This window comes from Streptomyces sp. NPDC044106, assembly GCF_056433985.1.
In genome coordinates, this window is the sequence record NZ_JBWKFZ010000010.1 from 269,916 (window position 1) to 371,461 (window position 101,546).

Consider the following 101,546-nt stretch of genomic DNA (forward strand, 5'->3'; position numbering starts at 1 on the left):
CCTTCGAGGCTGCTCGCCTGCTCCAGATAGACGCTGAGCGTCTCCAGGAGCGCGGAGCCCGCCTCCTCCAGCGGTCTGTAGATCTCCTCCACCAACTGGACGCGGGCCGCCGGATCCCCCGCCATGGCGCGCTCCGGCAGCAGATCGTCCGCGAGGACGGGGCGCGGGGCGTCCTGCCAGGCGGCGCACGCCTTGAGGCCGGCGGCCGCGGCCTGTGCCGAGCGGGTCGCGGCGAGCAGGTCGGGGACGATCGGCCCGGCCACCACGGGCCCGGCCGCGTACGGCCCGATCAGCGACTTCGCCACGTGCAGCGGATTGTCGTTGCCGCCCGCGATGACGACCAGGCGGGTGCCGAGCACACCGGTGAGGACCTGGAGCTTCGCGTGCCGGGCGGCGCGGCGGATGGCCTCCACGGTGAGCTCGCTGTCGCCGTCGGGTGCGGTGCCGAGGACCACGCAGACGTGCTCGGGGGAGTTCCATCCGAGGGCGGCGGCGCGTGAGACGGCGCCCTCGTCGGCCTCCCCGGAAAGCACCGCGTTGACGACCAGCGACTCAAGGCGGGCGTCCCAGGCACCGCGTGCCTCGGCGGCCTGGGCGTACACCTGCGCGGTGGCGAAGGCGATCTCACGGGCGTAGACGAGGAGGGCCTCACGCAGCACCGACTCGTCGCCGGGCGCCGCGACCTCGTCGATCGCGGACTCCATCACCTCGATCGTCGTACGCACCATCTCCACCGTCTGGCGCAGGGTGATCGCCCTGGTCAGCTCGCGGGGGGCGGTGCCGAAGACGTCGGTGGAAATGGCCTGGGGCGCGTCCGGGCGCCGGAACCACTCGGTGAACGCGGCGATACCGGCCTGCGCGACCAGGCCGATCCAGGAGCGGTTCTCCGGCGGCATCGCCCGGTACCAGGACAGCGTCTCGTCCATCCGCGCGATGGCCTGCGCCGCCAGGCTCCCGGACGACTTCTCCAGGCGCTTCAGGGTCGCGGCGTGGGCGTGAGCGGTCCGGCGGGCGTCCCGACCGGGCTCCCGGTGGGGCTCCTGGGACTCCTGCGGGGTTTCGTTCGCTGAGGGTTCGGGCACGGGACAAGACTGCCTTATCGGGACGGGGACGTGCGGTGCCGGGGCCCGCACAGGCCCTACCGTGGGGTACGTGATTGATGTACGGCGCTCCGGCGACCGGTACCGCGGCGGGGAGAGCGCGGCCGGTATCGAGTCCTTCCACGCCCTGTCCTTCGGGCCGCACTACGACCCCGACAACCTCCGCTTCGGCGCGATCCTGGCCTGCAACGAAGAGCGTCTGGCGCCCGGCGCGGGCTTCGACGAACACCCGCACAGCCACACCGAGATCGTGACCTGGGTGATCGAGGGGGAGCTGACCCACCGCGACTCGACGGGCCACGAGTCGCTGGTCCGCCCCGGCGACGTACAGCACCTGTCCGCCGCGGGCGGCGTCCGCCACGTCGAACGCAACGACGGCCCGGCCCCTCTGGTCTTCGTCCAGATGTGGCTGGCCCCGCTCACCCCGGGCGGCGACCCCTCCTACGAGGTGGTCCGCGGCATCGCCGACTCGACCCCGTACGCGGTACCGGCCGCGGGCGCCCTGCTGCATGTACGACGCCCGGCGGCGGGCGAGCGCCTGGCACTCCCGGACGCACCGTACGTATACGTACACGTGGCAACCGGCGAACTGACCCTGGCCGACGACCGTTTGGGCCCGGGCGACTCGGCACGGATCACCGAGGAGACGAGCCCGCAAGGCCTGGCATCAGCCGACACGACACTGCTGATCTGGGAGATGACGAGCGCCCTTTGAGGGCGCAGTCAGGGGCGCGGGGAACTGCGCGACCAGCCGAAGGCGGCCCGCACCCGGCAAGCAACCGCCCCGCCACGGCGAGTGGCCGCCTCACCCACCCCCCTCGGAGAGCACCGCATCGGTGAACCCGGGCCACACCTCCACCGCCCACGGCCCGAAGGGCCGGTCCGTGAGCGCCACGCAGGCCATCCCCGCGTCCGGGTCGACCCACAGGAACGTGCCCGCCTGCCCGAAGTGCCCGAACGTCCGCGGCGAGGACGAACTTCCCGTCCAGTGCGGCGCCTTGGAGTCCCGGATCTCGAACCCGAGCCCCCAGTCGTTGGGGTTCTGATGCCCGTACCCCGGCAGTACACCCTTGAGGCCAGGGAACGTCACGGTCATCGCCGCGGCCACGGTCCGCGCGTCGAGCAGCCGCGGAGCCTGCACCTCCGCCGCGAACCGCACCAGGTCGTCGACGGTCGACACCCCGTCCTTGGCGGGCGAGAGGTCACCTTCGAGCGAGGTCGACGTCATCCCCAGCGGCACCAGGACCGCTTGCCGCAGGTACTCGTCGAAGGGAATGTCCGTCGCCTTCGCGATGTGGTCGCCCAGCACCTCGAACCCCGCGTTCGAGTACAGCCGCCGGGTGCCCGGCGCCGACGTCGTGCGGTGTTCGTCGAACGCGAGCCCGCTGGTGTGCGCGAGCAGGTGCCGGACCGTCGACCCCTCGGGCCCGGCGGGCTCGTCGAGCTCCACGGCCCCCTCCTCGTACGCGACGAGGGCCGCGTACGAGGCGAGGAGCTTGGTGACCGACGCGAGGGCGAAACGCCGGTCGGTCGGTCCATGGGTCCCGGCCACCGTGCCGTCCGCGCGGACGACGGCGGCGGCAGCGGTGGGGACCGGCCAGTTCTCGATCAACGCCAGGCTCTGCATGGCTCCGAGCCTAAGCGTTCCTACAGGTTCAGCCGCATCGAGGGGTCGGGCTTGCGGACGAAGCCGAGCGACGCGTAGAGCGGCTCCGCCTCCGGTGACGCGTTGAGGTCCACGCCTGCGACCCCGCGCTCGCGGAACCAGTCGAGCAGCGCCTCCATGGCCGCCCGCGCGTGCCCCTTGCGCCGCTGGTCCGGGTCGGTGGCGACGCTGAAGACGCAGCCGACCCGGCCGTGCGGATTGCCCGCCCGCCCGATCCGGTACTCGACCGTCCCCGCCACCAGCGCCGCGAGTCCGCCGAGCCGCTCCGGACGGTCGACGACGAACGCGGCGAAGTCTCCGTCGCTCTCCGCGAGCCTGCGCCGCAGGGTCGGCAGCGACTCGGCATGCCAACCGGTGTCGGACGGGCCCCCGGAGCGCGCGGTGAAGACCGAGTCGATCATCACCTGCCGCAGCCGTATCAGTTCCTCGGCATCCTCCGGCGTGGCACGGCGTACAAGGCTCATGCCCGGGACCGTAGCGACCAAGAGATGAGACGTCTCCCGCTTTTCACCGAATCCGGTTGCCTGGAGTGCACTCCAAGGTCATAGCGTGAGGGGCATGACGGTGATGGAGACCAGGACCGTGCAGGCCCGCCCCGCCAGCTGCGCCGGGGCGCCCGGCGCACACCCGAGCCCGAACGGGCAGGACCACTACACGATCAGCGAAGTCGCCGCCCACACCGGCCTGAGCGCCTACACGCTGCGGTGGTACGAGCGGATCGGCCTGATGCCGCACATCGACCGCTCCCACACGGGCCAGCGCCGCTACCGCAACCGCGACCTGGACTGGCTCGCCCTGGTCGGCAAGTTGCGTCTGACCGGGATGCCGGTGGCGGACATGGTCCGCTACGCGGAGCTGGTGCGCGCGGGCGAGCACACCTTCGGCGAGCGCCAGGAACTCCTGGAGCGGACCCGCCGCGACGTCCGCGACCGCATAGCCGAGCTGCAGGACACCCTCGCCGTCCTCGACTACAAGATCGAGGTCTACACGGACGCCGCCCGTAAGGCGCCGGAGCGGACCTGAGGTCTGAGAGCCTGTGTCCGACGCCTGGTGCCTGACGACTGACGCGTCTCAGAGCTCCGCGAGCAGCTCGGCCTTCTTCATCGTGAACTCGTCGTCCGTGAGCAGACCGGCCTGGTGCAGTTCCCCCAGGTGCCTGATCCGGTCCGCGATGTCCGCGGGATCGCGGCGCACGGACGGCGGCGCGGAGACGCTCGCGCCGACGCCGGCGGAGTTCAGGGCCGGGCCCGACGCCCGGACCGCGGCGAGCACCGACGCGGCGAACGGCAGCGACTCGTGGACCGGGCCGTAGCCGAGACCGAACACGACAGCCGCCGGATCCTGGTCGGCCTGCCCGGGCTGCGCGACGGGGCTGTCGCGGCGCAGCAGCCGGAGATGGCCCTCGAAGAGCTCCGGGGAGCGCCATTCGATGCCGCTCAGGTCGGTGACGAGGAAGCTCTGGTCCCCGGCCTTCCACTTCGCCGACGACGCGCCCGTCCAGAACCAGCGGAAGGACACCGTCTTGCCGTCGAAGGACGCCTTGCCGTCGTACGCCTTGAACTGCAGAGGAGCCTCGGGAGGGGCCACCAGGTAGCGGTCCGCGGGCTCGCCGTCGTCCGGGGGGAGCTGTGCCCGGAGCTCGTCCGCGTAGTACTCGGCGAGCGTCTCCCGTTCGGCGGGCAGCACGAGGCGGTAGGGGTCGCTGCCGTCCTTGAGCTGGCCCCCCGCCGCCTCCATCAGCGGATCGGCACCCGGCTTCGGCACGGCGTGCAGCACCACCGTCCCGCGTTTGCCGGGGGAGAGCGTCACCGCCGCGATCGCCTCAAGGGGGATGCGCCGTTCACCGAGGGCCTGGAAGAGCTTCGGCGTGCGCATTCCCCGTTCGAAGCGGATGAGCACGGAGTCGGACTGGAACTCCCAGGCGGCATGAAATCCGGCCAGTACGTCACCCATGCGGCTCATCGTAGGCGGCACGAGCGCCTCCGTCCCTCCTGCGGCGGGCCGCTGTTTCATCGATTTCTACGCGCGTCAGACCGCTGCCGCGCCGGAAAAACCCTTCCGGCAGGCGTCGTCCGCGCTCGCGCAGCGCACCGAGTCGTACGAACCGGTGCCGATTGCCGCGAAATTGCGCAGGCTCTCGGTGCCCGGCTCGAAATAGCCGGTGTGCCCCCGCGCACCGGCCGCGGACAGCACCCGCGCCCCGAAGCCCGCGGCCACCGGGTCGGCGCCGTGGCCGAGCCCGCCGAATTCCATGTTCGGCACATCCTGGATCCAGTCGTCGCCGTCCCGGGTGGCCCAGATCCGGGCACCCGTACCCAGCTGCGACGCCGAGTCGGCGTGCATGCCGGGACTGCCCGCCACCGCGATGTCGGTGACCCGGGCGGGCAGCTTCCGCGCGGCCACACCGCACACCACGGAGCCGTAGCTGTGGCAGTACAGCGCGACCGGAGTGCGGCCGGGCAGGCCGCGCACCATGGAGTCGAGGCGCTTGGACCCGTCCTCGGCGCGCATGGCCGTGGCCGCGTCCACCCCGATGCCGACGGGCGCGGTGTAGTCGGCCCAGGCGATCACGGCGGTACGCGTGTGGGGGCTCACCGAGCGCTCCGCGCGGTAGAGCGACTTCGCCATGCCCACCGGCGCCGAGTTCTTGCGGAACGTCCGCTCGAACGTCAGTACGTTGGTGTCGACTCCGGGCACGATGACGGATACGCGGCGCGCCTTGTCGAGGTCTCCGAAGACCTCGGCCATCCGGCCGGAGCCCATCGGATCGAAGGCGATGACCTGGCGTTCCGGGCGCATCATGACCCCGAACCGCTTCATCCTGCGCTCGGCCTCCTGCTGCCCCAGCGGGGAGAGGCGGTTGTCGTGCATGCGCTGCCGCTCGATCTTGCGGGCCTGCCCCAGGGCGATGCGGTTCGCGCGATAGCGCAGGGTGGCGGGCGCGCCGTTCATGTTGCCGACCGCGAGGGGGTAGCGGGCGGCGAGGCGGTCGCGCTGCCGCGCGTCGAGCGAGGCGAAGAAGCGGGCGAGCCGGGCGGCGGACGCGTCGGTGTCGGGCAGCGCCCGCCCGCCGATGCGCCCGTGCTCCCAGGCGGCGCGTGCGGCCACGAGAGGCGAGGCGTCGCCCTTGTTGTGGCGCACGGCGGTCCAGCCCGTGGTCGCCAGCATGACGAACACGACGGCGAGGGCGAGCAGGGCGCGCCAGGCGTTGAGTTGAGGGGAGGAGTCGAAGGAAGTCACTACGGAACACCCTAGGAGAACCGTGATGCCTACCGTGCATCGCGTGAGGCAGATCACGTTTCTTGACGGGTAATTGGGGCAAAGCGGGCGCATATTGAGTCATTAGGTCACACTCCGTAGACGACATTTGTGCATGCTGCGGCAGAAATGATCGTGACTCGGCGTGCGTGCGCCGCGGCTCAACGTGTGGACGCGTCCCGAGCGTTGGACGGTTCCGCCGCCTCGGGCCGGGGCCGGGGCGCGTGCCAGTCCTCCGCGAGGGCGGGCCCCAGGTGGTCGAGGTACTTCTCGGTGAGCTCCCTGATCGATTGCAGGCTGGCGTCCTCTCCGGTGCCCCACAGGCGCCCGGTGACCCGCATGACGCCGCTCAGGGCGGCCACCGCCACCCGGGGGCGCGGATCGCTGTCCAGGTCGAGCCCCTCGCGCTCGGCGATGACGCGGGCGACCTCCTCCTCCATCTCGATGGAGCGTCGCAGGTGTACGGCGAGCAGGGAGGGCGTCGACTCGATCATCCGGTAGGTGCGCATGTGGAGTTCGACCGGGACGACCTCCTCGATGGACTGGCCCATCGCCTCCCAGGCGCCGAGGACGGCGCCGCGCAGGGCCGTCAGCGGGGCCTCGTGGGCCGGTCGGTCGCGCACCGCCCGGACGAACCGCGCCTCCACCATCTCCTGGACCGCGAAGGCGGCCTCCTGCTTGTTGGCGAAGTACCGGAAGAACGTGCGCTGGGAGACGTCGACGGCCTCGGCGATCTCGTCGACGGTCGTCTCCTCGTACCCCTGGGTCGTGAAGAGTTCGAGTGCCACGCGCAGCAGGGCGTTCCGGGTGCGCTGCTTCTTGCGCTCGCGCAGTCCCGGTCTCGGGGGTCCGGCGGACGCGTCCGGGGCCTCAAGGTGTGCCGCCGGGGTGTCCGTCACTCGCTGCGTGGTCTTCACGCCATGGCCCTCTTCCCTGCCGTTTTCCCAGTTCACCTTACCGGTGAGCCACTTGACAGTGACCGACTAGTGAAATTGTTTGTCAACTGTCAGCCGCTGTCACTAACCTCGAACGCATGACTAGTCAGACCACCGTCGACAAGGCGGACGAGGCACCGGAGCCCGGGCCCGCTCCGGCCCCTGCCGAGGGACTCCGCGGCCACCCCTGGCTGACGCTCTTCGCCGTCGCGATCGGCGTGATGATGGTCGCCCTTGACGGCACCATCGTGGCGATAGCCAACCCGGCCATCCAGAAGGACCTCGGCGCCACCTTCGCCGAGGTGCAGTGGATCACCAACGGGTACTTCCTGGCGCTGGCCGTCGCGCTGATCACCGCGGGCAAGCTCGGTGACCGCTTCGGGCACCGGCAGACCTTCCTCATAGGCGTGGTCGGCTTCGCCGCCGCCTCGGGCGCCATCGGCCTCTCGGACACCATCCCCCTGGTGGTCGCCTTCCGCGTGCTCCAGGGCCTGTTCGGTGCCCTCCTCATGCCCGCCGCGCTCGGCCTGCTGCGCGCCACGTTCCCGGCCGAGAAGCTCAACATGGCCATCGGCATCTGGGGCATGGTGATCGGCGCCTCCACGGCAGGCGGTCCGATCCTCGGCGGCCTCCTCGTCCAGCACGTCAGCTGGCAGTCCGTCTTCTTCATCAACGTGCCGGTCGGTGTCATCGCCGTTGTGCTCGGCCTGGTCATCCTCAAGGACCACCGCGCCGAGAACGCGCCGAAGTCCTTCGACGTCCTCGGCATCGCGCTGCTCTCGGCGGCCATGTTCTGTTTGGTCTGGGCCCTCATCAAGGCCCCGGAGTGGGGCTGGGGCTCCGGCATGACCTGGACGTTCATCGGCGCCTCCGTACTGAGCTTCGTGCTCTTCGCGGCGTGGGAGACGAAGGTCAAGGAACCACTCATTCCGCTGGCCCTGTTCCGCTCCGTGCCGCTCTCCGCGGGCGTGGTCCTGATGGTGCTCATGGCCATCGCCTTCATGGGTGGCCTCTTCTTCGTCACCTTCTACCTGCAGAACGTGCACGGGATGAGCCCCGTGGACAGCGGTCTGCACCTGCTGCCGCTCACCGGCATGATGATCGTCGGCTCGCCGCTGGCGGGCGCCATGATCACCAAGGTGGGGCCGCGCATTCCGCTGGCGGGCGGCATGCTGTGCACCGCCGTCGCCATGTACGGCATGTCCACGCTGGAGGCGGGCACGGGCAGCGGCCTCATGTCGCTCTGGTTCGCGCTCCTCGGCCTCGGCCTCGCGCCGGTGATGGTCGGCGCCACCGAGGTCATCGTGGGCAACGCGCCGATGGAGCTCTCCGGCGTCGCCGGCGGTCTCCAGCAGGCCGCGATGCAGATCGGCGGCAGCCTCGGCACGGCCGTGCTCGGCGCCGTCATGGCGTCGAAGGTCGACAGCGACCTGCCCGGCAACTGGACCGCGGCCAAGCTCCCGCCGCTCAGCGAGGCCCAGCTCGACAAGGCCGCGGAGGCCGTCCAGGTCGGCGTGGCGCCCGTCCCGCCGAAGGCCCCGGCACCGGTCGCCGACCAGATCACCTCGGTCGCGCACGAGACCTTCATGTCGGGCATGGGCCTGGCCTGCCTGGTCGCCACCGGAGTCGCCGCGGTCGCCGTCTTCGTCGCGTTCCTGACGAAGCGGGGCGTCAACGCCGAGGCGGGCGCGGGCGTGGGCCACATCTGACACGTCCGGCACGCGGCACGTCCGGCACGCGGTACGTCCGGCACGCGACAGGAGTGAGCTGTCAGGGAAAGCCCCTCAGGGACAATCTGGGGGGCTTTCGCCTATCAGGGTGACGCACCTTCGCACCCCTTCCGACGGCCCGGCCCGCGGGTCCACAGTTCGGAGAGAAGATCCGCGGTGCGCAGCGAGGACCTGCGCAACCGCGCCACATCACACGGGGGTTGAAGAGATGCGTACGACCATGCCCACGACCGTCCTGGCAGCCGCACTGGCCGCGGTCATCCTCACGCCCGCACACGCCGGGGCCGCCGCACCGCCCACGCTCGGCGGCTGCGGGCCGGGCGAGCTCTGCCTGTGGGAGCGGGCGGAGTTCCACGGCACTCGTCAGGTGTACGAGCTGGCGGGGATCGACATCGAGAGCTGCGTCGCGCTGCCGGAGGGGGGCAGCGCGCAGGCTCTCGCCAACCGCACGGGACGGCCGGTCACCGCGTACCAATCGGCGGAGTGCGCCGAGACCGGTGAGTTCAACACCTATCCGGGCAGCGGCACCTGGGCGCCCCGAACCCCGTATCGCGTACGGGCGTTCAAGGTCTGGGAGAGGTGAACCGGGGTACTCGTGACGGCACACCACGCGCAAGAGCCCCGGCTCACGCGGCCGTACGTGGTCGCGGAGCCGGCCGGATCGCGCGGGGTCGGGAATTGATGCCGAAGGGCGACGGGCCACCGGCCCGCCGCCCTCCGGAATCGCTCGAGCTACGCGTCGCCGCCGGCCGCACCCGGGTCGGCAGCCGTGACGTCGAGGAGCTGGTAGCGGTCGATCGCCTGCTTCAGGACGGAGCGGTCGACCTTGCCCTCACGCGCCAGCTCGGTCAGCACGCCGACCACGATCGACTGCGCGTCGATGTGGAAGAAGCGACGGGCCGCGCCGCGCGTGTCGGCGAAACCGAAGCCGTCCGCGCCCAGCGACTGGTACGTGCCGGGCACCCAGCGGGAGATCTGGTCGGGGACGCTCCGCATCCAGTCGGAGACGGCCACGAACGGGCCCTCGGCGCCGGACAGCTTCCGCGTGACGTACGGGACGCGCTGCTCCTCCTCGGGGTGCAGGAGGTTGTGGCGCTCCACCTCGACCGCCTCGCGGCGCAGCTCGTTCCAGGAGGTCGCCGACCAGACGTCCGCCTTGACGTTCCACTCCGCGGCGAGGATCTGCTGCGCCTCGACCGCCCACGGCACCGCGACGCCGGAGGCGAGGATCTGGGCCGGGATGGCGCCCTGCGTACCGGGCTTGACGCGGTGGATGCCCTTGAGGATGCCCTCGACGTCGGCGTCGGCGGGCTCGGCCGGGTGCTGGATCGGCTCGTTGTAGACGGTGAGGTAGTAGAAGACGTCCTCACTGTCGGGGCCGTACATCCGGCGCAGACCGTCCCTGACGATGTGTGCGATCTCGTACCCGTACGCCGGGTCGTAGGCGACACAGGCCGGGTTCGTCGACGCGAGCAGCTGCGAGTGGCCGTCCGCGTGCTGCAGGCCCTCGCCGGTCAGCGTCGTGCGGCCGGCGGTCGCGCCGAGGACGAAGCCGCGGGCGAGCTGGTCGGCCATCTGCCAGAACTGGTCGCCGGTGCGCTGGAAACCGAACATCGAGTAGAAGACGTAGACCGGGATCAGCGGCTCGCCGTGGGTGGCGTAGGCCGAACCGGCGGCGATGAGGGACGCCGTGCAGCCCGCCTCGGAGATGCCGTCGTGCAGCATCTGGCCCGTCGGCGACTCCTTGTAGGCGAGGAGGAGTTCGCGGTCCACGGACTCGTACTGCTGGCCGAGCGGGTTGTAGATCTTCGCGCTCGGGAAGAACGCGTCCATGCCGAAGGTGCGGTACTCGTCGGGGGCGATCAGCACGAAGCGCTTGCCGATCTCCTTGTCCCGCATGAGGTCCTTCAGGATGCGGACGAACGCCATGGTGGTGGCGATCGACTGCTGCCCCGAACCCTTCTTCGCGGCCGCGTACGCCTTGTCCTCGGGCAGCGGCAGCGGCTTGGCGCGCACCACACGGGTCGGGACATAGCCGCCCAGGCTCCTGCGGCGGTCGTGCATGTACTGGATCTCTTCGGAGTCGCGGCCCGGGTGGTAGTACGGCGGGGCGCCCTCCTCGAGCTGCTTGTCCGTGATCGGGATGTGCAGCCGGTCGCGGAAGCCCTTGAGGTCGTCGACCGTCAGCTTCTTCATCTGGTGCGTGGCGTTGCGGCCCTCGAAGTTCGGGCCGAGCGTCCAGCCCTTGACCGTCTGGGCGAGGATCACCGTCGGCTGGCCCTTGTGGGCCTTGGCCGCCGAGAACGCCGCGAAGATCTTCTTGTGGTCGTGACCGCCGCGGCCCAGGTGCAAAATCTGGTCGTCGGTCATGTTCTCGACCATGGCGCGCAGCCGCTGGTCCTCGCCGAAGAAGTGGTCGCGGATGTAGGCGCCGGTCTCGGTGGCGTACGTCTGGAACTGGCCGTCGGGCGTCGTGTTCAGCTTGTTGACCAGGATGCCGTCGCGGTCCTGGGCGAGCAGCGGGTCCCAGCTGCGGTCCCAGACCAGCTTGATGACGTTCCATCCGGCGCCGCGGAACTGCGACTCCAGCTCCTGGATGATCTTGCCGTTGCCGCGCACCGGGCCGTCCAGGCGCTGCAGGTTGCAGTTGACGACGAAGGTGAGGTTGTCCAGGCCCTCGCGGGCGGCGATGGAGAGCTGGCCGAGCGACTCGGGCTCGTCCATCTCGCCGTCGCCGAGGAACGCCCAGACGTGCGACTTGGAGGTGTCGGCGATGGACCGCGCCTCCATGTAGCGGTTCATCCGCGCCTGGAAGATCGCGCCGAGCGGGCCGAGGCCCATGGAGACCGTCGGGAACTCCCAGAAGTCCGGCATCAGGCGCGGGTGGGGGTAGGACGAGAGCCCGTTGGGTGCCTTGGACTTCTCCTGCCGGAACGCGTCGAGCTGCGGCTCGGAGAGCCGGTCGAGGAGGAAGGCGCGGGCGTAGATGCCGGGGGAGGCGTGCCCCTGGAAGAAGATCTGGTCGCCGCCGTCGCCCTCGTCCTTGCCGCGGAAGAAGTGGTTGAAGCCCACGTCGTAGAGCGAGGCGGAGGAGGCGAAGGTGGCGATGTGGCCGCCGACGCCGATCCCGGGGCGCTGGGCGCGGGAGACCATCACCGCGGCGTTCCAGCGGGTGGCGTTCAGGACCTTGCGTTCGATCTCCTCGTTGCCGGGGAAGAACGGCTCGTCCTTGGTGGCGATGGTGTTGACGTAGTCCGTACTGCGCATCTCGGGCACGGCGACGCGCTTCTCGCGCGCGCGTTCGATCAGTCGGAGCATCAGGTAACGGGCCCGCTCGCGTCCGCGTTCATCGACCGCGGCGTCAAGGGAGTCGAGCCACTCCTGGGTCTCTTCGGGATCGAAGTCCGGGACCTGACTCGGCAGGCCGCCAATGATGATCGGGTTGCGATCGGATCCGGAAGCCACGCTGTTCCTTCGCTGTCGGGGCTCTCGCCTGGGTTTGCCTGGCCGTGCACCGCTCCCCATCGTGTACCGCGTGCACACGTTCGTCATGTCTACCGAGAGGTAACCGAGACGTTCATCCGCCGTCCCTGGGGTAGGCTCGGCCCAAATCGCAACGATACGCCCATCCTGTCTAACCGCTTCGCAGAGCCGTTCGGCCTCGCACGGATGTGGCGACAGTTGCGGCGACACGGTCGGGAACGTCACCGTTTCGGCGGTCTCGGCGGCCGGGTACTTGCGCGATCGGTCCCGCCCGTGTGGACTACGGCCAACGCCCCGCGCACGCGCGTGGCTGACAGGCATTCCCAAAAACATGATCAGGAGGCAATCCGTGAGCGCGACCGCGGACCACGCGGAGACGAACCTTGCCGTAAGGCTTGGTTTCCAGCCCGACCAGGTGGTCCAGGAGATCGGCTACGACGACGACGTCGACCAGGAGCTCCGCGAGGCCATCGAGGAGGCCACTGGCACAGAGCTCGTCGACGAGGACTACGACGACGTGGCTGACGCCGTGGTGCTCTGGTTCCGTGATGACGACGGTGACCTGACTGATGCGTTGGTGGATGCCATCGCGTACATGGAGGAGGGCGGCCAGATCCTGCTGCTGACTCCGAAGACCGGTCGTGACGGTTACGTCGAGCCGAGCGAGATCGGCGAGGCGGCCACCACCGCGGGCCTGTCCCAGACCAAGAGCATCAACGCCGGCAAGGACTGGAGCGGCACCCGCCTGGTCACGCCCAAGGCGGCCGCCAAGAAGCGCTAGGCCTCCGCGGCCACAAGAGAAGCGCCGGGCCCGCACGGCCCCAGCGGCAAGAGCCGGAGAACCACCGTGAGGCCCCCGCCGACACATCCGTCGGCGGGGGCCTCACGCACGCGTACGGCGTAGATCGCCGGACGTAGGGTGGACATCACCCGAACAGCCCCGCCCGAAGGGGCCCCGTCGAAGGGATGTGTACTCATGGCGCTCGCTGGAATCGCGACCGGCACCAAGGCCCCGGAATTCGAGCTGAAGGACAACCACGGCCGGACCGTGCGGCTCTCCGACTTCCGCGGCGAGAAGAACGTGGTGCTGCTGTTCTATCCGTTCGCGTTCACCGGCGTGTGCACCGGCGAGCTCTGCGCGCTCCGCGACGAGCTGCCGAAGTTCGTCAACGATGACACCCAGCTGCTCGCCGTCTCCAACGACTCCATCCACACGCTGCGCGTCTTCGCCGAGCAGGAGGGCCTGGAGTACCCGCTGGTCTCCGACTTCTGGCCGCACGGCGAGGTCAGCCGCGCGTACGGCGTCTTCGACGAGGAGAAGGGCTGCGCGGTGCGCGGCACCTTCATCATCGACAAGGAGGGCGTGGTGCGCTGGAGCGTCGTCAACGGCCTGCCGGACGCCCGCGACCTGAACGAGTACGTCGAGGCGCTCGAAACGCTCTGACGCGCGCCCGATTCACCTCGCGGGCGGGAACCGGTCACTAGGATCCACACGTTGATCCGATGGCAACGCAACGCTTGGGGCTCCCCGCCCCTGGACACCAATTGGGAGGACTCGTGGGAGTCAGCCTCAGCAAGGGCGGCAACGTATCGCTGAGCAAGGAGGCGCCGGGCCTGACCGCAGTCCTGGTCGGCCTCGGATGGGACGTCCGCACCACCACAGGTACGGACTTCGACCTCGACGCCAGCGCGATCCTGACGAACGCGGAGGGCAAGGTCAGCAATGACAGCAACTTCGTGTTCTTCAACAACCTGAAGAGCCCCGACGGCTCCGTCGAGCACACCGGTGACAACACCACCGGTGAGGGCGAGGGCGACGACGAGGCGATCAAGGTCGACCTGGCCGCGGTCCCCGCCGACGTGGAGAAGATCGTCTTCCCGGTCTCCATCTACGACGCCGAGAACCGCCAGCAGTCGTTCGGCCAGGTCCGCAACGCGTTCATCCGCGTCGTGAACCAGGCGGGCGGCGCCGAGATCGCCCGGTACGACCTCTCCGAGGACGCCTCGACGGAGACCGCCATGGTCTTCGGCGAGCTGTACCGCCACGGCGCCGAGTGGAAGTTCCGCGCGGTCGGCCAGGGCTACGCCTCGGGCCTGCGCGGCATCGCGCAGGACTTCGGCGTCAACGTCTGAGCCGAGCCGCACCCCGCGCTCCGTCGTCCGGCGCCGCACCCACACGAGTGCGGCGCCGGACGCGCTCAGCGCCCCACGTCCCCACCACGCCTCATGTCCCCACCACCACGGGGACCCGCGCCTCCGCCACCGCGGAAGCGTCAGCTCTCGTCACCTCGGGGAGGATCATCACCATGGGCGTCACACTCGCCAAGGGAGGCAACGTCTCCCTCTCCAAGGCCGCACCCAATCTCACCCAGGTCCTCGTAGGCCTCGGCTGGGACGCGCGCTCCACCACCGGCGCCCCCTTCGACCTCGACGCCAGCGCACTGCTGTGCAACGCGGGCCGGGTCCTCGGCGACGAGTGGTTCATCTTCTACAACAACCTCAAGAGCCCCGACGGCTCCGTCGAGCACACCGGTGACAACCTCACGGGTGAGGGCGACGGCGACGACGAGTCGGTCCTGATCGACCTCTCCAAGGTGCCCGCCGGCTGCGACAAGATCGTCTTTCCCGTCTCGATCCACGAGGCGGACAACCGGGGCCAGACGTTCGGCCAGGTCAGCAACGCGTTCATCCGCGTCGTGAACCAGGCGGACGGCCAGGAACTCGCCCGCTACGACCTCAGCGAGGACGCCTCGTCGGAGACCGCGATGATCTTCGGCGAGGTCTACAGGTACGGCGGCGAGTGGAAGTTCCGTGCGGTCGGACAGGGGTATGCGTCAGGCCTGCGCGGCATCGCTCTAGACTTCGGGGTCAACGTTTCGTAAAGCCGGGGACCGGCGCGGGGGAGACCGCTAATCGGGAGCCCGTACATACACGATTGGGTAGCCAGTGCTTCTGAAAACCTTCGGCTGGTCGTTCGCGGTCACCGCGCTCGGCCTGGTGGCCGCGGTGCTCTACGGGGGGTGGACAGGCTTCGGCATCGTGGCGATCCTGTCCATCCTCGAGATCTCGGTGTCCTTCGACAACGCGGTGGTCAACGCCGGAATCCTGAAGAAGATGAATGCCTTCTGGCAGAAGATCTTCCTCACCGTCGGCGTGCTGATCGCCGTCTTCGGCATGCGGCTCGTCTTCCCCGTCGTGATCGTCGCCATCAGCGCCAAGATCGGTCCGATCGAGGCCGTCCGCCTCGCCTTCAACGAGAAGGACCACTACCAGCAGCTGGTGACCGACGCCCACCCGTCGATCGCCGCCTTCGGTGGCATGTTCCTGCTGATGATCTTCCTCGACTTCATCTTCGAGGACCGGGACATCAAGTGGCTGGGCTGGCTCGAGCGCCCGCTCGCCAAGCTCGGCAAGGTCGACATGCTGTCGGTCTGCATCGCGCTCATCGTGCTCCTGGTCTCCGCGATGACCTTCGCCACCCACGCCCACCAGCACGGCGGCAATCACGTGGACAAGGCGCAGACGGTCCTCATCGCCGGTATCGCCGGTCTGATCACCTACCTCGTGGTCGGCGGACTCTCCGGCTACTTCGAGAACAAGCTGGAGGAGAGCGAGGAGCGCGAGCACGAGGAGGAGGAAGAGGCCAAGCGGTCCGGGAAAAAGGTTCCCGCCGTCGTCATGGCCGGCAAGGCCGCGTTCTTCATGTTCCTCTACCTCGAGGTCCTTGACGCGTCGTTCTCCTTCGACGGCGTGATCGGCGCCTTCGCGATCACGAACGACATCGTCCTGATGGCGCTCGGCCTCGGCATCGGCGCCATGTACGTCCGGTCCCTCACCGTCTACCTGGTGCGCCAGGGCACTCTCGACGACTACGTCTACCTGGAGCACGGCGCGCACTACGCGATCGGCGCCCTCGCCGTGATCCTCCTGGTCACCATCCAGTACGAGATCCACGAGGTCATCACCGGCTCCGTCGGCGTCATCCTCATCGCCTGGTCCTTCGTCTCCTCGATCCTCCGCAACAAGCGCCTCGCGGCGGCCGAGGGGCAGGGTTCGGGTGAGAAGACCGAGGTCTCGTCCGGGGTCTGAGGCTGACTGATTCCCTCGCCGAGCTGTCCGATTCCGGTCCCCGGAGTGTGACGGCGGCCGGGGTGAGGAACGCTCTGTGCGGGGCGGCCGTCGAGGAGTAGTCCTCATGGCCGCCCCGTCGGTATTCGCGGCCGGCACCACCGGCCGCCGTAGCCGGGACCACCGGTGTGCGTACGCGGTACAAGAGCAGCACTTGGGGGCGGAATGTCCTTCTGGGACGGTCTGTGGCGTGGGCGTTCGATGGACTTCGAATCGGGCAGCGCCGCCACCAACTCCATCGAACTGACCAAACGGCACCCGACGGTCTCGCTCTCCAAGCAGGGCGCGGCCACGGGCAATCTGCGCGTCAACCTCTCCTGGCAGATGCGCACGTCCGACATCATCGGCAAGCCGGCCCGCAGCGGCGGCCTGCTGCGGCACCCGCTGAAGCTGTTCCAGCCCGACGTGGTGCAGGCGCACACGCAGGGCGTGGTCAACGTCGACCTGGACATCGGCTGCCTGTACGAGCTGACGGACGGCACCAAGGGGGTCGTCCAGCCGCTCGGCAGCTTCTTCGGGAGCCTCAACGCCCCGCCGTTCGTGAAGCTCAGCGGCGACGACCGGTTCGGCTCGCCGTCCGGGGAGACGATCTACATCAACCTGGACCACCGCGAGTCCATCAAGCGGCTCCTGGTCTTCGCCTACATCTACGACCAGACACCGGCCTTTGACCGTACGCACGCGAAGGTCACGCTCTACCCCAGCAACGGGCCGCGGATCGAGATCGACCTGGACGAGCGCCAGCCGCAGGCCCGCTCCTGCGCGGTGTTCACCGTCGAGAACGTCAAGGACGAGCTGATCGTGCGCCGAGAGGTGAAGTTCGTCTACGGATTCCAGGCCGAGCTCGACCGGCTCTACGGCTGGGGCCTGCAGTGGGGCCGCGGCTACAAGTCCAAGGTGGGCTGAGCACCCCGCCCCGAACGCCCTGCCCCGCCTCAGCGCCCCGCTCTCAGCGGGGCAGGAACTGCGGTCCCTGCGGGGGCAGCCGGAAGTTCGGGTCCGGCATCGGGGTCACCGGCTGCGGATAGCCGTACGACGGCTGGGCGACAGGCGCCGGCTGCGCGATGGGCGTGGGTTGGGTGGGCGCCGCCGGAGGGTAGCCGTAGGCGGGCTGGGGGGCCGGGTACCGGGGCGGCGCGGGCGGGTAGCCGTACGCGGGCTGCGGGGCCGGCTGCGGGGCGTGCTGGGCCGCGGAGGGCCGGGCCGCGGGCTGCTGCGGCACCGGCTGCTGGGGCGGCAGCGGGAAGGAGGCCGACGGCGAGGGCTCCGGAGCGGCGGAATCCGAGTCGTCGACGGAGATGCCGAAGTCGGAGGCGAGCCCCTCGAGGCCGTTGGAGTAGCCCTCGCCGAGCGCGCGGAACTTCCACCCCTCGCCGCGGCGGTAGAGCTCACCGCAGATCAGCGCGGTCTCCTCGCCGGTCTGCGGAGTGATGTCGAAGTAGGCGAGCGGCTCGCTCTCGGCGACGGCCGCGTCGTACAGCAGGATCCGCAGCGCGGGGACGTGTTCGAACGGGACGCCCTCCGCCGACGCGGCGAGCAGCACCCGGTCCACCGCCGGGTCCATGCCCGCCAGATCCGTCTGAATGGTGTCGGTGAGCCCCTCGGCGACCCGCTTCTTGCCGAGCCGCCAGACCTTGCCCGCGGGATGGCGCGGCTGGTTGTAGAAGACGAAGTCCTCGTCCGAGCGGACCCGGCCGTCGCCGCCGAGCAGCAGCGCCGACGCGTCGACGTCGGGGACGCCCTGCCCGGGGGTCCAGCGGAGCACGGCGCGGACGGCCGAGGCTTCGAGAGGGACGTTCGACCCCTTCAACATGGCGTGCGTCATGCGGTCATCCTGCCTTCCCCCGCACGGGTCGGACAACGCGGGGGGCCCAGCGTCCCGACCGTGTCATCAGGCTCCTGACCTGCGGGTGGTACGAGCGTGCGACGGTTGTGTGGTGAGCGTGTGCGACATGGCCGGGTTACCGGAAGTTCATGCCCGGAGGGAACCCCCGGCACCCCTCCCTACGTACTATTACCGGCCACATCCAAACGGTCCACGTCGACGACACAGGCGAGCGCAAGGAGACACATGCGTCATTTCGGGCACCTCGCCCCTGAGGTGCGGCAGCGCCTCTTCCACCGGGAGCCGTGTGCCTTCACCGCGGACTCCCCGCCGCAGCTGCTCGCCTCCGCCCTGGGTGCCACGCTCTACAGCCCGGCCACCCGCCCCCGCCTCGCGGACGACGTCCTGAAGCAGGCCGGGCGCGGCGTGACCTCCATGGTGCTCTGCCTGGAGGACTCCATCGACGACGCCGAGGTCGCCGACGCCGAGGAGAACCTGGTCAGGCACTTCGCCGACCTCGCCAGGCGGGACGTGGAGCCGCCCCTGCTCTTCATCCGGGTGCGCGCCGCCGAGCAGATACCCGACCTGGTCCGCAGGCTCGGCGCGAGCGTGCGGCTGCTCTCCGGATTCGTACTGCCCAAATTCACCGAGGAACGGGGCGTTCCGTTCCTTGAGGCGCTGGTGGCCGCCGAGGCGCAGCTGCCCGACGGCCCCTCAGGACCGGGCCGCCCGCTCTTCGCCATGCCCGTCCTGGAGTCGCCTGAGCTGCTGCACCTGGAGAGCCGCGCCGACACCATCGCGGGCATCGCCCGCACCGTCGACAAGTACCGCGAGCGGGTCCTCGCGCTGCGCCTCGGCGTCACCGACTTCTGCTCGGCGTACGGGCTGCGCAGGCCACCGGACATGACCGCCTACGACGTGCAGATCGTCGCCTCCGTCATCGCCGACGTGGTGAACGTCCTCGGCAGGGCCGACGGCACCGGCTTCACCGTGACCGGACCCGTCTGGGAGTACTTCCGCGTCCAGGAGCGGATGTTCAAACCGCAGCTGCGCCGCAGCCCCTTCCTGCAGGTCCGGGCCGACGAGCTGCGCCAGGCCCTCATCGAGCACGACATGGACGGGCTGCTCCGCGAGATCGAGCTCGACCGCGCCAACGGCCTGCTCGGCAAGACCTGCATCCACCCCTCCCACGTCCTGCCCGTGCACGCCCTCTCCGTGGTCAGCCACGAGGAGTTCAGCGACGCCGAGGACATCCTGCGCCCGGAGCGCGGCGGCGGCGGGGTCCTGCGCTCCTCGTACACGAACAAGATGAACGAGGTGAAGCCGCACCGCGCCTGGGCCGAGCGGACCCTGCGGCGCGCCGAGGTCTTCGGCGTCGCCAAGGCGGACATCGGCTTCGTGGAGCTGCTCACCGCCGGGCTGCCCGGCTGATGGCACAGGCTCTGAACCTCAAGAACGAACGCAAGGAGCATGACGTACGTGACTGAAGACGCGACACCGGAAATATCGGGGACGTCCGTATGGCCGGGGAGCTGGGTCGCCGAGCGGCTCGGTGTCGGGCTCGACGGCGACGAGGCGCTGCGCGGCATGCTCGGCCTCGCGCTGCGCCGCAACCCCAAGCGGGCGCACCTCCTGGTGTCGAACGTCCTCGGCAAGCACGTGCCGCAGCGCCCCTCGGTCGTGTACGCGGCCGGGCACGACCTCGGCGTACGGGTGCGGGACCTGCTCGGCGACGACGAGGCCCGGCGCGCCGTCGTCCTCGGCTACGCGGAGACCGCGACGGGCCTCGGTCACGCGGTCGCCGACGGCGTCGCCCTCGCCCCCTACCTGCACTCCACCCGACGCCCCGTCCAGGGTGTCGAGCGCGCGGGCGGCTTCGAGGAGTCCCACTCGCACGCCACCTCGCACCTGCTGCTGCCCGAGGACCCGCGGCTGCTCGCGGGGGACGGCCCGCTGGTCCTCGTCGACGACGAGTTCTCCACCGGCAACACCGTCCTGAACACCGTCCGCGCCCTGCACGAGCGCTTCCCGCGCGAGCGGTACGTGATCGTGGCGCTGGTCGACATGCGCTCACCGGAGGACCGCGGGCGCCTCACCGACTTCGCCCGCGAGATCGGCGCCCGCGTCGACCTCGTCGCGACGGCGTCCGGGACGGTGCGGCTGCCCGACGGCGTCCTCGCGAAGGGGCAGGCGCTGGTCGCCGAGCACGAGGCGAGCGCCGCCCGCGAGGCGGCGGGGACGGCCGCCGTCCCGAGTCCACGCGGCGAGCGCGGCGGCTCCGTCACGCACGTCACCCGCGTCGACCTCGGCTGGCCCGCCGGTGTGCCCGACGGCGGGCGGCACGGCTTCACGCCCGCGCACAGGACCGCCCTGGAGGCGGCGCTGCCCGGCATGGCGGCCGAGATCGCGAAGGCGCTGCCGGACGGCGTGCGCCGGGTGCTCGTCCTCGGCTTCGAGGAGCTGATGTACGCGCCGCTCGCACTCGGCGTGGAGCTGGAGCGCGGGACCGGCGCCGAGGTGCGGTTCTCCACCACGACCCGCTCACCCGTGCTCGCCGTCGACGACCCCGGCTACGCGATCCGCACCCGCCTCGCCTTCCCCGCCCACGACGAACCCGCCGACGGCCCAGGGACGCGGTACGCCTACAACGTCGCGGGCGGCGGATTCGACGCGGTCGTCGCCGTCGTGGACTCGGTCGCGGACACTCCGCAACTGCACGCCGTCGACGGCCTGTTGGCGCAGCTCTTCACGCACACCGGACACGTCCTGCTGGCCGTCATCCCCTCGTACGTCCCCGCGGACGTCCCTCCGTACGTCCCCGAAAGGCCCTCCATGCTCCCCGAGCCCCTCCGCGGCCCCGCCTTCTCCTCGTACGCGCCCGAAGACGTCGGCTGGCTGCTCCAGGACCTCTCGGACGTGACGCTCGAAGCGCCCACGGAGGAGCGGGAGGAGGCGATACAGAGCGGTGGCGCGCACTACGCCGAGTCGCTGCCCGTCGAGTACCAGCCGAGCGAGCGCTACCAGGAGCTGTTCCGCGCCGCGCTCGACACGTCGGCCGCCCGCATCGCGCAGGCCGTCGGCACCGTCACCGAGACCGTCCTCGCCGAGCGGTCACCGCGCCCGGTCCTCGTCTCCCTGGCCCGCGCGGGCACCCCTGTCGGCGTCCTGATGCGCCGCTGGGCCACCCACCGGCACGGCCTCGACCTGCCGCACTACGCCGTGTCGATCGTGCGCGGCCGGGGCATCGACGCCAACGCACTGCGCTGGCTCGCCGCCCACCACGACCCCGCCGACGTCGTCTTCGTCGACGGCTGGACAGGCAAGGGTGCCATCACCCGCGAACTGGCCGAAGCGGTAAGGGAGTTCGAGGCGGGCGGCGGCCCCGCGGGCTTCAGCCCGGAGATCGCCGTACTCGCCGACCCCGGCTCCTGCGTGCACACCTACGGCACCCGCGAGGACTTCCTCATCCCCTCCGCCTGCCTCAACTCCACGGTCTCCGGCCTCATTTCGCGCACCGTGCTCCGCGCCGACCTGGTCGGCCCCGACGACTTCCACGGCGCGAAGTTCTACCGCGAGCTCGCCGGCACCGACGTGTCCCGCGACTTCGTCGACGCGGTCGCGGCCCGCTTCGACGAGGTCGCCGACGCGGTGGACACGCAGGTCAAGGAGGTGCTCGCCGCCGACAGGGCGCCGACCTGGGAGGGCTGGGCCGCCGTCGAGCGGATCAGCGAGGAGTACGGCATCCACGACGTGAACCTCGTCAAGCCGGGTGTCGGCGAGACGACCCGCGTCCTGCTGCGCCGCGTCCCCTGGAAGATCCTGGCCCGCGCGGGCGCGGGAGCCGACCTCGACCACGTACGCCTGCTCGCCGAGCAGCGGGGCGTGCCCGTCGAGGAGGTCGGCGAACTCCCGTACACCTGCGTGGGGTTGATCCACCCCAAGTACACGCGCGGTGCGACCGGCGCCGACGGCAAGGCGGTGGCTTCCCAGTGACCCGGCTCGTCGCCAGCGACCTCGACCGCACCCTCATCTACTCCGCCGCCGCCCTCGGCCTGACCATGCCGGACGCCGAGGCGCCGCGCCTGCTCTGTGTCGAGGTGTACGAGGGCAAGCCCCTGTCGTACGTCACCGAGACCGCCGCCGGACTCCTCGGCGAACTGACCCGCACCGCTCTGTTCGTACCCACCACGACCCGCACCCGCGAACAGTACGGACGCATCCATCTCCCGGGCCCCGCACCGCGGTTCGCGATCTGCGCCAACGGCGGGCACCTGCTCGTCGACGGCGCCTCCGATCCCGACTGGCAGCGGGTGGTCGCGGACCGCCTCGCCGCCGAGTGCGCCACGCTCGACGAGGTCCGCGCCCACCTGGTGCGCAGCGCCGACCCGGCCTGGCTGCTCAAGGAGCGTGTCGCCGAGGACCTCTTCGCCTACCTCGTCGTCGAGCGCGCGCTGCTGCCCGACGCGTGGGTCAAGGAGCTCGGTTCCTGGGCCGAGGCGCGCGGCTGGACCGTCTCGCTGCAGGGCCGCAAGCTCTACGCCGTGCCGAAGCCGCTCACCAAGAGCGCGGCGGTACGGGAGGTCGCGCGGCGGGCCGGCGCCGAAAAGATCCTCGCCGCGGGCGACTCACTCCTCGACGCGGACCTGCTCCTCGCGGCCGACCGCTCCTGGCGACCGGGCCACGGCGAGCTGGCCGACACGGGGTTCGCGGCGCCGGGGCTCACGGTGCTTCCTCATCGCGGGGTCGCGGCCGGGGAGGAGATCGCCCGGGCGTTCCTGGGGGCGGCTAGCCTGAGCTCATGCCTCGATACGAATACCGTTGCCGCTCCTGTGGCGACACCTTCGAACTGACCCGCCCGATGGCGCAGTCCGCCGACCCCGCCGCCTGCCCTGCCGGCCACGAGGACACGGTCAAGCTCCTGTCCACGGTAGCCGTGGGGGGCTCGGCGCCTGCGCCTCGCGGGGGCGGCGGTGGGGGCGGTGGTTGCTGCGGTGGTGGTTGTTGCGGCTGAGGTGAGAGTCGACACCCCACCCACACCTCACCACTCCCCGGAACCCAGCGCCCCTTCTCCCCCCTAACGCACCACCGTCCCCGCCCCCGCCCCCAACAGGGCAAGTTCCGACCGTGTGGGCGCACCCTCCCAGTCACCGTGGGAGGCCACTGCGAACGCCCCCGTGGTGACGGCGCGGGCAAGGCGCTCCGGCACCTCCGCGCCGTCGAGCAGGGCCGACAGGTACCCGGCGACGAACGCGTCACCCGCACCCACCGGGTCGACCGCCCGCACCTCACGCGCGGGGGAGTGCAGGGCCCCGTCGGCGGTGTGGACGGTGGCGCCGTCCGCGCCGAGCTTGACCACGACCTCACGAACGCCGCGCGCGAGGAGGGACTTCGCCGGGCTCTCCAAGGCTCCCGGGGCGCCCGCGGGGGCCGACTCCGGCAGGCAGAGGGACAGTTCGTCATCGGAGGCGATGAGGACGTCGACGTACGGGACCCACGCGCGCAGTTCGGCCGCCGCCTCCTCCCGACTCCACAGCCGCGCGCGGAAGTTGACGTCCAGGCAGACCCGGCTGCCGTGCTCGCGGGCGAGGCGCAGGGCGCGCCGGCAGGCCTCGGCCGCCGAAGGGCCGAGCGCCGGGGTGATGCCGGTCAGATGCAGGACGTGCGGCGGCGCCGCGGCGGCGAACGCGGCCTCGACCGCGTCCGGGCTCAGCCGCGAACCCGCCGAGCCCGCGCGGTAGTAGTGCACGCGGGTCACCTCGGGCAGGCGCGGCTCGAAGAGGATCAGGCCGGTCGGGGCGTGCGGGTCACGCGTGGCGTGGGAGACGTCGACGCCCTCCGCGCGGAGCGTACGCAGGACCAGCTCGCCCGCCTCGTCGTCGCCGACCGCACCCGCCCAGCGGACCGCGTGGCCGAGCCGGGCGAGACCGATGGCGACGTTGCTCTCGGCGCCCGCGACGGACAGGTCCATCGAGCCGCCCAGCTTCAGCGGACCGGTGCCGCGCAGGGCGACCATGGTCTCGCCGAGGGTCAGGACCCTGCCGTCCGCACTCATCCGCGTACCGCCCCCGTCGCCCCCGCCGCCTCCGCGACCCGTACGAACTCCGCCGCCCTGGTACGCAGCGCACCCAGGTCGCCGCCGTCCGCCGCGTCGCCGATCAGCGGTGAGCCGACGCCCACGGCGATCGCGCCGAGTGCCAGATACGCCTCGGCGGCCGCGGCGTCCACGCCGCCGACCGGCACGAAGGGTGTCCCGGGAAAGGGCGCGCGCAACGCCTTGAGGTACGCGGGACCGCCCATCGCCGACGCGGGGAAGATCTTCAGCGCCGTCACCCCCGCCGCCTCGGCCGCGATGACCTCGGTCGGCGTGAGGACACCGCCGAGCACCGGAAGGCCCAGCCGCGCGGCCTCGTCGACGCCCGCGCCGAGCCCCGGCGTGACGATGAGGTTGGCGCCCGCGTCGGCCGCCCGCCGCGCGTCGTCGGCGGTGCGGACGGTGCCTGCGCCGAGCCAGGCGTCCGCACCAAGCTCGGCCCGCGCCCGGCTGAGCACGGCCAGGGCGTCGGCGCCGCTGAGGGAGACCTCGACCAGCGGAACACCGGACTCCACGAGCGTCATGACCGTACGGAAAGAGGCATCCGGATCGCTGCCGCGCACGATGGCGACGAGGCGCCGTGCCCGGAGAGCCGTGGGAAAGTCGCACATCGCCCCAGATTCGCACAGCTGATGCAGCCGCCCGGGTCCGGGGCTCGGGCGGAGGAAGGAGATCGAGGGAAGGAGAGCGGGCGAGGGAAGGAGAGAGGGGCCGGTGGCGCCGCGGCCTCCCTCAGGCGCCCTGCCCCCGCTCCTCCCGTATCAGAGCGACCACGCGCGACACGGTCGTGCGGACCGCCTCGGTCTCGGTCAGGAAGTGCCAGTAGTCGGGGTGGCGGCCCTCCAGGGAGGCGACCGCGCGGTCCAGGCGGGCCACGGAGTCGTCCAGCGGGCGGGCGTGGCGCGGCTCGGGGGTCTGGCGGCCCGCCATCGCGAGGCGCTGCGCGTCGCGGATCGCGAAACGCGTGCGCTCGATCTCCTGCTGCGGATCCTTCGCCACCGCGTTCAGCCGCTGGAGCCGGTCGCCGGCCGCCGAGACCGCCTCGTCCGTCGAGTTCAGCAGCGCCCGGACCGTGGAGAGCCGCGAGGTGGCATCGGCCCAGCGCTGCTCGTCGCGGGCCCGCTGCGCCTCCTTCAGCTTGGTCTCGGCCTGGCGTACGTTCTCCGCGGCCTGGTCGGGGACGTGCTGGAGGTCCTGCCAGCAGGCGGCGGAGAACCGGCGCCGCAGCTCGCTGAGGACCGGCTCGACCTGGCCGCTGCGGGTGGTGAGTGCCTGCGCGCGGGTGCGCAGCGACACCAGGCGCCGGTCGATCTCGGCGGCGCGCTCGGGCAGCCGCTCGGCCTCGGCGCGCACGGCCTCGGCATCGCGCAGCACCCGGTCGGCGCGCTGCAACGTCTCCGGTACGCCGTGCCGGCCCGCGCCCTGGTTCAGCTTGGTCAGCTCCGGGCCGAGGGCGGCCAGGCGGGCGGCGAGGTCGTCGGCCTTGAGCCCCGCCGCGCGCACGGAGTCCAGGGCGTTGCTCGCGGCGAGCAGGGTCTGGCGGGCCCGCTCCACCGCGGGGGCGAGCCGGACCAGCTGCGTCTCCGCCTTGTCGAGCAGCGGCCCGAGCCCCTGCCGGAACCGCTCCAGCTCCTGCTTGACCCTGCCGAGTTCGTCCTTGGCCTGGGTCAGCTCGGTCCTCGCGCGGGCCGCGACCGAGGAGTCCAGGTCGTCCCGGTCCAGGTCGTGGGCGTCCACCGCGCTGATGTACTGGCGGCTCACCTCGTCGATGCGCCGCCCGAGCGCCTCGAAGTCGGAGACGGCGCGCTGCCCGGCCGGCGAGGAGTCGACGGCGACGATCGTCTCGATGGAGATGCGCAGATCGCGCTGGGCGGTGTCCAGTTCGTAGAAGGCGGCGGCAGCGGCGTCCTTCGCGGCCTGCGCCTCGGCGCGCAGGCTCTCGCCGCGGCCCCCGAACCACCGGCGCGTGCCGCCGCCCGCGAAGGCGGCGGGGACGGCAACGGCGAGCAGGGGCAGGGTGAGGGTGACGGTGGTGACGAGGGCGAGAAGCTCCCACAGCGGCCCGCCGCGACGCACGCTCCCGCGGACCCGACGGCCGGAGCCGCGCGCCGCCTGGGCCCGACCCGCCACCCCGTCCGTCACCGCCGCACCCGTCTCCACCTCTGCCCCCGTCGCCACAGCCGTGCTCCCGACCCCTGTCCCGCCCGGCGTGTACGGCTGCGCTCTGCCCGGTGTGTACGGCTGCGAAGGTGTCGCCGTCACTATCCCTCTCCCGTACTGTCATCCGCCCTGCCCGGTGTCACATTCTCCCACCGGTTAAGAACGAATACACGGGCCGGTCGGTTCGCGCTCCGCGGCCCGGCACGACCCGGCCGACCTCCGGATACGGGATGAGGGTGACCCCGGACCGGGTTTGCGGGGCACGGCCTGCGGCAGGGTAGGCTGTCCACTCGTCCCGGGCGCGTAGCTCAGGGGTAGAGCGCCTCCCTTACAAGGAGGATGTCGGCGGTTCGAAACCGTCCGCGCCCACCGGGTAGCAAGTAGCAGGTGAGAGCCTGTTTTCAGACCCCCTAGCCATGATCGGCTAGGGGGTCTCTTTGTGGCCAGAGTCCACTAAGAGTCCGCATCCCCTGTCGATCACCAGATGCCCATCACTCGTCCGGGGACTGGACGGGCTTGGTCTCATGCGTAGAGCCGCCTCGACGAGGGCTGGTGCGTCTCCCCACGCGCGCTAGACACGTGCTCGTCATATCCCGCAGGCTACGGCCCCCGTCGCAGGACTCGGCGGGGGCCGTACGAACAAACTAGACCGCCCCACCCCGTACTCGGGGTGGGGCGGCGTGCTTCTGGCCGAGTCAGAGCCACGGATGGCCGGTAGCGGCGGACACGTGAACACCTCGAACCGAGCACCCTTCTCGCGGCGACCCTCCATGGGGTCTCGCCGCGAGTCAGCCCACCCGGGGTCTAGGGGTGGCAGGCATATGCCAAACGCATGTACCAGACCCGACGGACTTCGACCTGGCGATGCGGCGCTACAGGTGTCATCCGAACGAGCCACCCGGGACATGAGCAGCACCGGGGACTGCGGGTCTTTGTCGTCGCTGATCGCGATCAGGCGCGTGCCGTCCGGGATGCGCGGGTGAGGGTGCCCGGAGGCGGTCCCGGCGTCCGCGAGGATCACGCAGTCCTTGACGATCGGGTCCAGGTCGGTGCGGTCGGCCTTGCGCCAGTCCAGGCCGGGTGCGGTGTGGTGCTCATAGGGGGTGGTGGTGCGGCCGTTGGTGAGCGTGCCCATGGGGCGCCTCCTGTTGAGTGGTTCGTTCGGCCCCTGGAGTTCGGCCAGGGGCGGGCCACCCTCCACACGCGTGGAGGGAGTCAAGGGGGAGGGAGCGATCAGTCCGTCCGGGGAGCGCGAGGCGACGGCAGGCCTCGGGCTTCTGCACGTGCCGCCTTCAGAGCGTCGCTCTCCTCCTGGATCGGGCACTGGCATAGGCAGTCCAGGAGGGGTCCGACGACGAGATGGGTGCCCTCCACGGCGACGTTGGTCGTCAACTGGCAGTCGTGGGACCCCTCAAGGCCTGTGAGGAACGCGAGGAGGCACGGCGGGCACGGGACCGGTCGAGGGCGCCGGAAGGGCAGGCGGGCGTGTGAGCAATGGCCGTGTCGTCGAGCTCGGCGGTTGGGCTCCCGGTGAGCGGCTTACAGGGCTCGCCGTCGCGCACTGTGTGTCCGCAGACACTGCACCTGGGCGGGCTGGCCACCGGGCCCCTCATGCCCCGCTCCTCTGTGCCGAGTTGGCGTCGTCGCCCGAGGCGGCGCGGGCGACGGCCCTGGCGGCGCGGAGTGCGCGCCGGATCCTCCCGCCCTCCTCGCAGTCCGTCAGTGTCTGGCAGGGGGTGCATCCGTCGAGGTGTGCGAGGAGACGCTGATACGTCTCCTGCTCGCGGCGCTCCTCGGCTGTCGGTTCCGTCAGCACGGCTCTGCCCCCTCGTCGGCGCTGCGGCCGATGCGGCTGAGGGCTTCCACGGCGAGTGGCTCGCACAGATCCCCCTCGTAGCGGGGCGGCAATACCCAGTGAGTGCCGGGCGGCTTCGTGCGGGTCAGCTGCGGCACGCCGAGGTAGGTGTCAGTCCCCAGCCACGGCGCCACGTCCTGGTGCAGCCAAGTCCCTTTGCGGCGCGGCCTGGTCAGGGCGTAGTAGGTGCCGCCCATAGTCCGACCGTCATAGATCACGGGACCGTCGAGGTGCTGCGCGAGCCGCGCCGCAACCTCGTGGGGGTCGGTGCTGCGCACCGCTGCGTGCACGAGGCGCTCGGGGAGGCGGACGGTATCGAACTGGCTGCCGAGCGGAAGCAGCGCGACGCCGGTTTCCGCCCACTCCCTCTGTGCCTGCTCGGGCGCCTGCTGAGAGCGCGCGAGCCACTCCGCGATCGCAAAGTCCGTCTGCTGGGTGCTCACTGTCTACCCCTGCCGTCATTGTCCGATCAGCTCTGTGACCAGGGTGATGACGTGCGAGGCCCCTAACTGTCACTCTTCAGTGACAGCTGTCACAGGCCGAGCCAGGCAGACAGGTGCCCCAGGGCATCTGGGGTTCGGCGCTGCTGGTGCACGAGGCCTTCGATCGTCGCCCGTGCCCCAGGGTGGTATCGGGTCTGCTGCGGGGCCAGCTTGCGGGCCTCGGCGATCGAAGCGAGTGCCGCGTCAGGGCGGCCGATCTCCATCTCACAGCGGCCTCGGTCGATCAGAACGTGCGCACGGCGGGAGGTCGGCCATGAGTTGGGCACGCGCAGCTTCTTCGCCTTCTCCACAGCCTTCCCGTAGCGACCCATCTCAGTGAGCGCGGACAGCTCGTGCGCGGCCCAGTTCGTCGGTCCGAAGGACAGCCAGTGCACGTGCTCGACATCGCCAGCACGGTTGGCGATCTGCTTGGCCTCCCACAGGTGGGTCTTCACTGCAGCCTCGTCACGAGCGCGCGCCGCGATGACGGTGGCGCCGAGGTGCAATTGCCCAGCTACAGCCAGCGACTCGGGCGTCTCCCCGATCGAATTGAGCAGGCGGTGGCCAGCGTCCACGAGGCGAAGCCCGATGGTGTGCTCACCCTCGCGGTGGTAGACGAGCCCCCGCATGTACTGCCGCACCGCAGCGAGCACCGGGTCAGAGGCGCGCTCTGCGGCCCAGTCCATGCGGTCCAGAGCGATGGTGGAGAGGTCGTAGAAGCCGAGCTTGACCGTCACGTCGTGGGCAGTGCGGTAGGTGGAGCCGAGGGCGGCCCACAGTTCCGTGGACGGGTTGCGGTAGGCCGCGGTCGTCAGTTCGGCGATCAGTCCAGGCAACTGCTGCGCGGCCTTGTTGAGGTGCGTCGCCCGAACCAGTTCGCACAGAGTGTCCGCCGCAGCCACAAGTTGGGGGGGCTCGCGCGTCGCGACGTCGGGATCGGCGCCGAGGTCGTACAGGTCGAGTGATTCGCGGATGGGGCGGATCAGCTCGGCGAGGCGATCCTGCTGGAGTTCGGTCATGTACGGCTGTCCTGTCAGGGCGGTGACGTCGACGCGCAAGGCCCGAGCACACGCAGCAGTGAAGGCCGGACTCGCCGCCTTGTAGCCACCTTCGACTTGGTGGAGCAGGCTGTACGAGTAGCCGATCTCCAGCGCTAGGCCGCTCTGGGTGTATCCAGCCAACTTGCGGTACTTCGCGATCCGGGCCCCGGGGTGGTCGTCTCTGGGCATACTGGAACTCCGTTCCTGGCTCACCACTTGGAACGGTACTCGCGCTCGATGGCGCAGGTCCGGCTTCTGCCCCCGATCCACCTGGGTCGGGGGCAGTTGCGTGTGCTCGGCCGCGCGGGGTGGGATGAGGACATGACGACCTCACGGACCCTGTACCTGTTCGGTTCGGCAGCGCCGCCCATCTTCGATGTGGCCAAGGTGATCGAGACCGCGCAGGCCGACGGCTGGGACGTCTGCCTCGGCTTGACCCCGACTGCGGCCCGCTGGATCGGCGAGAGCCTCGACGGCCTGGCCGCGCTCACCGGGCACCCGGTCCGCAGCGAGTACAAGCTCCCCGGGGAGCCTGACGTCTGGCCGAAGGCCGATGTAATCCTCTTCGCGCCAGCCACGTTTAACAGCCTCAACTCTTGGGCTCTAGGGCTCACTCACAACTTCGTGGTCGGCGTCGTCGCAGAGGGCATCGGCAAGGGCATCCCCAGCGTGACGATGCCGTGTGTAAACGCGGCCTACGTCCGGCATCGCCGGTTCGAGAAGAGCGTGGCGGAACTTCGAGAGCAGGGCGTCACGGTCCTCTACGGCGAGGGTGGGTTCGCGCCCAATCCCCCCGGGTCAGGGAGCCCGAAGGCATACCCCTGGGACATCGCCCTCGCTGCCGCGGGGCAACTGGCCGACAGGGCATGACGAAGGGCCCCCTTCCCGCTCGAAGGCGGGAAGGGGGTCGTGTCAGTACTGGCGGCGCTGCGGATCGAGGGCGGCCTGCGGCGCGGGCTCGTCGCGGTCAGGCGGTGGGGCCCCGTCTCGGCGGCACACGAGCGCATCGGGATCGCCGGACGGCGCCTGGAGGCTGTACCCATCCGGGCACGATGGCCCGGCAGGACCACGCTCGCCTGCGGGGCCACGCTCGCCAGCAGGACCCTGCTCACCCTGCGGGCCCGCGGGCCCTGGCTCGCCCTGAGGCCAGCGCCGTCCGCGCCCGGGGCGCCGGCCTCACCATCGGCTCCGCGCTCACCGCCCGCGCCATCGGCGCCTTTGCGCGGGCGGACGCCCTCGACCCTCGGCGGTGGAAGTACCGCGGGCGCCATGCGGCCCCGTATGCGGCGCTGTGGTTGTTGGTGCGGGTGACGCGGGCGGCCGGCCCGTTCGCCGCGCTGCCTGAGCGGGAGGAGCGGCGCATCGAGGTCGTCGCCGCGGGCTCGGCCGGGCGGGTAGAGCGGGCCCTCGACATCGCCGCGCAGCGCCGCACACTCGAGCAGCGGCATGGTTGCGGTGGTGCACCGGTAGCCCGCCCGGCGCAGGAACTCCAGGAGATCAGCGTCGTCGTGCGCAGGGCCGAGCATCTGCCCCTCGCTCCGTCACCCGCCGGCCACCAGAACCGGCGGGTGGGTGCACGACTGTCGGCGTGCTGATGGATCCAGGGTGCTACGGCACGGAGGTAGGCGGGGGTATGGGCGAGCCCGGCACTCGGGGCCGCCGTGGCACGCAACTGAGATCGAGGATCGACGGATCACCCTGTGCCCTGGGCGCCTACCCGCCCGACCTGGCACCCCACAGCAGGACGCCAAGCCGGTAAACCCTCCCTTGCAAGGAGGATGTCGGCGGTTCGAAACCGTCCGCGCCCACCGGGTCTTACCAGCAATGGAGCCCCGTACCGTGATCGGTACGGGGCCCTTTTGTGCTCACTGCCCCTGAAGGCCGGCACGGTGTCTCACGGTGCGGGGTGCCGTGAGGTCAGTCGTTGACGCAGGGGTTGCCGAACGTCGGGTTGAGCAGGCCGATGACGTCGATGCTGTTGCCGCAGACGTTGACCGGGATGTGGATCGGGACCTGGGCGATGTTGCCGGAGATCACGCCGGGGGAGTTCTGTGCGGCGCCGCTGCTGCCGGCGTCGGCGGCGGCGATTCCGCCTGCGCCGAGCGCCGCGGTGCAGGCGGCGGTAGCGGCGAGGCCGATCTTGACCATGGGCTTCATTGAGACTCCTTGCGGAAATAGGTACTGGCCGGATGACCCGGCAAGATCGCTAACGCGGAAGTCGTCCACAAGGTCACGTGCATGCGCTCGGTCAGGTGGTGCAAGGTGGTACCGGTCAAGATGCCGACGGGCCGCGCCGTGCCGTCGTGCGACCGTGCCCGCCGTGGACTCACCTGAATGCTTGGCCCCGCTCGCGCCTCCCAAGTGGGGCCAGGAGACTCGGCAGTGCCGTTCGAACGGCACTAGCAGCACACACGCTGCCCATCGAGGTGACGCTCGGAATTCTTCACTCTCCCGCGCCGCCTCCCGCCGGCACCCACGGAGGACAAACTTCATGCCGATCACCAAGCCTCTCCGGCGAGCCACGGCGCGCGCCACCGCTGTCGCCACACTCACAACGGGCCTGCTCGTCATAGGCGTTGCCGGTGCCCACGCCGACGAAGCTCCGGGGGCGCCTGCCGCCCCCGCCGCCGTGGCGCCCGCCGTGCCCGCGACGTCTGCCGACCCCGCACCTCCGGCACCTCTCTCTCCCGCATCCCCCGCCCCCGCAGGCAACAACAACAACCTGCTCGGTGGTCTGCTCACTCAGGTGCAAGGCCTCCTCGGCGGCCTCCTGGGCGGCGGCTGACGGCGGGCAAGCGAACAAGTCCCGTACCGCCGACGCGGTACGGGACTTGTTCGTCCTCATGGGACGACCTGCATGGGGACGACCTGCATATTGACCTGCATATTGTCCGGAGTCATCGCCGCCCCTGGCGGCTTCCGGCATTCGGCCACCGGCGCGCCGGTCTCAGCGGCCGGATCCGGGGTGCGTCCTGCGGTAGCGGCGGTCCCAGCGTTCCTGGCGTTCCTTGCGGAGGCGGTAGTCGCGGTACGTCGCGGGGTATCCGCCTCCTCCACCACCACCCGCGCCGCCTCCACCGCCGCCACTAGCACCGGCGCCACCGCCGCCCGTGGAGCTGCCCTTCTTGGTGGCCGAGCCGCCCTCGTAGGAGCGCGCCAGGTAGAAGGCGAGCGCGGCCGCGACCAGCCACAGCACGGGCTGGCTGAAGCCCAGGCCGACGAGGGCCAGGATCGCGACGACTATCAGGACGTTCATGGCTGCACCTCCGTGGCTCGAAGGGGGCTCTCGCGCGGTCGGTAGGGAGTCAACGCCCGCTGTCTGCGGCTGTCAATGGCTCGCGGGGAGCGAGTCGTCCGGCTCGTCGTGTACGTGCTTGAGGCTGGCCCTCGCGGCGACGGCGTCCGGGCCCGCGACCTGCTCCCAGTAGTCGTGACAGGTCACGAAAACCGCCAACTCGCGCTCTCTTGCCCGCAATTGCTCGACCTCCGCCTGCTCCTCCTGGGTCCAGCCCGGCGAGGCGGGGCGTTCCACCTTGCGCCAGCCGCCGGTGTCGCTGAAGCCGTCGAGGGGCTCCACCGACCAGGGCAGGCGTTTGAGCAGCGCCAGGAGCACGGAGCGGACCTGGTGCAGTTCCTCCTGGCCGGCGAGGAGGTCGCTCGGGAAGTCATGGGCTGGAGTGGCAGGCACGGCGTAATGGTACTCCTGTTCGAATTACGTGTGCGAGCGAAACGGGCGGAGACGGGACGCCGGGATGCGGGGATGCGGGGGTTGCTGCGCGCGGGCCGCCGCAGGGCCCGCGCCGGTGGCAAGCTGGAGGCATGTGCCGAAGCATCAAGACGCTCCGCCCGCCCGCCATCCCCGAGGACGCCACCGAGGACGAGATTCGGGCCGCCGCGCTGCAGTACGTGCGCAAGGTGTCGGGGTTCCGCGCCCCGGCCGCGCACAACCGCGAGGTCTTCGACCGTGCCGTCGACGCCGTGGCCGAGGCGACGGCAGAGCTGCTCGCCGGACTGGAAGTACGCGGAACGCGGGTGTCCTAGCGGACGGCTGGGCGGAGGGCCCTGGGGTCAGGCCTACGACCGCCGGGGTGGCGACTGGTGGCGCGGCGTACCGCTGGTCGGTTGGTCGCCCGTCGTCTTCTTGCCGGGGCGGCATGCTCCTTGGGCAGTCCGCCAGGACCGGCTTGTCGTCGGGCCGGTCGTCGTCGGTTCAGCCCACTGTCAGCCGGGGCTTCATCCCGCCGCCGCATCGGCCGCCGCGGGCCTGCGGACCAGGAACGCCGCGCCCGCGCCCGCCGCGAACAGGGCGAGCAGGGAGACGCCCGTGGCCAGCCAGGTCGCGCCCAGCCACTGGGCGCCGAAGTAGCCGAGGGCGACGCTGTAGCCGGCCCAGGCCACGCCGGCCAGCGCGGACCACGGGAGGAACTCGCGCAGCTTGCGGTGGGCCGCGCCCGCGCCGAGGGAGACGATCGAGCGTCCGGCGGGTGCGAAGCGCGCGATGACGACGAGGACGCCGCCGCCGCGGGCGAGCGCCGTGCCGAGTCGTTCTTGCGCGGTGGTCAGGCGCCGGGAACGGGCGATGGCACGGTCGAGGCGTTCGCCGCCGCGCCAGGCGAGGCGGAAGGCCGCCATGTCGCCGAGGACGGAGGCGGTGGCCGCGCAGAGCATGAGCACCATGATGTCGGGCACGGGATGCGGGACGGGCCCGGCACCGGTTCCCGCAGCCGCCGCGGCCGTCGCCGACATGATCACGATGACGCCGCTCGGCAGCACGGGCACGAAGACGTCGAACAGGACGGACAGGGCCACGACCGCGTAAATCCACGGACTGCCGGTCAACGCCCCCACACTCTCAAGCACCGCAACTCCCCGTTACTCCCCGATCGGCAGCGCGTTGCCGTTGTGGCGCGGAGGACGGCAGGGGCGGCCTGATGACAGCTGTACAGCGTACGCCGCGTGAGCGGCGGGAGATCCACTGGGGCCCTGGATGTTCGCTACGTCACGTTCACCCGGCTGCCTCCTTCGATGCGGCGTACGGCACCGAAGTCCCGTACGAACGAGTCAGTACCCAGGCCGAGGGCCGAAGACACGAGGGGCGAGGGACGGAGCGGGCGATGGTGACAGGAGTGGTGGCCGGTGCCGTGGCGGCGGCGGTGCTGCTCGCCGCGGGCGGCGCAGGCAGTGCGAGTGGCGCGGGCGGTGTGACGCGCGCGAGCGGCGACGGTACGGGCGGCGGCACGGGAGTCGTCCAGGTCCGGGCCGAGGCGCGGTTCGCACCGCCGTCGGCGTTCATCCCCTCGCCCGCGGTGACGTACGACATGGAGCTGGTCCCCGCGGCGTCCTGGATCGAGGTCGAGCAGCGCGGCATCGGACAGCGCAACGCCGGACAGCGCAACGCCGGACAGCGCAACGCCGGACAGCGCGGCGTCGGTCGGCGTGGCGTCGAGGGCCGGACGACCGTCACGCTGAAGGTCAGAGGGATGAAGCCGGGGCACACGTACGGCGTGCACGTGCACCAGAAGCCGTGCGGCGCCGAACCGGAGGCGGCCGGCGGCCACTACCAGCACCGCGTCGACCCGGTGCAACCCTCGAAGGACCCCGCCTACGTCAACCCGGACAACGAGGTGTGGCTGGACTTCACCGCCGGAGCGGACGGCTCCGGGTCGGCGGGCGCGCGGCACGACTGGGGGTTCCGGCCGCACGAGGCCGCGTCCGTGGTCCTGCACGACGTGCCGGGCGGCGCTGGCGCCAGGGTCGCGTGCTTCACGGTGCCGTTCGCGACGCTGCCGGAAATCCAGCGGCCCGGCACCTGAAAGACGCCGCTGCCGGAACGGCCGACGGCGCCCCCTCCCTCGTACGCACGAAGAACGCATACGTACTACGAAGAAGGGGGCGCCGCCTCACGCAGCGCGACCGCCGCTCAGGCCACGGCCGGCGTGTGCTTCGAGTCCGAGTTCGAGGCCTCGTCGTTCGCCGCGCCCGCACCGCGCGAGGCGAAGAAGCGGTCGAGGCCGAACGCGCCGGGCCCGGTGAAGACGAGGAGCAGCATGGCCCAGCAGAAGATCGCCGCGGCCTCACCGCCGTTCTCCATGGGCCAGAGGGCCTCCGGCTGGTGGACCTTGAAGTAGGCGTAGGCCATCGAGCCGGACGAGATGAACGCGGCGGCGCGGGTGCCGAGGCCCAGCAGGACCAGGGCGCCGCCGACGAGCTGGATGGCGGCGGCGTACCAGCCGGGCCAGGTGCCGACGTCGATCGTGCCGCCGCCGGCCGCTCCGCCGAGGACGCCGAAGAGCGACGCCGCTCCGTGGCAGGCGAAGAGCAGGCCGATCACTATGCGGAACAGGCCCAGGGCGTAGGGCTGGGCGCTGTTGAGACGTCCAGTCATGGTGGGGGACTCCTTCGGTTGGGGACGTTAACCGAGCGGAGGCCCAAGATTAGGTCAACCTAATTAGTGCTTGCAAGTTCAACATTCGGTCATCCGGAGATTCCGCTTCTGCTCGGCGCGGGCTCCGGCGACGGGGCGTCGGCTCCGGCGGCGACGCGCAGCGCGGCCCGCGCCACCGCGTCCGCGTCCGACAGCGTGACCGAGTCGACGCCGGGTCTGGCACCGGCCGCGGTCACCCAGTGGACCCCTTCGGTGGGTACTCCGAAGGCGAACCTCCTGACCTGCGCACGGCCTTGACGATCAATCAGGTGGTAGGGGCGCGGGGTCACATCCACGCCTCCGGTTTCGTAGCCGTCGACCACATGAGGTCGGCACCGGCCGTCCGTCAGGAGCCGTCCGAGCAGTGCGTCGGTGGTGCGGCGCACATCCGGCTCGGGCAGTCGCGCCTCGATCAGTGTGGTCGTCCGCACGGTCGAGTCCGGCACATCGGGGGAGTGCGCGAGGAACGCCCCGTCGTCCGGCCGCACGGCGAGGCGCGGGCCGAGCACCTCAAGGACCCCCGCCTCGATCAGCGCCACCATCTCCTCGACGCGGCGGCGCGGCGGGCCGATGGAGAGGAGGGCGTTGAGCGGCGTGTACCAGCGGTCGAGGTGATCACGGCGCGAGGCACCGGAAAGGCCGCCGTGGTCGACGATCTGACGGAGTTCGTTGCGCAGGTCGCGCAGCACGTCGAGGGCGGCCTTCAGCGGGCCCGCGACATTGCCGAGCGCGGCCTGCGCGGCGTCCTCGCGCAGCCGGTCGAGGAGCCAGGCGCGGTGCTCGCGCGGGGAGGCGAACGGGCGGGCCGGGTGCGGCCGGGAGAGCCGGTCCCAGGACCATCGGTCGGCGTCCCCGATCCCGAACTCCGCCAGAACGGCGGCCTCTTGAGGGCTCCGACGAGCCGTGGCGAGAAACCGCTCACGGAAGTCGCCCGTGGCCTGGAAGTCGCCTGTGTCCCGGCGGTCGTCCACGTCTGGGCGGTCACCCGTGTCCCGGTGGTCACCCGTGTCTCGGCGGTCACCGGCGCCCCGAGGGTCACCGGTGTTCCGGGCGTCCGGCGCGGCGCAGGCCCGTTCCGCGAGCAGCGCCGCGTAATAGACCGTCTCCACCTCCTTCGCGATCAGCGGCCATATCTCGGCTAGGAAGTCGGGGGCCTCGCCGTTGTCCGCGCGCTTGCGGAAGCGGGCCACGACGTCGCCGGTGAGTACGGCGGGCTCGTGACGCCCGTACGGGCCCTTCGCGTTGTCGCCGCGCGCCTGGTACGGGACGCCGCGCCGCGATCCCGCGTACAGGCGCGGCTCCCGGCCCGAGGGCTCATAGCGCAGGGTGCCGTCGGACGTGCGGACGTACCGGCCGCCGCGGCCGTCCGTCAGCAACGCCATGTGGTCGAAGAAGTTGAGGCCGAGACCGCGCAGCAGCACGCGTTCGCCGGGCTCGATGACGGACAGGTCCAGGTCGGCCGGGTTGGCGGGCGGGAAGTGGCGCAGGCCGTGCCGGTCCGCGTGGTCGGAGAGGCGCCGCTGCGCGGGGTCGACGGCCGTCGGCAGATGCCCCTGTGCGAGGACGACCGCGGAGAGCCCGGACAGTTCGAGGCCGTTGTCCAGTACGAGGGACTGCAACCCGTCGGCCGTCTCGTCGAGGCGCACCGCGCGGGCGGCGTGGACCCGGACGTGGACCGAGGCCGGTGCGTCGCGCACCGTTTCCGCGAAGACCCACTCCAGATAGCGGCCGTAGCAGGCGCGGGTCGGGTAGTCGTCGGGCCCGAGCCCCGGTACGTGCCCCGCGGCGGCCCATTCGTACAGGCTCGGCCCCGGACGTATCGGCCCCGAACAGTCGACGCTCGCGTCCGTGAAGAGCGTCACCTGCGAGGCGACGGTGTTCATCAGGAGCGCGTCGGGCTGCGCCGTCCGCCAGACACGGCCCGCGCCCGGCGGGGCGGGATCGACGACATGAACCGTCAGGCGGCTCCCGGCCGGGAGGAGCTCGTCCGCCGACGCGCAGAGCCGTTCGAGCACGCTGGTGCCTCGGGGCCCCGCGCCGACCAGCGCGAGAGCGGACGAGCCCGGAGCGAACGAGCGCGGTGAGGGCGCGGGTGAGGGTGCGGTTGCGGGTGAGGGTGCGGGTGAGGGTGCGGACAAAAGTGTGGCTCCCGGGGCATAGAGGGCGCTGAGCTGGGGAAGTGCGCCTCATCATGCCGCCGGAGACCCCGCTGACGAACCCCGCCCGGAGGATGCGCTTCCGGGTGTGGGCTGTGTCACGTGGGGGTGGGGTGGCTGGGGCTCACGAAAGTTCCCTCTCCTCGGCCGTCTCCAGGCGTACGGCGCCCTCGCCACCCCGCACCGCCCGTGCCTGGTCGAGCCGCAGCCGGGCCGAGCGCCCGCGCAGCGTCAGGGTCATGAGCTGGTTGCCGAACCACGGCCCGCCCGTCCTGCGCCAGTCGATGCCCGCCTGCGTCACCCGTGCGTGCCGGGCGATCCGTCGCCCGAGGGCGCGCCCCACCCGGCTCCAGCCGAAGCGGAAGCCGAGCTTGATCGACGCCGGGATGGAGTTGTGGACGGGCGAGCAGGTCAACTGGAGGACGCGGGCCTCGGGGCCGCCGCCCGCGGGCCAGCTCGGCTCGGCGACGTAGGCGTGGTGGACGTCGCCGGAGAGCACGCACACCGTCGCGGGGGCCCGCGGGCCCGAACCCGCCTCCGTTATCAGGTCGGTCAGCGCCTCGAAGGAGGCGGGGAAGGCCGCCCAGTGCTCCAGGTCCGTGCGTCTGCGCACGTTCTCGCCGAAACGGGCCCAGCGGGCGCCACGCTCACCGCGGCACAATGCGGCGTTCCATCCCTCGGCGTCATGGATGAGGTGGGGGAGGAGCCAGGGCAGGGAGGTGCCGATGAGGAGATGGTCGTACCCACCCGGGTCCTGAAGTGCCTGCTCGCGCAGCCAGCGGGCCTCGTCGGCGTCGAGCATGGCGCGCTCGCCCTCGTCCAGGACGCGGGCCGCCCGGGTGTCGACCATCAGGAGGCGCACGCGCCCGAAGTCGCGCCGGTAGCTCCAGCGGACGGCGGTCGGGTCCGCGTCGGCCGTGGAGGCGAAGGCGCGCAGCGCGTCCGTGCCGTCCGGGGCCGCGCACACCGACGCGTAGATCTTGTCGTCCGCCAGCTTCTCGGGCGGCAGATTGCCGAGGTGCTGATGGACCCAGTACGACATCAGGCCGCTCAGGACCCGCTCGCGCCACCAAGGCGTCGCCCGCATCTCGGCGAGCCAGGCCGCGCTGGTGTTCCAGTCGTCTATGACGTCGTGGTCGTCGAAGATCATGCAGCTGGGCACGGTCGACAGGAGCCAGCGGACCTCGGGGTCGAGCCAGGATTCGTAGTACAGGTGGGTGTACTCCTCGTAGTCCGCGACCTGACGGCCCGGGGGCTCGGCGATGTCCCGGCGGGCGGCGAGCCAGCGCTGGGTCGCCTTCGAGGTCTGGTCCGCGTACACCTGGTCGCCCAGGAGCACCAGGACGTCCGGGCGCTCGGCGTCCGGCGTGGCCGCGATGCGGGCGGCGAGGGTGTCAAGGGCGTCCGGGCCCACGGGGTCGGCCTCGCCGGAGGGCGGCGCGGCCCAGCGGCAGGAGCCGAAGGTGACGCGCAGCCCGTCGTCGCCGGTCTCCGACGGTGTGGGGGTGGTGCTCGGCGTGCGGGTGGTGCTCGGTGTGCGGAAGGTGCCCGACGTGCGGATGGTGCTCGGCGTGCCGATGGCGCTCGGCGTGCGGATGGTGCTCGCGGGGAAGGGCGAGTCGGGCAGCGGCCAGACGGCGGCCCGCGCGCCCTCGCCGAGCCACACCTCGTACGCCGTCGTCGTGCCCGGGGTCAGCCCGGTGACCGGGACGAGCGCGTAGTGGTGGCCCGCGATCTGGAAGGTGCGCGCCGAACCGCGCGCGCCGTCCGCGCACCGCACCTCGGCGGTGCAGGGCCGGTCGGCCTCGACCCAGACGGTCGCCGCCGACCCGTCGACGTACCTCAGCAGTGGACCAAGGCGCAGCCGTGCCACAGATGATCACTCTCCTCCGTCGCCCCCGTACGGTACGGAACGACGGAGGACGACGCCGTGGTTCCAGGATTTCCCGCCGGGCGTCCCGGCGCCCGCCGGAAATCCTGGATCAGCAGCCGTTGAGGATCGAGGACAGGGCGCTCTTTTCCTCGGAGTTCACGTTGAGCTTGTAGTAGTGCTTCACATCCACCCACATCCGGGCGTAGTAGCAGTGGTACGAGGCGGTGGGCGGGAGCCACTTGGCGGGGTCCTTGTCGCCCTTGGCCTGGTTGACGTTGTCGGTGACGGCGATCAGCTGGGGCCGGGTCAGGTCGTTGGCGAAGCCCTGGCGCTGCGCGGTGGTCCAGCTGTTCGCGCCGGACTTCCAGGCCTCGGAGAGCGGTACGACGTGGTCGATGTCGAGGTCGGACGCGACGGTCCAGGTGGCGCCGTCGTACGCGGACTTCCAGGTGCCGGAGGTGGCGGCGCAGCTGGAGTCCTGCTGGACGTTGGTGCCGTCGCGCTTGAGGACGACCTCGCGGGTGTTGCAGGCGCCGGACTGGGTGATCCAGTGCGGGAACTTGTCACGGCTGTAGCCGTCGGAGGAGCCCTCGGCCTTGACAGTGAGGTCGGCGAGGTAGGTGCGGGCCGTGGCGGCGCTGACCGGCGCCGGGGGAGCGGCCTGGGCGGGGGTGCCGGTGAGGAGGGCCGTGGCGGAGGCCAGGGCGACGGCCGCGGCGGCGAAGGCGGGGCGGATGTGTCGACGCGCGTAGACAGCTGACATGCGAACTCCCTAGGAGTGGGGGGTGGTTGGCCGGTGGGGCGGCCATGGTTGCGTGGCGGGGTTGCCGGTGGATGTGCAACTGGTGACAGGGTCGCGTCAAACAGGTGCGGAGTTCAATAGTTCTGGCGCCGTGTCATGTACGGGGTGGGGTGAGGGAGTTGCGGCCATGTGGCCCACGTCACGCGCCCAGGGGTGGCGGACGGGCCACAAGGCCCTGGTCACGGGCGGGTGCGCGTCGCGTACGATGGGCGGCGCAGAAGGGGAGTAGCTCTTCGCCGGACCGTCGACATACTGCTCAGCTCGTCTGAGCCGGCGCCCGGAGGCAGGCCCTGTGGGGCAGGCCAGCGAGACCTTCGGCAAAGCAGTGCCTGGCGTACGCACCCGCGTACGGCCGGATGTGACGCGCACACCCGTGTGCGTCCATGTGCGCTGCCGTGCCGAGGTGTCGTACGCGAAGCGGTGGAACACTCTCGGTGGGGCAGCCCCGACCGATTGAGGAACCTTGATCAGCTTCAGCGTGATGGCGCTCGTCTTCGGCGTCGTCTTCCTTGCCGAGTTGCCCGACAAGACGGCGCTGGCCGGGCTCGTCCTCGGCACGCGCTACCGCGCCTCGTACGTATTCGTCGGAGTGGCGGCCGCCTTCGCCGTCCATGTGGTGCTCGCCGTCGCGGCCGGCAGCGTCCTCACCCTGCTGCCCCATCAGCTGGTCCAGGCGGTGACCGGCGTCCTCTTCCTGGGCGGCGCCGCGATGCTGCTGTTCAAGGGCGGCGACGACGAGGAAGAGGTCAAGCAGCCCGCCGACCAGAGCTTCTGGAAGGTCTCAGGGGCGGGCTTCATGCTCATCCTGGTCGCCGAGTTCGGTGACCTGACGCAGATCATGACCGCCAACATGGCGGCCCGCTACGACGACCCGATCTCCGTCGGCCTCGGCGCGGTACTCGCACTGTGGGCGGTCGCGGGCCTCGGCATCGTCGGCGGAAAGGCGCTGATGAAGCGGGTGCCGCTGGCGCTCATCACGAAGATCGCGGCGATGCTGATGCTGGGGCTCGGGGTGTGGAGCCTGTATGAGGCGATTGCTTGATGCCGGTGAGGTCCGGCGCGCCCGATTCGGGGTTGAAAATCTGCCTCTCCGCGCCAGGACCGTCGCCCGTGACGCGAGTCCGTTTTGGGGCGCTTGGGTGGTCTGACCTGCGGCGTTGGCTTTTGCGGCCCACGTTTTGTACCGTGCAGGAACAAAGTGGCTCCGCCCGTACTCCCTGACCGGCGGGCGGGGCCGCCTTGATCTTCCGCTGCCTCTGCGCTCTGGAGCCCCCGATGACGGCCACGACCGCCGACCCTGTCGCACCCGTTCTGACCGCCCGGGCCGTTCTCCTCGACATGGACGGCACCCTCGTCAACTCCGACGCCGTCGTCGAGCGCTGCTGGCGGCGCTGGGCCGAGCGGCACGGTCTTGACTTCGACGAGGTCATCAAGGTCGTCCACGGCCGCCAGGGCTACGCGTCCATGGCGCTGCTGCTGCCGGACAGGCCCATGGCCGAGAACCACGCGGAGAACCGCGAGATGCTGGCCGCGGAGACCTCCGACATGGAGGGTGTCGTGCCGGTGCCGGGCGCGCCCGCGTTCATGACGTCGCTGGCGGACCAGCGCCTGCCGCACGCGCTCGTGACCTCCGCCGACATACCCCTGTCCACCGGACGGATGGCCGCCGCCGGTCTTGCCCTGCCTGCCGTACGGGTGACCGCGGAGAGCGTGGGCGCCAGCAAGCCGGACCCCGAGGGGTTCCTCAAGGGTGCGGCGGCGCTCGGGTTCGAGCCTGCGGACTGCGTGGTCTTCGAGGACTCCGAGGCCGGCATACGCGCGGGCCGGGCGGCCGGTATGCGGGTCGTGGGCGTCGGTCCCCGGGCCGCCGCGTTCGACCCCACCGTGCACGTCGAGGACCTGACCGGCGTGCGGGTGGCCGACGCGGGCGACGGGGCGATCACCCTGACGTTCGGCTGATCGCCGCGGGTCTCTGCAACTCGCGTACGCGCTGCTCTCAGGGGTCCGTCGTCTCCGACTCCAGGCTGCGGCGCGTCTGAGGACCGTACTCGCCGCGGGTGTCGTCCGTGAGGCCGCGGGCCCACTGGTAGCGGGAGACGGCGTCGGTGACCTGGGACGTGTAGGAGCCGTCGAGCTCACCGACGTACAGATACAACTGCGCGAGCCGGGCCTGCAACTCCGCGACCTGACGCCCCCTGTCACCCTCCCGCAGGGTCACGTCGGTGGCCTCGGGTGGCGGCGACGGTGACGGCGACGTACCGACCGACTCCGTCGCACGCGCCGCTGACGGCGGCGATGACGACCGCGGCGCCGAACGCCTGGACCTCTCCGGCGACGGTGGCGGTGGCGGCGGCGCGTGCCGTGACGTCCGCGGGGCGGAGAGCGTGCGCGAGGCGGCCTCGGACGACTTCGCCGAGGGTGGTGCGGGCTTCGTCGGATCCGCGTACGCCGACACCGGATCGCCCGGCAGGGTCCGGTCCCGGGTCGGCCTGTCCGTGGCCGAGGCGAGGAGGCCGACCGCGAAGACGGCGGCGGCGACCACGGCCGCCGCTCCGCCCGCCCCGGCGAGCAGCACCACGCGGTGCTTGCGGGTGGGCCGACGGCGAGTCCTGCCGGACGGCGCCTCGGATTCGGGCGGATCGCCTGGAGCGGTACCTGGGCCTGTGCTTGTGCCGGTACCGGTATCTGTACGAGTACCCGGAGCCGGACCGGTACCTGCACCCGTACCCGTACCCGCACCCGTCCCGGTCAGGGACGGCGGGCGTGACACGGAGGCGGTGTCCCCCGGACCTTCGGCAGGGGCTGACGTGTCGGGGTCCGGCAGCGTCACGTAGGGACGTATCCGCAGCGGGTCGAAATCCTCGGCGGCGGCCGTCTCGGCGGACCGGGTGCGGACGCGCGTACGTATGCGCGTCCGGTGCGCCGCGTCGCTCGCAGCGGCTGCCTCGCCCGCCCCGGTCGTGCCACTCGCCCCGGTCGTGCCACTCGCCCCGGTCGTGCCGCTCGCGTCGTCCGCCCCGTCCCGTCGTCCGGCCACCGGCCGCCCCTCCCCTCCCCGAGAGCTACAGCGCGATTATGCAGACCCCTGGTTCAACAGGCCATAACTGGAGACACGGACCAGGATGGATAAGTGGGATGGATTGGACAGACCCCTTGGAGGTGTCCATGACGGAGGACGTGAGCGCCCGCCCCCTGGGAGCGAGCCCCGCCCCCGGCCCGGCCGGCAAGGGGCACGCGCCCCGCGGCGTACTGGTCTCCATCGGCGCGCTGCTCCTGGGCATGCTGCTCGCGGCCCTCGACCAGACCATCGTCTCCACGGCGCTGCCGACCATCGTCAGTGAACTCGGCGGCATGGACCATCTGTCCTGGGTCGTCACCGCGTACATGCTGGCGGCCACGGCCGCGACGCCGCTGTGGGGCAAGCTCGGAGACCAGTACGGCCGCAAGAAGCTGTTCCAGACCGCGATCGTGCTCTTCCTCGTCGGCTCGGCGCTGTGCGGCATGGCGCAGAACATGCCGCAGCTCATCGGGTTCCGCGCGTTGCAGGGACTCGGCGGCGGTGGCCTCATGGTGCTGTCCATGGCGATCGTCGGGGACATCGTGTCGCCGCGCGAACGCGGCAAGTACCAGGGTCTTTTCGGCGCGGTCTTCGGCGCGACGAGTGTCCTCGGGCCGCTGCTCGGCGGCCTCTTCACCGAACATCTCAGCTGGCGCTGGGTGTTCTACATCAATCTGCCCATCGGCGTGATCGCCCTGCTGGTCATCGCGACGACGCTGCACATTCCGGTGCGCGCGACCCGGCACACCATCGACTACCTCGGCACGTTCCTCATCGCGTCCGTCGCCACCTGCCTGGTCCTGGTCGCCTCCCTCGGCGGCACCACGTGGGCCTGGGGCTCCCCGCGGATCATCGGGCTCGCGGTGCTCGGTGTGGTGCTCGGCGCGGCCTTCGTGGTGGTGGAACGCAAGGCCGTGGAGCCGGTGCTTCCGCTGAAACTGTTCCGGATCCGCACCTTCACCCTCTCCGCGGTCATCAGCTTCATCGTGGGCTTCGCGATGTTCGGGGCGATGACCTACCTGCCGACGTTCCTGCAGGTCGTGCAGGGGGTCACGCCGACCATGTCGGGTGTGCACATGCTGCCCATGGTGGTCGGCATGCTGCTGTCCACCACGACGTCGGGGCAGATCGTCAGCCGCACCGGGCGCTGGAAGGTCTTCCCGGTGGCGGGCACGGCGATCACCGCGGTCGGCCTGCTCCTCCTGCACCGACTGGACGAGCACAGCGGTACCGGCGAGATGAGCGCGTACTTCTTCGTCTTCGGTCTGGGCCTCGGCCTGGTCATGCAGGTGCTCGTCCTCATCGTGCAGAACGCGGTGAGTTACGAGGACCTGGGCGTCGCGACATCGGGCGCGACCTTCTTCCGTTCGATCGGCGCCTCCTTCGGCGTGGCGATCTTCGGCACGATCTTCACCAACCGGCTCGGCGACAAGCTCACCGACGCGCTCGCCGGGCGGCAACTGCCGCCGGGCATGGGCGTGAACACGCTCAAGGCGGACCCGCGCGGCATCGCACGCCTCCCCGCCGACCTCCGCCCCAGCGCTCTGCACGCGTACGCGTCGTCGATCACGGACGTCTTCCTGTACGCGGTGCCGGTGGCCCTGGTCGCCTTCGTCCTGGCGTGGTTCCTGCGCGAGGACAAGCTGCGCGGCTCGGTCACAGCGCCGGATCCGACGCAGACGCTGGCCAGCAACCCCGTGGAACGCTCGTCGTACGACGAGTGCGCGCGCGCACTTTCGGTGCTGGGGACGCGTGAGGGGCGGCGCGCGATCTACGAGACGATCACCGAGCGGGCGGGCTACGACCTGCTGCCCGCCGCGAGCTGGCTGCTCCTGCGCATCGCCCGGCACGGCTCCGTCGAACCCGGCGCGCTCGCCGAACGCACCACGGTGCCGCTGACCGTCGTCACGGCGGCCGCCCGCCAGGTCGAGGAGCGGCGCCTCGCCGAGCGGCGCGGGCCGGAGATGGTCCTGACCGAGCGGGGCCACGAGGTCGCGGGCAGGCTCGCCAAGGCCCGGGAGGAGTCCCTGGCGGAGCTGCTGGGCGACTGGTGGGGCCCCGACCGCCCGACGGACCTGGTCCAGCTGGTCGGGGAACTCAGCGCCGAGCTGTGCGGGTCGGAGTCGGAACGGCCGCATGATGGCGCGACGGCGGTACGCGCGGCCTGACAACGGGACCGGAGCTGCCACCTGCGACCTGCCACCTGTGCCCCGTCACCTCTCACCTCTCACCTCCGAGGCGGCCACTCTCGCACCCTCATCACCCCTCCCGGAGCTCCTTGCCGTACCAGTGCTCGGCGTACTGCCGGTCGGCGTAGGGCTCGATCTCGGTCCACCCGTGCCGGGCGTACAGCGCGCGAGCCTCCACCAGATCGGTACGGGTGTCGAGCACGATGCGCCCGGCCCCGAGCCGACGGGCCGCGTCCTCGGCCGCCGCGAGGAGCCGGGGCGCCCCGCCCTTGCCACGCATGTCCTCACGCACGAAGACGCGCTTGAGCTCGGCGGTCACCGCGTCGAGCATGCGCACCCCCGCCGTCCCGACGGGCTCGCCCCCGAACCGCGCCACCAGCAACACCCCGCCGGGCGGCGCGAGTTCGCCCCCACTCTCGGCCGCGACCTCACGCTCCAGCTCCTCGGGATCGGTGGCGCGCCCCTCATGCAGCAGATACCAGCGATCACTGACCTCCGTGTAATACGCCCGCCAGAGCGCGAGGGCGACGGGCGAGTCGTGAGGCTCGGGGGTGACGGTCCAGGTAGCGGCGACGGTGGGGGCAGGGGTGGTGGAGTCGGGCATGGCGACATTCTGAGCCTGTCGGGAGTGTGCGGGGCAAGCGGATTAGCCGTCGCGACAGGCCTGTTGAGGGGCACCTCAGGGCGGTCGCGCCGGTCATGCCGGACGTACGGTCCGGTTGTCGCCGTGTACGGACTGCGTCAGCACTCCGTACACGGCATGGCGCTCGCCGGTACAGCACAGACCTCCGGCCGGCGCCTGGCGGCGGACGTCGCGGTCGGCCGGCTTCACCCGCTCTTCGGCGCCGCCTGCTGCACGACCTCGAAGGACCACACCGTGGAGCCGCTCGCCGCCGGCTTCGGGCGGTCGGCTCCGGGCTCGCCGCCGCCCTGGTGGGCCGACTTCATCGGGCCCTCCATCCAGGCCTGGAAGGCGGCCTCGTCGCGCCAGCGGGTGTAGACGAGGTACTGGTCGGTGCCCTCGATGGGGCGGAGGAGTTCGAACCACTCGAAGCCGTCCGAGCCTTCCACCGCGCCCGCGCGGGACGCGAAGCGCTTCTCCAGGATCTCGCGCTGCTCGTCGGGGACGGTAAGGGCGTTGATCTTCACGATGCTCATGCGGTCATCCTGCCGTACGGGGGCGTCGGAGCCGCGTGAGCCCCGGGGCCGGGGGTGGCCTCGGGGCTCACGTAGGTGTTGTCCTGAGAGGGGCGCACGCCCGTGCCCTTCTTACAGGCGCAGCAGGCGTTCCGCCGTTTCGCGGTAGTCGCGCAGGGCCAGGCGGAGTTGTTCCGTGTCGCCGGTGGGGCCCGAAGCAGTGGGGCCCGTCCCGGTGGCGGTGCCTGTCCCGGTGGCGGCGCCCGTCCCGGTGGTGGTGCCCGGCTCGGTGGGGCCGGTGCCCTCGGCGGCCCGGGGCTCGCCGGGGGCGGCCTCCGCCGGGAGCGCTTCCCAGCTCGTGCGCAGGGTGCGGCGGCGCTCGGTGAGGGTGCGGGTCAGGTCGGCGATCGCTTCCTCCAGGACGCTGTCGGCGTTCTCGACGGCCGCGCGGGGGCTGTCGACGAAGCTGTTGACGGCGTTCTGGAGGCGCAGCGTCAGCTTGTCGCGTGCGTCGGGCGGGTAGAGAGCGGACGCCTCAGCCATGCTGAACTCCCTTGTGAGTCATGCCGGTCGAACGCTTGTGGGTGCCGTGCCGGTCGGTGTGGGCGACCTCGGAGTCGGACGGCTGCTCGGCGACCAGGGCGTCGAAGAGCGCCCGGGCCTCGATCATGGCCGCGCGCATCTCCTCGGTGCCGGCCGCGGCGTCGGCCTCGGTGCCGGAGAGGGTGCCGCCCAGCGTGCCGGTCCTGCCCTCCTCGGGGCCCGTCGTGCCGAGGGCCGCCCGGTGCACCTTGCGGTAACCGTGGACGTGGTGGGCGTGGTGCACGGAGAGCGCGTCGATCTGGTCCTCGTAGTGGCCCGCGTCCGGGAAGCCGCGGGCTCCGGCCAGCTCGGCGATGAGCCGGTCGGCCTCGGCCACCGCCTCGCGCGGGGAGTCGACGAAGCGCTCCTGGGCTACGGTCCAGCGGGCCGCGTACTGCTCACGCGCGGCGGGCTCCAGCGGGCGCGTACGCAACGTACCGTGCCGCTTCACACGCTCCGCGAGGTCGCGCTCGGCGGCCTTGGTGTCGCCGTCGTGCCGGGCGACCGCGCGGTCGTACTCGGGCCCGAAGCGGCGCTGGAGACCGCGCCTGCCGCCCGCGCCCCGCCTGCGGTTCAGCATGGCGACGGCGCCGACGGCGAGGACGGCGACGACGACCACGATCAGAGCGATGATCAGGACTGTGGACATGAGTGGGTGCCTTCTCGCTCGGGGATCGGCCTCGGGCGCGAGACCCGGTGGGCCTCGGCACCCGTACCCCGGAACGAGTTGCCCGGAAACGGCCCACCAAACGGTGGGTCCAGGACTCGAAGTCGACTCCGGGTGGCTCGCGCCCAGTCATGGGGCCATTGTTCCAAGAGGTCGTGCGCCCCGCCCAGGGTGCCACTTAGGATGCGGCAGCGCGCCGTACACCAACCGCGCCCGCGCGCAGGCGAGTTGAAGGAGCGTACCCACGTGCTTGAGCTGACGATGGCCGCGGTGTCGGGGACGGGTACGGGTGCCGACGCGGGTGCCACCGCGGGCATGCTCATGGCCGAGGCGCCGAGCGAGCCGGGCGCCGTGCTGCGCGTGGGGCGCGACCGGAACGTGTGCCGCCTGGTCACGCCCGACGACTGGCTTTTCATTTCCCGTACGCATCTTGAGTTCCGCTGCGGCCCTGACGGGGTCTGGTCCGTCAGCTGGTTGCGCGGCTCCCACCCCGACCCGGCCTCCGAGGTGCGGCTGGTGTCCGGGGGAGCGGTGCGGCCCCTCGCGTACGGAGGCGTCGCACCGCTCGCCCCGGGCGGCTCCGGCGAGGTCGTCATCCAGGACCGGTCGGGGCCTCGGAGCGTGAACGTCGGGTATTACGTGGAGAGTTGAGTGGGCCGGGGGCGGCGCGGGCCTGGACCGGAGGGCCGGGGCGGGGTTCGCTCAGGGCAGTACGCGGGCCAGCGCGAAACCGTCGTACCCCTTGACTCCCACCGTCTGCACGGCCGTGCCGCTCAACTTGGGGTGCTCCGCGATCAGTTCCAGTGCGGCCCGGGTGCCGCGCACGCCCGGGTCGGTGCTTGAGGCGTCGGCCACGGCGCCGCTCCGTACGACGTTGTCGAGGACGATGAGGCTGCCGGGGCGGGTGAGCTTCAGCGACCACTCCAGGTAGTGCTGGTTGTTGGCCTTGTCGGCGTCGATGAACACGAGGTCGAAGGGCTCGGGGTTCGTCGCGTGCTCGGCACCGAGCGCCGTGAGCGAGTCGAGTGCGGGGCCGACGCGCACCTCGGTGATCTTGTCGAGCCCGGCGCGGGCGAGGTTGGCGCGGGCCACGCCGGCGTGCTCCGGGCTGTATTCGAGGGTGATGAGGCGGCCGTCGGCGGGCAGGGCCCTGGCCAGCCAGATGGTGCTGTAGCCGCCGAGGGTGCCGATCTCCAGGATGCGGCGGGCGCCCTGGAGTTGGGCCAGGAGGTGGAGCAGCTTGCCCTGGTTGGGGGCGACGTTGATCCGTGGCAGGCCGGCCGCGTCGCTGTCGCGCAGGGCGGCGGCCAGGGCGTCGTCGGCCGGGGCGAGGAGGTCGGTGAAGTAGGCGTCGACGGAGTTCCACTGCTGCTGGTTCATGCGGCTCGTCGTTCCCTTCGGCTGTCTAGTTAGTTTCGCTAAGGAGCGTAGCCGGGGGAGCGGGAGTTGTCAGTGGGGGCTCGCGTGTTGAGCGCTCTTGTGTCGAGGGCTCGCGTGTTGGGGGGAGAGAGGTCGGTGGGGCGGGCCCCGGCGATTGCGGACGGGCTCGGCGCGGCCGGCGAGTCAGCGAGCCCCCCGCAGCGCCCTCGCCTCCTCCTCCGTCTCCACCGCCGGAGGCGACCCCGGCAGGGGCCTGCGGGCCGATTCCGTCAGGTACCAGACGGCGATTCCGCCCACTACGGCCGCCGCCATCATGTAGTACGCGGGCATCATCTTGTTGCCCGTCGCGCCGATCAGCGCCGTCACGATCAGCGGGGTCGTGCCGCCGAAGACCGAGACGGAGATGTTGAAGCCGATGGAGAGGGAGCCGTAGCGGATCTTCGTCGGGAAGAGGGCGGGGAGGGTCGACGGCATCGAGGCCGTGAAGCAGACCAGGAGCAGGCCCAGCGCGCCGAGGCCCAGTGCGATCGCCCACAGCGAGCCCTCGCGGATCAGGAGCATGGCGGGGACGGAGAGCAGGAGGAAGCCCGCGCAGCCCGCGGCGATCACGGGCCGGCGGCCCACCCGGTCGGTGAGCGCGCCCATGAACGGCTGGACGCACATCATCAGCGCCATGACGGCCAGGATGACCAGGAGCCCGTGCGTCTCGTCGTACTTCAGCTCGCTGGTCAGGTAGCTCGGCATGTACGACAGCAGCATGTAGTCCGTGACGTTGAAGACCAGGACCAGGCCCATGCAGAGGAGGAGCGCCTTCCACTGGCCCGTGACCATGTCGCGCAGGCGCACCTTCGCGCGGCTCTGCTCGTCCTTGTGGGCCTTCTCCAGCTCGGCCGCGAACGCCGGGGTCTCCTCCAGCTTCATCCGCAGGTAGAGACCGATCAGGCCCATCGGGCCCGCGATCAGGAACGGGACGCGCCAGCCCCAGGAGAGCAGGTCGTCCGTGGAGAGGAGGGCCGTCATCAAGGTGACCAGGCCCGCGCCGCCGATGTACCCGGCGAGCGTGCCGAACTCCAGCCAGCTGCCGAGGAACCCGCGCTTCTTGTCGGGGGCGTACTCGGCGATGAAGGTGGAGGCGCCCGCGTACTCGCCGCCGGTGGAGAAGCCCTGCACCAGGCGGGCGAGGAGGAGCAGGACGGGAGCCCAGACGCCGATGGCCGCGTACGACGGGATCAGGCCGATCGCGAACGTGCCCGCCGCCATCATGATCATGGTGAGCGCGAGGACCTTCTGGCGGCCGATGCGGTCGCCGAGCGGGCCGAAGACCATGCCGCCGAGCGGCCGGATCAGGAAGGCCGCGGCGAAGGCGCCGAAGGTCGAGAGCAGCTGGGCCGTCGGGTTGCCCGAGGGGAAGAAGACCTTGCCGAGCGTCACGGCGATGTAGCTGTAGACGCCGAAGTCGAACCACTCCATCGCGTTGCCGAGGGCGGCCGCCTTCACCGCCCGCTTGACCATCGCGGGGTCGGTGACGGTGACGTCCGGGCCTGTCGAGGGCAGACGTCCCGCCGAAGGGCCGGTCCGGTGTCCTCCCGAGGGCTCGGGCTTGCGTAGTGCGACGGGGGTGGCGCTCACCAAGGGTTCGCTCGCCTGCTCTCGGTCGACGACAAGGGCAAGGCCGCCCGCGGTAGCCGGGCGGCCCGAAAAGCGACCATAGGTGCAAGAGGCATCATTACGTACGGTGTCCGATTGGCCGCACAGCGCGCGAAAACCGCTTCTGTCCAGGTCAAACGGTGTTTCCGCAGGCAGTGCGGATAAGGCGCGTTTGTGATCTATGTCGCTGCTCCGGCGCGGAACCGCACGACGGGGGCGCAGGCGGCATCCTGGGGTTCAGGGACCGGTGGCCACCGGTTCAGGCCTCCGCGGTCGCGGGTTCACGGAATCGGCGGTCGCGGACAGGTGGAAAGGTGGTTGCGTGCGTCTCACATCAGGGCGCGGCACTCACGGGCCTGGCGGAAGTCCCGGCCGTAACTCCCGGGCCGGGACGCCGGCCCCTCACAGACGGGACCGCAGACATGACGGACGGGACGGGAGGGCCGACGAGGCGTGGCGAACGTTGAGCACAGGGGATCGGGCAGTGCCTTGGGAACAGGGCGGACAGGTGGACCCGAGGAGCGGATCGGAGCGGTCCGCGTCGGCCTCTGGCTGATCGCCGCCGTCCTGGCCGCCCGGCAGGTGGCCGACGTGCTGCGCACCCCCAAGGGCGAACGGTTCACCGACCTGGAGACGTGGATCGGGCCCGCGGGCGTCCTGCACGTCAACGGCTCCTTCTACGACGCGGACAAGTTCACGGGACCACCCTTCGCGGGCCTCGTCCTGAAACCGCTCGCACGCGCGGGTGAACAGGCTCTCGGCTGGGCCTGGACCTTCGGCACGCTCGGTCTCGTCGTCGTGCTCGGCCTGGTCGCGGCCCGCGCCCTGCCGCAGCCCGTCTCCCGGCGCACCTCCCTGCTCGCCGCCCCCGTCGCCATCAGCCTGCTCATCCTGTCGCTCCCGGTGCGCAACACCCTGCACCTCGGCCAGACCAGCATTCTTCCGGTGCTGCTCGTCCTGCTCGGCCTCTTCACCGTCCGCGGCCAGCGCGCGAGCGGCCTCCTGGTCGGCGTCGGCGCGGCCCTGCAGCCGACCATGCTGCTCTTCGCCGCGCTGCTCTGGTTCACCGGCCGCAAGAAGGCCGCCGCGTCCACCGGCGCGGCCTTCGCCGCCTGCACCGCGCTGACCTGGGCCGCGATGCCGCACGATTCGTCGACGTACTGGATACACCACCTCGCGGGCGCCGGGCTCGGCGCCAATCCGGACGCCAACGCCAACCAGTCGCTGCACGGCATGCTGCTCCGCTTCGGTCTGCGGGGCCCCCTGGAGACCGGGCTCTTCGTGACCCTGAGCCTGGCGCTCGTTTACGTCGGCCTGCGCCGCGCCGTGCGCTACGCCAAGGACGGGCAGCTGCTCCTGGCCGTCGCGATCACCGGCTGCGTCGTGGTCGCGGTGTCGCCGACCACCTGGCAGCACCAGCTCCTGTGGGTGCTCTTCGCGGTGGTCGGCCGGGCCGGCAAGCGCCAGTCCGACCGCTACATGTGGCCGGTCGCCGTCGTCCTCGTATCGACGCTTCCTGCCACGATGATGCTGCCCAACATGCCGGTCACCGAGCCGATCCGGGACAACGTCGTGCTCCTGGCGGCGCTCGCGGCGGCCGCCGTCGTGCCGTTCCTCTCCCGGGCCCACCCGCAATATCAGAAGCCCATCCCCACCGACTACGCCGCGCCCGTCCCGGCCCGCTGGAGCCGGGTGCCGCTGGTCCCGTTCTGGCGGCGGGTCGTCACCCGGCCGAACCTCCTGCTCGAACTGCTGCTCATCCGCGTCTGCTACTCCGCGTACCAGCAGGTCAGGCTCGCGGCGACGGGCGGCACGATCTCCGGGGGGCGGGCCACCGCCGAGCGGCACGGCGAGCAGGTCCACTCGATCGAGCAGTTCCTGCACATCGACCTGGAGCGCTGGTTCAACCATCTGACGGCGCGGACCGGCTGGATGGAGGACTTCTTCAACTTCTACTACACGTCGTTCCACTTCGTGGTGCCGCTGACCGTCCTCGGCGTTCTGTACGTCCGCAGGCCCGCCGACTACCGCTGGGCGCGCTCCGCGCTCGGCTTCGCGACGGTCCTCGCCCTCATCGGCTTCTGGGCCTACCCGCTCGCCCCGCCGCGCCTGATGCCGGGCCTCGGCTTCATCGACACGGTGCACGGCGTGCAGGACTTCACGCAGCCGGACTACGGCACGCTGACGAAGCTCACCAACCAGTACGCGGCGATGCCCTCGCTGCACTTCGGCTGGTCCCTCTGGTGCGGCCTGGTCATCGCGGTCATCGCGCCCAGGTGGTGGATGAAGGCGCTCGGCCTGATCCACCCCTTCTTCACCGTCTCGGCGATCGTCGGCACCGGCAACCACTGGGTGCTCGACGCGGTGGGCGGCGCGACCGTCGTGGGCGTCGGCTTCGGCCTGACCTATCTGCTGTCCGGGCCGCGGGTGAAAGGGCCCCGGGTGAAGGGGCCCCGGGTGACCGGGCCCCAGGCGACCGGGCCCGTGGCGCGGCAGCAGCTGATCAGCGGCAGTCCGCGGGACGACGCGGCGAAGGACGGTAGCCCGAGCTGATCTCGTAGGTGCCGGGCGCCGGCACCGAGAGGCGGGTGAACTCGCCCTGCCGTCGCAGGCAGGCACCCTCCGCCCGGAGCCACGGCGAGTACACCAGGCGCAGGGTCACCGAGCCCCGCCTGGGTACGCGCACCACCACGTTCGACCCGGTGGAGCGCACCACGGCGGCGGGCTTGGAGACCAGCGGCACCGGGTTCCTCACCCGGAAGATCCGCCAGTGCGCGTCGTTCCACACCGGCTCCAGCCACTTCGGCGCGCTCGTCACGAGCGCCGCCTCGTCCTCGGCGTAGCCGTCCGGCTTGCCCGAAGGCAGCACCACGTACCCGACGGCCCACTTGTCGAGCCACTTGCGGTAGCTGGCCGCCGAGAACGACCCGTCGTAGAAGAGCCGGCCGCGTTCGATGTCCAGCTGGCGGTTCCAGCCGCGCGCCATGTTCACGTACGGGGCGAGGGCGGTGGCCTCGCGGTGGTTGCGGGTCGGCACGACCTCGACGCGGGTGCGGTTGGCCTCCAGGCGCTCGAGCTCCCGCACCACGCCGTGGGTGTCGACCGCCCACTTCGGCACCTTCGTGGAGACCGCGAGGTCGTCGATCGTCTTCTGCGTCACCCAGGCGCAGGACAGCACGAGCGCCACCGTCAGCGCGATCCTGCGCGCCCGGCGCAGCCCGGGCACGAGCAGGGCGGCGAGCAGCAGCGCGGGGCCGACCAGCTCGGCGAGCCGTTCGACGTTGGTGCCGATGGGGGACGCGATGAGGTACGTGAGGACGGTCCCGGCCGCGTAGACGCCGGCGCCCCACCGCACCACCCGCCACTCGCGCGGCCCCGCAAGGATGAGGGCCAGGCTGAAGATCACGGGCGGGAAGATCCGGTCGAAGGGCATCAGGTGCTCGCCGGTGAAGGGGAAGAGCACCGTGGTCGCCGCCACGACCAGGAACGGCGGCAGGACCAGCGCCGCCGACCGCGCCCAGTCGCGTACGAAGAAGTAGCCCGCGCCCGCGACGACGAGGAAGAGCCCCGCGACCGGGGAGCCCATGGTGGCGAGCGCCGAGCACACCACCGCGATGCCCACGCGCCGCTGCCGCACCAGGGCCAGGCAGGCCGCGAGGGCGAAGGCGAGACCGAGGGCGAACGTCGTGCGCCCGGAGGCCACGTTGCACCAGATCGCGAGCGAGGCGAGCACCGCGGGCCACAGGGGCCTTCGGACACCGCTGCGGTCGATCAGCGCGGCGACCAGCCAGGCGCCCGCGACACCGGACAGCACCGTCACGGTCCGCACCCCGAGCGCGGCCATCAGGTAGGGCGAGATCAGGCTGTAGTTGGCGGTGTGCATGCCGCCGTACCAGAAGAGGTTGTACGCGGCCGTGCCGTGCTCGGAGGCGAACCGCGCCCAGGCCTCCTGCGCCGCGAGGTCGCCGCCGCCCGTCGCGAGGAACACCGCCCAGACGGCGTACAGCGGAAGGGTGGGGAGGGTGGCGAGGAGCGGCACGCGGTGGCGTCGGCAGAAGGTCCGGAGCGGAGTATTCCGGCCGGTGGACGCGGCGCCGGGCGGGCTGAGCGATACGTCGGCAGAGACCACGGCCACCGTTTCCGTTCGAGTCCTGGGGAGGCAAGGTTCACTTCTCAGGACGCTTACCGCAACGGAAACGTTGGTTCAGTAAACACGATTGACCTGATAGGTCGCTTTGCTGAGCGGTACTGACTCGCGGGCTCTCCGGGGGAGGCAGGGGCGGGGCGTGCGGGAAAGGGCCCGCCCCTGCCTCCGTGGAGCCGGGTCGGCCGGGTCAGCCGGTGCTGACCTGGAGCTCCTTGACGCCGTTGAGCCAGGCGGAGCGGAGCCTGCGCGGGTCGCCGGTCAGGTGCAGGCCGGGCATGGCGTCGGCGATCGCGTTGAAGATGAGGTTGATCTCCAGGACCGCGAGGGACTTGCCGAGGCAGAAGTGCGGGCCGCCGCCGCCGAAGCCGAGGTGGGGGTTGGGGTCACGGGTGATGTCGAACTTCTCCGGTGACGCGAACACGTCGGGGTCGTGGTTGGCCGAGGAGTAGAAGAGGCCGACCCGGTCGCCCTTCTTGATCTCCGCGCCGCCGAGTCCGGTGTCCTGGGTGGCGGTGCGCTGGAAGGAGACCACCGGCGTCGCCCAGCGCACGATCTCCTCCGCCGTCGTCGCGGGGCGCTCGCGCTTGTAGAGCTCCCACTGGTCCGGATGGGTGAGGAAGGCGTGCATGCCGTGAGTGATGGCGTTACGGGTCGTCTCGTTGCCGGCCACCGCGAGCAGGATCACGAAGAAGCCGAACTCGTCGCCGGAGAGGTTGCCCTCGTCCTCGGCCGCCACCAGTTGGCTGACGATGTCCTTGGCCGGGCACTCCTTGCGGGCCGCGGCGAGGTTCATCGCGTACGCGACGATCTCCATCGCCGCCTCGGCGCCGATCTCCTCGGTGATGGCGTACTCCGGGTCGTCGTACCCCGCCATCTTGTTGGACCAGTCGAAGATCCTGGTGCGGTCCGCCTGGGGTACGCCGATCAGTTCGGCGATGGCCTGGAGCGGGAGCTCGACGGCGACGTTGGTCACGAAGTCGAAGGAGCCGTCGGGGCCCGCGTTCGCGAGGGCCGCCTCGACGATGGAGCCGGCGCGGGCGCGCAACGCGTCCTCCAGCGAGCGGATGGCGCGCGGCGTGAAGCCGCGCTGCACGATCTGGCGGACCCGGGTGTGCTCGGGCGGGTCCATGTTGAGCATGATCAGTTTCTGGACCTCGATCTGGTCGCGGCTGATCGTCTCGTTGAAGCGGATGACGGCGGTGTTGAGGTTGGAGGAGAAGAGCTCCGGGTGCGTGGAGACGTACTTGACGTCATCGTGCCGCGTGACGGCCCAGTAGCCCGCGTCGTCGAAGCCGGATATCCGGGGTGGCTGGGCGATCCAGCGCACCGGTTCCGTCTGCCGCAGCTGTGCGAACTCCGGCAGGGGCACGCGGTCTTGGAGCAGGTCCGGGTCGGTGAAGTCGAACCCGTCGGGCAGCGCTGGACAGGGCATCGGCAACTCCCGTGCGTGGGCATGGTTCTGACGGTCCATCAGGGCAGCTCGCTCGCAAGGTAGTAACGGGTTCTACAAGAGGCAAGGGTCAGGGCGGGTCCGGTTGGCCGCGGGTCCCGCGCAAGATGCGTGCAAGACCCTTGCGGCGCCAGGGTTCCGCTCAGCAGACTGCTGTACGGAACTAGAACGCGTACTAGTTCTACTCGCGAGCCGCCGGGACGGCTCGCGGGACGTGGAGGGAGAGGACGAGCCCATGGCCGCGGAACCCGTCATCGTCGAAGCAGTACGCACGCCCATCGGCAAGCGCGGTGGCGCGCTGGCCAATCTCCACCCCGCCTACCTGCTCGGTGAGACCTACCGCGAACTCCTCGGCCGCACCGGCATCCACGCCGACTGCGTCGAGCAGATCGTGGGCGGCACGGTGACGCACGCCGGTGAGCAGTCCATGAACCCGGCACGCACGGCCTGGCTGACGATGGGGCTGCCGTACGAGACCGCGGCGACCACCGTGGACTGCCAGTGCGGTTCCTCGCAGCAGGCGAGCCACATGGTCGCCAACATGGTGGCGGCCGGTGTCATCGACGTCGGGATCAGCTGCGGCGTCGAGGCGATGTCGCGGGTGCCGCTCGGCTCCGGGTCCAAGCACGGCCCCGGCAAGCCCTTCCCCGACGAGTGGAACGTCGATCTGCCCAACCAGTTCGAGGCCGCCGAGCGCATCGCCCGCAACCGCGGCCTCACCCGCGAGAACGTGGACTCGCTCGGCCTCATCTCGCAGGAGCGGGCGGCCGTCGCCTGGGCCGAGGAGCGCTTCAAACGCGAGACGTTCGCCGTGCAGGTGCCGACCACGGAGGAGGAGCAGGGCGCGGGGCACGGCATGTGGCGGCTCGTCGACCGCGACGAGGGGCTGCGCGACACGACCATGGAGGCGCTCGGCGGCCTCAAGCCGGTCATGCCGACCGCGGTGCACACCGCGGGCAACTCCTCGCAGATATCCGACGGCGCGGCGGCGCTGATGTGGGCCTCCAAACGGATGGCGCGGGCGCTGAAGCTGAAGCCGAGGGCGCGGATCGTCGCCCAGGCGCTGGTCGGCGCCGACCCGCACTTCCACCTGGACGGGCCCATCGACGCGACGCGGGCGGTGCTCGGCAAGGCGGGGATGTCCCTGAAGGACATCGACATCGTGGAGATCAACGAGGCGTTCGCGTCGGTGGTGCTGAGCTGGGCGCAGGTCTTCGGGCAGGACCTGGAGAAGGTGAACGTGAACGGGGGCGCGATCGCGCTCGGGCATCCCGTGGGGGCGACGGGGGCGCGGCTGATCGCGACGGCGCTGCACGAACTGGAGCGCAGGGACAAGGAGTTCGCGTTGGTGACGATGTGTGCGGGGGGTGCGGTGGCTGGCGCCACGATTTTGCAGCGGCTGTAGTACGTGGCTCGGTCTGTCGCCGGCTGCGCCGAGCTCGTCCTCAAGCGCCGGACGGGCTGGGTGTGGCCGGGGTTCGGGCCTTCGCCGGCTGCGCCGAGCTTGTCCTCAAGCGCCGGACGGGCTGGTAGTTGCGCCGGGCTTGTCGTCCCCCGCCGGACGGGCTAGTAGTTGCGCCGGGCCCGTCCTCCCCCGCCGGACGGGCTGGTCCCCCGCCGGACGGGCTGGAAGTTGCGCCGTGCTCGCCCCCCGGCCGGACAGGCTGGAAGCGGTCAGGTGTCCGTAGGTACACCTCTCGGCGGGGGGATTCTCGGATGTCGTGCGGGCGGTGGTCTCCGTAGCGTCTTGCTTATGACCAACTCGACTCGCTCGCAAGCCCGTTCCGTACGTCGGGGCGCCGCCGCCCTCGCCGCCCTGATGCTCGCTGGACTCGTCGCCGCGCCCGCCGTGCAGGCGAGTGGCGACGCGGCCGGTACGCGGCATACCGGCCGGGGTGATCTCCTCAAGGTCGAGCCGGTGGCCGACCTGAGCCGTGCTGACGTCGTCCGTTTCCTGGAAGGGGAGAAGGTCGACGCGGGGATGGTGCGGTACGGAGTGGCGGCGTACCGCCTCACCTATCGCACGGTCGACGTGCAGGGCCGGCCCACCACGGCCACCGGGCTCTTCGCGCTGCCCAAGAGCTCCGCGGGCCGGGCCCTCGGCCTCGTCTCCGATGCTCACGGGACCATGGTCCACCGCGACTACGCGCCTTCCGTGGCCGACGACCTGGGGCCCGCCAGCCCGTACGTGCAGGCCGCCGCGGGCAAGGCCGTCGCCGCGCCGGACTACCTCGGGCTCGGCAAGGGGCCGGGGCTCCACCCGTACATGGACACACGCTCGGCCGTGACCGCGTCCGAGGACATGCTGCGGGCCTCGCGCACCGCGGCGGGGCGGAAGGGGAGGACGCTCTCCGGCGATCTGTACATCACCGGCTTCTCGCAGGGCGGGCAGGTGGCGATGGCGCTGGCCAAGGAGCTGAAGGGCAAGCACTCCGGATTCAGGACGCGTGCCGTCGCCCCGGTCAGCGGCCCCTACGACCTCTCCGGCGAGGAGATGCCCGCCCTCTACGACGGCCGGGTCAACGGCACGAGCGGCGTCTTCTACCTCTCGTACTTCCTGGTGGCCCAGAACCGTCTGCACCCGGTCTACAAGAACCCCGCCGAGGCGTTCCGTGCCCCCTACGCTCCCCTGGTCGAGAAGCTCTTCGACGGCCGCCACCATGAGGAGGACGTCATCGGGGTGCTGCCCGGCTCCGTGCGGGAACTGCTCACGCCCGCCTTCTACGAGCGCCTGAAGCACCCGACGGGCGGCCTGGAGGAGGTGCTGAAGGCGAACGACGGCTCCTGCGACTGGAAGCCGGACGCCCCCGTGCGGCTCTACGCCTCGCACGGCGACACCGACGTGCCCATCGGGAACGCCCGCAGCTGCGCCGCGGACCTCGCCGCGCACGGCGTGCGGGCCCCCGTCATGGACCAGGGCGGCGTGCCGCACATGGAGTCGGTCGCGAAGGCGGCGCCGAAGATCGCGCGGTGGTTCGCACAGGTGCGGTGAGTAGTGAGTGGAGAGCGGTGCGCGTCGCCTGTGGGTGTGCGTACTGCGCGTGGACGTACTGCCGTGGACGTGGGAGAGGCGGCAACCCTGCCCAGGGTTGCCGCCTCTCCCACGTGCTGCGGTGCCGTCAGGGCGCCGCGGCTCAGTACCAGCCGTTGGCCTGCCAGTGGTTCCAGGCGCCGACCGGGCTGCCGTAGCGCTCGTTCATGTACTTCAGACCCCACTCGATCTGGGTCTCGGGGTTGGTCTTCCAATCGGCGCCCGCCGAGGCCATCTTCGAGCCGGGCAGGGCCTGGACCAGGCCGTAGGCGCCGGACGAGGAGTTGGTCGCGCTCGGGTTCCAGCCGCTCTCGTGCGTGACGATCTTGTCGAACGCGGCGAACTGCGCGGGGTCCGCGATCTTCTTCTTGGCGATCGCCTTGGCGGACGCGGGAGCGGCGGCCGGGGCGGCGGCCTTCGTGGTGGTCGGGGTGGCTGCCTGAGCCGGGGCCGCGGCGAAGACCATGCCGGAAGCGGCGGCGGCGACGAGGCCGCCGGTGATGGCCTTCTTGGGGGAAGCGATGCGGCGGATGAGCGAGGCGGACACAGAGGACCTTCCGGTGGGGGACGGGAGGTCGCAGCGCACGTCGTGCCACACGGAGGTGTGGGGGGGGGGCATGCGGCGGCGCCGAGATCCCGTGGGGTCGTCGGCGCCGTGCGACTCATCCACGGAAACAGCTGCTCCCCGGCCGACGCAATGCCCGTATTTACTAGTGGAAGTCGCATCCGCGCCAAACGTCCGTCCTGTGACGTGCCTCTCATTGCGCAGGTCAGGCCGCCTTTTGATGAGAGCGCGTCAATGTGCGGAGCTACGCCCTCACTTCGTAGAGGACGAAAGACCTGTGGGCCGGCTCACGCCGACGGGACCCCCGAGGTGACGGAGCGCGACAGGCCGCTACGGCTTCGGGGCCTCGAATGTGACGGGCGCCTCGAAAGCCGCCCTGCGCGTCGCCCGGCGCAGCGCCTTCAGGACGGCGGGGCCGAGCGCCAGGCTCAGCAGCACCGTGACGACGGCCCGCGGCAGGTCCCAGCCGAGCGAGGTGGCCAGGCAGTACGCGACGAAGCGGCCGAGGTTGTCGGGGAGCGGGTCGCCCGGCACGAAGGAGACTCCGGTGGCCAGGCCGCCGAGGTAGGGCCAGCCCTGGAGGTTCATCACCGTGCCGTACAGCACGGAGGCCACCGCCCCGTACGCCGCGAGCAGCCACAGTTCGCGCCGCCCGCGCAGGGTGTCGGGCCCCGGCAGCAGCCCCGCGCCCATGCAGACCCAGCCCATCGACAGCATCTGGAACGGCATCCACGGCCCGACACCGCCCGTCAGGAGCGCCGACGCGAACATCGACACCGCCCCGAGCACGAACCCGAAACCCGGCCCGAGCACCCGTCCGCTCAGCACCATCAGGAAGAACATCGGCTCGATGCCCGCCGTCCCCGCGCCGAGCGGGCGCAGCGCGGCACCGGCCGCGGCGAGGACCCCCAGCATCGCGATCGCCTTCGCGTCGAGGCCGACGTCTGCGATGGTCGCCACCACCACGGCGAGCAGCAGCGGGAGCAGCGCCGCGAACAGCCAGGGCGCGTCCTGCGCGTGGATGCTGAGCCCGGACCCGCCGCCCGCGAGCAGCGGCCACCCGAAGGCGACCACGCCGACGGCGCTGACCAGTGCGAGCGCGGCGATCGAACGGCGGCCGAGACGGATCGGCCGGGCCTGGACCTGCGCCCCGGGAGCCCGGCCCCGGACCTTCGGCGCGGCCCTCACGACGGTCCCTCCCCGTCCGCGTCGAGGGCGTGGCGCACCTGGGCCACCGTCAGCCACTCCTGCGGTGCCAGGATCTTCGTGACCTGGGGCGCGAAGGACGGCGACGACACGACGATCTGCTCGGTCGGGCCGTCCGCGACGACCTCGCCGTCCGCGAGGATCACCACACGGTGGGCGATCTCGGCGGCCAGTTCCACGTCGTGGGTGGCGAGGACGAGCGCGTGTCCCTCGGCGGCGAGCCCCCGCAGGACCGTGACCAGGCGGGACTTGGCCGCGTAGTCGAGGCCGCGGGTCGGCTCGTCGAGGAGGAGCAGGGGCGGCCGGGCGGTCAGGACGACGGCCAGGGCGAGCGTGAGCCGCTGGCCCTCGGAGAGGTCCCTCGGGTGGGTGTCGTCCGTGATGCCGGGCAGCAACTCGCCGACCAGGGCGCGGCAGGTCCCGGCCGCCGCGTCCGCGTCCCGGTCGGCGGCAGCGCACTCGGCGGCCACGGTGTCCGCGTACAGCAGGTCGCGCGGTTCCTGCGGGACCAGGCCGACGTGCCGGATCAGCTGTCGCGGGGGCGTGCGGTGGGGGACCACGCCGCCGACGCGGACCGTGCCGGAAGTGGGTTCGAGCAGGCCGACGAGGGTGGACAGGAGGGTGGACTTGCCGGCGCCGTTACGGCCCATCAGGGCGACGGTCTCGCCGGGCACGACGGTGAGGCCGACGCGGCGCAGCGCCTCGACGCGGCCACGGCGCACGGCGAGCCGGTCGACGGACGCGGCGGCGGTGGCGGTGGTGGTGGCGGTGGTGGTCGCGGTGGCCTCTTCGGGCGGGCGTTTCTGCGCGCCTTCCTTCGTACGTCCCTGTGTGCGTCCCTGCGCACGTTCCTTCGTACGTTCCTTGCGCAGCCGGGGCCGGCGGCCGGGCGTGCGCCCCGGGGCCGGTCGGCCCTCCTGCCTCTCTCCGGGCGGCGGCCCGGCCTCGGCGAGCCGTTCGCGCAGCGCGCCCGCCCGGCGCCGCGCGCCCCGCACGGTCAGCGGCAGCGGCGACCAGCCTGCGAGGCGGCCGAGCGCGACCACCGGGGGGAAGACGGGGGAGCGGGCCATCAGCGAGGCCGGGTCGCCGAGCACGGGCGGCTCGCCCCGCGCGGCGAGCAGCAGCACCTGGTCCGCGTACTGCACGACCCGCTCCAGGCGATGCTCGGCCATCAGGACCGTGGTGCCCAGGTCGTGGACGAGCCGCTGCAGCACGGCGAGGACCTCTTCGGCGGCGGCCGGGTCGAGCGCGGAGGTCGGCTCGTCGAGGACGAGGACCCGGGGGTGCGGGGTGAGGACGGAGCCGATGGCGACGCGCTGCTGCTGGCCGCCGGAGAGGGTGGCGATGGGACGGTCGCGCAGGTCGGCGAGGCCGAGGAGGTCAAGGGTCTCCTCGACCCGCCTGCGCATCACGTCGGGGGCGAGCCCGAGGGACTCCATGCCGTACGCCAGTTCGTCCTCGACCGTGTCCGTCACGAAGTGCGAGAGGGGGTCCTGGCCGACCGTGCCGACGACGTCGGCGAGTTCGCGCGGCTTGTGCGTGCGGGTGTCGCGGCCCGCCACGCTCACCCGGCCGCGCAGGGTGCCGCCGGTGAAGTGCGGCACGAGCCCGCTCACCGTGCCGAGCAGTGTCGACTTGCCGACTCCGCTCGGCCCGACGAGCAGCACGAGCTCGCCCTCGGGCACGGTGAGGTCGACCCCGCGGACGGTGGGCGCGCTCGCCCCGTCGTAGGTCACCGAGACGTCCTCGAAGCGGATCATGAGGGCTCCTCGGGGGTGGGGGGTCGGGCGTCGGTGTGGAGGGCGGGCGGTGTTCGCCAGGCCGCGGGCGAGGGGTTCGCGGTCGGCGCGTGCTCCGGCGGGGCGTGCTCCCGCGGGCCGACGGGGCCCGCTCTCGCCGCCCCGGCCTCCGTCCCGGTCGGCGCCGACATCGACACCGGCACCGGCGCCACCACCGCCGGCACCAGTCCGACCAGTACCGCCGCCGCGGGCCACAGCGGCAGGGTCGGTGCGACGAGCGGGACGACTCCGGGGTGCAGGGCCGCCGGGTCGTGCGACGTGGCCCAGAGCATCACGGCCGCGACCGCCACCCCGGACCCGGCGACCAGCCAGGCGCGCGCGCCCCACGGATCGGGGCGGTAGCGGGTGCGCACCGAGCGGCGGCCACCGAGGCGCAGGCCCGCGAGCGCGGCGAGCAGTCCGGCAAACAGGACGGTCAGGCCGTAGGCGGTGCCCTCCGCGGTGAGCAGTCCGTACGTTCCCACGCAGACGCCCATCAGGCCGCCGAGCGTCAGCGCGGCCGTGACCCTGCGCACCCCGGCGGGGACCGGGACCGTGCGCCCGAAGCCCCGCGCGTCCATCGCCGCGGCCAGCGCGACCGACCGTTCGAGGGCGCCCTCCAGGACCGGAAGCCCGACCTGGAGCAGCCCGCGCATTCCGCGGTCGGGGCGCCCGCGGAGCCGTCGGGCGGCCCGGAGCCGCTGCACGTCGGTGACGAGGTTCGGCGCGAAGGTCATCGCCACGACGACGGCGACCCCCACCTCGTACAGCGCGCCCGGCAGTGACTTGAGCAGCCGCGCGGGGCTGGCCAGCGCGTTGGCGGCGCCGACACAGATCAGCAGACCGGCCAGGCGGATGCCGTCGTAGAGCGCGAAGGCCAGGCCCTCGGCCGTGACCCGGCCGCCGACGCGCACGCCCTTGGCCCAGTCGGGCAGCGGCACCTCCGGCAGCGTGACGACGGTGTGCGTGCCGGGGATCGGCGAGCCGAGCACGACCGCGAAGAGCAGCCGGATCGCGATGACGACGAGCCCCAGCTTCACGAACGCGCCGTACGACTTCGCCCACGGCGCCGACGTCCGGCGCGCCGCCACCACATAGCCCGCGACGCCGATCAGCAGCCCGATCAGGAGCGGATTGGTGGTGCGGGACGCGGCGGTGCCGAGGCCGATGGCCCACACCCACCAGGCGCCCGGGTGCAGGGCGTTGCTCCGGTGCGCCTCGGGGGCGAGGCGGCGCCGCAGGGGGCCGGGCGCGCCGCTGCCGTGGTCCGTCATCGTGCTGTCCGTCGTCCGGCCGCGTCAGCCGCGGCGGCGGCGGGCCTGCCAGACCGCGGCACCGCCGAGCAGCGCGACGGCGGCGGCCCCGGTGATCAGGCCGAGGGAGGGACCGCCGTCGTCCCCGTCCCCGCCCGGGGCCGCGGTCGTTTCCTGCCGGTCGTTGCCGTCTGCGGCGACCTGCTCGCCGCAGCCCGACTTCGGGTAGCCGTCGATGGCGCAGAGCAGTGCCTTGCTGTCGTAGCGCAGCGGTTCGGCGACCGAGGCGAGGGCCTCCGCGCTGGTGGCGTCGTCGGCGACGCTGGCGCAGGCGGTACGCGGCTTCGGCGGGCGCTCACCGCCGGGCGCGTCGCCCGCCGTGCCGAAGTCGACGACCAGCGCGACCCGCTTGTGCCCGTCCTCGGCCGGGGTGTCCGCGCAGATGTCCTCGAAGTCCGCGGCGCCGCGCGGCTTCGCCGCTTCCTTGGAGTCCTCGGAGACCGCGAAGCGGAAGCCCTGTACGTCACCGTCGTCGGGGCGCGCGGTGCCCGGGCCCTGGCTCGCGTACGTCCACTGCCCGCCGTCCCGCTCCCAGAACGACCAGTAGCGGTAGCCGGCGGCCTGGGCGGGCGCGGCCACGAGGACGCCGACGACGGCGGCGAGGAGCACCCCGAGCAGCAGCCGCCCACGGCCTGCCGTCACGGCTGCTTCTTCTTGCGGTTGCCGCTGTACAGGAAGCCGATGCCGATGCCGGCGACCATGCCGACGCCGACGATCCACCAGACGCTGACACCGCCGTCGTCGTCCTTCTTCTCGTCCTTGTCCGACGCCGAGGCGTGGTCGGAGGCGGACTGCGGGGGCGGGCCCTGGGCGTTCAGCTGCTTGACGAGGTCGGCGCCGCCGAAGTCGCGTGGGTCCAGGCCCGCGGCGTTCGCGGCGAAGATCAGCTTCGCGTAGGCGGCGGGGCCCGACTGCTTCGCCCACTTCGCGGAGTTCTCCGTGAGCCACACCGCGGACTTCTTGGCCTGCTCCTGCTGTCCGGCGGCGGCGAGGGCGACCACGGCGTCGGCGGTGCCGCCGACGTCCGGCATGTCGCCGACGCCCGGCATCGACGACATCAGGTGGTCCTCGTTCTTGCCGAGGGTGTCGAGGAGGTAGCCGGTGCCGTTGCTCGCGGCCTGCGCCGTCGTGTCCGGCTTCGCGCACTTGGGGGCACCGGACGCGGCCTTCTTCGCGGGCGCCACGACGAGGCCACGGCCGAGGCTGCCGAGCACACCGGCCGCGGTGGCGCCGGCGTTCGGCGAGAGCTTGCCGGACTTGGCGTCGGCGAGGCCGAAGGCGCCGCCGTCCTTGCCGCAGTCCATGGCGAGCTTCGGCAGCGCGTCGTAGGGGGACTTCCCGCCCTGGGACTTGGCGGACGCGGGGTTCTCACCGGCGGCGACGAGCGCGCCGACGACGATCCCCGTGGAGTTCGCGTCGGAGGGGAAGCCGGGGTTGTAGCCCCAGCCGCCGTCCTTGTTCTGCACCGACTTCAGCCACTGGACGCTCTTCTTCACCGCCTTGTCCTGGCCGCCGAGCGCGGTGAGGGCCTGCACGGCGGCGGCGGTGGAGTTGCTGTCGACCGTGGTCTTGGAGTTGCACGGCGTGCTCGCGTCCGCGCGGTACGCCGCGAAGCCGCCGCTCGCGCACTGCTGCCCGGTCAGCCAGTCGACGGCCTTCGCGGCCGGCTCGATGTCCTGGGTGTGCTGGGCGAGCAGGGCGTACGACTGGCGGAAGACGCCGTCGAACTTGGGGTCCTGCTTGCCGTAGAGGCCCGAGGGGAGCGCGGTCGAGGGCGACGGGGAGCTGCTCTCCGCGAAGGCGGCCGGTGCCGCGGCCGAGCCGAACACGGCGACGGCGGCCAGGACCGCCGCACTGCGACGAACGTTCATGATGGGGCGGATGCCTCTCCCTGCGGGGAGCGGGGCGGCACGGTCCGTGCGGGCAGCACGGCTTCCGGCGGCTCCGGCTCCGTATACCTCGACGGTGCCGCTCACCGGAGGGTCCGGTGAAGCGAGCCGGTCACGTTCCGCGCCGGGCATTCCGGCTCACCGACGCTGCGGTCGGATTACGGCTGCGGGTCAGCGCCGGATTCGCACCGGACTTTCCCCTGCTCGGACGTGAGGACGACGCACTCACTCTACCGGCCGGTCCGCGGGCCCCTCGGGTCACACCGCCACGAACGCGAGCGGATCGCTCCCTGCCACCGCCTCCGCGCGCCCCAGCTTCACCAGGCGGCGTACGTGGGCCTCCGCTTCGGAGACCGCGATGTTGCGCGAGCCGTAGGGGATCTCGGCCCAGGGCCTGTTCCACTCCATGCGGGTGGCGATCTGCCAGGGGGTGAGGGGCTCGGCGAGCAGGGTGAGCAGGCTCGTCAGGCGCTCCTCGTGGTGCGCGAGGAGTTCGCGTACGCGGCCGGGGGCGTCGGTGAAGGCGTGCTGGTGGGCGGGGAGGACCTCGGCGGGGGCGAGGCGGCCGACCCGCTCCAGGGAGTCGAGGTAGTCGCCGAGGGGGTCGGTCACCGTGTCGTCGTCGGGGTCCTCGTACAGGCCGATGTGCGGGGTGATGCCGGGCAGCAGATGGTCCCCGGAGAAGAGCCGGCCGTGGCCGCGCAGGCCCGTCGGGTGGTCCTCCTCCAGGTGCAGGCAGACGTGGCCCGGCGTGTGGCCTGGGGTCCAGATCGCGCGCACCCGGCGGCCCGGCAGGGCGAGCAGCTCGCCCGGGGTGATGCCGAGGTCGGGCAGGGCGGGGGCGAGGCCGGGCAGTGCGCGGGGGCGGCCCTCGTCGCGGGCCCGCACCAGGGGGGCGACGTGGCCGGCCGGGGCGCCCGCGGCGGTGAGCTTCGCGGCCATGTAGGCGTACCAGCGCTCGGGCGGGTTGGCACGGGTGCGGCGCACCACGGAGGCGTCCGCCTCGTGCATCGCGATCCACGCGCCCGACGCCTCGCGGACCGCTTTGGACAGGCCGTGGTGGTCGGGGTGGTGGTGGGTGATGACGACGCCGTGCACGTCCTGGACCGCGGTGCCGCAGGCGACGAGCCCGGCGGCGAGGGTCTCCCAGGACGCCGGGTCGTCCCAGCCGGTGTCGACGAGGACGGGGCCCGCGTCGGTGTCCAGGAGGTGGACGAGGGTGAAGCCGAGGGGGTTGTCGGGGATCGGGACCTTGATGCTCCAGACGCCGCCGCCGTGCTCGATCACCGGTGGGCCGCTCGCCCGCGTGCCGCCGCTCACCCGCGTCATGGGCGCCTCGTCTCTGTCGCTGATGCCCGCCACTATAACTAGAACTAGTTCCAATAGTCGCCCAAGTTCACCTCCTCGCCGCCGGGTTGATGCTCCCGCGAGCCTCCCGGAGTCTTCCGGAGCCTCCTGGGCTTCTGGCGCTTCTGGCGCTTTCGGACGTGGACTCCTCCAACTAGAACTGGTATCAGTTCTGAAACATCAGTTCTGAAACGGTGTCAGGAAACGCCCCGCAGGGACCCGCAGGAGGCAGTCAGCCATGACCGAGCTCGTGGAACACGGACAGCTGTTCATCGGCGGGGAGTTGGTGGACCCGCTCGGCAAGGGCGTCATCGACGTCGTCTCCCCGCACACCGAAGAGGTCTTCGCCCGCGTGCCGCACGCGGCCCCCGCCGACGTGGACCGCGCCGTCGCCGGTGCCCGCAAGGCCTTCGAGCACGGCCCGTGGCCGCGGATGACGCCGGACGAGCGCATCGAGGTCATATCGAGGATCAAGGACGGCTTCGCGATACGCCACGAGGAGATCGCCCGCGTCATCAGCTCCGAGAACGGCACGCCCTACACGTCAAGCGTGATGGTGCAGGCCCTCTCCGCGATGATGGCGTGGGACGCGGCGATCACCGTCGCCCGCGACTTCCCCTACGAGGAGGAGCGGGACGGCGTCCTCGGCAAGCTGCTCGTGCGGCGCGAACCGGTCGGCGTCGTCGCGGCCGTCGTGCCGTGGAACGTCCCGCAGTTCACCGCCGCCGCCAAACTCGCCCCCGCCCTGCTCGCCGGCTGCCCGGTCGTCCTCAAGACCTCGCCGGAAGCGCCCCTCGACTCCTACATCCTCGCGGAGATCGCCGCCGAGGCGGGGCTGCCGGAAGGCGTGCTCTCGATCATCTGCGCCGACCGCGAGGTGAGCGAGTACCTCGTCGGGCACCCGGACGTCGACAAGGTCTCCTTCACCGGGTCCGTCGCCGCGGGCAAGCGCGTCATGGAGGTCGCCGCCCGCAACCTGACCCGCGTGACACTGGAGCTCGGCGGCAAGTCGGCCGCCGTCGTCCTCCCCGACGCCGACGCGGCGACCGCGGTCGCGGGCATCGCGCCGTTCGCCTGGATGATCAACGGCCAGGCGTGCGTGGCCCAGACCCGCATCCTCGTGCCGCGCACCCGCTACGACGAGTTCGCCGAGGCCTTCGCCGCCGCCGCCTGTGCGCTCAAGGTCGGCGACCCCCTCGACCCCGCCACCGAACTCGGCCCGCTCGTCGCCCGGCGGCAGCAGCAGCGCTCCCTCGACTACATCCGCATCGGTCAGGAGGAGGGCGCGAAGATCCTCGCGGGCGGCGGCCGTCCGGCCGGTATGGACCGGGGCTGGTACGTCGAGCCGACGCTCTTCGGTGACGTCGACAACTCGATGCGGATCGCCCGCGAGGAGATCTTCGGCCCCGTCATCTGCCTGCTGCCGTACGGCGAGGAGAGCGAGGCGGTGAAGATCGCCAACGACTCCGACTACGGGCTCAGCGGCAGTGTCTGGACCGGCGACGTCGAGCGGGGCATCGGCATCGCGCGGCAGGTGCGCACCGGAACGTACTCCGTGAACACCTTCAGCCTCGACATGCTCGGCCCCTTCGGCGGCTACAAGAACTCCGGCCTCGGGCGCGAGTTCGGACCCGAGGGGTACGGCGAGTTCTTCGAGCACAAGATGATCCACCTCCCGGCCGGCTACGAGGGGGCGGGTGCCTGATGGGGGACCGCTGGCACGTCGAGGTCGACCGGTCGGTCTGCATCGGCTCGGGCATGTGCGTACTCACCGCCCCCGGCGGCTTCGAGCTGGACACCGCACGCCAGTCGCACCCCACCGCCGCCGAGACCGACGCCAACGAGAAGGTCCTTGAGGCCGCGGAGGGCTGCCCGGTGGAGGCGATCACGATCGCGCTGGCCGACGGCGGGGAGATCGTGTTCCCGCCGGAGGAGTAGCACCGCGGCGTCGACGGGGTCACGCCCGCGCCAAGTTCACCTCGGTGGCGGCGCGGGCGTCGCCATATGTCCGGACCGTAGCTAGTCTGGACCGTCGAACATGAGCGAACGTGACTTTACGCATGCGTTCCGCACGGCCGATCGATGACACTCGTGACTGTTCCGCCCCTCGGAGCCCTGGAAATCTCAGTGCCACACCGAGCGGAGAGGGGACGCCATGGACAAGCGGTACGAGGTCTACTGTCTGGCCGACAGGCACTTCTACGAGACCCCGGACCGACTGACGTCCACGGCCACCAAGGGCTCCACCGAGTTCCCCGCGGCCCGCCGCCCCGTTCCCGAGGGCTGGCGCTCGGGCCGCGCGGGCGACTGGCTCTCCTTCGTCCCGCTGGACGAGGGCGGAGACCCGCTCCCCGCCCCCCAGCAGGGCTGGAAGATCCACGTCTCCGCCACCCTGGAGAACGCGGACCACGTCATATCGGCCGTGTGGGACCACTGCGTGCCCCGCCGGATCCCCTTCAAGTTCGTGCCGGGCAAACACCTGCTGCACCTGCGCAACAGCAAGTACGCGGGCCGCGACCACAGCGGCAAGGCCGTCACCGTCTACCCGGCCGACGAAGCCCAACTGCACGACATCCTGAACCGGTTGGGCGACCGGCTCGACGGGACCGAAGGCCCGTACATCCTCACGGACCTGCGCTGGCGCGAGGGGCCGCTGTACGTCAGGTACGGCGCGTTCACCCGCCGCATGTGCGACAACGGCAGGGGCACGCTGGTGCCCGCCATCGAGGACGGCGAGGGGCGGCTGGTCCCCGACCCGCGCGACCCCGCCTTCAAGGTCCCCGCGTGGGTGACGCTGCCCGCCTTCCTCGAACCGGCGCTCAAGGCCCGCAACACCTCCACCGTCGCCGACCTGCCGTACCGCATCGAGAAGGCCCTGCACTTCTCCAACGGCGGCGGAGTCTACGCGGGCACCGACACCCGCGACGGCAGCAAGGTCGTCCTCAAGGAGGGCCGCCCGCACGCCGGCCTCGCCGCCGACGGCGCCGACGCCGTGGCCCGCCTCGAACGCGAGAAGGACGCCCTGGAGAAGCTCTCCGGACTCGGCGTCGCCCCCGAGGTGCGCGACTGGTTCCTCCTCGACGGCCACCGCTTCCTCGTCATGGACTTCCTCGAAGGGTCCACCCTCAACTCGTTCTTCGCCCACCGGCACCCGCTGTGCGTCAGCGAACCGGACCCCGCCGACATATCCGCGTACACGGCCTGGGCGCTGCGCATGTACCACGCCGTCGAGGAAGCCGTCACCGCCGTGCACGGACGCGGCGTCGTCTTCAACGACCTGCACCTCTTCAACATCATGGTCGCGCCCGACGAACAGTCCGTCTTCCTCCTCGACTTCGAGGCGGCGGGCACCGTGGGCGACGCGGGGCGCCAGATCGTCGCCCACCCCGGCTTCGTCGCACCACCGGACCGCACCGGCACCGACGTCGACCGCTACGCCCTCGCCTGCCTGCGGCTCGCACTCTTCCTGCCCATCACCTCGCTGCTCTCCATCGACCGCGGCAAGGCGGCCCACTTCGCCGAGGTGATAGCGGCCGAATTCCCCGACATACCGGAGGAGTTCCTCGCCGAGGCCGTCGCCGAGATCCAGCGCGACGGGCAGCACGCCGCCGACGGCAACGAGCCGGCGCCGGTCCGCGCCGCGGGAGACCTCAAGGCCCCGGAGGGGGGCGCCCTGGAGGGGGGCCGGACCGGCGCCACCCGCCACGCGGCACGAGCCGCCGCACCACTGGTCGACCCGGCCGACTGGCCGTACAGCCGGGACTCGATGGTCAAGGCCGTCCTCGCCTCCGCGACGCCGGACCGCGACGACCGGCTCTTCCCCGGCGACATCGCGCAGTTCACCGAGGGCGGCGGGCTCAACGTCGCGCACGGTGCGGCCGGTGTGCTGCTCGCCCTCGCCGAGAGCGGCGCCGAACGCTACGAGGAGGGCGAGCGCTGGCTCCTGAAGCACACCGCGCCCACCCCGGCGGGCACCCCGCTCGGATACCACGACGGCCTCGCCGGCATCGCCCACGTACTCGACCGCCTCGGCCACCGCACCCGCGCCCTCGACCTCATGGAACTCGTACTGCGGGAGAACTGGCAGCGGCTCCCCTCCGACCTGTACGGCGGCCTCGCCGGACTCGGCCTCGCCCTCGACGCCCTCGCGCACAGCACCGGCGAGAGTGCCCTGGCCCGCCACGCGGAGCGGGCGGCGGAGGTCCTCGCCGAGCGCCTCACCGCGGAGTCCGCGGAGCAGGCCCCGAAGACCGGGCGGCGCCGGGCCGGACTGCTGCGCGGCGCGAGCGGACCCGCACTGCTCTTCCTGCGCCTGTACGAGCGCGGCGGCGACCGAGCCCTCCTCGACCTGGCGGCCCGCGCCCTGCGCACGGACCTCGCCCAGTGCGTGACCCAGCCGCGGGACGGCGGTCTCGCCGTCAACGAGGGCTGGCGCACCATGCCCTACCTCGGTGAGGGCAGCGTCGGCATCGGCATGGTCCTCGACGACTACCTCGCGCACCGCGCCGACCCCGACTTCGAGACGGCACGGCCCGCCATCCTCGCCTCCGCGCGCTCCCGCTTCTGCGTACAGCCGGGCCTCTTCCAGGGCCGGGCCGGACTGCTGCTGCACGTCAGCCGCAGCACGACGCCGGGCATCACGCCCAAGGACGTCACCGCGCAGATCGAGGAACTCGGCTGGTTCGCCATGTCGTACGCGGGCCAGCTCGCCTTTCCCGGCGACCAGATGCTGCGCCTGTCCATGGACCTCCACACCGGTACGGCCGGCTGCCTTCTGGCACTCGCCGGCGCGCTCGGCGACGGCGGCGGGGCACAGCTGCCCTTCCTGCCGCCGCTGCGGCGCCCACAGACGCGGTTCCGCGACTCCGCGGGATCGTGACAACACCCAACAGGGATGGCAACACCCCCAAGAGAGAGGGAATTCTCATGGCGCTTCTCGACCTGCAGAGCATGGAGTCCGACGAGCTGACCGGTGGCGGCGGTGGCGGTGGCGGAAGCCAGGCCAGCCTGCTGCTCTGCTGGAGCACCGCAAGTGTTCTGCTCTGTCTCTGATGTCTGACCGCATCTGAGTGGTAAGGCACTGAGGGCCTGGCCGGCACCCGCGAGGGGGTCGTCCGGGCCCTCAGTGCCACCACCGCCGGGCAGGCGTGACTTTGCGGACCCGGCCCAGGGCCGCGAGGCCCGGGCCCCGACGAGGCGACGGAGACCCGCACCGCATGGCGACGACGACCCCCCGCCCACGACAACCGGACGCCGACACGCGCCTGTTGGCCTCGGCGACCCGCTACAGCACGGCCCGCTGCGCGATCCTCGCCCTGTGCGCCGTCGCGGGCTCGGCCGCGACCCTGGGCCTGCCGTTCGCGATCGGCCACGCCCTCGACGCGGTCCTGACCGGCCACCTGAGCGGCCGTGACGACCCCGACGCCACCCGCTGGGTCCTCCTGTGCGCGGCCCTGGTCGGCGCGAGCGCCCTCCTCGACGCCGTCGAAGGCGCCCTCACCGGCACCACCAACGCCCGCACCACCGCCTGGCTGCGCGGGCGCGTCGTACGCCACGTGCTCGCCGTCGGACCCCGCACCACCGCGCGCTTCGCCCCCGGCGATCTGGTGGCCCGCCTCATCGACAACGCGGCGCACGCGGGCGTCGCGCCCGCCACCCTTGCCGCCGTCCTCGCCGCCCTGGTCACCCCCGTCGGCGCGGTGATCGCCCTCGCCCTCGTCGACGGCCTGCTCGCCGTCGTCTTCGTCGTCGGAGCACCCGTCCTCTTCCTGCTGCTCCGGGCGTTCGTACGGGTCTCCTCCGACTGCGTGGCCCGCTACCAGCAGGTCCAGGGGGACATCGCGGGACGGCTCGGCGAGGCCATCGGCGGGGCGCGGACCATCGCGGCGGCGCACACCGAGGACAAGGAGGCGGCGCGCGTCCTGCGGCCGCTGCCCGACCTCAGCCGCCACGGCCACCGGATGTGGCGGGTCCAGGGCCGCTCCCAGGCGCAGGCCGTCGCCGTCGCCCCGCTCCTGCAGATCGCGGTCGCCGCGGTGGCGGGCCACCTGGTGCTCCACCACCGCATCAGCGTCGGCGACCTCCTCGCCGCCTCCCGGTACGCGGTGCTCGCCACCGGCGTCGGCATGCTCGTCGGACAGCTCGGCGCCCTGGTCCGCGCGAGGGCCGCCGCCCGCCGCCTGAGCGAGGTCCTCGCCGAGCCCGGGACCGCCTACGGGCAGGAGCGACTGCCCGCCGGGGGAGGCCTCCTCGAACTGCGCGGCGTCAGGGCGACACGCGGCGGGCGCGCCGTGCTCGACGGCGTCGACCTGACCGTGCCCGCGGGCGGCACGGTCGCCGTCGTGGGCCGCTCCGGCGCGGGCAAATCACTGCTCGCCGCCCTCGCGGGGCGCCTCGCCGACCCCGACGAGGGAGTCGTACGCCTCGACGGCGTCCCGCTGCACTCACTCGGCCGCGAGGAGCTGCGCCGCGAGATCGGGTACGCCTTCGAGCGGCCCGCGCTGCTCGGCGAGACCCTGCGGGACACGATCGGCTTCGGCGCCCCGCGCCCGGCACCCGACCGCATCCGCGACGCCGCCCGCGCCGCCCGCGCCGACACCTTCGTCACCCGGCTCCCCGACGGCTACGACACCCGCTGCGCCGACGCGCCCCTCTCCGGCGGCGAGGCCCAACGCCTCGGCCTGGCACGGGCGTTCGCGCGCGGCGGGCGGCTCCTGATCCTCGACGACGCGATGTCGAGCCTGGACACGGTGACCGAGCACCACATCGCCGAGGCCCTGCTCCGCCACACCCCGCACCGCAGCCGCCTGATCATCGCCCACCGCGCGGCGACGGCGGCCCGCGCGGACGCGGTGGCCTGGCTGCACGAGGGCCGGATCCGGGCGGTGGGCACCCATGCGGAACTGTGGGAACGCCCGGAGTACCGGGAGGTGTTCGGCGCGTGAGGCAGACCTCCGGGCGAGGCCCGTACCGTCCCTCCGGGCGGGGCCCGTACCGTCGCGGTCTCCGGTTCCTGTGGCGCAGGTGGCCGGTGGTGCTGCGGCTCGCCGTCTGGTCCGTCCTCGAAACCGGCCAGACCTTCCTCACCGGGTACGCCCTCGCGCACGCCCTGGACGACGGCTTCCTCGACGGGCACGAGGCGGTCGGCCTCGGCTGGCTGGGCGCCGCCGCGCTCGGCGTGGTGATCGCCGCGTACGGCACCGGGCAGGTCTACCGGGCGGTCGCCGACCTGGTGGAGCCCCTGCGGGACACACTGGTGCGGCAGGTCGTCGGCCGTGGCCTGCGGGAGGCGGACGGCGCCGCCGTGTCCCGGCTCACCCAGCAGGTGGAGATCGCCAGGGACACCTTCGCGGGCCTGGTGATGGTCTCCCGCTCGTTCGTCTTCACGGCGGCAGGCGCGTTGGTCGGCCTCTTCTCGCTCGACCCACTCCTCCTCGTGGTGGTGCTGCCGCCGCTCCTCGCCGGGATCGCCCTGTTCGTGGCGACGCTGCGCCCGCTGGCCCGGCGGCAGGAGGAGTTCCTGGTCGCGGACGAGCAGCTCGCGGGCCAACTGGGCGTCGTCTGCCCGGGGCTGCGGGACGTCGCGGCGGCCGGCGCCGAACAGGACATGGCCGAGGACCTGGACCGGGGCGTCGCCCGCGAGTACGCGACGGCCGGCGCGCTGGCCCGCTGGGGCATCCTGCGCACGGCGTCCCTCGCCGTCGGCGGCCAGCTCCCGCTCGTCCTGCTCCTCGCCGCGGCCCCCTGGCTCCTGGACCGCGGAGTGACGCCGGGCGCCCTGGTCGGCGCCCTCGCCTACGTCACCCAGGCGCTGCTCCCCGCCCTGCACAACCTGGTCAACGGCCTGGGCGCGAGCGGCTCCCGCCTGGCGATCGTGCTGCGCCGCCTGACGTGGGACGCGCCGGAAGCGACCGGGGGGCCGGGGGAGGAGACCGGGAGCGGCACCGGGCTCTCCCCTGCCGAACCCGCCTCCGCTCCTGCCCCCGTACCCGCTCCTGCCCCCGTACCCGCACCTGCCCCCGTACCCGCACCTGCTCCCGCCCCCGCCCCCACGCCCACCCCCGCCCTCCACCTCTCCTCCCTCACCTTCGCCTACGGCCCGCACGCCGAACCCGTCCTGCGCGATCTGGGGCTCACCCTCGCCCCGGGCGAGCACCTCGCCGTCGTCGGACCCAGCGGTATCGGGAAGTCGACACTGGCCGGAATTGTCGCCGGGCTCCTCGTGCCGGACGCGGGAGACGTCCGTGTCGACGGGCGCCCGGTGCGCGGCGCGGGCGCCGTGGCGCGGAGTGTGCTCATCCCTCAAGAGGCGTATGTCTTCACCGGCACGCTCCGCGACAACCTGTGCTACCTGCGGGCGGACCAGGTCCCTGAGGCGGAGATGCTCACCGCCGTGGAAGCCGTCGGCCTGGCCCCGCTCGCCGAGCGGCTCGGGGGCCTCGACGCCGAACTCGTACCCGCTGAACTATCGGCAGGTGAGCGGCAGTTGATAGCGCTGACCCGCGCCTACCTGTCGGCCGCCCCGCTGGCGGTCCTCGACGAGGCGACCTGTCATCTCGACCCGGTCGCGGAGTCGCGCGCCGAGCGGGCCTTCGCGGCCCGCCCGGGCGGCACTCTGGTGGTGATAGCCCACCGCATCAGCTCGGCCCGCCGTGCCGACCGCGTCCTGGTGATGGACGGAGCGCACGCCCTGTGCGGGCGGCACGACGAGCTGATGGAGCGTTCGCCTCTCTACCGGGACCTCAATGGCGCCGGCGACTGGAGGGGGCGGAGCGCCACCTCACACCCACCCCTCGCCCTGCGAGATCCGTATGGCGTCGATCCTGTTCCGCGCCCCGGTCTTGCGGGTGATCGCGGCCATGTAGTTGCGCACCGTTCCGTTGGACAGATGGAGGCTGCTGGCGATCTCGGCGACCGACGCGCCCCCGGCGGCGAGTGACAGAACGCTCAACTCCCTACGGGTGAGCGGCATCTGAGCCGCCTTGAGAAAGCCGAAACCCAGTGATTCGTCGACGAACCGCTGGCCGGCCGCCACCTGTCTGATCCCGGCGAGCAGCCGTTCCGGCGGGCTCGCCTTGTTCACATAGCCCAGTGCGTCCGCCTCCGCCGCCCGCCGCAACTGGCCGGGGCGGTTGGCGGTGGCGAGCACCAGTACTCGGCACCCCCTCCCCAGTGCCGAGGGCCCGGTCAGTTCGCCGAGCGGGATGATCGCGCAGGCCGCCTCGTCGTCGAGGTCGACCACGCACAAGTCCGGCCTCACACTGCGTTGACGGCCGCGCGCTTGTGACCACGGCGCGTGGAACACCTCCAGATCCGGCTCACGGGCGAGTTGTTCCGCCAGAGCCATTCGCAGTAGACAGGCGTCGTGCACGAGAAGGACCCGGATCACGCTCTGCCCCTCCAGCTCCCCGCTCCGGTTGCTTCGTTCAAGCACGCAGGATCATTCATAGCGGTGAGTACCCCCTTCGTGACGCAGAGAACTGGCCAAGGGGGAGTTAGGGGGCGCATTTGCCATACGACTGTGCGCCCCCTGTGCGGCAGACGGCGGGACGATGCGATGCCGTCCGGGGGGTTCGGCGTACTACGTCCTCGGCTCCGCCGCACGGCGTCCGGGCTCCGCCGTCAGGTCGATGAGCCTGCACACCGTCTCGATGTCGATTTTCACCTGGGCGATCGAGGCGCGGCCGGAGAGCCAGGTGATCAGCGCGGAGTGCCAGGTGTGCTCGATGACCCGGACGGCGGAGAGCTGCTGCGCGGTCGGTGTCCGCTCCAGGCCCATCGCGTCCAGGATGATCGCCGTCGTCAGCCGCGAGACCGTGTCGACCTCGGGGCTCACCGAGCGGTCCGCGAAGGTCAGGGCCCGCACCATCGCGTCCGCCAGATGCGGTTCGCGCTGCAGCGCGCGAAAGGCCCGCATCAGCGTCTCGGCGACCCGCTCTGCGGGTGACTCACCGGCCGGCGGGCGCTTCCTGATGGTCGTGTGCATGTGTTGCAGCTGGTCCTGCATGGTGGCGACCAGCAGATGGACCTTGGAGGGGAAGTAGCGGTAGAGGGTGCCGAGGGCGACGCCCGCCGCCTCGGCGACCTCGCGCATCTGCACCGCGTCGAAGCCGCCCCTGCTGGCCAGTTGGGCGCTCGCGTGCAGGATGCGGCGGCGGCGCGCCTCCTGGCGTTCGGTGAGGGGCGGCGCCGCCGGGTTCGCCGCCTTGGCTTCCGCTGTCATGTCGATGCCCCTTTGGAAAACGCCTCCCGAGATCGCACAGCATGGCAGGGAGCCCGTCGTGGCGCGAATCACCTGATCCGGGCCTTACACCTCGCCTACCTGCCGGTAGATTCAAGGCTCGTCCAGCGATCATTCGGCATTCATTCGGCGATCATTCGGCGATCAAGTCTGAAACTTGTTCTAGATTACCGTCCCGGCGTAACCTCGCGGAGAACCGCAGGAAGAAGGGGGCCGAGAGTGACCGCTGAGGCCATGGAGGCAGGCCCCCGCAAGGGCCCCGGCCGCGACGGCGAGCGCCCGCTGCGCATCGCCCTCCTCACGTACAAGGGGAACCCGTTCTGCGGGGGACAGGGCGTCTACGTACGCCATCTCTCGCGCGAACTGGCCAAGCTCGGCCACAGCGTCGAGGTCATCGGCGCGCAGCCCTACCCCGTCCTCGACGAGGGCGAGGAGCTGACGGGCCTCAAGCTCACCGAGCTGCCGAGCCTGGACCTCTACCGCTCGCCCGACCCCTTCCGCACCCCCAGGCGCGACGAGTACCGCGACTGGGTCGACGCCCTCGAAGTGGCGACGATGTGGACCGGCGGCTTCCCCGAGCCCGTCACCTTCAGCCTGCGCGCCCGGCGCCATCTGCGCGCCCGCCGCGGCGAGTTCGACGTCGTGCACGACAACCAGACCCTCGGCTACGGCCTCCTCGGCGACCTCGGCGCGCCCCTAATCACCACGATCCACCACCCCATCACCGTCGACCGCCGACTGGAGCTGGACGCCGCGCCCGACTTCAGGCGCCGCATGTCAGTCCGCCGCTGGTACGCGTTCACCCGCATGCAGAAGCGGGTCGCCCGCCGCCTGCCGTCCGTCCTCACCGTCTCCGGCAGCTCGCGCCAGGAGATCGTCGACCACCTCGGCGTACGGGACGACCGCATCAGCGTCGTCCACATCGGCGCCGACACCGACCTCTTCTCGCCCGACCCGTCGGTCCCCGAGGTGCCGGGCCGGATCGTGACGACGTCCAGCGCCGATGTCCCGCTCAAGGGCCTGGTCTTCCTCATCGAGGCGCTCGCCAAGACGCGCACCGAACACCCCGCCGCCCACCTCGTCGTCGTCGGCAAACGCGCCGAGGACGGACCCGTCGCCCAGGCCATCGAGCGGCACGGCCTCGCGGGCGCCGTCGAGTTCGTCAAGGGCATCACCGACGCCGAGCTCGTCGACCTGGTCCGCTCGGCGCAGGTCGCCTGCGTCCCTTCGCTGTACGAGGGGTTCTCGCTCCCCGCGGCCGAGGCGATGGCGACCGGCACACCGCTCCTCGCCACCACCGGCGGCGCGATCCCGGAGGTCGCGGGGCCCGACGGCGAGACCTGCCTCGCGGTGCCGCCGGGCGACGCGGGGGCGCTGGCCATCGGCCTGAACCGGCTCCTCGGCGACGCCGGGCTGCGGGCCAGGCTCGGCGCGGCGGGCCGCGCGCGCGTCCTCGCCAAGTTCACCTGGGCCCGCGCCGCCCAGGGCACCGCCGAGCTCTACCGCGCGGCGATCGACTGCTCCGCCGGACAGGGCGCCGCCCGCGCGGTCGCCCGCGGCCACGCCGTCCCGGCGACCGCGACCGCAGCCACGGCCACGGCCACCCCCGAAGTTGCAGGACCTCACCCCGAAAGCAGGGCCACGTGCTGACCGTCGACTTCACCCGCTTCCCGCTCGCCGCCGGCGATCGCGTGCTCGACCTGGGCTGCGGCGCGGGCCGGCACGCCTTCGAGTGCTACCGGCGCGGCGCCCAGGTGGTGGCCCTCGACCGGAACGCCGAGGAAATCAGCGAGGTCGCCAAGTGGTTCGCCGCGATGAAGGAGGCGGGCGAGGCCCCGGTGGGCGCGACCGCCACGGCCATGGAGGGTGACGCCCTCAACCTCCCCTTCCCCGAAGCCTCCTTCGACGTCGTGATCATCTCCGAGGTCATGGAGCACATCCCCGACGACAAGGGCGTCCTCGCGGAGATGGTGCGCGTCCTCAAGCCCGGCGGCCGCATCGCCGTCACCGTCCCGCGCTACGGCCCCGAGAAGGTCTGCTGGGCCCTCTCCGACGCCTACCACGAGGTCGAGGGCGGCCACATCCGCATCTACAAGGCGGACGAGCTGCTCGGACGGATGAGGGAAGCCGGACTCAAGCCGTACGGCACGCACCACGCGCACGCCCTGCACTCGCCGTACTGGTGGCTCAAGTGCGCGTTCGGCGTCGACAACGACAAGGCGCTGCCCGTCCGCGCGTACCACAAGCTCCTGGTCTGGGACATCATGAAGAAGCCCCTCGCGACGCGCGTGGCCGAGCAGCTGCTCAACCCCGTGGTCGGCAAGAGCTTCGTCGCCTACGCCACCAAGCCGCACCTGCCGAAGGCCTCGGCCGACGCCGCGGCGGACGCCAAGTGACGAGCCCCGAGCGGACCGAACACCTCATCCTGCCCGGCGTCCTGACGGCCGATCAGGCCGCCGCGACGGTGCGCGGCATCCTCGCCGTGCAGCGCGAGGACGGCGCCATCCCGTGGTTCCGCGGCCACCACCTCGACCCGTGGGACCACACCGAGGCCGCGATGGCGCTCGACGCGGCGGGCGAGCACGCGGCCGCCGAGCGCGCCTACGACTGGCTCGCGCGCCACCAGAACCCGGACGGCTCCTGGTACGCGGCGTACGCGGACGGCGACCCGGACCACGTCACCGACCGCGGCCGTGAGACCAACTTCTGCGCCTACCTCGCCGTCGGCGTCTGGCACCACTACCTCTCGACCGGCGACGAGGGGTTCCTTGACCGCATGTGGCCCGCCGTCGTCGGCGCCGTCGAGTTCGTCCTCGCGCTGCAGCAGCCCGGCGGGCAGATCGGCTGGAAGCGGGAGGCCGACGGCACGCCCGTCACCGACGCGCTCCTGACCGGCTCCTCCTCCATCCACCAGGCGCTGCGCTGCGCCCTCGCCATCGCCGAGCAGCGCGACGAGGCCCAGCCCGACTGGGAGTTGGCGGCCGGCGCCCTCGCGCACGCGATCCGCCGCCACCCCGAGCGCTTCCTCGACAAGGACCGCTACTCGATGGACTGGTACTACCCGGTCCTCGGCGGCGCGCTGACCGGCGAAGAGGCCAAGTCCCGGCTCGCCGAGGGCTGGGACCGCTTCGTGGTGCCCGGCCTCGGGGTGCGCTGCGTGGTGCCCAACCCGTGGGTCACCGGCGGCGAGAGCGCCGAACTCGCCCTCGCTCTGTGGATGACGGGCGAGTCGGACCGCGCCCTGGAGATCCTCCAGTCCATCCAGCACCTGCGCGACGCCGAGTCGGGCCTGTACTGGACGGGCTACGTCTTCGACGACAAGGCGCTGTGGCCCGAGGAACTCACCACCTGGACGGCGGGCTCACTGCTTCTCGCCGTGGCGGCGCTCGGCGGCGACGAGGCGACCTGCGCCGTGTTCTCCGGCGACCGGCTGCCGCGGGGCCTCGACCCGGACTGCTGCGCCGCGGTTCAGTAGCGGCGCAGGCGTCCGGCGAGGGCGTGGCCGACCAGGAGGTAGACGACGGCCGCCAGGCCGTAGCCCGCGACGACCCTGGCCCAGTCCTCGTCGAAGGTGAACAGGTCGTGGGACCAGCCGGCCAGCCAGCGGGCCGCGTCGTGGATGAACTGGACGAGGTCGTTGGCCCGGTTCGCGTCCAGCAGGTACATCAGGATCCACAGGCCGAGTATCGCGGCCATGATGTCGGCGACGAGTGCTATGACCCGTCCCGCGGTGCTGCCGTTGGAGTGCCGTGTGGGAGACATGGAGGCCGGGTACCGGGGAAGCCGCCGTTCGAAACCCGTTCGGGTCCACCCCGGTGGCGGGGCACGGCGGGCCGGGTGAGGGTGCGAGCAGGTCCGCGCGCCCCCGCGCGCCGCTCAGCCCACGCCTGGAGGCCCCGCCGTGCCCAGCACCGTAACCGTCCACCGTGCCGGAGTTTCCCTCACGCTCTGCTGCACCCTGCTGGCCGGTGCGACGGCCTGCGGCGGCAGCGGCGAGGACACCGCCACCGCGTCCGCGCCGTCCACCAGCAGCAGCGCCGAGAAGCAGAAGTTCGCCAAGACCCGCTTCGTGGCCAACGCGGGCCTCGCCGCGGGCGCGACCTACCAGTGGATCGTCAAGCCCTACCGCGCGGGCAAGTTCAAGAAGGGCGCGAACGGCCGGAAGTTCGCCCTGGTCAAGGCGGGCCTCGCCGGAGCGTTCACGTACAACAGGCTGAAGGCCGCGTCGAAGAACGCGAAGGGCGACCCGACCCTCGCCAAGGCGGTGGCCCCGCTGACGTCCGGCATCGACGCCCTGAAGGACCTCCCCTCCAAGCTCCGCAAGGGCGAGGGCACGGACTCGGTGGTGAACTCCTTCGACGACATCATCAAGGACGTCAAGGGCGCGGGCAGCAGCGCGGGCGCGGACGTCAAGGACAAGGTGCCGTCGGCGGGCGAACTCAGCAAGGGCTGACGCGTTCCTAGGAGTTCAGCTCGGCCAGGACCCGCAGGGTGTGCGGGTCCGGCGCGAGTACGAGCAGGTCCGTGACCGGCCCCTCGCGCCACAGCTCAAGCCGTTCCGCGATGCGGGCGCGCGGGCCGACCAGGGAGATCTCGTCGGCGAAGGCGTCGGGCACGGCGCGGACCGCCTCCTGTCTGCGCCCCGCGAGGAAGAGCTTCTGGATGTGCCGGGCCTCGGCCTCATACCCCATGCGGGCCATCAGGTCGGCGTGGAAGTTGCGGGCGGAGTGACCCATTCCGCCGATGTAGAAGCCGAGCATGGCCTTGACGGGGAGCAGTCCTTCGGCGACGTCGTCACAGACCTTGGCGCGCGCCATGGGTGCGATCAGGAACCCTTCGGGGACGTCGGCGAGCGACGCCTCGTACACATCCGCCCGCAGCGGCGACCAGTACAGCGGAAGCCAGCCGTCCGCGATCCGTGTCGTCTGCGCGATGTTCTTGGGCCCCTCGGCGCCGAGCAGGACCGGCAGGTCGGCGCGGAGGGGGTGGGTGATCGGCTTGAGGGCCTTGCCGATTCCGGTGCCGTCCTCGCCGGTGTACGGGTGGGAGTGGAACCGTCCCGCCAGCTCCACCGGCCCCTCGCGCCGCAGGACCTGACGGATCACCTCGACGTACTCGCGCGTCGCGGTCAGCGGCGACCTCGGGAAGGGCCTGCCGTACCACCCCTCGACCACCTGCGGCCCGGACAGCCCGAGTCCGAGCATCAGCCGCCCGCCGGAGAGGTGGTCGAGGGTGAGGGCGTGCATGGCGGTGGTGACGGGGGAGCGGGCCGCCATCTGCGCGACGGCCGTGCCCAGTTTGATACGCGAGGTCTGCGATGCGATCCAGGTCAGCGGGGTGAAGGCGTCGGAGCCCCAGGCCTCGGCGGTCCACACGGAGTCGTAGCCGAGCCGCTCGGCCTCCTGGGCGAGGGCGACGTGCCCGGGGTCGGGGCCGCGCCCCCAGTAGCCGAGTGCGAGCCCGAGCCGCATAGGCCTGCCTCCCCAGTGAACTGACGGTGCGTCAGGTGTGGTGCGTAGGGGAGGGACTGTACGACAACGGCCCCCCGCCCGGAAGGGCGAGGGGCCGTGCGAGGCCAAACAGGATCAGCCGCGCTGGCCGAGGCGGAAAGCGCCGAAGCGCTCCTTACCGACCTAGTCGGTACCTACCTCAACAAGGTCCGGGCGCACCTGGAGTGATGAGGTGCGTACCCTGCTCGTGTTCCGCATAGGTCAATGAGATGTCCACGATTAAGCAAGGGGACACATTCACTTCACGGTCAGAATTTGCACCTTCGACGCGGCGGTGATGTGACACTTCGAGCCCACGTAGGAATAATGCCCTCAATGATGTTGCGGGCGTGATGGCCACTTCTGTGGCATGCGCATCAGCTACGCCTCCGAAAAGCCGTGATTTCAGTGCGATGGGCCTGCTGCAGGAGTTCTCAACTACGTCCGGTTAAAGTGCCGGGCAGCGGTCAAGGCCTCCCGATTCCCAGCGAACGTTGTCCGTGTAGGCCCAACCCACTATATGTGTGCCCGCAATGCGGACGCGGAACCACTGATTGCCCTGTCGGTTGAAGACGTAGCACCAGAGGTATAGGGTCTTACCCTTGGGTACAAAAGATATAACGTCACACTGGGACGAGAAGCCGGAGCGGAGCTTAAAATTCTTCACGGCGGACAATTTGCCGTCAGAAACATTCGGTCCGATTTGCAGTCCGCAGGGAAGCGGCTGTGCGCTGGCGGTGGATGCACTGATGCCGACCAGGGACGTTGCCAGTAGGCCGACGATCGCTAGCGCCGCGCGAAGTCTCTTCATTTTAAATGGATGCCTTTCAACGCAAATTGATGTATGCGCTTGGTTCAAAAATTAACTCTGGAAAAAGATATTATAAGTTCGCGCTGGCGTCAACGGCGCTCTTTCAGCCACGCCAACATCGCTGGCTCTTTCGGTGTGGCCGCTGAGCAGTGTCCGCAGCGTGCCAGGTCCCCGCACAGTTGAAGAAGGCGCTTGACATCCCAACCCGCCAACGCGGGAATTCCGGCAGTTTACTCACTGGCGAGGGCGTCGGCTGCTGTATTCCGGTGGGTCCGACGCCAGAACCGGGGGCGTGACCGGGCCGTTCTGTCGCACGTCGAGCCGCTCGGCGATCCGCTGGAGCGGCCCGATCAGTGAGATCTTGGCGGCAGACGCGCCCGTCACGGCCCTCACGGTCTCCTCACGTCGCACCGCGCGGGCCATCTCCTGGTCCGGCGCGCTATACGTATCCCATGCGGGCCATAAGGTGGTCGTGGAGTTAGCTTATGACGCGTCCGGGACCGAAGCTTGCGCCGCTGAATCTGACCGATGCCGAGCGGTCGGTGTTGGAGGGCTGGGTGCGGCGGCGTAAGTCCGCGCAGGACATGGCGATGCGGGCTCGTGTGGTCCTGGCCTGCGACGACGTTGGGGAGGACGGCTTTCCCGTGTCGACGCTTGCGGTGTGGCGCGGGTTGGGGTGTCCCGGGACACCGTGTCGAAATGGCGTCGGCGGTTCCTGTCGGAGCGTCTCGATGGGCTGTCGGACGAGCCGCGTCCTGGCCAGCCGCGCACGGTGATGGACGAGCAGGTCGCGGATCTGATCGCCCGGACGCTGGAGTCGAAGCCGCGGGATGCCACTCACTGGTCGACGCGGTCGATGGCGAAGAAGACGGGACTGTCGCAGTCGACCGTTTCACGGGTCTGGCGGGCTTTCGGCTTGCAGCCGCACCGCTCGGAGACGTTCAAGCTCTCCGCGGACCCGTTCTTCGTCGACAAGGTCCACGACGTGGTGGGGCTGTATCTCGACCCGCCGGAGCGGGCCCTGGTCCTGTGTGTGGACGAGAAGTCGCAGATTCAGGCGCTGGACCGGTCCCAGCCGGTGCTGCCGATGATGCCCGGGGTCCCGGAGCGGGCCACCACGACTACATCCGTGCCGGCACCACCACGTTGTTCGCGGCGTTCGACGCGGCCAGCGGCAAGGTGACCGGGTCGCTCCACCGACGCCACCGGGCTGAAGAGTTCAAGAATTTCCTGGCCAAACTCGACAGGGAGCTCCCGCGAGAACTCGATGTCCACCTGGTCTGCGACAACTACGCGACCCACAAGACCGCGGCGGTCAAAAAGTGGCTGCTGGCCCATCCCAGGTTCCACATGCACTTCACGCCCACGAGTTCGTCCTGGCTGAACCTGGTCGAGCGGTGGTTCGCGGAGCTGACGAACAAGCGGATACGGCGCGGGTCCACAAATCAGTCCAGGCGCTGGAGAAGGACATCCGCACCTGGATCGACTCATGGAACGAAGACCCCAAACCGTTCGTCTGGACGAAGATCGCCGACCAGATCCTCGAGTCGCTGGCCTCATACTGCCGACGAATCTCTGACTCAGGACACTAGAAGCCGATCGTTGCTTTGTCGAGCGGTAGGCCCTGGGCCATGTCGTCGCACTCGGCGGCGCGCGCTAGCAGCGCGACGATGAAGCACTCTCGGAGCCTGGTGAGCGACGCCTCGTGGAGGTTCGTCCGCGTCGGCGACCAAGTGCAGCGGCGGCCAACCACCGACGATCTGGGTCGTCTGAACGATGTTCTTGGGGTCTTCGTCGACGAGAAGGAAGGAGAGGTGGGGGCGGAAGGGATGGGTGATTGGCTCGAGTGGCGTGCCCAGACGATCCCGTCCCCCCCCGTCTACGGCACCGGATGGTACTGCCTGTCAAGCGCCACCGGGGCATTGGGCCGGAGCACCTTCCGTGCGACTTCCACGTACTCCCGCATCGCGGTCAGCGGCGACCTTCGGAACGGCTGTCCATACCACCCTTCACTACGGAGGCGCGGACCGTCCAAACCTGAGCATCATCCGCCCGGCGGAGAGTGGTCGAAGGTGAGCGCGTGCATGGCGGTGGTGACGGGGGACGCGCCACCATGTGCGCGACGGCCGTGCCGAGGCGGATCCGCTAGGTCTGCGCGGCGATCCAGGTCAGCGGTGTGAAGGCGTTGGGGCTCCAGGCCTGGGCTGGGGCCGCACCCCCCAGTAGCGGAGTGTGAGCCCGAGCCGCATACGCCCTCCCCAGTCCCCAGCGGTTCCTGACGGTACGTAAGTCACATGTCGAGGGGGACTGTGCGACAACAGCCCCTCGCCCGGAAGGGCGAAGGGCTGCGAGGTGTGTCCGTGCGGGTCAGCCGCGCTGGATCCCCGTGGTGTCCTGGAGCACGCCGCGACGGCCGTCCTGCGTCTGGGCAATAAGGCCGGGGCCGCGCTGCTCGACGGCCAGGTACCAGGTGCCGGGCGCCAGTTCGGCGATCGGCGTGGGCGAGCCGTCCTCCGCGTACAGCGGACGCGGCACCGGCACGGCGAACCAGAACGGCGAGAAGTCACCGGCGGGCTGCGCCTGCGCGGGCGGCGGCGTCTGCCCGGCCTGCGGCTGCGGCTGCTGCCCGCCGAAGGACTGGCCCTGCGGCTGACCCGGCTGGCCGCCGTAGGGCGCGCCCGGCTGCGGCTGACCCGCGCCCGGGTAGCCGTAGCCACCCTGCGGCTGACCGCCGTAGGGCTGCGGGGCCATCGGCTTGGGGCCGCCCATGAGGGGGGCCTTGAGGGCCGGGACGAGCAGGGTCGCGACCGCGGCGCCGGCGAGCACGAGCGCGCCGATCAGGCCGAGGATGAGGCCGACGCCGACGTCGGGGGAGTCGGGGCCGCCGCCGGTGCCGCCGAACCTGGAGTTCAGGAGCTTGATGAACTCGTCGTAGGACTGGCCGGTGTCGAAGATCGCACCGAGCGAGCTCCAGGCGGCGGCGATGGTGAAGGCGATGCCGAGCTGTCCCAGGTCGAGGCCGGCGACCTTGCGCGGCTGCGGCATCGCCCGGTTCAGGACGATGAGCACCGCACCGATGATGCCCAGCAGGTACACGCTCAGCAGCAGGTTGCCGTTGTCCCAGGCGTTGGGTGCATCGTCGCCATCGCCGTCAAAGGTGCCGAGGAACGAAGCGATGAAGAGCAACACCGCTGCTCCGATCACCACGCCGTCGCCTCGAGTGAGGGAGCGGAAATTCACTTCAGGTCCTTCGTCAGTCGTCTCGTCAGTGGAGGCGTCGCTGTCGCCGTAGTCGCGTTCGTGTCGCGGTGCGCGAAGCGCGGGGGTGGCCCCTCATCGTAGGGAGGACAATATCGTCCGGACGGGCGGGGTGTCTGCTCGGGTTAAAGACGTCCACGCTTCATGGCGAAGACGTTCACCTCCGCTTCCGCCCCTACTTACGCAGGAACCCCGCGATTCCCTCCGAAATCCCCTGCGCCGCCTTCTGGCGCCACGCGTCACTGGTCAGCAGGGCCGCGTCCTTCGCGTCCCGCATGTTGCCGCACTCGATGAAGACCTTGGGGACCGTGGAGAGATTGAGGCCGCCGAGGTCCTTGCGAACGTCGAGGCCGGTGCCGCCTCCGACATAGTTGGAGGGGGCGCTGCCCGTCGCGCTGACGAACTTGCCCGCGATGCGTTCGCCCAACTCCTTGGAGGGGGCGACGATCGCGGTGGTGTCGGCGGCGCCGGACTTCACCTGTGCGGGCATGATCACGTGGAAGCCGCGGTTGCCCGCCGCGGAGCCGTCCGCGTGGATGGAGACCACCGCGTCGGCGTGCGCCTTGTTGCCGATCCGGGCGCGTTCGTCGACGCAGGGGCCCCAGGGGCGGTCGCCGTCCTGGGTGAACTTGACCGTGGCGCCCTGCCTTTCGAGCAGCGTGCGCAGGTGGCGGGCGACCTCCAGGGTGAACTTGGCCTCGGTGTAACCACCGTTGGTGGACGTCCCCGTCGTGTCGCACTCCTTGCGGTTCGTGCCGATGTCGACGAGGCGGTTGATGTCCGCCGTGTGCTGGAAGTTGCCCGGGTTGTGGCCGGGGTCGACCACGACGACCTTGCCCTTGAGGGGGCCGTTGGGGGCGGGGGCGTGCGGGGACGGCTTCGTAGTCGAATCGTTGCCGTCGGCGTCCCTGCCCTTGCCGTCCTTGTTCTTCTCGTCGCCCTTGTCGCCCTTGTTCCCCTTGCCGTCCTTGTTGGGCTTACCCGTTCCCGAAGGGGAAGACGGCGCGGATCCGGACGACGCGTCCTGGCCCGCGGACCCGGTCGACGAGGCCGGCAGTGATCTCGCGGGCTCGTTACCGTCGGGCCCGCTCGTCGCCTGGTAGACGAGCCAGCCCGCCAGGCAGGCCGGCGCCAGCGCGGCGACGGTCACCGTCAGCGGACGGCCGAAGCGGCGCCTGGGCGGTTGGGAGGGATCGAATTCCGGACCTACGTACGACACGAGGGCGAGCCTATCCGCGCGGCCCGTTCCCCGCTCGCGTTGGAGCGCCTCGGGCAGCCTCAGGGGTGACCTCGGGGGTGAGCCATCGCCGCCCGCGAGGTCAGATTCCCGTGCCCGTCCGCCGCAGCACACGCAACGAGTCCGTCACCGAGACCTCGGTGAACGCGCCGGACTCCAGGGCCCTGAGGTAGACGCGGTACGGCGCCTGCCCGGTCATGATGTCGACCGGGTCGGGGAAGACGTCGTGGATGACGAGCAGGCCGCCCTCGGCGACGTGCGGCGCCCACCCCTCGTAGTCGGCCGTGGCGTGCTCGTCCGTGTGGCCGCCGTCGATGAAGACCAGGCCGAGCGGACCGCCCCAGGCCTTCGCCACCTGCGGCGAACGGCCCACGATCGCGATCACGTGGTCCTCCAGGCCCGCCCTGTGCAGCGTGCGCCGGAAGGTGGGCAGCGTGTCCATCCGGCCGACCTCGGGATCCACCGTCTCCGGGTCGTGGTACTCCCAGCCGGGCTGCTGCTCCTCGCTGCCCCTGTGGTGGTCCACGGTGATCGCGCTCACCCCGGCCCGCCGCGCCGCGTCGGCCAGCAGGATGGTGGAGCGCCCGCAGTACGTGCCGACCTCCAGGAGCGGCAGGCCGAGCGCGGCGGCCTGCGCGGCGGCGGCGTACAGCGCGAGCCCCTCGCCGCGCGGCATGAAGCCCTTGGCGGCCTCGAAGGCGGCGAGGACCTCCGGCTTGGGCTCGGGCGCGGGCTCGGGCGCGGGCTCGGCGGCCATGGCCACGGGCTTCCTCCAGGTGGTGGGTGGGTGCCGTTGGTGCGTACGGGCGCCATGATGCACGGCGCCCCCGCCACCCGGATGACGGGGGTGCGCGGGGGCGGATGCGGCGGTACGGGCCGGGAGTACGTTCCGGGGGTACGGGCCGGCCGGGCGGCTCAGGCCGGTACGTCGCTCTCGTCGGCCGCCGCCGACAGCGCCAGGTCGACCCGGACCGGCCGGTCGTCCCCGTGGTACGCCGCCGCCGAGGCGTGCGGCGCGTGGCCGGCCGCGGTGGCCGCGAGGACGTAGGAACCGCCGGCCGGGACGTCGAGGGCGTAGCGGCCCTCCTCGTCGGTGAGGGCGGCGCCCGCCTGCTTGCCACGGGGGTCGATCAGCGTGACCTTGGCCCGCACGACCGGGGCGCCGTCCGCGCCGTGCACCCGGCCGTGGAAGCCCGCGAGCACCTTGGCCGCACGTTCGAGGTTGGCGTCCTCCTCGCTGCTCGCGCGCAGCTGCGTGGTGACGGAGCGGCGGGCGGAGGGCAGCAGGAGGGCGAAGAGCAGGCCGACGAGGACCGCGCCCCCGGCGATCATGAACGAGACGCGGAAGCCGTGCATGGTCGGTACGGCGACGCCCCCGACGTGGTCCGCGGTGTTGGCGAGGACCATGCCGATCACGGCGCTGGACACCGAGGTGCCGATCGAGCGCATCAGGGTGTTCAGGCCGTTGGCCGCGCCCGTCTCGGACGGGTCGACGGAGCCGATGATGAGCGCGGGCAGCGAGGAGTAGGCGAGGCCGATGCCCGCGCCGAGGACCACCGCGATGACGATGGTCTGCCAGGCGGCGCTCATCAGGCCGAGCCCAGCGACGTAGCCGATCGCGATGATCAGCATGCCGAGGATGAGGGTCACCTTCGGGCCGTACTTCGCCGACAGGCGGGCGTAGACGGGCGCGGTGAACATCATCGTCAGGCCGAGCGGCATCACGCACAGACCCGCGACGACCATGGACTGGCCGAGGCCGTAGCCGGTGGCGGTGGGCAGCTGGAGCAGCTGGGGCAGGACCAGCGAGACGGCGTAGAAGGCGACGCCGACCATGATCGAGGCGAGGTTGGTGAAGAGCACCGAGCGGCGGGCGGTGGTGCGCAGGTCCACCAGCGGGGCCTTGACGCGCAGCTCCATCACGCCCCACAGGACGAGGACGACGGCCGCGGCGGCGAACAGGCCGAGCGTGGTGGTCGAGCCCCAGCCCCAGTCGCTGCCCTTGGTGATCGGCAGCAGGAAGAGGACGAGACCGGTGGAGAGGCCGAGCGCTCCGAGCACGTCGAAGGTGCCCTCGGCGCGGGCCGGGCTCTCCGGTACGAAGACGAGGGTCAGCAGGATCGAGAGGACGCCGAGGCCCGCCGCTCCGAAGAACAGCGCGTGCCAGTCGGCGTTCTGCGCGACCAGCGAGGCGACCGGCAGCGCGAGGCCGCCGCCGACGCCGATGGAGGAGCTCATCAGGGCCATCGCCGAGCCGAGCTTCTCGCGGGGCAGCTCGTCGCGCATCAGGCCGATGCCGAGCGGGATGGCGCCCATGGCGAAGCCCTGGAGCGCGCGGCCGACGATCATCACGATCAGATCGTCGGTGAAACCGCAGATGAGCGAGCCGACCACCATCACGGCGAGGCTGGAGAGCAGCATCTTCCGCTTGCCGTAGAGATCGCCGAGGCGGCCCATGATCGGCGTGGAGACGGCGCCCGCGAGCAGGGTCGACGTCATGACCCAGGTGGCGTTCGACGGCGAGGTGTGCAGCAGCTCCGGCAGGTCCTTGATGACCGGCACGAGCAGGGTCTGCATCACCGCGACGACGATGCCGGAGAAGGCGAGTACGGGGACGACTCCGCGTATGCCGCGTGGATGGGCCGTCGACATCGACATTGCTGGGGGCCTCCGGGGCGGAAGAGGACGTGGCTTGGCTGTACGTGGATGCGTACGTGTAGCTCGAACCTGTTTCCCCGGGCGACTATTCCGACGGATGTCGTACGAGAGGAACTCTTGACCTGTTGTTAACCCGTTCATCAATCGGGGCCTCCGCGGCCGGTCGAGCGTCGGCGAGGCATCGGCGAGGCGCCCGGAAACACCCGCCCGCGTCTGACCTTCCGTCAGATTGAAACGTGTTCTACTCTTTCGCCGTCCCGGCAGCGGCTACCGGCGAGGATGCGCATGGGGATCGGAATCACGCGGGAACAAAGGGAGTTGGCGTCGGCGGTGCGCGGCTGGATCACACGTGCCGTACCGCCCGAGGAGATACGCCGACTGCTCGACGCCCCACCTCGGTCACCGGCCGTTGGTGGCCGCCCCGCCCACTGGGACGGGCTCGCCGCGCAGGGGCTGCTCGGCGTCCACCTGCCCAAGGAGTGCGGCGGCGGGGGCGGGAGCCTCGTCGACCTCGCCGTGATCATCGAGGAGGCGGCGCGGGCGGCGCTGCCCGGACCACTCGCGGCCAGCTCCCTCGCCTCGCTGGTACTGCACCGCGCGGGCGCCCCGGCTTTGGCCGCGGAGCTCGCGGGCGGCGCCCGGATCGGAGCCGTCGCCCTGGACACGGGCACGCTCACCGCCGTCTTCGGGCCCGACGGATACGTCCTGGATGGCACGGCGCCGCCCGTACTCTCCGCAGGCGAGGCGGACCTGCTGATCCTCGCCGCCGCGTCGGCGTCGGGCCCCGTCTGGCTGGCCGTCGACGCCGCCGCACTGACCGTACGTACGCACGACAGCGCCGACCCGACGCGCCCCACCGCCGAAGTGAGCGCCCGCGCCGCGCACGTCCCCGCGGACCGGGTGCTCGCGGTGGACTCCACGGCCGTCCGCGACCTGGCCGCCGCCGTGCTGGCCGCCGACGCGTGCGGCACCGCGGCGTGGACGCTGCACACCGCGGCCGAACACGCCAAGGTGCGGGAGCAGTTCGGGCGCCCCATCGGACAGTTCCAGGGCGTCAAGCACCTCTGCGCCGACATGCTGGTCCGCGTCGAGCAGGCCCGCGCCCTGGCCTGGGACGCGGCCCGCGCGGCGGACGCCCCCGAGACGCCCGTCGACGTACGCGGCCTGACCGCCGCCCTCGCCGCGGCCACCGCCCTCGACGCCGCGTACTCCTGCGCCAAGGACTGCGTGCAGATCCTCGGCGGCATCGGCTTCACCTGGGAGCACGACGCCCACGTGTATCTGCGCAGGGCCGTCGTGGCCCGGCAGCTGCTCGGCGCGGGCGACGCGCACCGGCTGCGCGCCGTGCGGCTCGCGGAGAACGGCGCCCGGCGCGAACTGCGCCTGGAGCTGCCGCGGGAGTCACGGGCGCGGGCCGAGGCGTACCGGGAGCGGGCCCGCGCGGCGATCGCCCCGGCCCGCGGCCTCGACCCCGCCGCGGCCCGCAAGGAACTCGCCCCCACCGGCTACGCGGCCCCGCACCTCCCAGAGCCCTACGGCCTCGGCGCGGACCCCGTCCAACAGCTCGTCGTCCAGGAGGAGTTGCGGGCCGCCGGGGTCGGGCTCAGCGATCTCGGCATCGCGACCTGGGTGGTGCCCTCCCTCATCGCGTACGGCACAGAGGCGCAGCGCGCCCGCTTCCTCGCGCCCACCCTGCGCGGCGAGTTGCTCTGGTGCCAGCTCTTCAGTGAGCCCGGCGCGGGCTCCGACCTCGCGTCCCTGCGCACGCGGGCCGAGCGCGTCGCGGGCGGTTGGCGCGTGAACGGCCAGAAGGTGTGGACCAGCGCGGCCCAGTGGGCGGACCACGGCATCCTCCTCGCCCGTACGAACCCGTCGGCGCCCAAGCACAAGGGGCTGACGTACTTCCTCGTCGATATGAAGGCCGCCGCGGCCGGGGGCGGCGGGATGGACATCCGCCCACTCAAGGAGATCACCGGCGACTCCCTCTTCAACGAGGTGTACTTCGACGACGTGTTCCTCCCCGAGGACGCCGTCGTCGGACAGGTCGACGACGGCTGGCGCGTCGCCCGCAACACCCTCGGCAACGAACGCGTCCACATGGCCGACCAGATGACCTTCGACACCGGCCTCGAAGCGCTCATCGCTCGCGCCGGCGAACTCGACGGCGCCTACCGGGCCCGCATCGGGGCGCTCGCCGCCGAGGCGCACGCAGTCGCCTGCATCGGTCTGCGGACCACGACGCAGCAGGTGGCGGGCGCGGAGCCGGGACCGGGCGCCTCCGTACGCAAACTCGTCCAGACCCCCCACCAGCAGAAGGTCGCCGATCTTGCCCTCGAACTCCTCGGCCCGGCGGGCGCGGTCCGCGAGGGCCCGGGGGAGCGGGCCCTGCACGGCTTCCTGATGTCGCGCTGCCTGACCATCGCGGGCGGCACCACCCAGGTCCAGCTCAACGTCGTCGCCGAGCGGATCCTCGGCCTGCCCCGGGACTGAGATCGCGGCCCACGGAAAGGACCCTCATGAAGGCGTACGTCGTCGGCGTCGGGATGACCAGGTTCGAGAAGCCGGAAACGCGCGACTGGCAGTACTGGGACATGGCGAAGGAGGCGGGCACCAAGGCCCTCGACGACGCCGGAGTCCCGTACGACCAGGTCGAGCAGGTCCCCGTCGGCTACTGCTTCCAGCCCTCGACGGCAGGCCAGCGCGCCGTCTACGAACTCGGCCTGACCGGCGTCCCCGTCTACAACGTCAACAACAACTGCGCCACCGGATCGACCGCGCTGATGATGGCCCGGCAGTTCGTCGAGGGCGGCCTGAACGACTGCGTGCTCGCGCTCGGCTTCGAGAAGATGGCACGCGGCGCGCTGGGGGGAGGCTCCGACGGCGGGGACTTCAGGACGTCCCCCGTCGCCCGCCACTACGGGATCATGGCCGCCCGGCACGGCTTCGAGATGACCCCGCCCACCGCCCAGATCTTCGGCGACGCGGCCCGCGAGCACATGGAGAAGTACGGCACCACCGAGGCGCAGCTCGCCGCGGTCGGCGCCAAGAACCACCGGCACTCCACGAACAACCCGTACGCGCAGTTCCAGGACGCGTACACCGTCGACGAGATCCTCGCCGCCAGAACCATCCACCGCCCGCTCACCAAGCTCCAGTGCTCCCCGACGTCGGATGGCGCGGCGGCGGCGGTCGTGGTCTCGGAGCGCTTCGTCGAACGGCACGGCCTCGCGGAGCGCGCGGTGGAGATCGCCGCCCAGGCCATGACCACCGACACCGGCGAATCCTTCGCCTCGGGCTCGTGCATCGACGTCGTCGGACAGCCGATGTCACGCGAGGCGGCCCAGCAGGTGTACGAGAGGTCGGGGCTCGGCATCGAGGACGTGGACGTCGTCGAGCTGCACGACTGCTTCTCCGTCAACGAACTCCTCACCTACGAGGCGCTCGGCATGTGCGCGCCGGGCGAGTCGGGCGAGCTCGTCGAGAGCGGCGCGACGACGTACGGCGGGCGCTGGGTGGTCAACCCCTCCGGCGGCCTCATCTCCAAGGGCCACCCGCTGGGCGCGACCGGCATCGCGCAGGTCGCCGAGGTGACCTGGCAGCTGCGCGGCGAGGCGACGGCGCGGCAGGTCGAGGGAGCGCGGGTGGGGCTCGCGCACAACATCGGCCTGGGCGGGGCGGCGGTGGTGACGATGCTCAGGCGGACCTAGGCCTGTTGGTCCTGGGCCTGTTGGTCCTGGGCCTGTTGGTCCTGGGCCTGTTGGTCCTGGGCCTGTTGGACCTAGGACTGTCGGACCAGGGCGGAAGGAGGCGAATTTCCGATGCGCCGCTCAAGTTTCGCTTGAGAGGATGGTTGTCATGGTCCAGACGTCCTCCACCGCTTACCCGGCCGACCCCGATTCCGGCTCCGCCCCCGCATCCGCCCCCTCCGGCGCCGCCCCGCCCCGGAGGTCCGTCCCGGTGTGGGCGGTGCTGCTCACCGCCTGCGCGGGCCAGTTCCTGGTCGTCCTCGACGTCTCCGTGGTGAACACCGCGCTGCCGTCGATGCGGTCCGACCTGGGCATGAGCGCCATCGGCCTGCAATGGGTCGTCAACGCGTACTCCATAGCCTTCGCGGGCTTCATGCTGCTCGGCGGGCGGGCCGGGGACCTCTTCGGCCGCAAGCGGATGTTCCTCGTCGGGCTCGGCCTGTTCACCGCCGCCTCGCTCGGCGGCGGCCTGGCCCAGGCCGAGTGGCAGCTCCTCGTGGCGCGGGCCGTGCAGGGTCTCGGCGCCGCGGTCCTCGCGCCGTCGACGCTGACGATCCTCACGTCGGCGGTGCCCGAGGGTGCCGCGCGGGCCCGGGCCATCGGCGTCTGGTCGGCGGTCGGCGCGGGCGGCGGTGCGGCCGGCGGCCTCGTCGGCGGGGTCCTGACCGACCTGCTCTCCTGGCGCTGGGTTCTCCTGATCAACGTGCCGGTCGGCGCCCTGGTGATCGTCGCGGGGCTGGCCTGGCTCACCGAGAGCAGGTCCGACCGGACGCGCCGCCTGGACGTGCCGGGCGCGGTCCTGGTCACCGGCGGCCTCGCCACCCTCGCGTACGGCATCGTGCAGACCGAGGAGAAGGGCTGGACGGCCGCCGCCACGCTGGTGCCGCTGGCGGCGGGGCTCGGGCTGCTCGCCGCGTTCCTCGTGGTGGAGGCGCGCACGAAGGTGCCGCTGATGCCGCTGAAGCTGTTCAAGGTGCGGACGGTGTCGGCCGCCAACGCCGCGATGTTCGTGTGCGGCGGCGGCATGTTCGCCATGTGGATGTTCATGACGCTCTACACCCAGAACGTCCTCGGCTACTCCCCGTTGAAGGCGGGCCTCGCCCTCATGCCGTCCTCGTTCACCGTCGTCGCCGGCTCGATGCTCGCGCCGCGCCTGATGCCGCTGATCGGCGCGAAGAACGTCTCCGCGATCGGCATCGTGGTGGCCGCCGCGGGCTTCGGCTGGCAGTCGACGATGACGGTCGACGGCGCGTACGTGACCTCGATCCTGCTGCCCGGCATCGTGATGATGTTCGGCGCGGGCCTCGCCACCACCCCGCTCGCCTCGCTCGCCACGTCGGGCGCCGGGCCGGGCGACGCGGGCCTCGTCTCCGGCCTGGTCAACACCTCCCGCACGATGGGCGGCGCACTCGGCCTCGCGGTGCTCTCCACGGTGGCGGCAGCCCAGACACACGGTGCGTCATCGCCACAGGCCCTCACCGACGGATACGCGATGGCGTTCCGCACGAGCGGCTTCATCCTGCTGGCGGGCGTGGTGGTGCTGCTCGGGTGGATGCCGAGGTCGCGCCCGGCGACTCGGACGCCCTCGGGGAGCTGAGAGCCTGTCTTTGAACCCCCGCCTGCGTCCCGGCGCCCGGCACGCACGCTCGGCGCACGGATTTCCAGGACAGGTGGCTCCGCCACATGACCTGGAACTCCGCACACCGATCGCACGCACCGAACACCGCTGCGCCCGCGCTTCGCGCGGACGACGGGGGTTCAAAGACAGGCTCTGAGGGCTCGGAGCCCGGTGGGCGGTTGAAGACGTACTCGGCGGCCCGGCGGCGGCGTGCGCCCAGCCACTGCTCTCACAGCCACCCCCGGTGGCGCGCCTCCCGCACCGCCTCCATCCGGTTCCGTGTCCCGGTCTTCCCGATCGCCGCCGACAGGTAGTTCCGCACGGTCGACTCCGACAGATGCAGCGTGCCCGCGATGTCGGCGACCGTCGCGCCGTCCACGGAGGCCTTCAGGACGTCCGCCTCGCGGCCGGTCAACGGGCTGGGCCCGGCGCTGAGCGCGGCCGCGGCGAGCGCCGGATCGATGACCGTCTCGCCCCGCAGCGCCCGGCGGATCGACTCGGCGAGCTCCTCCACCGGCCCGTCCTTGACCAGGAAGCCGACCGCACCGGCCTCCATGGCGCGGCGCAGGTAGCCGGGCCTGGCGAAGGTCGTGAGGATGAGGACCCGGCAGTCGGGGCACTCCTCGCGCAGATCGGCCGCGGCGTCCAGGCCGCTGCGGCCCGGCAGTTCGATGTCGAGCAGTGCCACGTCCGGGCGGGCGACGAGCGCCGCGTCGACGATCTCGTCACCCGCGCCCACCTGCGCGACGACTTCGATGTCCTCCTCCATGCCGAGCAGCAGGGCGAGCGCGCCCCGCATCATTCCCTGGTCCTCGGCGAGGAGGACTCTCGTACATCTCAGGGGCCGGTGGTCCTGGGGCATCTCGTCCATGGGGTCAGGCTACGGCCAGCGCCCCAGCTCAGGGCAGCAAAAGCCCCGGCCGGCACACGGGGAACGTGCCGACCGGGGCCGTGTGGATCGTCAGTCCTCTTCGGGCGGGAAGACGAACCCCCGCGTCGGACCTTGCTGCCGCTTCTCCGGGGGCTCGGGGCTGGTCTCGCGGAACTTCGCCACGACGGACGCCAGCGCGTCAGCGGTCGTGTCCTTGCGAGTCGCCGGATCGGCACTGTCGTACACACGCCACGCCCCCGCCGGGTCCTCCGGATCTTCCGGCGCGACCACGCCGGGGATACCAAGACGCCTCAACATGGCGTCCACCTGCCGGGCCTGCTCCGCGTCCATGCCCTCACCTCTCAGCCGTACGTGCGGGCAGCCTAGCTACCGCCGCCCCCACTCCCGCCCGAGCAGTGCGAAGCGCACTTGCCGGGGTTGATCGGCCCGCACCCGCCCGGCTTGGGCGTGTGGGAACAGTTCGCGCCCACGGGCACCAGGGCCCGACTTGGGGCCGTCCACAACTCCGGATCGACGTTGTACCCGGCCTGTTCGATGATCGCGACCGTGCGCGTCAGCGCGTGAGGGTCGTACCGCTCAGGGTCGGGTCGCTCCGGCCAGTGGTGCACGAACCGGCCCAGCCGCTCACACAGCTTGGCGTAAAGGTTCGTGTGAAGGATCAGCGCATGCCAACCCTCGTCTACCACCTGTGACGGGGTGATCTTGACGTCAGGGAACTGCACTGCGGCTACTACGAACTTGAGTGCGTCCGTGACGATCCGGGCGGCCACCTCTTCGGCCATGTCGGGGTTGCTGTCCAGGACAGTTGCCTTGACTCCCTCGAACCCTTCAGGGGTCAGCAGGGTCCCCACAGGGATCGGTCCGGGGCCTGGGGGACCGGGCATGGGCTGTGGTTCGGTCGGTACGCTCATGGCGTCACTTCGCTTTCGTAGACGGGGTGATGGCCCGTCCCCGGCTGTTCGTACTGTCCAGGTCCGCCAGCCGGGGCGGGGTCTGTGCCCGTCCGGCCGCTCCGCTTCACGGGGCGTGCGACCGAACGGGGGCTTGTACCTGCCTCTCCTGCGGGCTTCCCGTGGGGTTGCGGTGCATGAAGCAACCGGGAACGCACGGCGCTGAGGGGCGTCTCTGGAGCCTCGCGGGGGTGCTCACGTCCGGGGCCTTACCTGCCGGAAACAGAAGTTGTGCCAGTACACGACTTCCGAGGCTCCGCCCCCTTGGCGCTCGATCCGGCGCGCGGGATCAAGAGGCTTGATCAGCTTGCCGCACTTCTCACAGTCGGGTCTGTCCTCAGTGAACGTGACGTACCCAACTTCCCCTCTGATGAGGCCAGTTGCGGGCGCATCGGTCTTCGCTGCCATTGGCGCTATCCCCTCGCGTGGTCCGTTCTCCACCACGCTAGGAACACGGAACCTTCAACTCCTAGCCGATTGCTCCTGATTGCGCGCGGACTACACGAGCGAGTCGCGGGCCCGGAGGATCAGCGCTCGGGCCCTGTCGCCATAGGCCGCCATGTCGGCGAGAGTGGCGAATGTGTCGGCGTACACCTTGACCTCGCTGGGCTGGGTCAGCGTGAGGTACCCGGAGACCAACTCGACGTTGACTTGGGCGTTGTCGTAGATCCAGAAGTTCTCGACCGGCAGTTGGGGGCGTCGCTGAGCCATCGGGACCACGCCGAGACTGACGTTCGGTAGGCCGCACACTGTGAGCAAGTGCTCCAGCTGCTCCTCCTGATCGTCTCCAGTGCTGAGGGTGTTGCGGAGCACGGGCTCCTCGATCAGGAACGCGAACAGTCTTTGCCCCTCGTGCAACACGCGCTGACGCTCCATGCGGGCGGCTACAGCGTCGGCCACATCGTCCGTTGCCACTCGTTGCCGCTGGATCGTCCGAAGCACGTCCTCCGTGTACTGGTAGGTCTGGAGCAATCCGGGAAGAGCCCAGGAGCAGTACGAGCGGAAGCGGCGCGTTCGCTGATACAGCGGAAGGCGTTCCTCCTGCGACGGTTTCAGCCCGGCACGCTCCAACCGGCGCCACGTCAACCACATGCCCTCAACGGCACGCAGCGAGGCAATCAGGTCCTCTGCCTGGCCCTCAGCTCCGCATGCCCGGCACCAGGCCCGAATGTCGTCCTCGCTGGGCTGAGCCTTCGCCGTCGAGATCCGCGACACCTTGGACGGGTGCCAGCCGCACAGCGCGGCGAGATCCTTGCCTTCAAGCCCGGCGTCCCTGAACAACTCGCGTAGACGGTCGGCCAGGACTTGCCGTGCTTGCCGGACGTTAGATGATGCTGGTTGCACTAGACCGGCCGGTACTCCTCGTGCGGAGTAGCCCGCCCCCACACTGCGTCAAAGGCATCGGTGCACCAGGCAGCCAAAGCGGTGTCCTTGACGTACTCCCGCTCCATCAGAGCGCCATCCCCGCTGAAGTGATGGAAGAGGACCAACTCACCGTCGAATACCCAGAAGTCCACAGCGGGGATCGCGAGATCCTTCGCCCGTCGGCGGGGCAGCCAGCGAACTTGCTCACCGGCAACCACGTTGGTCACGGCATAGTCGTACTCCCAGCGCAGGTACTCAGTCAGCGGCTCGGAGACCACACGGGCCCGGCGCACGACCACGCCCCGCGAGACGGCTGCATGTACGGCGTCGTGCCAGCCCTCCCACCAGTCAGAGCGGTTATCCGCTGTGAACTTGCGGTGCCCCTCCCGCCACGCAAGGAAATCCGGGTCTGTACTCGCGTAGTGGTCGCGGACCTCAAGGTGAATGGCGGAACGTCGGGCTTGGGACAGTGGCTCACGTGCCGGTGGCTTCATCGGCGGCGTCTCCGTCCGGGCGAGGGATGTACTGGATCATGACCTTGGGCAGACGGATGATCGTCTCGTGATCCGGAATGTCCGTCCCATGACCGGGGATTGAGCCGACCTCCTGACATCCCTTCACTTCCTCCTCAGTGGCCCGGTACGACTGGATCAGCAGGTCTCCGCTGTCCTCGTCCAGCCAAATGGTTGGCGAGTCGTCCTTACCGGTGTTCGGGATGATCCCGAGGAAACGCAAGCGCATGACCTCTCCCTGTGTCGATCCGATTGCGGCCGATTGCTTGACCATCACCCCTCTAGGAGCTGTCCTGGCGATCACCCGTAGGGTGCCTCGGTGGTACTTTGCCCGGAAGTCGTGGGAGGGGTGGGTAGGTCGGTGGATAGGGAGTTG

Annotated in this window: 89 protein-coding genes, 1 tRNA gene, 3 pseudogenes and 1 riboswitch (1 of these 94 only partly in view); of the genes and pseudogenes, 41 read left to right on the top strand and 52 right to left on the bottom strand. The window is 71.4% G+C overall.

The window, feature by feature from the left end; translation table 11 throughout:
• Nucleotides 1-980, bottom strand: the 5' portion of a protein-coding gene (fasR, locus tag AC07DI_RS20270; protein ID WP_478905559.1) for a fatty acid biosynthesis transcriptional regulator FasR. It extends 160 nt beyond the left edge of the window; only the first 980 of its 1,140 coding nucleotides appear in the window; the start codon lies at nucleotides 978-980; the stop codon falls past the left edge of the window.
• A 172-nt stretch (nucleotides 981-1,152) separates the two neighbouring features.
• On the opposite strand from fasR, the gene AC07DI_RS20275 reads away from it, so the two are divergent.
• Complete coding sequence (locus AC07DI_RS20275) at nucleotides 1,153-1,815, top strand: pirin family protein (protein ID WP_478905472.1); 663 nt, start codon at nucleotides 1,153-1,155, stop codon at nucleotides 1,813-1,815.
• A gap of 90 nt (nucleotides 1,816-1,905) precedes the next feature.
• Here the strand turns inward: AC07DI_RS20275 and AC07DI_RS20280 are convergent, their stop codons facing one another.
• The gene (locus AC07DI_RS20280; protein ID WP_478905473.1) at nucleotides 1,906-2,727 is read right to left on the bottom strand and encodes a serine hydrolase domain-containing protein; all 822 of its coding nucleotides are present in this window, start codon (nucleotides 2,725-2,727) and stop codon (nucleotides 1,906-1,908) included.
• Nucleotides 2,728-2,747: 20 nt separating this feature from the next.
• Complete coding sequence (locus AC07DI_RS20285; protein WP_478905474.1) at nucleotides 2,748-3,230, bottom strand: GNAT family N-acetyltransferase; 483 nt, start codon at nucleotides 3,228-3,230, stop codon at nucleotides 2,748-2,750.
• 94 nt (nucleotides 3,231-3,324) lie between these two features.
• Here AC07DI_RS20285 and AC07DI_RS20290 point away from each other — a divergent pair, with 94 nt between their 5' ends.
• Entirely contained in the window at nucleotides 3,325-3,789 is a 465-nt protein-coding gene (locus AC07DI_RS20290) for a MerR family transcriptional regulator (protein ID WP_478905475.1), read from the top strand.
• A 48-nt stretch (nucleotides 3,790-3,837) separates the two neighbouring features.
• Here AC07DI_RS20290 and AC07DI_RS20295 read toward each other — a convergent pair whose 3' ends face one another.
• From AC07DI_RS20295 to AC07DI_RS20305, 3 genes are all read right to left on the bottom strand, one after another.
• On the bottom strand, nucleotides 3,838-4,719 hold the full coding sequence (locus tag AC07DI_RS20295) for a DUF4429 domain-containing protein (RefSeq protein ID WP_384259669.1): 882 nt from the start codon (nucleotides 4,717-4,719) through the stop codon (nucleotides 3,838-3,840).
• Nucleotides 4,720-4,794: 75 nt separating this feature from the next.
• On the bottom strand, nucleotides 4,795-6,006 hold the full coding sequence (locus tag AC07DI_RS20300) for an alpha/beta hydrolase (RefSeq protein WP_478905476.1): 1,212 nt from the start codon (nucleotides 6,004-6,006) through the stop codon (nucleotides 4,795-4,797).
• 179 nt (nucleotides 6,007-6,185) lie between these two features.
• Nucleotides 6,186-6,923: a TetR family transcriptional regulator gene (locus AC07DI_RS20305; RefSeq protein ID WP_478905560.1), complete on the bottom strand. Its 738-nt coding sequence runs from the start codon at nucleotides 6,921-6,923 to the stop codon at nucleotides 6,186-6,188.
• Between the two features lie 134 nt (nucleotides 6,924-7,057).
• Between AC07DI_RS20305 and AC07DI_RS20310 the strand changes: the two genes are divergently transcribed.
• Together AC07DI_RS20310 and AC07DI_RS20315 are read left to right on the top strand one after the other, a co-directional pair.
• Complete coding sequence (locus AC07DI_RS20310; protein ID WP_478905477.1) at nucleotides 7,058-8,668, top strand: MFS transporter; 1,611 nt, start codon at nucleotides 7,058-7,060, stop codon at nucleotides 8,666-8,668.
• 229 nt (nucleotides 8,669-8,897) lie between these two features.
• On the top strand, nucleotides 8,898-9,272 hold the full coding sequence (locus tag AC07DI_RS20315) for a peptidase inhibitor family I36 protein (protein ID WP_478905478.1): 375 nt from the start codon (nucleotides 8,898-8,900) through the stop codon (nucleotides 9,270-9,272).
• Nucleotides 9,273-9,421: 149 nt separating this feature from the next.
• Here AC07DI_RS20315 and aceE read toward each other — a convergent pair whose 3' ends face one another.
• Nucleotides 9,422-12,154, bottom strand: coding sequence for a pyruvate dehydrogenase (acetyl-transferring), homodimeric type (gene aceE, locus AC07DI_RS20320; RefSeq protein WP_478905480.1), 2,733 nt, complete (start codon nucleotides 12,152-12,154; stop codon nucleotides 9,422-9,424).
• A gap of 367 nt (nucleotides 12,155-12,521) precedes the next feature.
• Between aceE and AC07DI_RS20325 the strand changes: the two genes are divergently transcribed.
• The 6 genes from AC07DI_RS20325 (at nucleotide 12,522) to AC07DI_RS20350 (ending at nucleotide 17,206) form a co-directional block, all read left to right on the top strand.
• Nucleotides 12,522-12,953 carry a DUF3052 domain-containing protein gene (locus AC07DI_RS20325; protein ID WP_384259657.1) on the top strand — a complete coding sequence of 144 codons (432 nt, stop codon included), beginning with the start codon at nucleotides 12,522-12,524 and terminating at the stop codon, nucleotides 12,951-12,953.
• A gap of 195 nt (nucleotides 12,954-13,148) precedes the next feature.
• A complete protein-coding gene (locus tag AC07DI_RS20330) occupies nucleotides 13,149-13,616 on the top strand; it encodes a peroxiredoxin (RefSeq protein ID WP_384259655.1) in 468 nt (155 codons plus the stop codon).
• Between the two features lie 113 nt (nucleotides 13,617-13,729).
• A complete protein-coding gene (locus tag AC07DI_RS20335; protein ID WP_384259652.1) occupies nucleotides 13,730-14,305 on the top strand; it encodes a TerD family protein in 576 nt (191 codons plus the stop codon).
• Between the two features lie 173 nt (nucleotides 14,306-14,478).
• Nucleotides 14,479-15,054: a TerD family protein gene (locus tag AC07DI_RS20340; protein WP_384259650.1), complete on the top strand. Its 576-nt coding sequence runs from the start codon at nucleotides 14,479-14,481 to the stop codon at nucleotides 15,052-15,054.
• Nucleotides 15,055-15,118: 64 nt separating this feature from the next.
• The gene (locus AC07DI_RS20345) at nucleotides 15,119-16,261 is read left to right on the top strand and encodes a DUF475 domain-containing protein (protein WP_384259647.1); all 1,143 of its coding nucleotides are present in this window, start codon (nucleotides 15,119-15,121) and stop codon (nucleotides 16,259-16,261) included.
• Between the two features lie 204 nt (nucleotides 16,262-16,465).
• Nucleotides 16,466-17,206, top strand: a complete 741-nt coding sequence (locus tag AC07DI_RS20350; RefSeq protein ID WP_478905481.1) for a TerD family protein — start codon at nucleotides 16,466-16,468, stop codon at nucleotides 17,204-17,206.
• 43 nt (nucleotides 17,207-17,249) lie between these two features.
• Here AC07DI_RS20350 and AC07DI_RS20355 read toward each other — a convergent pair whose 3' ends face one another.
• Nucleotides 17,250-18,125, bottom strand: a complete 876-nt coding sequence (locus tag AC07DI_RS20355) for a TerD family protein (RefSeq protein WP_478905482.1) — start codon at nucleotides 18,123-18,125, stop codon at nucleotides 17,250-17,252.
• A gap of 246 nt (nucleotides 18,126-18,371) precedes the next feature.
• On the opposite strand from AC07DI_RS20355, the gene AC07DI_RS20360 reads away from it, so the two are divergent.
• The 4 genes from AC07DI_RS20360 to AC07DI_RS20375 are packed head-to-tail and all read left to right on the top strand — an operon-like array spanning nucleotide 18,372 to nucleotide 23,136.
• A complete protein-coding gene (locus AC07DI_RS20360; protein WP_384259640.1) occupies nucleotides 18,372-19,556 on the top strand; it encodes an HpcH/HpaI aldolase/citrate lyase family protein in 1,185 nt (394 codons plus the stop codon).
• 39 nt (nucleotides 19,557-19,595) lie between these two features.
• Entirely contained in the window at nucleotides 19,596-22,118 is a 2,523-nt protein-coding gene (locus AC07DI_RS20365; RefSeq protein WP_478905484.1) for a phosphoribosyltransferase, read from the top strand.
• Nucleotides 22,115-22,975 carry an HAD family hydrolase gene (locus AC07DI_RS20370; RefSeq protein WP_478905486.1) on the top strand — a complete coding sequence of 287 codons (861 nt, stop codon included), beginning with the start codon at nucleotides 22,115-22,117 and terminating at the stop codon, nucleotides 22,973-22,975. Before AC07DI_RS20365 ends, AC07DI_RS20370 begins: the two co-directional genes overlap by 4 nt.
• Entirely contained in the window at nucleotides 22,924-23,136 is a 213-nt protein-coding gene (locus AC07DI_RS20375) for an FmdB family zinc ribbon protein (RefSeq protein ID WP_384259632.1), read from the top strand. The genes AC07DI_RS20370 and AC07DI_RS20375 overlap by 52 nt, the downstream gene beginning before the upstream one ends.
• Nucleotides 23,137-23,199: 63 nt before the next feature.
• On the opposite strand, the gene AC07DI_RS20380 is transcribed toward AC07DI_RS20375, so the two are convergent.
• The 3 genes from AC07DI_RS20380 to AC07DI_RS20390 all read right to left on the bottom strand — a co-directional run bounded on the left by AC07DI_RS20380 (nucleotide 23,200) and on the right by AC07DI_RS20390 (nucleotide 26,478).
• Nucleotides 23,200-24,177 carry a sugar kinase gene (locus AC07DI_RS20380; RefSeq protein WP_478905487.1) on the bottom strand — a complete coding sequence of 326 codons (978 nt, stop codon included), beginning with the start codon at nucleotides 24,175-24,177 and terminating at the stop codon, nucleotides 23,200-23,202.
• Nucleotides 24,174-24,827 carry a bifunctional 4-hydroxy-2-oxoglutarate aldolase/2-dehydro-3-deoxy-phosphogluconate aldolase gene (locus AC07DI_RS20385; RefSeq protein ID WP_478905488.1) on the bottom strand — a complete coding sequence of 218 codons (654 nt, stop codon included), beginning with the start codon at nucleotides 24,825-24,827 and terminating at the stop codon, nucleotides 24,174-24,176. The genes AC07DI_RS20380 and AC07DI_RS20385 overlap by 4 nt, the downstream gene beginning before the upstream one ends.
• Before the next feature lie 121 nt (nucleotides 24,828-24,948).
• On the bottom strand, nucleotides 24,949-26,478 hold the full coding sequence (locus tag AC07DI_RS20390; protein ID WP_478905490.1) for a hypothetical protein: 1,530 nt from the start codon (nucleotides 26,476-26,478) through the stop codon (nucleotides 24,949-24,951).
• A gap of 195 nt (nucleotides 26,479-26,673) precedes the next feature.
• Here AC07DI_RS20390 and AC07DI_RS20395 point away from each other — a divergent pair.
• Nucleotides 26,674-26,745: transfer RNA gene (locus AC07DI_RS20395), tRNA-Val, on the top strand.
• Between the two features lie 1,240 nt (nucleotides 26,746-27,985).
• Here AC07DI_RS20395 and AC07DI_RS20400 read toward each other — a convergent pair.
• From AC07DI_RS20400 to AC07DI_RS20410, 3 genes are all read right to left on the bottom strand, one after another.
• The gene (locus AC07DI_RS20400; protein ID WP_384259623.1) at nucleotides 27,986-28,192 is read right to left on the bottom strand and encodes a hypothetical protein; all 207 of its coding nucleotides are present in this window, start codon (nucleotides 28,190-28,192) and stop codon (nucleotides 27,986-27,988) included.
• The gene (locus AC07DI_RS20405; protein WP_478905491.1) at nucleotides 28,186-28,674 is read right to left on the bottom strand and encodes a hypothetical protein; all 489 of its coding nucleotides are present in this window, start codon (nucleotides 28,672-28,674) and stop codon (nucleotides 28,186-28,188) included. Before AC07DI_RS20405 ends, AC07DI_RS20400 begins: the two co-directional genes overlap by 7 nt.
• A gap of 89 nt (nucleotides 28,675-28,763) precedes the next feature.
• Nucleotides 28,764-29,942, bottom strand: a complete 1,179-nt coding sequence (locus tag AC07DI_RS20410) for a helix-turn-helix domain-containing protein (RefSeq protein WP_478905493.1) — start codon at nucleotides 29,940-29,942, stop codon at nucleotides 28,764-28,766.
• A gap of 132 nt (nucleotides 29,943-30,074) precedes the next feature.
• On the opposite strand from AC07DI_RS20410, the gene AC07DI_RS20415 reads away from it, so the two are divergent.
• Both AC07DI_RS20415 and AC07DI_RS20420 read left to right on the top strand, forming a co-directional pair.
• Entirely contained in the window at nucleotides 30,075-30,623 is a 549-nt protein-coding gene (locus AC07DI_RS20415) for a flavoprotein (protein WP_384259616.1), read from the top strand.
• A 182-nt stretch (nucleotides 30,624-30,805) separates the two neighbouring features.
• The gene (locus AC07DI_RS20420) at nucleotides 30,806-31,348 is read left to right on the top strand and encodes a hypothetical protein (RefSeq protein ID WP_478905494.1); all 543 of its coding nucleotides are present in this window, start codon (nucleotides 30,806-30,808) and stop codon (nucleotides 31,346-31,348) included.
• A gap of 322 nt (nucleotides 31,349-31,670) precedes the next feature.
• Here the strand turns inward: AC07DI_RS20420 and AC07DI_RS20425 are convergent, their stop codons facing one another.
• Nucleotides 31,671-31,901 (bottom strand): chaplin, encoded by a 231-nt coding sequence (locus AC07DI_RS20425; RefSeq protein ID WP_478905561.1) that lies wholly within the window; start codon nucleotides 31,899-31,901, stop codon nucleotides 31,671-31,673.
• Nucleotides 31,902-32,244: 343 nt separating this feature from the next.
• Between AC07DI_RS20425 and AC07DI_RS20430 the strand changes: the two genes are divergently transcribed.
• Nucleotides 32,245-32,538, top strand: a complete 294-nt coding sequence (locus tag AC07DI_RS20430; RefSeq protein ID WP_478905495.1) for a hypothetical protein — start codon at nucleotides 32,245-32,247, stop codon at nucleotides 32,536-32,538.
• Nucleotides 32,539-32,700: 162 nt separating this feature from the next.
• On the opposite strand, the gene AC07DI_RS20435 is transcribed toward AC07DI_RS20430, so the two are convergent.
• Together AC07DI_RS20435 and AC07DI_RS20440 are read right to left on the bottom strand one after the other, a co-directional pair.
• The gene (locus AC07DI_RS20435; protein WP_478905497.1) at nucleotides 32,701-33,009 is read right to left on the bottom strand and encodes a hypothetical protein; all 309 of its coding nucleotides are present in this window, start codon (nucleotides 33,007-33,009) and stop codon (nucleotides 32,701-32,703) included.
• Nucleotides 33,010-33,081: 72 nt separating this feature from the next.
• The gene (locus AC07DI_RS20440; protein ID WP_478905498.1) at nucleotides 33,082-33,441 is read right to left on the bottom strand and encodes a hypothetical protein; all 360 of its coding nucleotides are present in this window, start codon (nucleotides 33,439-33,441) and stop codon (nucleotides 33,082-33,084) included.
• Between the two features lie 131 nt (nucleotides 33,442-33,572).
• Between AC07DI_RS20440 and AC07DI_RS20445 the strand changes: the two genes are divergently transcribed.
• Entirely contained in the window at nucleotides 33,573-33,794 is a 222-nt protein-coding gene (locus AC07DI_RS20445) for a DUF2277 domain-containing protein (RefSeq protein ID WP_384259601.1), read from the top strand.
• A 192-nt stretch (nucleotides 33,795-33,986) separates the two neighbouring features.
• Here the strand turns inward: AC07DI_RS20445 and AC07DI_RS20450 are convergent, their stop codons facing one another.
• Nucleotides 33,987-34,613 carry a DedA family protein gene (locus AC07DI_RS20450; RefSeq protein ID WP_384259599.1) on the bottom strand — a complete coding sequence of 209 codons (627 nt, stop codon included), beginning with the start codon at nucleotides 34,611-34,613 and terminating at the stop codon, nucleotides 33,987-33,989.
• Nucleotides 34,614-34,867: 254 nt separating this feature from the next.
• Here AC07DI_RS20450 and AC07DI_RS20455 point away from each other — a divergent pair, with 254 nt between their 5' ends.
• Nucleotides 34,868-35,566 carry a superoxide dismutase family protein gene (locus AC07DI_RS20455; RefSeq protein ID WP_478905500.1) on the top strand — a complete coding sequence of 233 codons (699 nt, stop codon included), beginning with the start codon at nucleotides 34,868-34,870 and terminating at the stop codon, nucleotides 35,564-35,566.
• A gap of 107 nt (nucleotides 35,567-35,673) precedes the next feature.
• On the opposite strand, the gene AC07DI_RS20460 is transcribed toward AC07DI_RS20455, so the two are convergent.
• The 4 genes from AC07DI_RS20460 to AC07DI_RS20475 all read right to left on the bottom strand — a co-directional run bounded on the left by AC07DI_RS20460 (nucleotide 35,674) and on the right by AC07DI_RS20475 (nucleotide 40,969).
• On the bottom strand, nucleotides 35,674-36,138 hold the full coding sequence (locus tag AC07DI_RS20460; RefSeq protein WP_478905501.1) for a DoxX family protein: 465 nt from the start codon (nucleotides 36,136-36,138) through the stop codon (nucleotides 35,674-35,676).
• Between the two features lie 89 nt (nucleotides 36,139-36,227).
• Nucleotides 36,228-38,222, bottom strand: coding sequence for an FAD/NAD(P)-binding protein (locus AC07DI_RS20465; protein ID WP_478905562.1), 1,995 nt, complete (start codon nucleotides 38,220-38,222; stop codon nucleotides 36,228-36,230).
• Between the two features lie 235 nt (nucleotides 38,223-38,457).
• On the bottom strand, nucleotides 38,458-40,206 hold the full coding sequence (locus AC07DI_RS20470) for an alkaline phosphatase D family protein (protein WP_478905502.1): 1,749 nt from the start codon (nucleotides 40,204-40,206) through the stop codon (nucleotides 38,458-38,460).
• Between the two features lie 109 nt (nucleotides 40,207-40,315).
• Nucleotides 40,316-40,969: an HNH endonuclease family protein gene (locus tag AC07DI_RS20475; protein WP_384259589.1), complete on the bottom strand. Its 654-nt coding sequence runs from the start codon at nucleotides 40,967-40,969 to the stop codon at nucleotides 40,316-40,318.
• Nucleotides 40,970-41,471: 502 nt separating this feature from the next.
• On the opposite strand from AC07DI_RS20475, the gene AC07DI_RS20480 reads away from it, so the two are divergent.
• Together AC07DI_RS20480 and AC07DI_RS20485 are read left to right on the top strand one after the other, a co-directional pair.
• Nucleotides 41,472-42,050: a TMEM165/GDT1 family protein gene (locus AC07DI_RS20480; protein ID WP_384259587.1), complete on the top strand. Its 579-nt coding sequence runs from the start codon at nucleotides 41,472-41,474 to the stop codon at nucleotides 42,048-42,050.
• Nucleotides 42,051-42,283: 233 nt separating this feature from the next.
• Nucleotides 42,284-42,967 carry an HAD-IA family hydrolase gene (locus AC07DI_RS20485; protein ID WP_384259584.1) on the top strand — a complete coding sequence of 228 codons (684 nt, stop codon included), beginning with the start codon at nucleotides 42,284-42,286 and terminating at the stop codon, nucleotides 42,965-42,967.
• A gap of 37 nt (nucleotides 42,968-43,004) precedes the next feature.
• Here the strand turns inward: AC07DI_RS20485 and AC07DI_RS20490 are convergent, their stop codons facing one another.
• Entirely contained in the window at nucleotides 43,005-43,586 is a 582-nt protein-coding gene (locus AC07DI_RS20490; RefSeq protein ID WP_478905503.1) for a peptidoglycan-binding domain-containing protein, read from the bottom strand.
• A 587-nt stretch (nucleotides 43,587-44,173) separates the two neighbouring features.
• On the opposite strand from AC07DI_RS20490, the gene AC07DI_RS20495 reads away from it, so the two are divergent.
• Nucleotides 44,174-46,234, top strand: a complete 2,061-nt coding sequence (locus AC07DI_RS20495; protein ID WP_478905505.1) for a DHA2 family efflux MFS transporter permease subunit — start codon at nucleotides 44,174-44,176, stop codon at nucleotides 46,232-46,234.
• A gap of 91 nt (nucleotides 46,235-46,325) precedes the next feature.
• Here AC07DI_RS20495 and AC07DI_RS20500 read toward each other — a convergent pair whose 3' ends face one another.
• The 4 genes and pseudogenes from AC07DI_RS20500 to AC07DI_RS20515 all read right to left on the bottom strand — a co-directional run bounded on the left by AC07DI_RS20500 (nucleotide 46,326) and on the right by AC07DI_RS20515 (nucleotide 48,623).
• A complete protein-coding gene (locus AC07DI_RS20500; protein ID WP_478905506.1) occupies nucleotides 46,326-46,859 on the bottom strand; it encodes a GNAT family N-acetyltransferase in 534 nt (177 codons plus the stop codon).
• A 224-nt stretch (nucleotides 46,860-47,083) separates the two neighbouring features.
• The gene (locus tag AC07DI_RS20505) at nucleotides 47,084-47,413 is read right to left on the bottom strand and encodes an antibiotic biosynthesis monooxygenase family protein (RefSeq protein WP_478905507.1); all 330 of its coding nucleotides are present in this window, start codon (nucleotides 47,411-47,413) and stop codon (nucleotides 47,084-47,086) included.
• Between the two features lie 111 nt (nucleotides 47,414-47,524).
• Nucleotides 47,525-47,842 (bottom strand): annotated as a pseudogene (locus tag AC07DI_RS20510) (hypothetical protein); the annotation flags it as partial.
• A gap of 85 nt (nucleotides 47,843-47,927) precedes the next feature.
• Nucleotides 47,928-48,623 carry a hypothetical protein gene (locus AC07DI_RS20515; protein ID WP_478905508.1) on the bottom strand — a complete coding sequence of 232 codons (696 nt, stop codon included), beginning with the start codon at nucleotides 48,621-48,623 and terminating at the stop codon, nucleotides 47,928-47,930.
• A 264-nt stretch (nucleotides 48,624-48,887) separates the two neighbouring features.
• On the opposite strand from AC07DI_RS20515, the gene AC07DI_RS20520 reads away from it, so the two are divergent.
• Nucleotides 48,888-49,292 (top strand): FHA domain-containing protein, encoded by a 405-nt coding sequence (locus AC07DI_RS20520; protein ID WP_478905509.1) that lies wholly within the window; start codon nucleotides 48,888-48,890, stop codon nucleotides 49,290-49,292.
• Between the two features lie 51 nt (nucleotides 49,293-49,343).
• On the opposite strand, the gene AC07DI_RS20525 is transcribed toward AC07DI_RS20520, so the two are convergent.
• Both AC07DI_RS20525 and proP read right to left on the bottom strand, forming a co-directional pair.
• Nucleotides 49,344-50,021 carry an O-methyltransferase gene (locus tag AC07DI_RS20525; protein WP_478905510.1) on the bottom strand — a complete coding sequence of 226 codons (678 nt, stop codon included), beginning with the start codon at nucleotides 50,019-50,021 and terminating at the stop codon, nucleotides 49,344-49,346.
• A gap of 183 nt (nucleotides 50,022-50,204) precedes the next feature.
• Nucleotides 50,205-51,575 (bottom strand): glycine betaine/L-proline transporter ProP, encoded by a 1,371-nt coding sequence (gene proP / locus AC07DI_RS20530; protein ID WP_478905563.1) that lies wholly within the window; start codon nucleotides 51,573-51,575, stop codon nucleotides 50,205-50,207.
• 582 nt (nucleotides 51,576-52,157) lie between these two features.
• On the opposite strand from proP, the gene AC07DI_RS20535 reads away from it, so the two are divergent.
• A complete protein-coding gene (locus AC07DI_RS20535; protein WP_478905511.1) occupies nucleotides 52,158-54,221 on the top strand; it encodes a bifunctional glycosyltransferase 87/phosphatase PAP2 family protein in 2,064 nt (687 codons plus the stop codon).
• Here AC07DI_RS20535 and AC07DI_RS20540 read toward each other — a convergent pair.
• Nucleotides 54,172-55,803, bottom strand: a complete 1,632-nt coding sequence (locus AC07DI_RS20540; protein ID WP_478905512.1) for a hypothetical protein — start codon at nucleotides 55,801-55,803, stop codon at nucleotides 54,172-54,174. The two genes, AC07DI_RS20535 and AC07DI_RS20540, sit on opposite strands and share 50 nt — an antisense overlap.
• A 199-nt stretch (nucleotides 55,804-56,002) precedes the next feature.
• Nucleotides 56,003-57,247 carry a cytochrome P450 gene (locus tag AC07DI_RS20545; RefSeq protein WP_384259537.1) on the bottom strand — a complete coding sequence of 415 codons (1,245 nt, stop codon included), beginning with the start codon at nucleotides 57,245-57,247 and terminating at the stop codon, nucleotides 56,003-56,005.
• A 253-nt stretch (nucleotides 57,248-57,500) separates the two neighbouring features.
• Between AC07DI_RS20545 and AC07DI_RS20550 the strand changes: the two genes are divergently transcribed.
• Nucleotides 57,501-58,670, top strand: a complete 1,170-nt coding sequence (locus AC07DI_RS20550) for a steroid 3-ketoacyl-CoA thiolase (RefSeq protein WP_478905513.1) — start codon at nucleotides 57,501-57,503, stop codon at nucleotides 58,668-58,670.
• Between the two features lie 348 nt (nucleotides 58,671-59,018).
• A complete protein-coding gene (locus AC07DI_RS20555) occupies nucleotides 59,019-60,257 on the top strand; it encodes an alpha/beta hydrolase (RefSeq protein WP_478905514.1) in 1,239 nt (412 codons plus the stop codon).
• 142 nt (nucleotides 60,258-60,399) lie between these two features.
• Here the strand turns inward: AC07DI_RS20555 and AC07DI_RS20560 are convergent, their stop codons facing one another.
• The 7 genes from AC07DI_RS20560 to AC07DI_RS20590 all read right to left on the bottom strand — a co-directional run bounded on the left by AC07DI_RS20560 (nucleotide 60,400) and on the right by AC07DI_RS20590 (nucleotide 68,376).
• Complete coding sequence (locus AC07DI_RS20560; protein WP_384256809.1) at nucleotides 60,400-60,843, bottom strand: aggregation-promoting factor C-terminal-like domain-containing protein; 444 nt, start codon at nucleotides 60,841-60,843, stop codon at nucleotides 60,400-60,402.
• Between the two features lie 348 nt (nucleotides 60,844-61,191).
• Complete coding sequence (locus AC07DI_RS20565) at nucleotides 61,192-62,049, bottom strand: ECF transporter S component (protein WP_478905515.1); 858 nt, start codon at nucleotides 62,047-62,049, stop codon at nucleotides 61,192-61,194.
• Nucleotides 62,046-63,827 (bottom strand): ABC transporter ATP-binding protein, encoded by a 1,782-nt coding sequence (locus AC07DI_RS20570; RefSeq protein WP_478905516.1) that lies wholly within the window; start codon nucleotides 63,825-63,827, stop codon nucleotides 62,046-62,048. Before AC07DI_RS20570 ends, AC07DI_RS20565 begins: the two co-directional genes overlap by 4 nt.
• Nucleotides 63,824-65,119 carry an energy-coupling factor transporter transmembrane component T gene (locus AC07DI_RS20575; RefSeq protein WP_478905517.1) on the bottom strand — a complete coding sequence of 432 codons (1,296 nt, stop codon included), beginning with the start codon at nucleotides 65,117-65,119 and terminating at the stop codon, nucleotides 63,824-63,826. Before AC07DI_RS20575 ends, AC07DI_RS20570 begins: the two co-directional genes overlap by 4 nt.
• 24 nt (nucleotides 65,120-65,143) lie before the next feature.
• Complete coding sequence (locus AC07DI_RS20580; protein WP_478905518.1) at nucleotides 65,144-65,800, bottom strand: SCO2322 family protein; 657 nt, start codon at nucleotides 65,798-65,800, stop codon at nucleotides 65,144-65,146.
• Nucleotides 65,797-67,029, bottom strand: coding sequence for a prenyltransferase/squalene oxidase repeat-containing protein (locus AC07DI_RS20585; protein ID WP_478905519.1), 1,233 nt, complete (start codon nucleotides 67,027-67,029; stop codon nucleotides 65,797-65,799). The genes AC07DI_RS20580 and AC07DI_RS20585 overlap by 4 nt, the downstream gene beginning before the upstream one ends.
• Before the next feature lie 124 nt (nucleotides 67,030-67,153).
• Nucleotides 67,154-67,283, bottom strand: a riboswitch (cobalamin riboswitch).
• A gap of 22 nt (nucleotides 67,284-67,305) precedes the next feature.
• A complete protein-coding gene (locus AC07DI_RS20590; RefSeq protein WP_478905520.1) occupies nucleotides 67,306-68,376 on the bottom strand; it encodes an MBL fold metallo-hydrolase in 1,071 nt (356 codons plus the stop codon).
• A gap of 256 nt (nucleotides 68,377-68,632) precedes the next feature.
• On the opposite strand from AC07DI_RS20590, the gene AC07DI_RS20595 reads away from it, so the two are divergent.
• From AC07DI_RS20595 to AC07DI_RS20620, 6 genes are all read left to right on the top strand, one after another.
• A complete protein-coding gene (locus tag AC07DI_RS20595; protein WP_384256793.1) occupies nucleotides 68,633-70,099 on the top strand; it encodes an aldehyde dehydrogenase in 1,467 nt (488 codons plus the stop codon).
• Nucleotides 70,099-70,332 (top strand): ferredoxin, encoded by a 234-nt coding sequence (locus tag AC07DI_RS20600; protein ID WP_384256791.1) that lies wholly within the window; start codon nucleotides 70,099-70,101, stop codon nucleotides 70,330-70,332. The genes AC07DI_RS20595 and AC07DI_RS20600 overlap by 1 nt, the downstream gene beginning before the upstream one ends.
• 217 nt (nucleotides 70,333-70,549) lie before the next feature.
• The gene (gene lanKC, locus AC07DI_RS20605; protein ID WP_478905522.1) at nucleotides 70,550-73,273 is read left to right on the top strand and encodes a class III lanthionine synthetase LanKC; all 2,724 of its coding nucleotides are present in this window, start codon (nucleotides 70,550-70,552) and stop codon (nucleotides 73,271-73,273) included.
• Between the two features lie 47 nt (nucleotides 73,274-73,320).
• Complete coding sequence (locus AC07DI_RS20610) at nucleotides 73,321-73,446, top strand: SapB/AmfS family lanthipeptide (protein ID WP_384256787.1); 126 nt, start codon at nucleotides 73,321-73,323, stop codon at nucleotides 73,444-73,446.
• Between the two features lie 164 nt (nucleotides 73,447-73,610).
• Nucleotides 73,611-75,338 carry an ABC transporter ATP-binding protein gene (locus tag AC07DI_RS20615; RefSeq protein ID WP_478905523.1) on the top strand — a complete coding sequence of 576 codons (1,728 nt, stop codon included), beginning with the start codon at nucleotides 73,611-73,613 and terminating at the stop codon, nucleotides 75,336-75,338.
• Nucleotides 75,335-77,332, top strand: a complete 1,998-nt coding sequence (locus tag AC07DI_RS20620) for an ATP-binding cassette domain-containing protein (RefSeq protein ID WP_478905525.1) — start codon at nucleotides 75,335-75,337, stop codon at nucleotides 77,330-77,332. The genes AC07DI_RS20615 and AC07DI_RS20620 overlap by 4 nt, the downstream gene beginning before the upstream one ends.
• On the opposite strand, the pseudogene AC07DI_RS20625 reads toward AC07DI_RS20620, so the two are convergent.
• Both AC07DI_RS20625 and AC07DI_RS20630 read right to left on the bottom strand, forming a co-directional pair.
• Nucleotides 77,258-77,740, bottom strand: a pseudogene (locus AC07DI_RS20625) (LuxR C-terminal-related transcriptional regulator); the annotation flags it as partial. The gene AC07DI_RS20620 and the pseudogene AC07DI_RS20625 sit on opposite strands and share 75 nt — an antisense overlap.
• 234 nt (nucleotides 77,741-77,974) lie before the next feature.
• Nucleotides 77,975-78,616, bottom strand: a complete 642-nt coding sequence (locus tag AC07DI_RS20630; protein ID WP_384256780.1) for a TetR family transcriptional regulator — start codon at nucleotides 78,614-78,616, stop codon at nucleotides 77,975-77,977.
• Nucleotides 78,617-78,853: 237 nt separating this feature from the next.
• On the opposite strand from AC07DI_RS20630, the gene AC07DI_RS20635 reads away from it, so the two are divergent.
• From AC07DI_RS20635 to AC07DI_RS20645, 3 genes are read left to right on the top strand one after another with little or no spacing between them, the layout of a single operon-like run.
• Nucleotides 78,854-80,284, top strand: a complete 1,431-nt coding sequence (locus tag AC07DI_RS20635; RefSeq protein ID WP_478905527.1) for a glycosyltransferase family 4 protein — start codon at nucleotides 78,854-78,856, stop codon at nucleotides 80,282-80,284.
• Nucleotides 80,278-81,030 (top strand): class I SAM-dependent methyltransferase, encoded by a 753-nt coding sequence (locus tag AC07DI_RS20640; RefSeq protein ID WP_478905529.1) that lies wholly within the window; start codon nucleotides 80,278-80,280, stop codon nucleotides 81,028-81,030. The genes AC07DI_RS20635 and AC07DI_RS20640 overlap by 7 nt, the downstream gene beginning before the upstream one ends.
• Nucleotides 81,027-82,109 (top strand): prenyltransferase/squalene oxidase repeat-containing protein, encoded by a 1,083-nt coding sequence (locus AC07DI_RS20645; protein WP_478905530.1) that lies wholly within the window; start codon nucleotides 81,027-81,029, stop codon nucleotides 82,107-82,109. The genes AC07DI_RS20640 and AC07DI_RS20645 overlap by 4 nt, the downstream gene beginning before the upstream one ends.
• Here the strand turns inward: AC07DI_RS20645 and AC07DI_RS20650 are convergent.
• Entirely contained in the window at nucleotides 82,103-82,396 is a 294-nt protein-coding gene (locus AC07DI_RS20650) for a hypothetical protein (protein WP_478905531.1), read from the bottom strand. The two genes, AC07DI_RS20645 and AC07DI_RS20650, sit on opposite strands and share 7 nt — an antisense overlap.
• Before the next feature lie 139 nt (nucleotides 82,397-82,535).
• On the opposite strand from AC07DI_RS20650, the gene AC07DI_RS20655 reads away from it, so the two are divergent.
• On the top strand, nucleotides 82,536-83,087 hold the full coding sequence (locus tag AC07DI_RS20655; protein ID WP_478905532.1) for a hypothetical protein: 552 nt from the start codon (nucleotides 82,536-82,538) through the stop codon (nucleotides 83,085-83,087).
• A 7-nt stretch (nucleotides 83,088-83,094) separates the two neighbouring features.
• Here the strand turns inward: AC07DI_RS20655 and AC07DI_RS20660 are convergent, their stop codons facing one another.
• On the bottom strand, nucleotides 83,095-84,105 hold the full coding sequence (locus tag AC07DI_RS20660) for an LLM class F420-dependent oxidoreductase (RefSeq protein WP_478905533.1): 1,011 nt from the start codon (nucleotides 84,103-84,105) through the stop codon (nucleotides 83,095-83,097).
• 1,314 nt (nucleotides 84,106-85,419) lie between these two features.
• On the opposite strand from AC07DI_RS20660, the pseudogene AC07DI_RS20665 reads away from it, so the two are divergent.
• Nucleotides 85,420-86,526 (top strand): annotated as a pseudogene (locus AC07DI_RS20665) (IS630 family transposase).
• A 775-nt stretch (nucleotides 86,527-87,301) separates the two neighbouring features.
• Here AC07DI_RS20665 and AC07DI_RS20670 read toward each other — a convergent pair.
• From AC07DI_RS20670 to AC07DI_RS20685, 4 genes are all read right to left on the bottom strand, one after another.
• Complete coding sequence (locus AC07DI_RS20670; RefSeq protein ID WP_478905535.1) at nucleotides 87,302-88,174, bottom strand: hypothetical protein; 873 nt, start codon at nucleotides 88,172-88,174, stop codon at nucleotides 87,302-87,304.
• Between the two features lie 193 nt (nucleotides 88,175-88,367).
• Nucleotides 88,368-89,411, bottom strand: coding sequence for an N-acetylmuramoyl-L-alanine amidase (locus AC07DI_RS20675; RefSeq protein WP_478905537.1), 1,044 nt, complete (start codon nucleotides 89,409-89,411; stop codon nucleotides 88,368-88,370).
• Between the two features lie 100 nt (nucleotides 89,412-89,511).
• Complete coding sequence (locus AC07DI_RS20680) at nucleotides 89,512-90,186, bottom strand: class I SAM-dependent methyltransferase (protein WP_478905538.1); 675 nt, start codon at nucleotides 90,184-90,186, stop codon at nucleotides 89,512-89,514.
• 158 nt (nucleotides 90,187-90,344) lie between these two features.
• Nucleotides 90,345-92,087, bottom strand: coding sequence for an MFS transporter (locus tag AC07DI_RS20685; RefSeq protein ID WP_384256750.1), 1,743 nt, complete (start codon nucleotides 92,085-92,087; stop codon nucleotides 90,345-90,347).
• Nucleotides 92,088-92,372: 285 nt separating this feature from the next.
• On the opposite strand from AC07DI_RS20685, the gene AC07DI_RS20690 reads away from it, so the two are divergent.
• The 3 genes from AC07DI_RS20690 (at nucleotide 92,373) to AC07DI_RS20700 (ending at nucleotide 97,430) form a co-directional block, all read left to right on the top strand.
• Entirely contained in the window at nucleotides 92,373-94,577 is a 2,205-nt protein-coding gene (locus AC07DI_RS20690; protein WP_478905539.1) for an acyl-CoA dehydrogenase, read from the top strand.
• A gap of 26 nt (nucleotides 94,578-94,603) precedes the next feature.
• Complete coding sequence (locus tag AC07DI_RS20695; RefSeq protein WP_478905540.1) at nucleotides 94,604-95,794, top strand: lipid-transfer protein; 1,191 nt, start codon at nucleotides 94,604-94,606, stop codon at nucleotides 95,792-95,794.
• 148 nt (nucleotides 95,795-95,942) lie between these two features.
• Complete coding sequence (locus tag AC07DI_RS20700) at nucleotides 95,943-97,430, top strand: MFS transporter (RefSeq protein ID WP_478905541.1); 1,488 nt, start codon at nucleotides 95,943-95,945, stop codon at nucleotides 97,428-97,430.
• Between the two features lie 250 nt (nucleotides 97,431-97,680).
• On the opposite strand, the gene AC07DI_RS20705 is transcribed toward AC07DI_RS20700, so the two are convergent.
• From AC07DI_RS20705 to AC07DI_RS20730, 6 genes are all read right to left on the bottom strand, one after another.
• Nucleotides 97,681-98,322: a response regulator gene (locus AC07DI_RS20705; protein WP_384256740.1), complete on the bottom strand. Its 642-nt coding sequence runs from the start codon at nucleotides 98,320-98,322 to the stop codon at nucleotides 97,681-97,683.
• Nucleotides 98,323-98,412: 90 nt separating this feature from the next.
• Nucleotides 98,413-98,673 carry a hypothetical protein gene (locus AC07DI_RS20710; protein ID WP_478905542.1) on the bottom strand — a complete coding sequence of 87 codons (261 nt, stop codon included), beginning with the start codon at nucleotides 98,671-98,673 and terminating at the stop codon, nucleotides 98,413-98,415.
• A gap of 32 nt (nucleotides 98,674-98,705) precedes the next feature.
• Entirely contained in the window at nucleotides 98,706-99,125 is a 420-nt protein-coding gene (locus tag AC07DI_RS20715) for a glycine-rich domain-containing protein (protein WP_384256736.1), read from the bottom strand.
• Between the two features lie 666 nt (nucleotides 99,126-99,791).
• Complete coding sequence (locus AC07DI_RS20720) at nucleotides 99,792-100,637, bottom strand: helix-turn-helix domain-containing protein (RefSeq protein ID WP_478905543.1); 846 nt, start codon at nucleotides 100,635-100,637, stop codon at nucleotides 99,792-99,794.
• A complete protein-coding gene (locus tag AC07DI_RS20725) occupies nucleotides 100,637-101,152 on the bottom strand; it encodes a DUF6879 family protein (protein WP_478905544.1) in 516 nt (171 codons plus the stop codon). The genes AC07DI_RS20720 and AC07DI_RS20725 overlap by 1 nt, the downstream gene beginning before the upstream one ends.
• Nucleotides 101,133-101,399 (bottom strand): hypothetical protein, encoded by a 267-nt coding sequence (locus tag AC07DI_RS20730; protein ID WP_478905545.1) that lies wholly within the window; start codon nucleotides 101,397-101,399, stop codon nucleotides 101,133-101,135. Before AC07DI_RS20730 ends, AC07DI_RS20725 begins: the two co-directional genes overlap by 20 nt.
• Nucleotides 101,400-101,546 lie beyond the last annotated feature (147 nt).

What these genes read in the sequence shown, in the direction of transcription:
- AC07DI_RS20280 (WP_478905473.1), bottom strand. Translation starts at nt 2,727, where the DNA reads ATGCAGAGCCTGGCGTTGATCGAGAACTGGCCGGTCCCCACCGCTGCC.
- AC07DI_RS20285 (WP_478905474.1), bottom strand. Translation starts at nt 3,230, where the DNA reads ATGAGCCTTGTACGCCGTGCCACGCCGGAGGATGCCGAGGAACTGATA.
- AC07DI_RS20290 (WP_478905475.1), top strand. Translation starts at nt 3,325, where the DNA reads ATGACGGTGATGGAGACCAGGACCGTGCAGGCCCGCCCCGCCAGCTGC.
- AC07DI_RS20295 (WP_384259669.1), bottom strand. Translation starts at nt 4,719, where the DNA reads ATGGGTGACGTACTGGCCGGATTTCATGCCGCCTGGGAGTTCCAGTCC.
- AC07DI_RS20310 (WP_478905477.1), top strand. Translation starts at nt 7,058, where the DNA reads ATGACTAGTCAGACCACCGTCGACAAGGCGGACGAGGCACCGGAGCCC.
- AC07DI_RS20315 (WP_478905478.1), top strand. Translation starts at nt 8,898, where the DNA reads ATGCGTACGACCATGCCCACGACCGTCCTGGCAGCCGCACTGGCCGCG.
- AC07DI_RS20330 (WP_384259655.1), top strand. Translation starts at nt 13,149, where the DNA reads ATGGCGCTCGCTGGAATCGCGACCGGCACCAAGGCCCCGGAATTCGAG.
- AC07DI_RS20340 (WP_384259650.1), top strand. Translation starts at nt 14,479, where the DNA reads ATGGGCGTCACACTCGCCAAGGGAGGCAACGTCTCCCTCTCCAAGGCC.
- AC07DI_RS20350 (WP_478905481.1), top strand. Translation starts at nt 16,466, where the DNA reads ATGTCCTTCTGGGACGGTCTGTGGCGTGGGCGTTCGATGGACTTCGAA.
- AC07DI_RS20355 (WP_478905482.1), bottom strand. Translation starts at nt 18,125, where the DNA reads ATGACGCACGCCATGTTGAAGGGGTCGAACGTCCCTCTCGAAGCCTCG.
- AC07DI_RS20360 (WP_384259640.1), top strand. Translation starts at nt 18,372, where the DNA reads ATGCGTCATTTCGGGCACCTCGCCCCTGAGGTGCGGCAGCGCCTCTTC.
- AC07DI_RS20365 (WP_478905484.1), top strand. Translation starts at nt 19,596, where the DNA reads ATGACGTACGTGACTGAAGACGCGACACCGGAAATATCGGGGACGTCC.
- AC07DI_RS20375 (WP_384259632.1), top strand. Translation starts at nt 22,924, where the DNA reads ATGCCTCGATACGAATACCGTTGCCGCTCCTGTGGCGACACCTTCGAA.
- AC07DI_RS20380 (WP_478905487.1), bottom strand. Translation starts at nt 24,177, where the DNA reads ATGAGTGCGGACGGCAGGGTCCTGACCCTCGGCGAGACCATGGTCGCC.
- AC07DI_RS20385 (WP_478905488.1), bottom strand. Translation starts at nt 24,827, where the DNA reads ATGTGCGACTTTCCCACGGCTCTCCGGGCACGGCGCCTCGTCGCCATC.
- AC07DI_RS20410 (WP_478905493.1), bottom strand. Translation starts at nt 29,942, where the DNA reads ATGCCCAGAGACGACCACCCCGGGGCCCGGATCGCGAAGTACCGCAAG.
- AC07DI_RS20415 (WP_384259616.1), top strand. Translation starts at nt 30,075, where the DNA reads ATGACGACCTCACGGACCCTGTACCTGTTCGGTTCGGCAGCGCCGCCC.
- AC07DI_RS20420 (WP_478905494.1), top strand. Translation starts at nt 30,806, where the DNA reads ATGGCCCGGCAGGACCACGCTCGCCTGCGGGGCCACGCTCGCCAGCAG.
- AC07DI_RS20425 (WP_478905561.1), bottom strand. Translation starts at nt 31,901, where the DNA reads ATGGTCAAGATCGGCCTCGCCGCTACCGCCGCCTGCACCGCGGCGCTC.
- AC07DI_RS20430 (WP_478905495.1), top strand. Translation starts at nt 32,245, where the DNA reads ATGCCGATCACCAAGCCTCTCCGGCGAGCCACGGCGCGCGCCACCGCT.
- AC07DI_RS20435 (WP_478905497.1), bottom strand. Translation starts at nt 33,009, where the DNA reads ATGAACGTCCTGATAGTCGTCGCGATCCTGGCCCTCGTCGGCCTGGGC.
- AC07DI_RS20445 (WP_384259601.1), top strand. Translation starts at nt 33,573, where the DNA reads ATGTGCCGAAGCATCAAGACGCTCCGCCCGCCCGCCATCCCCGAGGAC.
- AC07DI_RS20455 (WP_478905500.1), top strand. Translation starts at nt 34,868, where the DNA reads ATGGTGACAGGAGTGGTGGCCGGTGCCGTGGCGGCGGCGGTGCTGCTC.
- AC07DI_RS20460 (WP_478905501.1), bottom strand. Translation starts at nt 36,138, where the DNA reads ATGACTGGACGTCTCAACAGCGCCCAGCCCTACGCCCTGGGCCTGTTC.
- AC07DI_RS20475 (WP_384259589.1), bottom strand. Translation starts at nt 40,969, where the DNA reads ATGTCAGCTGTCTACGCGCGTCGACACATCCGCCCCGCCTTCGCCGCC.
- AC07DI_RS20485 (WP_384259584.1), top strand. Translation starts at nt 42,284, where the DNA reads ATGACGGCCACGACCGCCGACCCTGTCGCACCCGTTCTGACCGCCCGG.
- AC07DI_RS20495 (WP_478905505.1), top strand. Translation starts at nt 44,174, where the DNA reads ATGACGGAGGACGTGAGCGCCCGCCCCCTGGGAGCGAGCCCCGCCCCC.
- AC07DI_RS20500 (WP_478905506.1), bottom strand. Translation starts at nt 46,859, where the DNA reads ATGCCCGACTCCACCACCCCTGCCCCCACCGTCGCCGCTACCTGGACC.
- AC07DI_RS20505 (WP_478905507.1), bottom strand. Translation starts at nt 47,413, where the DNA reads ATGAGCATCGTGAAGATCAACGCCCTTACCGTCCCCGACGAGCAGCGC.
- AC07DI_RS20515 (WP_478905508.1), bottom strand. Translation starts at nt 48,623, where the DNA reads ATGTCCACAGTCCTGATCATCGCTCTGATCGTGGTCGTCGTCGCCGTC.
- AC07DI_RS20525 (WP_478905510.1), bottom strand. Translation starts at nt 50,021, where the DNA reads ATGAACCAGCAGCAGTGGAACTCCGTCGACGCCTACTTCACCGACCTC.
- AC07DI_RS20545 (WP_384259537.1), bottom strand. Translation starts at nt 57,247, where the DNA reads ATGCCCTGTCCAGCGCTGCCCGACGGGTTCGACTTCACCGACCCGGAC.
- AC07DI_RS20550 (WP_478905513.1), top strand. Translation starts at nt 57,501, where the DNA reads ATGGCCGCGGAACCCGTCATCGTCGAAGCAGTACGCACGCCCATCGGC.
- AC07DI_RS20555 (WP_478905514.1), top strand. Translation starts at nt 59,019, where the DNA reads ATGACCAACTCGACTCGCTCGCAAGCCCGTTCCGTACGTCGGGGCGCC.
- AC07DI_RS20570 (WP_478905516.1), bottom strand. Translation starts at nt 63,827, where the DNA reads ATGATCCGCTTCGAGGACGTCTCGGTGACCTACGACGGGGCGAGCGCG.
- AC07DI_RS20575 (WP_478905517.1), bottom strand. Translation starts at nt 65,119, where the DNA reads ATGACGGACCACGGCAGCGGCGCGCCCGGCCCCCTGCGGCGCCGCCTC.
- AC07DI_RS20585 (WP_478905519.1), bottom strand. Translation starts at nt 67,029, where the DNA reads ATGAACGTTCGTCGCAGTGCGGCGGTCCTGGCCGCCGTCGCCGTGTTC.
- AC07DI_RS20590 (WP_478905520.1), bottom strand. Translation starts at nt 68,376, where the DNA reads ATGACGCGGGTGAGCGGCGGCACGCGGGCGAGCGGCCCACCGGTGATC.
- AC07DI_RS20595 (WP_384256793.1), top strand. Translation starts at nt 68,633, where the DNA reads ATGACCGAGCTCGTGGAACACGGACAGCTGTTCATCGGCGGGGAGTTG.
- AC07DI_RS20600 (WP_384256791.1), top strand. Translation starts at nt 70,099, where the DNA reads ATGGGGGACCGCTGGCACGTCGAGGTCGACCGGTCGGTCTGCATCGGC.
- lanKC (WP_478905522.1), top strand. Translation starts at nt 70,550, where the DNA reads ATGGACAAGCGGTACGAGGTCTACTGTCTGGCCGACAGGCACTTCTAC.
- AC07DI_RS20610 (WP_384256787.1), top strand. Translation starts at nt 73,321, where the DNA reads ATGGCGCTTCTCGACCTGCAGAGCATGGAGTCCGACGAGCTGACCGGT.
- AC07DI_RS20615 (WP_478905523.1), top strand. Translation starts at nt 73,611, where the DNA reads ATGGCGACGACGACCCCCCGCCCACGACAACCGGACGCCGACACGCGC.
- AC07DI_RS20630 (WP_384256780.1), bottom strand. Translation starts at nt 78,616, where the DNA reads ATGACAGCGGAAGCCAAGGCGGCGAACCCGGCGGCGCCGCCCCTCACC.
- AC07DI_RS20650 (WP_478905531.1), bottom strand. Translation starts at nt 82,396, where the DNA reads ATGTCTCCCACACGGCACTCCAACGGCAGCACCGCGGGACGGGTCATA.
- AC07DI_RS20660 (WP_478905533.1), bottom strand. Translation starts at nt 84,105, where the DNA reads ATGCGGCTCGGGCTCGCACTCGGCTACTGGGGGCGCGGCCCCGACCCC.
- AC07DI_RS20680 (WP_478905538.1), bottom strand. Translation starts at nt 90,186, where the DNA reads ATGGCCGCCGAGCCCGCGCCCGAGCCCGCGCCCGAGCCCAAGCCGGAG.
- AC07DI_RS20685 (WP_384256750.1), bottom strand. Translation starts at nt 92,087, where the DNA reads ATGTCGATGTCGACGGCCCATCCACGCGGCATACGCGGAGTCGTCCCC.
- AC07DI_RS20690 (WP_478905539.1), top strand. Translation starts at nt 92,373, where the DNA reads ATGGGGATCGGAATCACGCGGGAACAAAGGGAGTTGGCGTCGGCGGTG.
- AC07DI_RS20695 (WP_478905540.1), top strand. Translation starts at nt 94,604, where the DNA reads ATGAAGGCGTACGTCGTCGGCGTCGGGATGACCAGGTTCGAGAAGCCG.
- AC07DI_RS20700 (WP_478905541.1), top strand. Translation starts at nt 95,943, where the DNA reads ATGGTCCAGACGTCCTCCACCGCTTACCCGGCCGACCCCGATTCCGGC.
- AC07DI_RS20705 (WP_384256740.1), bottom strand. Translation starts at nt 98,322, where the DNA reads ATGGACGAGATGCCCCAGGACCACCGGCCCCTGAGATGTACGAGAGTC.
- AC07DI_RS20710 (WP_478905542.1), bottom strand. Translation starts at nt 98,673, where the DNA reads ATGGACGCGGAGCAGGCCCGGCAGGTGGACGCCATGTTGAGGCGTCTT.
- AC07DI_RS20715 (WP_384256736.1), bottom strand. Translation starts at nt 99,125, where the DNA reads ATGGCCGAAGAGGTGGCCGCCCGGATCGTCACGGACGCACTCAAGTTC.
- AC07DI_RS20725 (WP_478905544.1), bottom strand. Translation starts at nt 101,152, where the DNA reads ATGAAGCCACCGGCACGTGAGCCACTGTCCCAAGCCCGACGTTCCGCC.
- AC07DI_RS20730 (WP_478905545.1), bottom strand. Translation starts at nt 101,399, where the DNA reads ATGCGCTTGCGTTTCCTCGGGATCATCCCGAACACCGGTAAGGACGAC.